The sequence below is a fragment of the Agriterribacter sp. genome (genome assembly GCF_035497235.1).
Taxonomy (GTDB): Bacteria; Bacteroidota; Bacteroidia; order Chitinophagales; family Chitinophagaceae; genus Agriterribacter.
The window spans coordinates 1-91523 of sequence record NZ_DATJEB010000030.1 but is presented as its reverse complement, the minus strand read 5'-3'; the positions used below and the strand labels follow the sequence as shown (position 1 = coordinate 91523).

Below are 91523 nucleotides of genomic sequence, written 5' to 3'. Positions count from 1 at the left end.
AAACCACACCGTTAGCCGCCCTTGATCCATATAAGGAAGTTGACGCAGCATCTTTTAATATAGAGATCGTCTCTATTTCATCCGGGTTAAGCGCGCCAATGCTGCCGGTAATCGGAAATCCATCCACTACATATAGCGGATCGCTTCCCGCAGAAACTGATAATTGACCGCGAATTCTAACCGACATCCCCTGTCCGGGTTTACCCGTTGTTTGATTGATTTGAACCCCGGCCAAACGTCCCTGTAATTTTTGGGTCACTTGTGAAACGGGGATGTCTTTAAACTCTTCGGCACGTATATTCTGTACGGCTCCTGTTACCGATCTCCTGATCTGGTTACCATAGCCTACTACAACTACTTCTTCCAGGCCTTTCGTACCAACAGCCAAACTTATGTTTATGGTGTTGCGGCCATCAATGCCTGTCTCTTTGGTTTCGTAACCTACAAATGAAAAAACAAGCGTTTTGCCTGTTCCCGCATTTATGGAAAATTTACCATCGGTATCTGTTTGTGTGCTGATATTGGTTCCTTTAACGGAAACCGTTACACCTGGCAAGCCAGCAGAAGAACCTTCATCCGTTACTGTTCCGGTAATGGCTCGCTGCTGGGAAAATGCATACAATGAAAATAATGTTACAACCAGCAAGATTGAAAAACATTTAATGCAAGCAATGGCTTTTTGTCTCATAGCAATTTTTTAAAGTGAAGTGAATTTGGAAATTGATTTGTTCCGATATATAGCTGATGAAGCAGGCAATAGCATCCCTGTTAGTAAAATTCCATGATACTGCGTCCTGTTTTACATTTGTAAAAAACAGGGAGATCAATCTTACTAAAACATCCTGAAACGGATAGGTGTAAACAGGTATCTATTTCATGTACGCACTAAGAAGTATTCGGACTCTTAACCGGAGGCTCTTGTTTTGGCATAGCAATTAATTTTGGGGTAATGTAAAAAAATAAGTGTTTTTAAAACATTTAACTAAATGTAGGATCATTTTTTTGCATTACCATCCTGCACCTCCATGTGGTATCTTGTAGTATGCTGTATGCAGATTATTATATTATAGTTCGGTATACCTATTCAATTTTTACAATCCGGCGTCTGCACACTTTCCTGCGCCTTCCATGCCAGTGTGGAACCTGTGAAAAAAACCGGCCAAACTGGTATAAGCCGGTATCAGTAATGGCGCCGCCAAAATATTTTTATCGGAGAACCATGAGTTTTTGTTTTACAACTATACTAAGCTAAGTGTAAATTGTTAAGTTACACTTAACTTAGCACCGCGTTTCCGTTATGTCATTAATCACATTATTGAAGTAAGCTTATATGCTTAGCAAAAAATATTTTCGGCTATTCCTTTCCGTTATAGTACTGCTTGCGGTTATATATCTTTTGGGGCCGCACCCGTCAACGCCTGTATACAGTTCGGTTATGCCTGCCGTTCCGCACCTGCCAGCCGATCTGGAAAATGATATTAGCCGGAACGAAGCCAGGCATACGCTTAAGCCCAATAATGAAGCCAGGATAGTGTGGTATAATGATAGCCTTAAACAAAAAACGGAGTATGCTATCGTATATCTCCACGGGTTTTCTGCTTCGCAGGAAGAAGGCGCCCCCATTCATACCAATATTGCAAAGGAGTTTGGCTGTAATCTTTACTTATCAAGGCTTGCCGAACATGGCATAGATACTACGGATCCTATGAAAAACCTCACACCTTCCGAATACTGGGAAAGCGCCAAACGTGCGCTGGCTATTGGAAAGCAACTGGGGAAGAAAGTAATTCTGATGGGTACATCAACGGGAGGAACAAATGCCCTGCAGTTAGCGGCTACTTATGCAGATGATGTGTACGCGTTGATATTAATGAGTCCTAATATCGCTATTCATAACGATAAGGCATGGTTGCTGAATAAGCCCTGGGGTTTACAGATAGCCGGATGGGTTAACGGGAACGATTATATTATTTCGGAAGATACCCGGCCTGTTTATAAACAATACTGGTATGCGCAATACCCGCTGGAAGCCGCCGTGCAATTAGAAGAATACTTAGAAACCACTATGACGCCCGAAACATTTGCAAAAGTAAAACAACCCCTGCTGCTGCTGTATTATTATAAAGACGAAGTACACCAGGATAGCGTGGTAAGTGTGCCTGCCATGCTGAAAATGTTTGATGAACTGGGTACGCCAAAAGATAATAAAGTAAAACAGGCCATACCTAATGCGGGTAATCATGTATTGGGAAGCTATATACGGTCGAAAGATTTGCTGGGCGTTCAGCAGGCTGTTGAAAAATTCATGGAAAGAAAACTGCATGTACACAAAGCGGAGAACAATGCCATTGTTATAAGCACTACTAATGTGCAGATCAAAATCAGTGATCAAACGCCATAATTTTGATTACCTTTCTGGCGGTGATAAGCTAAGCATTATACTCCGAAAAGGACTTAATCAATTGGCTGGATTTATCAAGCTTTTACAAAACTTCTACTTAATTTTCAGTAGAAAGCCACCGTTTTCTATTTTTATTATTTGAGATTCAGCACCAGAAGAATATACATTTGCTGAAAAATTGCCTTCAATTGTGCTGTCACTAATACTTGTTATATTTAGTGTAGAAGGGCCAGCTATTCCTCCCGAATTATATTGTCTATAATTAGCATTGAGGTAATCCACGCTTTGGAATTTAAAAAGACTTATGGAGGCGAAGTTTGTCATATTCTGTTGGGATACAGGTGGGCCATAAAAGCCAACGGTTGGTTTTATCCCTGAAAAATAAACTTGCAAAGAAATATAATCTGGCAAAGTTGCTTCAACAGAAGGGGAAAAGACATGTGTGGAATCATTATTCACACCAGAATAGCCTTCCAGGAACCAAACATCAGGTGAATAGGATGGGCGATTAACTTTAGCATGTGCAGCACACATAGTCGGAGTTCCATTAATATCCGCCTTTAGATAATAGGGTGGTAATTCAACTTGGGTTTCTTCATGATGGTCTTTTTCGCATGAACATGCGCAAGCAAGCAAAAGAATAAAAAGGGCTGTATATTTCAATTTGGTTATACACATAAATAATTTTTTTAACATTTTACTCTCTAATCCAAAGCTGCCTTACATCATAAACATCATTTATTGGTCCACTATGAAGATAAGTAAGCCTTAAGCTATCCTTGTTAATGATTTGAATCCTCGTAGTGGCATATTGCCCTCCAAACCGTGATCCTGCAATCAATGTATCTACACCTGGTTTTGTCAAATGCGGCATCAGTTTAAATTTGGCAGTATCTGTTATGCTGTTCGGCCCATGCCAGTTCCAGGGTACAGAGTTTGGGCGCGCAGACTGCACAAGACCAATAGCATTTAAGCTATCCCAGAGAATATCATTAAAGCTGTTCCACCATATACGTGTCCTAATTATATATCCTGTAAAATTACTATGAGCAACAAAATTGCCGGACCTTAGATAATAGACATCCTCAGCGACATGATATGTTCCAAGAAATGATTTAACCTTATCATTGTCTTCAGGTGACGAAGTTGCGGGTGTATCTGTATCTTTTTTGCAAGCTAAAGTGAGTATACAACAAATTACAGCTAATATCCTTTTCATTTTATCAACTTTAACGCATTTAAGTAATTAATTATCCAATACAAATATATTTTCTTTTCTGGATACCTTCCAGTAAACAGATGTATTCCAAATTGTCTCAAAGCTGCCAATCTTTAATAAGATTGTTTTCACTTGAGACTACCAATCCTCAATGTTGGTAACCTTGAGATAGGACTTTAGAGGAGCATATTCCGTAAAGTTGCGGCAAATCATGGGTTTAGTATTACGCGGAAAAGCCACTACCTGTGGCTAAGCATCCAATGCTGTCCTGTTGCTTACATTCATCCCTTCTTTTTTCCGCTTATGTAGTTTAATCGCCTTGCTGTAACGTTTCCATAAGGAATCCGGTCACCTATCGGGTTAACTATAACTTATTTATTTCTTAAACATCAAAAAATGAAAGGAAGCTACTTTTTTTTACTGGCCGCTTTTTTACTGGCATTCTTATCGTGCAAAAAGGATCCGGTTACCGGCAATGGCAGCATACAAACACAGGAAAGAGATGTAAGCGCATTTACTAAAGTGGCCACACAGGGTTCTACCATCATTCATATTGTGCAGGGAACGGATTTTGAGGTGAAAGTCAAAGGCTATGCCAACCTGTTACCTTATCTTAAAACAACAGTAAATAATGGTACCTTATCTGTTCGTTACGAAGACACACGGAATGTGCGGAATGATAACTCAGAGGTATATATTACTATGCCGGTATTAACGGGTTTATCATCGAGCGGAAGCGGCGATATGCATGTTGCAGGCGAATTTAATAACAATACGAATTTTGACGTGTATATATCCGGTTCGGCCAATATAACCGTTGAAAAAGGTGCTGCAGAAAATTTTGTGTTGCGTAGTTCCGGAAGCGGCAGCTTTGATAGCTTCGGTTTTATTGCTCAACATGCTGATATTGCTATCTCCGGCAGTGGTGAGGCAGGAATAACAGTTGTTCAGAAACTTAAAGTAAAAATAAATGGCAGCGGCAGCGTATATTATAAAGGCGATCCTGCTACGGTTGATAATGATATCAGCGGCAGTGGAAAAGTGATAAAGCAGTGAAAGGGTAACTGTTAATAAGCAGATGAATAGTGAGTGGTTCCCCGGTTGTTTCGTAAAATAGCCGGGGTTTTTATTTTGGCAAAATCAGTAGCTACATCAGGGAACAAGTCAAAAACCGTTTGCAGTTAATACACTTCATTTGTGGAATCTCTTTTTATCCGCATCTCATTGCTGTTACAGGGCCCTGTTGTGAAACTTTATAAAAGTATTGCAAAAAATGCCGAGGTGGAAGTCCGCGAAGAAAAATGGCAGCAATGTAGCCATGTATTTTGTGCAGCCGGTAAGCTTTGAGGTCATAGAAGAATAAAGGTTCATCAATTTTTAATACGTGTAGTTGCGGCATTTATCAAAGGATTTGCTAACTTGCCCACTCCCTTAAACTTTGCCTGATGTCGGTACAACAGAACTGGGAAGAACAGAAACGAAAAAGACATTCTTTTTTTCACTCCTTATACGATTATGCCATGGGCATATTATGGTTGGGATTGGGACTGTTTTTTTTATTTAATAAGAAGCTGAATATTGACTGGATGAAGAGTGACCCTTTGATAGATACCCTTTTTGGCGGTGTGGGAATAGCTTACGGATTATTCAGGTTGTACAGGGGGTATCAGCGCAAATATTTAAAAAAATGAGTAGCATTAATTATATCTATACTATGTTGCGTGCGGGAATATATGCTATTACACTGTGTGTGCTGGTAAGCTGCAGCGGGGGAACGCATACAAAAACGATTTCGGGTAATGACGATCTTAAATCGGGTACTATCCATATAAGTGTAGATGAATCTTTTAAGCCCATTATAGATTCCCAGATCAGGGTTTTTATGTCTCAGTTTCCAGAAGCCACAATTATTCCTCATTATAAAGCGGAAGCGGATTGTTTAAGGGATTTGCTCAATGACAGTATCCGGATGGTAATTGTTACCCGCGGATTAAGTGAACAGGAAGTTAAATCTTTAAAAGATACCCTGAGGTTTACCCCTCCGTGGGGGAAAATAGCGACTGATGCTATATCTGTGATTGTGAACAATAAATCGGAAGATTCACTTTTTACAATGGGGGAAATCAGGTCTTTGATGAATGGTACCAGCGGGTACAGGCTTAATCCTGTATTAGATGGTAATGCCGCAACCAGCACCGTTCGTTTTATGATTGATTCGGTGCTTAAAGGTCAGCCTTTGTCGCCGGGGGTAACCGCTGCCAAAACAAGCCAGGGTGTAATTGATTATGTAGCTGAAAATGAGCATGCCATAGGTTTTTTGGGGGTAAGCTGGATAGGAAATCCCGATGATAAGCAGCAACTGGCTTTTCTTGCTAAAGTAAGAGTGGCATCTATAGAGGCGAGGAGTGATCCCGGCAAGTTTATAAAACCTTACCAGGCCAATATAGCTACCAACCGATACCCTATGGTACGGGGTTTGTATTATATTGTAAAAGAGAACTATAGCGGGCTGGGCAGGGGATTTACTAATTTTTTAAAGAGTGAAAAAGGGCAACTTATATTTCAAAGAGCGTATCTTGTTCCGTCCAATATGCAATTCACCGTCAGGTCGGCCCAAATAAAAGAAGAATAATATTTTTAATATATTTATTTACCAAAACCAAAATTTCAAATCAAAAATGATGAAGCACACAATCAGATTTATGGTAGCTGCTGTTGTACTGTGCAATGTTGCTTTTGCGCAATCAGTTGATGAAGGAAGAAAATTCTTTTACTACGAAAAGTATAATAGCGCAAAAGAAACCCTTGAAAAGGCACTTGCAGCAAAACCCGATGATGTGGACGCCGCTTATTGGTTGGGGCAAACACTAATTGAGTTAAATGATATGGCAGGTGCTGCAAAAGTGTATCAAACGGCTTTACAGGCTAAGGGCAGCGATCCCTTATTGCTGGTAGGCATGGGGCATGTTGAGCTGCTTCAGCATAAGGCTAACGATGCGCGTCAGCGCTTTGAAACCGCCATCAGCCTTACGAAAGGTAAAGAGATAAATATTTTAAACGCGGTTGGACGGGCTAATGTGGATGCGTCCGATGGAGATGCCAGATATGCCCTGGAAAAATTAAAACAGGCAACGGAAGTAAGGCGGTTTAAAGAGCCTTTAGTATATATTAATATGGGCGATGCGTACCGCAAATTATTAGATGGCGGCGCAGCGGTAACTGCTTACCAAAACGCGCTTTCGCTTGATCCTAAACTGGCGGAGGCCGAGTATAAGATTGGTAAAATTTATGTTACCCAGGGACAGGAGCAGGCCGCCATATTTCTGAAACACTATGAAGCGGCCATTACCCTTGATCCTGCTTATGCCCCCGCTTATTATGATTTATACTCCTATTGGTACTCCCGCGATGTTAATAAAGCAAGAGATTTTTTCGCGAAGTATAAAGCGAATACCGATTTTACACCTTCAGTTGAAGCGGAAGAGATAAGCCTGGTATATGCTTCGGGCGATTTTAAAGGAGCCATTACACGGGCGGATGAAAAGTTGCAAAAAGAAGGAGATAAGGCCAGCGCTAAACTGTACCGCGTAAAAGCATATGCATACGATAAATTAGGCGACTCCCTTAATGCCCTGCAAAATATGGAGCTGTTTTTTTCCAAGGCTGACTCCTCCCTATTTTTGCCCGACAATTTTGTGAAGATGGCAGAGATATCAGCTAAATTCCCTGATAAATTAGAGCAGGCCGACAGCTATTTTAATAAGGCCATCCGGATGGATACAGTTACCAAAGAAAGGGTAGCTTTTGCAACCGCGGCGTCTAATATGTATAAAAAAATAGGTAACAGGGCTAAATCTGCTAATTGGCTTACCAAAATACTGGCAATAGATACGGGCTACGGTAAATTAGAACTCTTTTATGCAGGATGGGAGAATTTTTATGGCGAACAATACCAGACAGCAGACAGCGTATTTTCTTTATATAAACAAAAATACTCCGATGATATGCAGGGCTACTATGGAGGCTTCCGTACAAAATGGGCAGTAGATTCAACGATGGAACAGGGGCTGCCTGTTGAAGATGCTATGAAATTTACGGAAATAGCGGGAGTAGATTCCATAAAAAATAAATCTTCTTTAATGCTGGCTTACGGCTACCTGGCAGGTTATAATGCCAACCAGCTAAAGGAATACGAAAAGGCAATCTTCTATCTTAATAAAATGATAAGCCTGGATCCTAATAATGTTGATGCAAAGAATAACAGGGATATATTGCAAAAAGCGTTAGATCGTCCGCAACCCAAAGCGGGAACGGCTAATAAAAGCAGTAATACGGCGCCAAAGCCGCAAAAAAAGTAAATGATAAATACTTATATATATTACCCCAAAACCAGTACTGGTTTTGGGGTTTATTTTTTAAAATACTGGTTATTAGGTAATGCTGCCTTATTTTTGCGGTTGGATTAATGCTACACTATACAGAAAGCGGAAATTTGCAGTTCCGTCTGGCAAATAATATATACTGCGCTTCCGTTTACTGTCGAAAAAAGTAATCTTAAGACGAGAATGATACCTTATTTTTTACTTCAGACCCTTCCGGCTTCTTCGGCTACAGATGTAAATAATTCATTTAATTACTTTCCTATTGCCCTGCAACTCCTTTTTGCGCTTGGGTTTGTGGTGGTTATGATGGGTGTAACCCATTGGCTGGGGCCAAAAAGAGGTACGGCAGAAAAGTTAGAAAATTTTGAAAGCGGTATCGAAATCAGTGGTAATGCCCGCCAGCCGCTTGCGGTAAAGTATTTCCTGGTAGCCATATTATTTGTGTTGTTTGATGTGGAAGTGATCTTTTTTTATCCTTACGCGGTAAATTTCAGGGAACTGGGTTGGGAAGGTTTTGTGGCTGTGCTTGCTTTCGTTGGTTTTTTTCTCGCAGGATTTTACTATATTATAAAAAAGGGTGCCCTGAAATGGGAAGATTAGTGGCAGTTTGTACTTTAAATTTTTAATTATGGCACGTCCGGTTCGGTTCAATATAACGCCTAAAGAAAGAGATCACCAGGGGCATATTGGCATAGCCGATGCTCCTGAAGGATACACGGGGGAAGGTTTTTTTACTACCAAACTCAGCGAAGTAGTTGGGCTGGCGCGTAAAAACTCACTATGGCCCCTGCCATTTGCTACCTCCTGCTGTGGTATAGAATTTATGGCTACTATGGGAGCGCATTATGATTTTGGCAGGTTTGGCTCGGAAAGAATGGGATTTACGCCCCGCCAGTGCGATATGCTGATGGTAATGGGTACCATAGCAAAAAAAATGGGCCCGGTATTACGACAGGTGTATATACAAATGTCGGAGCCCCGCTGGGTAATAGCGGTAGGCGCCTGCGCGTCAAGCGGTGGTATTTTCGACAGCTATTCCGTATTGCAGGGTATAGACCAGATCATTCCCGTTGATGTATATGTACCCGGTTGCCCGCCCAGGCCGGAAGGTATATTAGACGGTGTGCTGGCCCTCCAGGAACTGGTAGGCAAAGAAAGCATCAGGCGCAGGAACGGGGAAAAGTATCAGCAGTTAATGCTGAGTTACGGGATACAATAATGAGAGGTAAGAAGTGGTAAGTAGTAAGTGGTAAATAGTAAGTAGTACCGCATTCGCGTATCATATTAAAAAACAGGAAGCATTATTATAAAGATTTTAGATGGAGTTAACCAACGATTATATTAAAAAACGTTTGATAGAAAAGTTTGGCGATGAAGCGGCCAACTTCACGGAACCATACGGTATGCTTACATTTGAGGTACCTAAAGCGCTTAATCTTAAGGTGCTTCAGTTTTTATATGATGATCCCGAATTAAGATTTCAGTTCCTTACCGATTTGCAGGCAGTACATTATCCTGATAATAAAGACAAAGAACTGGCAGTAGTATACCATCTCCATAATATCAGGGATAATGTGCGTATACGCTTTAAAATATTTACCGCTATCGGGGCGCCGGATGTATATACCGCCACGCAGTTATACGCCTGTGCTAACTGGATGGAAAGAGAGACCTATGATTTTTTTGGTGTTCATTTCGTAGGGCATCCCGATCTTAAACGCATACTGAATGTGGAAGAGATGGATTATTTTCCGATGAGGAAGGAATACCCGCTGGAAGATCAGACAAGGGTTGATAAAGACGATGAAATGTTTGGCAGATAAGACGCGATGAAGCAGCGATTAAATCAATACAAGAAAATGCCCGTAAGGGTAATGTATGACAGAAGATGTATTACAATATAGCAGTGAACAAAATATAAAGCTGCCCGATGGTTCCATTGAAAAGCAAACCACTACGCTTAACCTGGGGCCCACGCACCCTGCAACGCATGGCGTTTTTCAGAATATCCTGGAAGTAGACGGGGAGCGCATTGTATCGGCCGAGGCAACGGTAGGCTATATTCATCGCGCGTTTGAAAAAATTGCGGAACGGCGGCCCCTCTACCAGATCACTACGCTTACCGACAGGCTGAACTATTGTTCAAGCCCTATTAATAATATGGGCTGGCACATGACCTGTGAGAAATTGCTGGGTGTGCAAACGCCTAAACGTGTAGATTACCTGCGCGTTATTATTATGGAGCTGGCCAGGATAACTGATCATGTTATCTGTAATTCGGTAATAGGTGTAGATTCGGGTGCGCTTTCGGTATTCCTGTATGTAATGCAGTACCGTGAACTGGTATATGAGATATATGAAGAGATATGCGGATCGCGGCTTACCACCAATATTGGCAGGATAGGCGGCTTTGAAAGAAACTTCAACGCTACCGCCTGGCAAAAATTAGACAAGTTTTTAAATGAATTTCCCGCTGCTTTAAAGGAATTTGAAAACCTGCTGCAGCGCAACAGGATATTTATAGACCGTACGGTGGGCGCCGGGCCAATAACCGCCGAACGCGCATTGAACTATGGCTTTACCGGGCCTAACCTGCGTGCCTCGGGCGTAGATTATGATGTAAGGGTGCATACCCCTTATAGCAGCTACCAGGATTTTGAATTTAATATCCCCGTAGGTACTACGGGTGATGTGTACGACCGCTGGCTGGTGCGTAACCAGGAGATGTGGGAGTCTTTAAAAATTATACGGCAGGCATACGAAAAGATACAGCAGTTCAAAGGCGAAGCATCCGAAGTATACCATGCCAATGTGCCGGAATATTATCTTCCTCCCAAACAAGACGTATATACGAAAATGGAGGCTTTGATCTGGCATTTTAAAATTATTATGGGAGAAACCGAAATTCCGGTGGGTGAAGTATATCATAGCGTGGAAGGCGGCAACGGAGAACTGGGTTTCTATCTGATCAGTGATGGCGGAAGAGCGCCTTACCGGCTCCACTTCCGCAGGCCCTGCTTTATTTATTACCAGGCCTACCCGGAATTGATTAAGGGTTCCATGCTGGCCGATGCTGTAGTAATATTGAGCAGCCTGAATTTGATTGCAGGAGAAATGGATGCGTAGGAAATGTGGAAATGCCTGCCCGACTGAACAGGCGGGTGAAAATGGGCAACGTAAGCGCATTGGCGTCTCGTTAAGCAGATTGGCAGAACCGGTGTTAGATTATATTCGGTAGGTGAAGCAAGGGAAGAAAGCGGTCGGTACGCAACGAAGGAGCGTCAAGACCGTATGCAGGAATTTAAAAACCTGCCGGCCGGCAGGCTGGCTTGAAAACTTGAAAATGGAATTTTCGGAAGAAAGATTAAAGAAAGTAAGCGAGATCATTGCGCGCTATCCCGAAGGGAAACAGAAAAGCGCCTTATTGCCGGTGCTTCATATGGCGCAGGAACAGTTGGGCTGGCTGAGTACCGAAGCGATGGATTATGTGGCTTCTTTGCTCAACCTGGAACCTATTGAAGTATATGAAGTAGCCACTTTTTATTCGATGTATAACCTGAAACCGGTGGGCAAATACCTCTTTGAAGTATGCCAGACCGGCCCATGCATGATCAATGGCAGCGATGATATTATTGCTTATATTGGCGAACGCCTGGGCATTAAACCGGGCGAAACAACGGCAGATGGGTTATTTACATTGAAAACAGTGGAATGCCTCGGGGCATGCGGGTACGCGCCTATGATGCAGTTGGGCAAATTCTATAAAGAGCATCTTACCAAGGCTAAGGTAGACGCGATTATTGAAGAATGCAGGAATAATGCGGCGGTGAATAGTTAGGAGAGAGGAGGGAAGTGAGAAGTGAGTAGTGAGAAGTTTTACACAGCACTATGAAGACCAAGATCCGGTAGTAATGAGTTTTAATATGCGGTTATGAAAGATGCACGTTTAAACTTTAAGCTAATTGCAATTATGCTTTCAGTAGCAACTGTAATTTGTTTGGTATTATCAAAATTGGTGAAAGGAGAAGAAATAACTGGTGTTTTTAGAATAGCAGGATTGATATTTTTAAGTACAACAATTATACAGGTTGTTATTTTTGGCTTGTATCCTGCTCTTTATAAAAATAAAAGACAGGTGAAATAAAAAAAATTAAGCGATGTAAAATATAGTATCGCTGATTATAATATGGGTAGAAAATTATTATTAGAATATGCGGGAGTTGAAGGTATCCGCTACTACGATGCCTACCGTAAAAATGGTGGCTATACCAGCGTGGAAAAAGCGTTTAAGGAAATGACGCCTGAATCTATAGTGGAAGAAGTGAAAAAAAGCGGCTTACGTGGCCGTGGCGGTGCTGGTTTTCCTACCGGGTTAAAATGGAGTTTTATTGCCAAACCCGAGGGCGTTCCGCGCCATCTGGTATGTAATGCCGATGAAAGCGAACCGGGTACTTTTAAAGATCGCTACCTGATGGAATTTATTCCGCACCTGCTGATAGAAGGATTAATTGTTAGCTCCTTTGCCTTAGGCAGTAATGCCACATATATTTATATACGTGGTGAATATGCCTGGATACCCGATATACTGGAGCAGGCTATCGCGGAAGCCAAAGCCAATGGCTGGCTCGGTAAAAATATTTTGGGTACCGGTTTCGATTGTGAAATATATGTACACCGCGGCGCCGGCGCCTATATATGCGGAGAAGAAACGGCCCTCATCGAATCGCTCGAAGGCAAAAGAGGCAATCCGCGCATTAAGCCTCCATTTCCGGCAATAAAAGGTGCATGGGACAGACCCACTGTGGTTAACAATGTGGAAACCCTGGCGGCTATTGTGCCTGTTATTAATATGGGTGGCGAAGCCTATTCTAAAATTGGCGCAGGGCGTTCAACGGGTACCAAATTAATTTCGGCCTGTGGTAATATTAATAAACCCGGCGTGTACGAAATTGACATGACCATTAGTGTGGAAGAATTTATTTTTAGCGATGAATATTGTGGCGGTGTACCCAATGGTAAAAAACTAAAAGCCTGTATACCGGGTGGTTCTTCCGTTCCTGTTTTGCCGGCTAACCTGTTATTAAAAACCGCTAAAGGCGAAACCCGCTATATGAACTACGAAAGTTTGAGCGATGGTGGCTTTGCTACCGGCAGCATGATGGGAAGCGGTGGTTTTGTGGTACTGGATGAAGACCAGTGCATAGTAAAACATACCTATACCCTGGCGCGGTTTTACCGTCATGAAAGTTGCGGGCAATGCAGTCCATGCAGGGAAGGCACAGGCTGGATGGAAAAAATTTTAAAGAACATAGATACAGGTAAAGGGAAGATGAGCGATATAGATTTATTGTGGGATATACAGCGTAAAATTGAAGGCAATACCATTTGTCCGCTCGGTGATGCGGCGGCATGGCCCGTAGCAGCGGCTATCCGTCATTTCCGTGATGAGTTTGAATGGCATGTACGTCATCCCGAAGAATGCCTGAAAAGGAATTTCGGACTGGCGCATTACGCCGACCCGAGGGAAGCTGTAAATGTCTAACCCGGCTTTTCCTGGATGATTTTCTCGCAGCGCTCGCAAAGGAGCAGCGAATAAAGCTAACTTATGACAGAAAATGAAATTGCTACATTAGCATTGGATATTGCTTTTAAGATTCACCGGTAGTATGCTCCCGGGCTTTTTGAAAGTGTGTATGAAGAAGTTTTCTGTTATGAATGGAGTAAAACGGGCATACCCTATAAACGGCAGCAGGGAATTCCATTAGTTCATGACCAAATTAAACTCGAGGTGGGATTCAGGGCTGATGTTGTTATTGAAAATAAAATTATAATAGAAATTAAGAGCATTGAAACATTAGCAGATATACACTTTAAACAATTATTAACCTATTTAAAGCTTTCAGATATTCGATTAGGGTTGTTGATTAATTTCAATGTGGTGTTACTTAAAACGGGAATTCATCGCATAGCGAATAAATTATAAAACGCTGCGCCCGCTTTTCGTTGCGTTCGCCGCGTGAAACAAGTGAAACATAAACTATGGCTGAAGAAAAAAAATTATTTAAGGTTACCATAGACAACATTACCGTTGAGGTAGAACCGGGTACAACCATCCTCAATGCCGCAAGGCAAATTGGAGGCGAGGTAACGCCGCCCGCTATGTGCTATTACTCCAAATTAAAAGGGAGTGGCGGTAAATGCCGCACCTGCCTGGTGGAAGTGGCGGCCGGTTCAACGGCAGACCCCAGACCCATGCCCAAATTAGTGGCATCGTGCAGAACCACCGTAATGGATGGAATGATTGTTAAAAACATTACCAGCGAAAGAGTATTGGATGCGCGAAAGGGCGTAGTGGAATTTTTATTGATCAACCACCCGCTCGATTGTCCTATTTGCGATCAGGCCGGCGAATGCGATTTGCAGGATCTGAGCTATGCGCATGGCACAGAAGGCACCCGTTTTGAATTTCAGAAAAGAACCTTCATAAAACATAACCTGGGACCCTATATTCAACTGCACATGACAAGGTGCATCCTGTGTTACCGTTGCGTATACGTAGCCGACCAGCTAACCAATAAAAGAGTGCATGGCATATTAGACAGGGGCGATCAGGCGGAAATTGCTACCCATATTGAAAAAGCGCTGGACAACGATTTTATAGGCAACGTAATTGATGTTTGCCCTGTAGGCGCTTTAACAGACCGTACCTTCCGTTTTAAAAACCGGGTATGGTTTACCAAACCGGTGAAAGCACATCGCAATTGCAGCAAATGCTGCGGTAAAGTACATGCCTGGTTAAGAGGTGATGAGATTCTGAGGGTAACCGGCCGCAAAGATCAGTGGGGAGAAGTGGAAGACTGGATTTGTAATGAATGCCGGTTTGAAAAAAAGGATATCCGTGATTGGGAAATTGAAGGCCCTGCTGATATTAACCGCCATTCGGTAATATCCCAGGGACACTATGCCGGGAAAGTGGGAACAACAAAGCCCAATGAAACATTCAGCAAAATAATGAAAGGCAGGCAGCCTAACCTGTTAATGGATATACACAGTGTAAGTGAGGTAAATCCACCGGAACTTAACCTGGCAGCCATACCGGGTCCGGCGCATTCTACCGATTTTGAGCAAAAGAAAGAAATAAATGATAAGCCATCACCGGCAGCAAAAGAAAAGAAATAAAAATAGTGAAGCGACCGATCCGTGGTAATATGATTCAACCAATTGACAGACTATTAGAATACAAAAACTTATGACATTACTCGCTTTTGATTGGGCTTTTACGCTGGAAAAAGTGATATTAATCGCCATTATAATTACCGTATCATTAGTAGTGGCTATGTATGCTACTTACGCCGAACGGAAAGTAGCCGGCTTTATGCAGGACAGGCTTGGTCCTAACCGGGCGGGCCCTTTTGGACTGTTGCAGCCACTGGCAGACGGGTTAAAACTGTTTTTCAAAGAAGAGATCATTCCCAGTAATTCCAGTAAGTTTTTATTTATCCTCGGTCCTTGCTTGGCCATGCTTACCGCCATGATGACATCGGCGGTAATACCCTGGGGCGGTAAAATAGAACTGGGTGGCCGCATGGTAGATTTGCAGGTAGCAGACATTAACATTGGCATCCTGTATATTTTTGGTGTAGTAAGTTTAGGTGTGTATGGTATGATGATAGGAGGCTGGGCAAGCAATAATAAATATTCTTTAATGGCGGCATTACGGGGTGCCAGCCAGGCTATCAGTTACGAACTGGCCATGGGGCTTTCGCTTATAGCATTACTTATGCTCACAGGATCGCTCAGTTTAAGAACCATCACCGAACAGCAGATACAGGGTAACTGGTGGAACATCGTTTACCAGCCCTTAGGTTTTTTGCTGTTCTTTATTTGTTCGCTGGCAGAATGTAACCGCGCTCCATTTGATTTACCCGAAGCGGAAAGCGAACTCAATATGGGGTATCACCAGGAGTACTCCTCTATGAAGCTGGGCTTTTTCCTCTTTTCCGAGTATATTAACATGTTTATCAGTTGTACTATTATAACTACATTATTTTTGGGCGGGTATGATATGCCTTTTGTAGATGAGGCGAAACTTTCGGGTATTACAGCGCTGCTGGTTGGATTACTGGCATTATTCGGCAAAACCTTTATTCTTATTTTTATTTTCATGTGGATAAGATGGACCTTGCCAAGATTCCGTTACGACCAGTTAATGAACCTGGGCTGGAAGGGGCTTATTCCGCTGGCTTTATTGAATATGGTGATAACCGGGGCGGTAGTATTGTTATTTACAATGAAATAGCATTGAATTAGTTGGGTGGTATAGCTGATAAAAATACTTTTGTACAACTTTTAAAACTTCCTTTACGGAAGAATCAAAGGAGTAAATATGGATGCGTTAACACAAAGAGCCAAAATGGTTGACCGCAGGCCGATGAACTGGCTTGAAAAGATATACCTGTGGGAGATATTTAAGGGGATGGCTATTACACTGAAACATTTCTTTAAAAAGAAAGTTACCATACAATACCCTGAGCAAACCCGTCCCTTTAGCCCGGTATTCAGGGGGCTGCAGGTATTGAACCGCGATGAAGAAGGAAGAGAAAGGTGTACCGCCTGCGGACTTTGCGCTGTAGCTTGTCCGGCAGAAGCTATTACCATGGAGGCTGCTGAACGTTTACCAGGCGAAGAAAATTTATACAGGGAAGAAAAATATGCGGCCAAATATGAGATCAATATGTTGCGCTGTATTTTTTGCGGGCTGTGCGAAGAAGCCTGTCCTAAAGATGCCATTTATTTAAGTGAAACTTTTGCACCTGCTAATTATAACCGCAAGAGTTTTATTTATGGCAAATCCGACCTTCTTATTCCCGATCCGGTTACCCAACCGGAGGAATATGCCAGGGCAAAAGGGCTTATAGATAAAAAGAAAAATCTTACATCCTGAAATATACCAAAACGAACGAATTAAAATAATGGGAATAACACAGCTTCTTTTCTGGTTCCTTACTATATTAACACTTGGCAGTGCACTGATGGTTATTTTCAGTAAAAACCCCGTATACAGTATACTGTGGCTGATTGTAACTTTCTTTTCTATTTCGGGGCATTACGTGTTACTCAATGCACAGTTCCTGGCCATTGTAAATATTATTGTATACGCAGGCGCTATTATGGTGCTTTTTCTTTTTGTAGTAATGCTTATGAATCTTAATATGCCCGCTCCGCCATTAAAAAAGAAATGGCTGAAATTTGCGGGTGTACTATCCGGAGGCAGCCTGCTGCTGGTATTGATAGCTGCTTTAAAAGATACGGAAGCCATGCGCCGTGAAGTAGTCATGCAAACGGGCGATATAGGACTGATCAATAATTTGGGAATGGTGTTATTTAAAGATTATATATTGCCGTTTGAAATAAGCAGCGTGCTTTTTTTAAGTGCCATGGTAGGGGCAGTAGTAATAGGGAAGAAGAGTTAGGGGTAAGTGATAAGTAGTAAGTGTGGGGCAGTGTGCCTATACATTTTGTAATCTAAATCCTGAGCCCTGGAACTTGTAACCTGCAACCTGTAACTTGTAAAGAATATGACCATCAATCATTATATATTTTTATCCGTGGCGTTGTTTTGCATCGGCATCATAGGGGTATTAACCCGCCGCAACATGATTATTATTTTTATGTGCGTGGAGCTTATGCTTAATGCGGTTAATTTGCTGCTGGTGGCATTTTCAAAAATGCATTACCTGTCCGCTTCAGTTTTTGACGCGGCAACAAAAGCAGGAACAGACGCGCAGTTGTTCGTGTTTTTTGTGATGGTAGTGGCTGCTGCCGAAGTAAGCGTGGGGCTGGCAATTATTGTGATGATGTACCGGAACACCCATTCCATTGATGTGAATTTTTTAAACAGACTAAAACATTAAACGTGCAGGAAGTAAATCAGGGCTTTTCTTTATTTATTTTTTGTAACTGATCTGATATGAGTAAATTAGTTTACCTGGTTCCCCTCTTTCCGCTGATGGGCTTTCTGATCAACGGTCTGGCAAGGAAAAGTTTATCCAAATCACTCACCGGCATTATTGGCAGTGGGGTTATACTGGCTTCTTTCATTATCAGCGTTATCCTGTTTTTTGAAGTAAAAGCGGGACACACCGGTGTGGTACAGCTTTTTGATTTTATTTCCATTGGGTCATTGCAAATACCCTTTGCTTTCCAGGTAGACCAGTTGTCTGCTATATTTATGCTTATTATAACGGGTGTGGGTTTTTTGATTCATGTGTACTCAACCGCTTACATGCAGGAAGAAACCTCCGCTCATTATGCCCGGTATTTTTCCTTTCTCAATCTTTTTGTGTTTTCCATGTTGCTGCTGGTGCTTGGCGCCAACTATCTCATAATGTTCATTGGCTGGGAAGGCGTAGGGCTGTGTTCTTACCTGTTGATAGGATACTGGTTTAAGAACAAGGACTTTAGCACCGCGGGAAGAAAGGCATTTATTATGAACCGCATTGGCGACTTCGGATTCCTGCTGGCAGTATTCTGGATGATCCAGCATTTTGGCTCTTTAAATTTTGCAGATGTATTGGGTAAGGCCGCCGGCATGCCATTAAATGATACCGTGCTGGTGGGCATAACCCTGCTGCTTTTTCTTGGTGCCGTTGGCAAAAGCGCTCAAATACCTTTATATACCTGGCTGCCCGATGCTATGGCCGGACCTACACCCGTATCGGCACTCATACACGCCGCCACCATGGTTACCGCCGGTATTTACATGATAGCAAGAAGCAATATTTTATATACGCTGGCTCCCACTACGCAGGGGGTAGTGGCTATAGTTGGACTGGCTACTGCTATACTTGCAGCATCTATTGCGTTAAAACAAAATGATATTAAAAAAGTATTGGCTTATTCTACCGTAAGCCAGTTGGGCTATATGTTTTTGGGTTTAGGCGTTGGTGCGTATACCGGGGCTGTATTTCATGTAATGACGCATGCTTTCTTTAAGGCATTATTATTTCTTGGCGCAGGTGCTGTTATACACGCTATGCACCAGGAACAGGACATGAGAAAAATGGGCGGACTGAAAAAACATTTACCCACTACGCACTGGACCTTTTTAGTGGCCTGTATTGCCATTTCGGGTATTCCACCGCTTAGCGGTTTCTTTTCTAAAGACGAGATATTAGCCGCGGCATTTTCTGTAAATAAAATTTACTGGATCATTGGTGTGCTGGGCGCGGTACTTACGGCGTTTTATATGTTCCGGCTGTATGCCACAACTTTCCTTGGAAAATTCAGGGGAACACAGGAGCAGGAACAGCACCTGCATGAAGCGCCCAAAGCAATGACATGGCCCCTGATCATTCTTGCGGTGCTGTCTGCCGTTGCCGGACTTATTGGCATCCCGGCAGTATTGGGCGGAACACATGAACTCGACCATTTTCTTTCGCCTGTTTTTGCCGGTTCCGTTGCGCTGCAACATGCGCCTCACCTGGATCACGCAACAGAATACCTGCTGATGGGTGTTTCCGGAGGACTGTCGGCGCTTGCCATATTATACGCGGTAAGCCGGTTCAGCAAAAAGCCGGATATGGAGCCTGCAACGGGTTTTGGCAAAGTGCTGGAAAACAAATGGTATGTAGATGAGCTGTATAATACGGTTATTGTTCAGCCATTGCGCAGCTTATCTTTACTATTGAACAATGTAGTGGAAAAACTGGGGATAGACGGTATCGTAAATGGCGTGGGTAAACTGGTAAACTATGGCGGCCGTCAGTTACGGTTGCTGCAAAACGGGCAGGTGGGTGCGTATATTTTAATGATGGTGGTGGCAGTGTTGATTTTATTCATTATTCAATTGTTTGTACTATAAGCTATGAACCCTAATGACGTTTTAATTACATTTCCGGAATTGCTGATATGGTTTCCCCTGCTGAGCGGACTGATAGCCTTTTTTCTGGTGAAAGGCAACAGCGCGAAACAATGGGCGGTCATTTCTTCTTTCATTACGGTTGCTATAGTAGCTGCCAGTTTCTTTTTTACCGATAAAAATTATTTCCATTTTAATAATGTAAGCTATGTGTGGATGCCTTCCATCGGCAGCAGCTTCGCGCTCATGTATGATGGCATGGGACGTATGCTTTGTTTGCTGACCGCCCTTGCTTTCCCGCTTGCTTTTTTAACTACTTATAATACCAGCTATTCAAAGCCCAATAATTTTTATGGCTTGATGCTGCTGTCCCAAACGGGTTTAATGGGTGTGTTTTGCGCTATGGACGCGCTGGTATTTTACTTCTTCTGGGAGCTGGCTATTATTCCTATCTATTTCCTGGCCTCACAATGGGGGGGCGAAAAACGCATACAGGCAACATTCAAATTTTTTGTATACACTTTTGCAGCATCACTGTTATTAATGGTGGGTATCATTTACGTATACCTGCATACGCCCGACAGTAGTTTTTCGATTCACTCTTTTCTGAAAGCAAAGCTTCCTCCAGGCGGGGAGAAACTGGTTTTCTGGCTGTTCTTTGCCGCCTTTGCTGTAAAAATGCCCCTGTTTCCGTTTCATACCTGGCAGCCCGATGCCTATGAGCAGGCCACAGCACCGGTTACTATGATCCTGAGCGGGGTAATGGTAAAAATGGGTGTATTTGCCCTTATCCGCTGGCTGATACCCGTGTTCCCTTATGCTACCGGGCTGTTTACTAATATCGTTATCGGGCTTTCGGTGGCGGGTATGGTTTACGCTTCCTGCGTTGCATGGGTGCAGGATGATCTGAAGCGCCTGGTTGCCTATTCTTCTATTGTGCATGTAGGACTAATGTGCGCTGCTGTATTTGCAGGCAATCAAAGCGGAACCGAAGGCGTAATGCTGCAAATGTTCAATCATGGTATAAACATTATTGGGTTGTGGATAGTAGTGGAGCTGATAGAAAAACATTTTGGTACGAGAAAGATTTCGGAACTGGGTGGAATAGCATCCAGCGCACCGGTACTTACCGTTTTTTTAGTGATCATTGCCCTGGCTAATATTGCTTTACCGCTCACAAACGCTTTTGTGGGCGAATTTTTAATGTTTAACGGGCTGTTCGTGTATGGAAAATGGACCGCGGCTATAGCATTAACAACTATAATTCTATCGGCAGTTTATACGCTGAACATGGTGCAAAAAGTATTTTACGGCAATACCAATAGCCTTACCGCATTAGGTGCAGGCATGGTAAAAGGCAGCGCTGCCGCTGCGCTAACGGTTGTGGTGATCATCATTCTTTTACTGGGCGTGTATCCCAAACTGTTATTAGACCTCACAAAAGATACCGTAAATGTATTTATGAACCGGATAATGGGATTGTAGGGGTAAGATGGTAAGATGGGGAGGCGTTTAAAAAATAGAAACAACAACTTGAAAAGGGTTTATTTAATATTATGAGTTCAATTATTTTATCGGCGTTATGGGGCGTGGTAATGATGTTCAGTGGAATTTTTCTGAAAAAAAAGTCCCTGGCAAAGTATATTGCCCTGGTAGGAATAATTGGCCTGCTGACGGTTAATTTTCTTGAATATTACAATATTTGGTATATCTACGCAGATATTGGACAAATGCTGAAATTTACTCCTTTCGGCCAAATTTTCAACGCTACTGCTTTTGCCTGCACGTTGCTCTTTTTTATACTAAATGCAAGAGAGTTCGAGGCGATAGGTCCGGATGTATATGAATACTACGCTTTGATCTTTTTTGTGCTTTGCGGTGTATGTATAGCAGTTTCTTTCAATACGCTGCTGATGCTGTTTCTTGGAATTGAAATTATTACTATCCCATTATATATACTGGCGGGCAGCGACAAGCGGAATCTTAAAAGCAATGAAGCCTCGCTCAAATATTTTTTGATGGGCGTTTTTTCTACGGGTATCATGCTTATGGGCATCGCTTTTTTATACGGGGCTACCGGCACTTTTTATATTGAAGCTATGAACCTGGGTATTGCAGGGCTGCAGCCTATGATGGTTATCGGGATTGTGCTGCTGATGGTGGCCATGTCATTTAAAGTAAGTGCGGCACCTTTTCATTTTTGGGTACCCGATGTATATGATGGCGCTCCTACGGCGGTTACTTCTTTTATGGCTACAATCGTTAAGGTGGCGTCCTTTATGGCATTCCTTCATTTATTTGATAACGCCTTTGGTAAAATTCATGCTGAGTGGCAGTTATTGATTGCCTTACTTACCGCTGCTACCTTATTCATAGGAAATATTACCGCAGTTTTTCAGCAAAGTGTAAAACGAATGCTGGCCTACTCAAGCGTTGCGCATGCCGGTTTTATGCTGTTTGCCTTATTTGGATTAAATACTTTTGCCAGGGAAGGGCTGATATTATATACTGCGGCTTACAGTTTGGCTACCATAGGAAGCTTTGCCGTATTGGCCAAAATGAAAGACTTTTCCTTAGAGGGATTTAACGGACTGGGCAAAACACAGCCCTTGCTTGCCTTAACGAATACTGTTTTCCTCCTTTCCCTTACAGGTATTCCCTTAACTGCCGGCTTTTTTGCCAAGTATTATATGCTTATGGGCGCTGTAAAAAGCGGCAACCACTTATGGCTGGTTATTTTTGCCGTATTAATGGCTGCCATAAGCGCTTATTACTATTTCCGTGTTATTCAGTCTATGTATTTCAAAGATGGCAACGCGCAGATAACACCGGTTTCTCCTGCTTTTAAGATTACTTTGTGTATTACCGCTGCGCTGATTATTCTTTTAGGCATGTTCCCCCATTTGCTGTTAAAGGGACTGTATTATTAAAAATACCTGTTCCGTTCATCACAAGCCATTTTGCAGATGGAATATGTATCCGTAATTTTAAATTACATTATGCAGGCATGAATATAAAGGATACCATTGCGCTGGCTTATAAAACCGTTCGGGGCAACAAACTGCGTACCGGCATTACCGTTGCCATTATTGCATTTGGTATAATGGCGCTGGTAGGTATTATTACCGCCATACAGGCAATGAACTCCAGCTTAAAAGACAGTTTTGCTACTATGGGTGCCAACTCCTTTAGCATCCGGTTCAGGGAAAGGCAGATACGTTTTGGAGACGGGGGAGGAGATGTTACCAAAACCAGCAGCAGCACCAATAAAAAAATCAAAAAATCAAATAGCGGCAAGCCTATAACCTATGAGCAGGCTAAAGCTTTTAAAGCGCGGTATAATTATCCTGCAAAAGTAAGTATAGGGCTGGGTGGCGTAGGCTCCCAAACTATTTTCTTTGAGAATAAAAAAACCAACCCCAATGTACGCGTGTCGGGAGGAGATGAAAACTACTTTACTTTAAATGGTTACGAAGTGGAGTATGGGCGCGATTTTAACCGCTTAGATATTGAAAGCGCAAGAAATGTATGTGTACTGGGCTATGATGTAGCTAAAAAATTTTTTGGCGACAGGGTAGAACAGGCATTGGATAAAGTGATAAGAGTAGGTGCTAATAAATTCAGGGTGATTGGGGTTTTAAAAAGCCGGGGAAGCAGTTCCTTCATGCAGGCCGATAATGCGGTATTTACTACCTACAATACCCTGCGGCGTTTATTTTCTGTAGGGAATGCTTCCTATTATATTGGCGTTCAGGTAAGCAATGTAAACCAGTTGAATGATGCTATTGGGGAAGCGGAAGGCGTATTTCGCCCTATCCGGAATCTTACTACTACGGAACAAAGTAATTTTTATATTGATAAAAGCGATGCATTAGCCGAAACCTTTATTGGCCTGCTGGGAAGCATTTCATTAGCGGCGGGCGGCATCGGGTTCATTACCCTTGTAGGAGCGGCCATAGGGCTAATGAATATTATGCTGGTAGCGGTAACGGAAAGAACAAAAGAAGTAGGATTAATAAAATCTCTTGGCGGTAAAAAGAAGGATATCCGCCAGCAATTCCTCTTTGAGTCCATACTCATCAGCTTAATGGGGGCTGCTATTGGTATTATATTAGGTATTATTGTGGGCAACCTGGTGGGTATGCTGATGAAGGTGCCGTTTTTTGTGCCCTGGTTATTGATACTGATCGCTATCCTTATTTGTTCCGCAGTAGGTTTGGCGGCAGGTATATACCCGGCATGGAAAGCTTCTAAATTAGATCCTATTGTGGCGCTCCGCTACGAATAGCAAAAGCGCCGCCATTAAAATTGCACTAAATAATAACCGGGCTGTTACCGTTTAAAAATTTCTACCAGGTTTGAAAAAGCCTATTTTCCCGGATCCAGTATTTCGGTAATCCGGTCATTCACATCCTGCAAATGATACTTAGTCATCCTGTCGCCCGTAGCCGGTAATACTGCTTTTATTTCTGCCTGTAAAGCACGCAGGTTACCTTTCAGCACCGAAATAATATCGCTTTTCCGGGTATCCGTCATAGCCGCAGGAGCACCAATGCGGAATGAAATACCTCCTAACGGAGATATAGCCGCCGGGTTAATGATTTGACCAACCCTTTCTACATAAGATTTTTGCAGGTTACGCCGGTATATATCAATCGGTTTTCTTGCGCTAAGTTCGGTCCATACACCCTGCTTCAGCTCATTCAGCATATCGGCTGCTTTGTAAGCATCGGTATGAAGTTCGGCTTCCATGCTAAGCAGTTTGCTTATGGTGCTGGTGCTGATAATACGGCTTAAAACGGCATCCTGCCTGCTGCTCACCACCGATATGCCTGTATTGCCAATGCGGTTAAGGATGTCGGTACTGATAAGCCACTGCGGGGTAACGAATAATTGTTTGATCAAAAAAGCCATTGCTTCTTTTTGAACGGCTTTTGGCGTATAGGCGTATACGGGTCCATGTTGCTCCACGGTTTTAGGTGTTTCATATATGCCGCCTATATTTTTAGCGGCATGACCCATATACCGTCCGTACTGGGTGGTTAGCTGGGTATATAAATCCGAAAGGTTTTGATAATCCGTATTTGCTTCTTTTGTCCATTCCATTAGGTTGGGAACAATGCGCTGCAGGTTCTTAATACCATAGGCACCCGCTTTCATGGCGTTATCACCAAGGTCCTCATTTTGTGAGCGCGGATCATCGGCATTCGATTCTGTGCCAAACCAAAGTCGTTTATCCTGTAATTTTTCTATGGTCAGTTTATTTAAAACAGGTATTTCCGACTCCGGCGTGGCAGCCGCTGGAAACCACCTGTAGCCCCATTCTATAGCCCATTTGTCATAATCGCCAATACGGGGAAATAAACCCTTTTCGGAAATGCTGTCTTCGGGTTGGGCTACATAATTAAACCGGGCGTAATCCATAATAGAAGCGGTATGCCCGTTGGCTTCCACCCAGGCTTTATCTCTTAGTTTTTCCACCGGTGTGGCGGAGCTTGAGCCAAAATTATGACGGAGTCCAAGGGTATGTCCTACTTCGTGCGATGAAACAAAACGGATCAATTGACCCATGAGTGCATCATCAAATTCCATTTTACGGGCCCGTGGGTCTGTTGGTGAACATTGAATAAAATACCAGTCGCGGAGCAGGTTCATCACATTGTGATACCAGTTGATATGGCTTTCTAATATTTCTCCCGAGCGGGGATCATGTACATTAGGCCCGCTGGCATTGGCCACAACAGAAGGTTTATATACAATGGCCGAATACCGGGCATCTTCAAGGCTCCAGGTAGAGTCTTCCCAGGGCGCCGGCGCCGGTTTGGCAACGATGGCGTTTTTAAATCCCGCTTTCTCGAACGCGGCCTGCCAGTCGTTAACGCCCTGTATAAGATAAGGAACCCATTTTTTAGGTGTAGCCGGGTCAATATAGTATACGATCTGTTTTTTAGGTTCTACCGGTTCCCCCCTTTTATACTTTTCCACATCTTCATCCTTAGGCTCCAGCTTCCAGCGAACAATAATGGAAATATCTTTTACGCCCTGCGGGTTAGCGTCAAAATCGGTATAGTTCCTGGCGAAATAGCCTATCCTCGGGTCAAAAAAACGTTGCCTTGCCGGAACCGCCGGAAGTAATACCATTGAGCTGTTCAGCTCAAGGGTGTACAGTATGCTTTGCGTGGAACCGGCCGTTACAGGCGTTCGGGCGGTAAGGGGGCTGGCGCCGCCACCCTTGCTGTATGTTTTTACGGTTTTAATTTCGATGTTAAGCGGGTAGCTTTTTACAGCGGTAATATAAGATTTGTCTGGCTGGTAAGCGCCAACCTGGAAAGTACTTTTAGCATTTCCCGAAAAAAACAATACATCATTGTCGCCCGAAATATAATCTGTAAAGTCTATCACGGTTCCTGTAGAATCGGTAGGCAATACCTTAATGTCGAACGCAGCCACAATAGGCAATACGTTGGAATTGGTAACGGCCCTATACATTGCCTGTGTTGAATCTTTAGATATTTCATCGAAAGAAACTTTTTTGAGGAACAATTTATTATCAGGACCTTTTTCAAAGCGGATCACATTACTTCCGATCTGGTCGCCGGCATAGCCAAAGAAGAAATTGCGCATACCCGCCGCGGCTTTGGAAATACGGTTTACAATAAGGATATCCCTGGATAAAAGGGAATCTGCTATTTCAAAATAATATTTATCTTCTATTTTATGTACCCCAAACAACCCGCTGTCTGTTCTGGCTTTGTTCGTAATAACTTCTTTGTAGGGTTGGGGGCCTTTTTTAGGGCTGGCAGGAGGGCTGGGAGCCGGTGTGGGGGAGGTGGGCGCAGCAGGCTTTTTTTTATGCTGTGCCGTTACTGTTCCGGCCGCGGCAAGCAGCAAACAGGCTAAAATAAATTGTTTCATATGCATGTAAGTAATATTTGATACCTGAAGGATAAAAATTACGGGTCACAAAAAAATATACTTCTTTTTGCAGGAAGCTGTATTTTGCCGATGCAAATATATTGTTTGGCTAACACAAACTATGCTGGTGACCGTTTGAGGTAATAAAAACAAAATGCAAATCTGTTGTTTGGTATAAGAAATTTGCTATATTGTGCCTCCCAAATAAAATTTTTTCTACTGGCATTTAAACAATTTAATTTTTTTTTTCAGTAGAATTGTGAATCAAAACCACACACTTTTAAAATTGTAAAATCTTTAATTCAAAAAAACAAGAGTTATGGCTGAAACTAAACCAACCGCGTCTGCTGTGAAGGCATCAACATCAGTTCAACCAAAAGGAGGAGGCAGCAACATTATTTCATGGCTGGCCCCAATTGTATGCATTATTGCCGGATATATTATCTGGAGATATATTTTGGGTAGCGACTCCGGCTTTACCAAGCCTGATCCGGAAGGTGGATTTTGGCCCAATCATAAAGGCCCCATCGGCGCTTTGCATGGTATTTATGAAGGCGGTATTATTGTACCGATATTGATCGGCATGTTTTTAATGGTAATTGTATTTTCTATTGAACGGTTTCTTACCATCAATAAAGCATCCGGAAAAGGGTCTATTTCTGAATTTGTTAGAAAAGTGCAGTATCACCTGGCTAACAAAAATGTAGATGCCGCGTTGGCTGAGTGCGATAAACAGCAGGGCTCTGTAGGTAATGTTATGAAAGCGGGTCTCAGGCGTTATAAAGAACTGATCACCGATTCTGAACTTACTACAGAACAAAAAGTAGTGGCTATTCAAAAAGAAGTAGAAGAAGCTACCGCGTTAGAATTGCCGATGATGCAAAAAAATCTTGTTTTCTTGTCTACCATCACTTCCGTAGGTACACTGGTTGCGTTACTGGGAACAGTAATGGGCATGATCCGGTCGTTCGGAGCATTAGGTGAAGAAGGTGGCGCCGGCGCCGCTGCAGAACTGGCAGTTGGTATTGCTGAAGCATTGTATAATACCGCTCTGGGTATCGCTACTTCAGCTTTTGCCCTTATCATGTATAATATATTTACTACTAAGATTGACGGGATCACTTATGGTATTGACGAATCAGGATTTACGCTTACACAGAGCTTCGCTTCTCAATATAAATAAGTTGAGCCATTGCGTATGGAATGTGAGCGGTATTGCATCTTATAAGTCAATTAAAATTTTTAGAAATGGCTAAAGCTAAAATAGTAAGGAAAAGTACCTGGGTTGATATGACCGCCTTTGTGGATGTGTCGTTTTTGATCCTTACCTTTTTCATTCTTGCTACCAAGTTTAAACCCGTAGAGCCGGTGGAAGTAAAATTCCCCAGCTCCGTTTCGGCTGATAAAGTGCCGGAGATGGATGCTTTTATGGTAACAATAGATAAGGACGGAAGGGTATTTGTTCAAATGGATGACCCCAAAGCGCGTGAATCGATAGCCAATAACTTAAATGAAACCCGGCAAATGGGTCTTAGCCCTGCCAACATTAAGGCTTTTACCAATGCGCCCAGTTTGGGTGTGCCATTTGCAGGAATGAAAGAGTTGTTATCTATGGATCCCGAGCAGCAAAAGAATGTAAGGCAGCCGGGTATTCCTGTGCCTGATTCTACCGGGGGTGAACTGTATTTTTGGGTAAGAGATGCAAAGTCTACCTACGCCGGTAAAAAAATAACCTGGTTAATAAAAGCCGATAGCGAAACAAAGTTCCCGGTGGTGAGAAACGTACTGGAAGCTTTCAAGCGGAATGATATCAATAAGTTCCAGTTGGTAACCAAATTCCAGGATGCGCCCGTTGGTACGCCGCTTTGGAATTCAAGAGAGGAAATTATTAAAAAGGCTGGCGGTGGTTAAGCCGGATGAAACAAAACCGGCTAAGGACAGCATAACGTAACTTTATATCATTTATTTAAAAACAGTTTTATGGCAGATATAGATGTATCAGGTGGTGGCGGTAAAAAAGGACCGGGAGTCAAAAAAGCCAAGAAACTTTCTACCAGGGTGGATATGACCCCCATGGTGGATCTCGGGTTCCTGCTGATCACTTTCTTTATATTTTCCACAACCATGGCACAGCCTACGGCTATGCAATTGATTATGCCTAAGGATACAGAGAACCTGGAAGAACAAACCAAGGTAAAAGCTTCCGGCGCTTTAACGATCATGCTGGGCAAATCAGACGGGTTGTATTATTATGAAGGAGATGATCCTACCAAAATACAGAACACCAACTATAAAGATATAAGGGAGGTTGTTATCAATAAAAAGAAATCAACCAAGCCCGAAGATTTTGTAGTGGTAATTAAACCCAATGATGAGGCAAACTACAAGAATGTAGTGGCAATACTGGATGAAATGACCATCAATGAAGTAAAGAAATATGCATTGGTACCCATTTCACCCGTTGAAAATGAATTATTGGTGGCAACAGAAAAGGCCAACAATATTCAGTAAAAGTTTGTGGATTTATGCAAATCCCCGCATCTTATATTTAATTAAAAAAGGTCATCATGGATGTAAGCAAAATACCAGGCGCCAGTCTTCTCGATATTATATTTGAGGGAAGAAATAAAAGCTACGGCGCTTATGAACTGCGGTCAAAATATAACAAAAGGCTTACTACCGCATTGATCATCACCGCATCACTGGCTTTGTTTATTGTGCTGGCGTCTTTACTGGGAGAAAAACTGGAAGGACCTAAAAAAGCAGTAGTAATAGAGGCTAAAGATGTGGAACTGACCAATGTGCAGGAAGAAAAGCCGCTGGAACCACCGCCGCCGCCACCACCAAAGCCGCCGGATCCCCCAAAGGTTGAAATGGCTAAGTTTACCCCGCCTAAAGTGGTAAAAGATGAAGAGGTGAAGCCGGAAGAAGAAATGAAGGAAATTGAAGAGTTGAAGGAAGCTACCATCAGCACGATTAACCAGGAAGGTGTAAAAGATTTGGGAATAGTTGCCCCCCCTGTTGAAGACAAAGGCGGTGTAGTTGCAGCGCCAGTGGTAGATGATGAAGACAAAGTGTTTCAAAAGGTGGAAATTGAAGCCAAGTTTCCGGGTGGAGATGGCGCATGGTCGAAATATATTTCAAGAGAAATTAACCGCTATATTGATGAGCTGCAGGATGCCGGTAAAGCGGGTACATGTGTAGTTCAGTTTATTGTGGACAGGGAAGGAAATATAAGTGAAGTGGAAGCATTGACCATGAAAGGAACCAAGCTGGCAGAAATTTGTGTAAATGCCATTAAAAGAGGGCCTAAATGGACGCCGGCGGAACAAAACGGACGTAAGGTAAAAGCCTACCGTAAGCAACCGGTTACTTTCAAGATTTCTGAAGAGTAGTAGTTTTTTTAATAATCATGTTTATATAATCCCCGTTGTTGTAAAACAGCGGGGATTTTTTGTGCAGGTAGTACTACAAAGAAATCTTAAGGCAATTTGTGGAAAGACATGAAATTCCTGTCTCATAATATAAACAAATGCCATGGCCGATCTTAATCTTCCGGTACTGGGAAAAGCGAAATACCGTGCCACCGGAATCAAAGCATTGCGCATTGATATGACACCCATGGTGGACCTGGGCTTTTTGCTTATTACATTTTTTATTTTTAATACTGTGTTAAACAGGCACACTGCCATGCAACTGCTGCTACCTGCCGATGGTCCGTCTGCACCTTTTGCTGAAAGCCGTACGTTAACGGTATTGCTGGCTCAGGATGGCAATGCAATATGCTATGAAGGCTTTGCACAGGAACCATCCGGCATTCATGCCATTAACATGTTTCTTGCGCCGGCCGCCTTGCGTAGTATAATTACTCAGAAACAAAAGTCCCTGGGTAACCAGGCAGCATTGATGGTAATTATTAAGCCGGGAACACAAAGCAACTACCGGCAATTAGTAGCCGCATTAGATGAAATGACCATCAGTGGAGTAAAAAAATATGCTATTACCGATGTGGACCAGGCCGACAAAAAATTACTGCTGGCTACACCTTAGCCAAATTGTATTTTTGCCGTATGTCGCACACATTTTCAGCATGGGATGATACGATTGTAGCCCTGGCTACGCCGCCGGGTATTGGAGCAATAGGCATTATACGGCTAAGCGGCGAAAACAGCATTGCTATTGCAGATGCATTATTTACAGGTAAAAACCTGTCAGACCAGGCATCTCATACCCTGCATGTGGGGATGCTGAAAAATGATAAAGAAGAGCTGGATGAAGTGGTGGTATCGTTGTACAAAGCACCTAAATCTTATACAGGCGAAAATATAGCAGAGATCAGTTGCCATGGCTCACCCTTTATTCAGCAGCAGATCATTGCGGCCTGTATACAAAAAGGGGCCCGCCTGGCCAAGCCGGGTGAATTTACCCAAAGAGCATTTTTAAATGGGAAGATGGATCTTACCCAGGCGGAAGCCGTGGCGGATGTTATTGCGGCGCACTCCCTGGCTGCCAAACAAACAGCGCTTAAGCAGTTGCGTGGCGGCTTTTCTTTCGATTTAAAAGCGCTGCGCGGTCAGTTGATCGGCTTTGCGGCCCTTATTGAGCTGGAGCTCGACTTTTCGCAGGAAGATGTGGAATTTGCCGACCGCCTGCAACTGGAGCGGCTCATTGCGCAGTTAATGGTATCTGCTACACAATTGCTACACTCATTCAGGTTAGGTAACGTCATTAAAAATGGGGTTAACGTAGCCATTATTGGTAAGCCTAATGCCGGTAAATCAACCCTGCTGAATGCCCTGCTCAATGAAGAAAGGGCTATTGTAAGCGACATTGCAGGCACAACAAGGGATACTATTGAAGAAGTGCTGAATATTAACGGCGTTTTGTTTCGGCTGATAGATACCGCGGGCATCAGGGAGCATGCTACCGACCGTATTGAAAAGCTGGGTATTGAACGCAGCAGACATAATGCAGAGAAAGCGGATATTATTATTCACCTGGCAGACCTGACCGATAACGACCGGTCGGGAATTAGCTGGCTGAAGCCATACAGCGAAAAAGTTATTGAAGTATACAATAAGTATGACCAGGTTTCCTCCGCAAATCTTCCTGCAAATGCTCCAGGAGCAGATCCGGCATTGGGGATATATATATCTGCCAAAAACAAAGAAGGTATTGAAACGTTGAAATCAGTGATGTATGAAAGGGCTATAGGAGAAACCATCCAAACCGAGCATACCATTGTTACCAATGCCCGGCATTTTGCCGCTTTGCAAAAAGTGCTGGAATGTTTGAACGATATTAAAGCCGGTATGGATAATAATCTTACCGGGGATTTTTTGGCTTTAGATATCCGCCGCTGCCTGCACTACCTGGGTGAAATAACCGGGCAGGTAGAAATTGACCGCGATATACTGGGAACGATATTCGGGAAGTTTTGCATTGGGAAGTAGAAAGCTATAACCAGCCAAAAGTGTGTTTTATTATACCGTTTTGGCTGGTTATAAATTTTATAATCAGCCAAAACATATTAAAATGAACATGTTTTGGACGAATATAATCTTACTTTTGTTCCAAATAAAAAGGTATGAATGCACTGATCGGGCGAGTAGAAGAGAGAAAAATACTTGAAAATAAACTTTCTGCCGGAAGCCCGGAACTCATTGCGGTCTATGGTAGGCATCGGGTAGGCAAGACTTATCTCATCAGAACCTTCCTTAAAGATCATATCGTATTTGAGATGACAGGTATCCACGGGGCAAGTCTGAGGGAACAATAAAAGAACTTCAGTCTGGCACTCGGCAACGCAATTAAGAGTAAGGCTCTACTATCCACACCGAATAATTGGCAGCAGGCCTTTCACGACCTTGATACCTATCTGGTGGATAAGCTGGATACACAACAACCGGCAGTGTTTTTCTTTGATGAATTTCCATGGGTTCATTCACCACGATCTAATTTCCTTCGTGCATTTGATCACTGGTGGAATAGTTCAGGAACCAAACGTCCCAATCTGAAAGTAGTGGTTTGCGGATCAGCAGCTTCCTGGATGATTGATAAAATCATCAATGACCGGGGTGGATTACATAATCGTGTAACTCAGAAAATACGATTGCTTCCATTTACTGTTGCGGAAACGGAAGCCTTTCTCAAATCCAAAAATATCCTGATAGATCAGTATCAAACCTTACAGGTTTACATGGCGATGGGCGGTGTTCCTTATTATCTCCAGCCCATTAACAAAGGTGAAAGCTCGGCACAGGCTATTGACAGACTCTGTTTTACAACAAATGGTGTACTACGAACCGAATTTAATAATCTGTATCAGTCACTTTTCAAAAATGCCGGACAACATGAAATCGTGGTTCGAATACTGGCGAAGAAAAGTAAAGGACTTACCCGCGAGGAGTTATTAAAAGCAGGCAAGTTCACTTCCGGTGGCACTACCACTAAAATGCTAAAAGAATTAGAGGAATCCGGTTTTATAGATCAATACGTACCGTTTGGAAAAACATTGAAGGAAAGTATATACAAACTGGCAGACGAATATTCACTGTTCTATTTGAAATTCATTGAAAATTCAAAATCTACAGGTAAGGGTACCTGGCTCCGCCAGTTTAATGCACCTTCATACAAAAGCTGGAGCGGATTCTCTTTCGAATCGGTATGCCATAAACATATTGCTCAAATAAAAAAAGCCCTGGGCATTAAAGGTGTTTTAACGGACGAATCTGCCTGGAGGCATCAATCCACAAAGGAAGAGAAGCAACAGGGCGTTCAAATTGACCTGCTTATAGACCGTCAGGATCGTTGCATCAATATTTGCGAAATGAAATTTGCTTCAGAAGAATTTACGATTGATAAAAAGTACGCAGCAGAATTGGATAAAATCCTAAGTATTTTTCAGCAGACAACCGGCACAAAAAAGACATTGTTTCTTACGATGATTACCACTTATGGAATTAACCAGAATCTTTATTACACAGGCAGGGTTGTGTCAGAAATAAAGATGGAGGATTTGTTTTCTGAATAAGGTTGCCACCCTTCCGGTGTACTCGCTGGTTCAAGGTTGGCCACCTTTAGAAAAACTGGGTCTTACGAATACGAATTATAACAATTGTGACGAGATACAGAATATTTACACAAGTAAATTTTTAAACAATAAAAATAAGCTTAATGAAGTTAAGCCTTTAACTCAGATGCTTATGTATCGGGGCTAAAATTTGTTTCCTATATTTGACGCCTTGACCATCATTTTTATTCAAACTTCCCCCCAATGAAATTATTATATTCCGGTAAAACGAAAGATGTGTATGCAACAGCAAACGAAGATCAATACCTGCTTAAATTTAAAGATGATGTTACCGGCACCGATGGGGTTTTTGATCCCGGCGCCAATACGGTGGGCTTAACTATTGAAGGAGCGGGAAAGTCGGGACTGAAAATGACCACACACTTTTACACCGTATTAAACAAAAAGGGAATAAACACGCATTTTATACAGTCGGATATGGAAAACTCCACTATGACGGTAAAAAAAGCAACTGTTTTTGGCAACGGGCTTGAAGTCATTTGCCGCTTCAGGGCGGTAGGCAGTTTTTTAAGAAGATACGGCGTTTATTGCAAAGAAGAACAGGCTTTGGATAGCTTCGTAGAGTTTACCATAAAAGATGACGAACGCGGAGACCCGCCCATTTCACAGGATGCCCTGGACCTTCTGAATATCCTGACAGCCGGTGAATATGAGCAGATTAAAAAAAGCACTGTTACAATTTGCAACATCATCAAAAATGAACTGGCTGCCAAAAGTCTTGATCTGTATGATATCAAGCTGGAATTTGGAAGAGACCCGCAGGGAAATATTATGCTGATTGATGAAATTTCAGGCGGTAATATGCGGGTGTATAAAAATAAAAGCTACTTAGCGCCACTAACGCTTGAAAAAGAATTTTTAACTTAGGAATAGTCCGGCAACACGCAGGATTGAAAATATCAGAACATAATGGATGGATCGGGTCAGCACATTTCGTTTACGGTTATCAGTGAGGGTGAAGAGTATATTATACAAACCTGTGAAAATGAATACCGTAACCTGATGGTGCTGTTGAATGACAAAATATACATTGAGGATTTTGGACAATGCGGCGGACAGGGCAGGTGCGCCACCTGCATGGTGGAAGTAACAGCACCCAATGGCGCATTGTTAACCTTAGAGCGAAACGAGCAGAGTACTATAGCAAAAAAAGGCGGAGCGACCGGAAATTGCAGGCTGTCCTGCCAGATATTTATCAACAGTGCATTGAACGGAGCTGTCATCAATGTACTTTCTGATATATATTGATTTTCAAAACCGGCTGGCTTAAGATGATCGCTCCATTATTTGGATACCTGTAAATCCTGCAGTCATGGATACACGCATAACACTGGATAAAAAAGAAACATTTTTGCAAATACTGAAGGAACTGCATGCCGGTGAAACAAAAGCATCGTTATTATACGACAATAATGGCTTAACCCGGTATGAAGGTTTGGTTAGCGGTATAGCCGGTACATTGGAGCCTCGCCTGCTGCTGCAGGATGGATTGGAAATACCCCTCTCATCCGTTATTGCGGTAAATGGAATTTTTGCTCCTGATTATTCGGAATGCTAACCATTGAAAATATAAAGCCATTGTGTGGTTCCGGGATTAGGGTTTAACAACTGGCGTCTTCACCGGTTTTAACGTTTTCAGAAAATGATAGATAGCCGTTAGCTCATCATCCGTCATGCGCTTAAAGGAGTTCCAGGGCATCGGGCTTTTAGGAATGAGTTTGCCCATGCGAAAACGTTCTATGAACATATCCTTGCTCCAGTTAAATATTTTCCCGCTTGAATCGGGTGTAAGGTTGGGCGTAATAAATCCATCAATTTCATTTCCACCTGCAAACGATTCGCCGGTGAACTGGCCTGCCAGGTTTCTTTTGGTGTGACATCCGCTGCATTCCGCTACACTTAAGGCCAGGTATTTACCGTACACGGCAGTAGTATCGGGTGCCACAGATGCCGGCACTTCACCTGTGGGGCCAACAGGCTTTATCATAAAGGCATTCACTGCCTTGCCAATGGCGTTCAGCTCATGATTGGGTACTTTATTGTTTACCGGTTTTTGCGCACGGAGGTAAGAAATGATGGCGGTAAGATCTTCATCACTGGTATTATGAAAAGGCATGAAATCGAAAACGGCTGTTCCGTTGGGGTGTACGCCATACCGCAAAGCTCTTGCAATTTCTCCATCGCTATAGCTGCCAATGCCGGTTGCTTTATCCGGCGTAATATTTTTGGAATATATCTTTCCTACAGGAAGCTCAAAAACTACGCCCCCGCTCAGAGGTACTTCAAGCCCTGAATTGATCAGTGAATCCGGATGGTGCCTGCTATGGCAATCAATGCAATGAGCCGAACTGTATACCAAATGTTTTCCTCTTGCTATAACCATGCTGTCTGTAGATGCGGCGATATTGGGATAAGGCGCTTCATATTTTATATCCTGTCTTGCCATTACCGTTATGGCTAATCCGCCAACGAGTACAAGTAAAATGATGACTGTCCATTTAATTGTTTTTTTCAGTTTTTTCATAAAACCTTTTTTTAAAAGTTGACGCAAGGTAACAGGGGTTATGAAAGCCGCATAGCATCGGGTGAATGAATTGAACAAAATGTTGAATGAACCGGGAAACCGGGCGGTAGCCGGAAATAAACAGCGGCAGAATGTAAATAAATGATAAACAAAAGCCTTATTTTTATTAGCCTATAATCTTCAATTTCCGGGTAATGATGTTGAGTAAATGGTCTGTATCAGCACAGGGTAATTTTAACAGGGAGGGATCTTTGTTTGTTCACCGGTCCTTTCATATTGTGTACCTTGATGATCATAAGTTATTCAGTAATGGGCTTTTCGAGCTTTGCATAAAGCCGTTTTTCCCCCTGGCCAATGTAACGATACTGGCCAACGGCGATGACGCGTACGCGTACATTAAAAGCCAGATTGATGGTAACAACCGTATTGACCTGTTTATAACAGACATTAATCATCCGGGTTTGAAAGGAGACGTATTGATTAAAATGATACGGCAGTATGAAAAGGAAAAGGACTGTGATTTTCGCATACCCATTGTAGTTATAACGATGATGGTTTACGCGTTTGTGCCGGAACTTGTTGCCGCAGGCATGGATATGGTTGATTGCTACTTCAGCAAAATGGCTGAAGCATATGAAATCGTTGATGGCATTGAAGAGCTGTTATACTGAGTTTCCTGCCGGGTAGGAAGAACAGGCAACGCTGGCGTTCAGCAGGAATGGGTACAGTACTTATGATGATACGGTTTCAGGATAAATTTCAATAACTTCGGTACATGCTTTTTGTTTTCCTCATACAATGGTTACTGCAGGTTGCTGAACCTGCTCCGCCGCAATTTCGCGGGCAGGTTATAGATGATCATATATCCATAGGGTATGGTATAGCCTTAGGCGATGTGGATGGCGATGGGAAGCCCGATATTTTGCTTGCCGATAAAAAGCAGATCGTATGGTACCGTAATGGCGACTGGAAAAGACGGGTAATAGCGGAAAATCTTACGGAACACGATAATGTTTGTATTGCGGCGCAGGATATTAACGGAGATGGAAAAGTGGAAGTGGCTGTTGGCGCGCAATGGAATCCTTCCGAAACGAGTAACGCAGATCAATCCGGTGCAGTATTTTATTTGAAGCGACCTGCCAATCCGGAACAAATGTGGGAACCGGTAAGGCTGCCACATGAACCCACTACACACCGCATGAAATGGGTGAAAGCCGATGATGAAAAATATTACCTGGTAGTGCTGCCGCTGCATGGGCGTGGCAATAGTGGAGGCGAAGGGGCGGGGGTTAAGGTGCTGGCTTACCAGTACCCGGATGATGTAAATGGCGAATGGAAAATATTTATGCCGGATGCCAGTATGCACCTTACCCACAATTTTGATATGCACCTGTCTGAAAATAAAAAACAGAACGGTTTGTATATTGCCGGAAAAGAGGGCATAAGATGGATTAAAACTGATTTTTCAAAACAAGCTGCGGGCAAAGCCACTGCTATAGCGGGAATGGAGCAGGCGGCAGGGGAAGTGCGCGCAGGCAAACTGGCGCCGGACAAAAGTTTTATTGCTACCATTGAACCCATGCACGGCACAGCGGTAGTAGTATATGTAAGAGATGATAATGCGAAAAGAATAGTACTGGATGATGATGTAAAAGAAGGGCATGCGCTGGCCGTTGCAGATTTTTTGGGCGTGGGGAGCGACCAGGTAGTTGCGGGATGGAGAGCGCCCGGTAAAGAAGGAAAAGTAGGAGTGAAGCTTTACGTTAAAAAAGACGCCGGCGGAACGCAATGGCAACCGTACTGGATAGACGATAACGGGATGGCATGCGAAGATATACAGGTAATGGATCTGAACGGCGATGGCAAACCCGATATTGTTGCTTCGGGCAGGGCTACCCAAAACCTGAAGATATACTGGAATGTATCCCGCAAATAATTAGATGCTGCTCTGTGGCTATACCCCACGTGCTGCTCACGAATAATTTTTTCAGCCGTATCTTTGATCCTCTTATCATAAAGGAATAGTATATTATGGATAGAGCGTTGTGGGCCGAAAAGATCATTCGTCAGCCGCACCTGTTACCGGAGTTGCGTATAGCGGGCGAAAAAATCATAAACAAAGAAAGAATATCAGAAGAAGACGGGCTGATACTTTTTGAAAAAGCAAGTTTGCCATTTGTTGGCACTTTAGCTAACCTGGTGAGGGAAAGACTGCATGGCGATATTACTTATTTCAACCGCAATTTTCATATTGAGCCTACCAATATATGCGTGTTTAGTTGTAAATTTTGTTCTTACAGCCGTTTGTATGCCCATAAGGAAGAAGGGTGGGAACTGAGCGTGGATCAGATGATGGATATTGTGCGCGGTTATGATGGCAGACCGGTAACGGAAGTGCATATAGTAGGAGGGGTACATCCTAAAATGAACCTGCAATTTTTTGCAGACCTTATGCGGCAGATCAAAGCGCATCGCCCGGAACTGCACATCAAAGGCTTTACACCGGTTGAGTTGGACTATATGATCCGTAAGGCTAAGCTTTCTATTGAAGAAGGGATGAAGCTTCTCCATGAAGCGGGTTTGGATTCTTTGCCCGGTGGCGGCGCCGAAATTTTTAACCCGGAGATCAGACAGCAGATATGCGATGATAAGGTAGATGCGGAAGGCTGGTTGCGTATACACGAAGTGGCACATGCACTAGGAATGCATACTAATGCTACCATGCTGTACGGGCATATTGAAAAGTACTGGCACCGCATTGATCATATGAAAAGATTGCGCGACCTGCAGGATAAAACAGGCGGCTTCAATACCTTTATTCCTTTAAAATTCCGCAACAGCAATAACGAAATGAGCCATGTGCCGGAATCGTCTGTAGTTGAGGATATGAAGATGTATGCTGTGGCGCGTTTGTTCATGGATAATTTTTCGCACCTGAAAGCCTATTGGCCCATGCTGGGCAGGCAGAATGCGCAACTAACCCTGTCGTTTGGTGTAAACGATATGGATGGTACTATTGATGATACTACGAAAATTTATTCTATGGCAGGCAGCGAAGAACAAAATCCTGCAATGAATACTACCGAACTTGTGGCGCTTATACAACAGGTAAAACGTAAGCCCATAGAGCGCAATACTTTATACCAGGTAATCAGGGATTATAGCCTTGAAGCAGCAGCCCTGTAAAAGTGAGAAGTGAACAGTAAATGGTGAGTGGGAAGGAGTACCAGCCCCATCGTTAGTAGTGTTTAACTCATAACTGACTGCTGATAACCGATACCTGCAACTTGTAACCTGCCCCCTTAATCGGCCGCTTTTACCGAGCCGCTGCCGTGTATTTTTGACGTAACGGAACCGCCGCCTTTATAGGTAATATCGCCGCTGCCGTTAACCGTAGCGTTTAATTTTACGCTGGCAAACACGCTAATATTCCCGCTGCCGAAGGTTTTAACCACGGCATTTTCGGCTTTCAGTTCAGTGGCGTCAATTTTTCCACTGCCTGTAGTGCTGCACTTTATATCTTTGGTAATGCCACTAAGGTAAATATCTCCCGATCCGGTTATTTTTGCTTCTATAGCAGGAGCGTCTACTTCCAGTTTCATATTACCGGAGCCGGTTATACCCAGCTCTATTTTATCGTTGCCTGTAAACTTTGTTTCACCCGTAATATCTCCCGAACCTGTTATATCAACTTCCCGCAACTCGGGCAGGATTACCGTTACGGTTACATCCCGGCGGGTATTGATATTAATATTGTCTGTATACTTTACCTTTAATTTCCCATCGTTTACGTAGGTTTCTATATAAGGGATGATATTCTCTTCCCCATTTATTTCCACGGCATGGCCGGCGCCTTTTACGAGGTGTACATTCATGGAACCACTGAGCTGAATGTCTTTAAAGTTGCTTACTGTTCTGGATTCCGTGGTTATATTTCCATTTCCCTGAACAGTTTCGCGGTAGTTGCAGGAAATAAAAAAGACAATGACTGGGAGTGACAGGAATAATTTTTTCATGCAGCGTGTTTTTTGCAGAACAAACCTAATATAAATAAGTAACAAGTGGAAACAAATGCTAATGACATACAGCATAAAGTTCGAATCCTGAATGTCGAAATTCGAAGGGAAACAGGAAGAAGTGAGGGGGGGAAGTGAGTAGTGAGTAGAAGAAGGAGTATCCATCCTGTCATTAGTAATTACTATACCTGATAGCTGAGACCTGATACCTGACATCTTTTACACCAAATCGTTCAGCGCGGCTTCTATGGAAGGGAATAAAAACTGGAAGCCGGTGGCACGTATTTTATCAGCATTTAAGGTGCTTCCTTTTAGCAATTCAGCGCTCATTTCTCCAAGTATCCATTTTAAAATAAAGGACGGAACATACACCGCAATATAAAACGATCCTTTCATTTTCTTTGCCAGATCAATAACCAGGGTTTTATTATCAACAGGTTTTGGCGCAACGGCATTATAAACGCCATGAAGCTGTTCATTTTCTATAGCATGTATATAAATGCGGCAAATATCATCAATATGAATCCAGCTTTGCATTTGCCTGCCGCTGCCTAATATGGCGGCTATGCCAAACCGTACGGGCCGGATAAATGCTTTAAGGGCGCCACCTCCGGCGCTCAGTGCCAAACCTGTTCTTATTATTACCAGTCTTTTTCCTATGGATGTTACAGGTTCAATACTTTCTTCCCATGCTTTGCAGGTTTCACCCAAAAAGCCGGGAGCGGCCGGCATATTTTCTGTAAAAGCCTGCGTTTCTTTTTTCAGCAGGCTGTCATCGCCATACCAGCCCATAGCAGAGGCATTGATAACCGCTTTTACCTTGTTGGCATTTTCTTTCAGCGCCTTCACAATAAGCTGTCCGCTCTGTATCCTGCTTCCGGCAATTACTGTTTTTCTTTTAGCCGTCCACCGTTTGTCTGCAATGCCTGCGCCTGCAAGGTTAATGATATAGTCCGCTTCCTGCACAGCCGCTATATCTATAGCTGCTTTAGCCGGATTCCATAACGCGTAGTGAGGATTTGAAGTATCATTTTTATTCCGCTCTTTCTTATTGCGGGTAAGGATAATAACACGATATCCTTTTTCAATAAGCAGTCCGGTAAGCCTGTTGCCTATTAAGCCCGTGCCACCTGTTATGAGTACTGTTGCCATGATGTGCAGTAAAGGTAACCAATGATACCATTAAAAAAAGAGACGGCAGGTGTTGGCTCCCAACGTCTCTCTTATCAATATGGCATGTGATTATGTATTTTTTTCAACGGAGCTAAAACTGTATTTCAATATCCGCTCTTCCTCAACCCGCACCAGCCACCCACTATTCGCCACTCACTATTGATTACTCACCCTGTCAGTCTGGCTTTTTGCCATCTAAGAAAGTATTGATGGTGCTTATTTGTGTTTGATCATTTTCATCCGTTTTAACGGTATAATTGCTGTAAAATTTCTCAACCGAGGTCAGTGCATCCTTTAAATGAAAATTGCGGCGAACATAAGCCGGCACAGTTTCAAACTCATTGTTTGAATCGGCAGCATTTACGTTGTACGACAAGTTGCGCAACTTGTTTAAACGTTCTGCTGCACGACGCTTTTGATCTTCGGCCTCGTCCTGCATCGCAGGTTCCTCGGCCGAATAGCTTTCGCTTTGAGTTGATCGTGCCACGGGCCCGTTCGCCGCATTGGGATCTTTAATCACCATTTGCATTTCATTTACCTTCCCGTCGGTTGGCGCATTACTTAGCAAAGGCGATGGCTCTTCAACAGGATTATTCGTTTTGGATTGTAAATGATCAGGTTCCTCGGCATAGATGTTGGATGGCTTTGATAAATAACCACCTGACGTCGGGGTGGTGCTAGCTTCTTTATTAAATATGGTATAATGATCAACTTTTGAAATAACCGGTTCAGTGCCTGCAGGCGAATGCGTTGTGTGGGTTTCAATGGTTATGGAAGGTGATGAAGGTAATGAAGTTATTGATAAGTTCAATATTTCTTTCTCCTCATTCTTCACTTTTTCGATGGATGGAGAAGCCGCGGTTATATCCATGAAATTTCTTGTTTCAGCCACTTCTATGATCTGTGGTGCCATGGGATCTGCTATGGCTTCCACTACTACGGCGGGCGCCGGTTGTTTTGGCTCGTTTCCGCTAAGGGTAAGCAATATCTTTTCTTCTTTGCCCTGCTCCTTTTGTTCAACCGGGTCATTGATTGCGTCCTTATTTTCAAATCCTGTGGCAATCAATGTAATACCTATTTTATCGCCCAGTGAATTGTCATACCCTAATCCCATAATTACATTGGTATGTTCACCCGCCTGGCTCAACAGGTAATTTTGTATAGTATCTACTTCATCCATTGTAAACTCCGTGTCGCCTTCGGCAGAATTGATGTTGATCAGTATCCATTTGGCGCCACTAATATCATTATCGTTGAGCAAAGGCGAGTTAATAGCGTCCTGGATAGCTTTTTGCGCGCGGCTTTCACCATCTGCTGTAGCGCTGCCCAGTATGGCCACACCACCGTTACGCATAACCGTACAAACATCGGCAAAGTCAACGTTAATTTGCCCGGTTGTGTTAATTACATCCGTAATACATTTCGCAGCGGTAGCCAGCACATTGTCTGCTTTTGAAAAAGCGGCCCGCATGGTAAGATTGCCATACTGGTGGCGCATTTTATCGTTGCTGATAACCAGCAGGGTATCTACATAATCTTTTAGTTTTGTTATCCCTTCCTCTGCCTGTGCAAATCTTTTTTTACCTTCATAAGCAAAAGGCGTGGTAACTATTCCTACGGTAAGTATGCCTAAATCTTTACATATTTTAGCCAGTATAGGAGCGCCGCCGGTACCCGTTCCGCCACCCATGCCGGCAGTAATAAACGCCATCTTGGTATTTACTTCTAATATACGCCTTATTTCTTCTAAGCTTTCTTCGGTTGCCTGTCTTCCAATGTCTGGATTGGCACCTGCTCCAAGCCCCTGCGTGAGCATGGGGCCCAGTTGCACTTTATTAGGCACTTTGCTTAAGGCCAGCGCCTGTGCATCGGTATTACAGATAATAAAGTTTACGCCTTCAATGTCCTGGCCGAACATGTAGTTCACTGCGTTGCTTCCGCCGCCTCCAACGCCAATTACTTTAATGATGGAGGATTTCTCTTTAGGCAAATCAAAGTGTATCATAATAACGGTTAATTTAATCTTATCAGTGCTTTACTAAATAAGAGATGGTGAAGTAATGGGTAGTTCGTATTTTGAAATTGTTTTTTAATAATATTTTTTAAAGTGAAGGTCTGCTCCTTTGCAGGATCGCTCATCACCGGGTTGTTATTTCAACTGTTCATCGCCCTCCTCTTTAAATAATTCTATTAGTCCGCCTTTAATGGAATCCATAAATTCCTTCAGGCTTTTGGCCCGCTTTTTTGTTTTTTCGGCCCCAATGCCGCTTTCCTTTTTCTTTGTTTTACGGGTTTCCTGTTCCTCTTTTTTTTCTTCCTTTGGGATGAACGTTGTATATTTTTCTTTGTCTATAGTATTTTCATACACATTATATCCTTTCAATATTAACCCGATACAGGTGGCGTACATAGGCCGGCTTAGCTCTTCAATGTGTCCGGAAGCCAGGTGTTCATTCGGAAATCCAATGCGTGCATCAAGCCCGGTAACATATTCTGCAAGCTGAATCAGGTGTTTGAGTTGTGAGCCGCCGCCGGTAAGAATGATACCCCCATTAAGCATTTTATTTTCGAGTCCTACCTGCTTAAGATGATAGGTAACAAAATCTAATATTTCACTCATCCTGGCCTGTATAATACCTGCAAGGTTTTTTACGCTGATCTCTTTTGGCGTCATGCCGCGCAGTCCCGGAATAGTAATGTAAGCGTTGCTTTTGGCTTCGTCTGCGAGGGCGCTTCCGAACTGCACTTTCATTTGCTCGGCCTGTGTTTTTAAAACGCCCAAACCGGTTTTAATATCGTTGGTTATATTTTCGCCGCCAAAGGGAATAACGGCAGTGTGTTTTAAAATACCCTCATAAAACACGGCAAGATCTGTTGTGCCGCCCCCTATATCCACAATTACCACACCTGCTTCCAGGTCCTGCTCGCACATTACAGCAGCGGCTGATGCCAGGGGCTGTAACACCAGGTCTTTTACGGCAAGCGCAGATTTTTCAACGCTCCTGTTAATGTTGCGAATAGCGTTTCTGTCGCCTGTAATAATATGAAAATTGGCGCCCACTTTTACGCCGCTGTAGCCAATAGGATTAGTGATATTCTGAAAATTATCTACAGTAAATTCCTGCGGTATCACGTCAATAATCTGGTCGCCTGCAGGAATATAGGTTTTATACTGGTTGTAGATCAACTGGTCAATTTCGCCCTGTGCAATTTCTTCATCTGTATTTTGCCTTACAATATCACCTCTTGTTTGCAAACTTTTAATGTGATGACCGGCTATGCCTACATACACCTCGCTGATCTCCAGGTTGGGATTGGATGCATAGCAATTTTCCAGGGCAGATTGTATGGCTTTAATGGTTTGATCAATGTTCAGTACCATGCCGTGTTGCACGCCATTGCTGTTGGCCCTTCCAAAACCTAATATTTCTAATTTGCCGTACTCGTTTTTTCGCCCTGCTATGGCTGCAATCTTGGTAGTTCCGATATCCAGTCCTACAATAATGGGTTGTTCAGTGTTCATGGTGGTTGGTTTATTGCGTTGTGTAACTATTGTTATTGTTTAATGGATTAGGAATGATAATACTGCGCGTGGTGTCTTTTCGTGTAGCTACCACCTGCCCCCTGTACTGCACATTAATAGCGGAATAGGTATTCCATCCCACCTTTGCCAGCACTTCTTTATAAAATATGTATAGCTTCCTGAATTTCTTTTCCAGGTCGTATCCATCTCCTAATACGATAATATGATCTCCTATTTGCGGAGATAGTTCAAAGCTTTTTTGCTGCGTATAATCCACCTGTTCAATCTGCGCCAGCCAAAACGGATCGCCTGTAATAAATTCGCTTATTGCTTTAATCTGCAGCAGCAGTACGCTGTCTGTTTTGTTCCATTTTGTTTTGTCTAAAGGGCAATTGGTAAAAACCGGAACGCTTGCCGAAAATTTGCTGCTCAGTGGCAGGCGAACAAATTCCCTGTCTATATAATAGCTTTTGCCACCTGTGGTAAATATCCTGGCTAATGGTTCGCGTTCTTTTATTTTTACCTGTAATGTCTCGTTGTTATCAAAGAACAGTTCGGCGTCTTTTATCCATATATTTCCTTCCAGGGTTTGTTCCATTTGCCGGAGATTAAACTCAGCCAGTGGCCTGCCTTTAATACCGGGCATTATATGGGTGAGCATGCCTCTTATATCATTTTTATCTGCAAAAAGATTATTCTTCACTTCCCTAATCTCTATCTCTAATCCACTGCATATTTTATCATCTCTTTTGCGCATAGCGGCAATGAGCAGCGCAACCAGCGCCACACCGGCCCCGGCCCACAAGATGATGGCAATAAACCTTCCTACTTTTCTTTTGCTTAGCCGCATGTTGTTATATGCTTTCTGTTTTTCACTACTCACTACTCACCTCTCCAGTATTTCCTTTACCGGCCGCACCAGTTGGTCAATATCTCCGGCTCCTGCTGTTATTAGCAGGTTGGGTGTGTTTTGACCGTACCCGTTTTTTATCCAGTGCAGCGCTTCTTCTTTGGACATGATACGTTTATTTTTATTTTTCATTTTGTCGAATATCATTTTGCTGGTTACCCCTGCTATGGGTAATTCTCTTGCGGGATATACCGGTAGCAATATCACTTCATCTGCAAGGTCAAGGCTTGCTGCAAACGCTTCGGCAAAATCCCTGGTTCGGCTGAACAAGTGGGGTTGAAAAACCACGGTACATTTTTTATCAGCGAACAAGCGCTTCGCGCTTTTTATTAAAGCCTCCAGCTCTGCCGGATGATGCGCGTAATCATCAACATACACTGTTTGGCTATTGCCTGAAGGAGGGATGATGTATTCAAACCTCCGCTTCACTCCTTTAAAATCTGCTATGGCCGCTTTTATTTTTTCATCTTCGATATGCAGTTGCTTCGCTATTGCTATAGCTGCAACGGCATTTTCAATATTGTGCAAACCACCCATGTTCAGCGCTACGGCTTTTAACCACCCGCCTGTTGTATATACATCAAACGCGTAGCCGCCTTCCCTGTTCGTAATATTAGCCGCATAGGTGCTGGCATTACTATGCTGAAGGCTGTAGGTGAAATGATGATCTGCTTTTAAATCCGCCGATCTTTTTAATCCCCATTTGCTGAACAGTGTGCCTCCTTTTTTTACCTGGCCGGCAAAATCAACGAATGCCTGCTGCATTTCCTCTTCCGTTCCGTATATATCCAAGTGGTCGGCATCCATTGCACTAATAACAGCAATATCGGGACGCAGCTTTAAAAAGCTCCTGTCGTATTCATCTGCTTCTACCACGCATACATTTTTTTCACTGCTCCAGAAGTTACTGTTATAGTTGGCTGCAATACCACCCAGGAAAGCGTTACAGCCATAACCTGAATGGCGAAGCAAATGCGCCGTCATAGTAGTAATGGTGGTTTTGCCATGCGTTCCGGCTATGCATATGTTAAAAGAACTTTTGGTGATCGCACCCAGTACATCGCTTCGCTTTAAAAGCGTATAACCATTTTGCCGGTAATACAACAGCCCTTTATGTTCTTTGGGAATGGCCGGCGTATATACTACCAGGTCTGCTGCTTTAGCAATATGCTTTTCGTCATCTTCATAGTATACCGTTATTCCCTCTTTCACCAGTTGCCTGGTAAGATCTGTTTCTGTTTTGTCGTACCCGCTTACTTTTTTACCTTTTGCATTAAAATAACGGGCAAGCGCACTCATGCCTATCCCTCCAATACCAATAAAGTAAACCTCCTGTATGTCATGTAGTTCTTTCATTTTTAATACATCCTTCTTAAGTGTTATGCGCTGTGCTATTCAATATTTACATCCATTCAGATTGCTTTTAGCACTTCAGTTGCAATTGCTTCGGCTGCATTGGTTATAGCCAGTTGGCCGATATTATTTTTTAATTCCTGCCTTTCCGTATCATTTAAGGCCAGCGCTATCGCTCTTTCAGTTAATTTGTCTTTCACGTCCCTGTCTTTTATAACTAATGCTGCCCGTTTTTCCGCCAAACGGCTTGCGTTAACTGTTTGATGATCTTCAGCGGCAAACGGAAAGGGTACAAATATTACTGCCTGTTTCACTACGCACAATTCGGCTACCGACATGGCGCCCGACCTGGATATCACTACGTCTGCCGCTGCAAAAGCATTTTCCATACTGCCTATGAAATCATTCGTCCATATATTTTCCATTCCCTGCGTTAACTGCCTTGCCTGGTCAGCAAATAATTTTCCGGTTTGCCATATCAACTGCAGGTTGTTTTTTCCAAACTCTGCTATATGCGCCGCTATCGCTTCATTGATGGATTTTGCCCCAAGACTTCCGCCCGTTATAAGAATGGTTTTCTTTTGAGGGTTCAGTCCAAAAAGCCGGAGCGCTTCCTCCCTGCTGATCCTGCTGTTTACAATAACATCTCTTACAGGGTTGCCGCTAACCTGTATTTTTTCGGGGGGGAAAAATTTTTCCATCCCATCGCCACCCGTGAAAATCATTACCGCTCTTTTGCCCAGCAGTATATTTGTTTTGCCTGCAAATGAATTGGCTTCATGAATAAATGTGGGAATACCTTTTTGCTGTGCATACCGCAATACGGGAAAGCTGGAGTATCCCCCCACGCCAATTACCGCGTTGGGCTTAAACCTGTTAACGATTTTCCTTACCTGCAAAAAACTCTTCATGAGCTTAAATGGCAGGGCTATATTTTTGATCAAAGAACTCCGGTTAAACCCTGCTATATCCAAACCCTCAATGGCATAACCAGCCTGCGGCACTTTTTCCATTTCCATTTTTCCTTTCGCCCCTACAAACAACAGCGCTATGGTTTTATCCGCTTTTTTTAACGCGTTGGCAATGGCAATGGCAGGAAAAATATGACCTCCTGTTCCTCCGCCTGCTATGATTATTTTTTTTGCCAATACGTTTTGCTTTTAAATTTATTTTTTATTCTGCCGCTGCCAGTTGCGCTTTTCCTTCCATTTTTTCAGCATTTCGTGCAACGCTTAGTATAATTCCTATAGACATGCACGTAAATAAAAAGCTGCTGCCACCCATGCTTACTAACGGTAACGGAACCCCCGTAACTGGAAACAGGTTTACGTTTACCGCCATATTAACCAGTGCCTGTATAACCAGTGTAAAGCTTAATGCCAATGCCAGGAAGGCGCCAAAAGCAAAGGGGCATTTTTTAAAAATGCGTATGCTTCGGAATAAGAACAGGAGGTACAGAAATAATATTAGTACGCCGCCCAATAGCCCGTATTCCTCTATAATAATGGCATAAATAAAATCGCTGTAAGGATGGGGTAAAAAATTTCGTTGCTCGCTGTTGCCTGGTCCAAGCCCGAGCCATCCGCCTTTGGCAATGGCAATTTTTGCCTGCTGCACCTGGTAGGCGGTTTCTATTTTATCGGCGTAGGCAAAATCCTGTATACGTTTTATCCATGTGGGTATACGTCCCACACTTAAAATAGCCGGCAGATCTTTTGACTGGTGATCTTCCTTGTTATAATAGGAAAAAGCGATGCTTACCAGGAAAATTAATGGTATTAACGCAATACCTATAGTTGCCGCTATATGCTTTATGCTTACCCTGCCAATGAACATCAGCAGTAAACTGGTAGCGCCAATTAATAAAGCGGTTGATAAGTTGGCCGGCGCTATTAATACACAGATAATGCCAACCGGAATGATAAGCGGGAGAAAGCCCTGCTTGAAATCTTTGATATTATTTTGAGACCGGCTAAGCTGCCGAGACAGGTACATGAATAGCGCCAGCCGGGCAAGGTCTGAAGTTTGAAAGGTGAGGTTAATAATAGGCAGCTTGATCCAGCGGGTACCCTCATTAATTTCGGCTCCAAAGAAAAGCGTATATATTAATAACGGTATGGAAAGTACAAACAGGATCAGCGCGGCCCGGGAGTATAAAGTATAATTAATGCGGTGCGCAAAATAAATGATCATGAAGCCAATGGCGGTAAACGCAAACTGTTTAAACAGGTACGATTCCGCGCTTTTGGACAGCCTGTAGGCAAGGGTACCCGTACTGCTGTATATTACCAGCAGGCTCAGCAGGGTTAGCAGTATTACCGCTACCCAAATCACTTTGTCGCCTCTTGTTTTATTTAATAATGCCTGCATAAACTAATTTGAAATTTCAAATTTCAAATTTGAAATTGGTTTTTACCACTCACTACTCATAGCTCTCTTACTGCTTCCTTAAACTGCCTTCCCCTGTCTTCAAAGTTTTTAAACAAATCAAAGCTGGAGCATGCAGGGCTAAGCAATACCACATCGCCCTGGTTGGCCAAATGAAAAGCGGCATGAACGGCTTCTTTGGCACTCGATGTATTTACCATCACTTCAACATGCCTGCCAAATGCTTCATGAATCTTCCTGTTGTCGAGGCCCATACACACAATGGCTTTTACTTTTTCTTTAACCAGTTCCAGCATAGAGCTGTAATCGTTGCCTTTATCAATTCCGCCCAATATCAGTATCACGGGGTGTGTCATACTTTCCAGCGCGTACCAGGTACTGTTCACATTGGTGGCTTTACTGTCGTTGATAAATTCAACGCCCCGAATGGTCAGCACTTTCTCCATCCGGTGTTCAAGGCTTTCGAAATGCTCAACGGCTTCGCGGATTTTTTCTTTTCTTATACCGATCGTCATGCCTGCCAGTCCTGCGGCCATGGTGTTGTACTGGTTATGCTTTCCTTTTATGGCAAAGTCCAGTACACTCATTACAAATTCTTCGTTATCTAAGTGTATTGTCATATTATTTTCGCTCACATAAGCTCCTTTTGGTAGTTCGTACTGCATAGTAAATGGCAATGGGTTAGAAAGTAATGGATGTATTTCCAAATGTTTTGTTATCACAGGATCGTCTGCGCAATAGATGAAATAATCGTTGCGCGTTTGGTTTTTTATGATATTGAATTTTGAGCGGATATAATTTTCAAACCTGTATTCGTAGCGATCCAGGTGATCTTCCGTTATATTCAGCAACACCGCTATATCCGCGTTAAAATTTTCTATATCGTCTAACTGGAAGCTGCTGACTTCCACCACATACAGCGGCTTAGGATCCAGCGCTACCTGCCTGGCAAATGAATAGCCGATATTGCCCGCCACTGCGCAATCCATCCCGCCGGTTTTACATATATGCCCTGTTAAAGCGGTAGTGGTACTTTTTCCATTGCTGCCCGTAATGGCTATTATTTTGCTGCCGCCTTTATACCTGTACGCCAGCTCTATTTCACTGATGACTTTAATACCTTTCGCTTTTATTTTTTGTACCAGTTCATTTTTTTCGGGTATGCCCGGACTCTTTACAACTTCATCCGCGTTTAAAATTTTTTCCGCTGAATGTTTTTCTTCTTCAAATGCAATATCATATTGCTTCAATTCGTTTTTGTATCGTTCAGGTATCTTACCCCCGTCTGAAACAAAGACCTCCATCCCCTGCTTACGGCAAAGGATAGCTGCACCTGTGCCGCTTTCGCCGCCGCCCAATATGACCGTCTTTTTTACCATTGCCTTGTATTAAAAGGGTATTCAACAGATTGATTTCCCCGTAATCATTTTCATTTGCCTGTTAAAGCACAGGCTGGCTTTGTTATATTATAATTTCCCTCTGCCGCTTAGCGCATTTTAAAGGTGGCCAAAGCAAACAATACACACAAAACCGTTACAATCCAGAACCGAACCGCGATCTTACTTTCATGATATCCTAATTTCTGGTAGTGGTGATGGAGCGGACTCATTAAAAATATCCGCCGCCCTTCGCCGTACTTTCGTTTTGTATACTTGAAATAACTGACCTGCAGCATAACGCTCAGGTTTTCTACCAGGAACACGCCGCAAAAAATAGGGATCAGTAATTCTTTGCGCACAATAATGGCCAGCGATGCAATAATGCCGCCAAGGGCAAGGCTGCCGGTGTCGCCCATGAATACCTGTGCCGGGTAAGCGTTATACCATAAAAAGCCTATGCATCCCCCCACAAACGCGCCAACAAAAACCGATAGCTCCCCGAGGTTGGGGATATACATGATGTTCAGGTATTCCGCAAAGCGCGTGCTGCCGCTAACATATACAAATACGCCCAGCCCGGCGCCGATTAATGCGCTTACTCCCGCCGCAAGACCATCTAACCCATCGGTGATGTTGGCCCCATTCGATACCGCCGTTATAATAAAAGTTACCGCTATAATATAAATGAGCCAGGTATACTTGTCGGCCCCTTCGCCTATCCAGCTAATAAGCCTGCTGTAATTGAACTCATGACTTTTTACAAAAGGGATAGTGGTAATGGGTGTTTTTACAACGGCATACCGGTGTTCCTTTCCTTCCATAGTTACAATGGTGTCACCTACTTTTTTTTCTCCTTTCTTCAAAAAGCTTTCTGTAATGGCAGTAGCCTGGGGTTCGTAATACTCTCTCCACACTACTACCCGGTCATTAAAGTAGAGTGTTGCTCCAATAATAATGCCCAGTCCCACCTGCCCGAATATTTTTGTCATGCCAGCCAGACCATCGCTGTCTTTCTTTTTATATTTTTCGCCTTTTGCTATGGCCGTTTTTTTTGCTTTCAGCTTCAGGTAATCGTCCATAAAACCAATAAAGCCCAGCCAAACCGTACACAACAGCATCAGGTGAATGTATACTTTGCTTAAATCGGCGAAGAGTAAAGTAGGAATAAGTATGGCCAGCAAAATAATGATGCCGCCCATAGTAGGTGTTCCTTTTTTCTGTTGCTCTCCCTGCAGCCCCAGCTCCCGTACGCTTTCGCCAATTTGTTTTTTTTGCAGCAGGTTAATAACGCGTTTGCCGTACAGGGTGGAAATTAAAAGCGACAGCAATACCGCCAGCAATACCCTGAAAGTAATGAACTGCATTAACCCGCTTCCGGGAAATTTAATGCCTTCATCTCTTAGCCAGTCAAAAAAATAGTATAGCATAGCTGCGCTTTATTTTAAATTAACCCTTGTTTTATTTTTCCATCAGGTCAAACATATCTTTCAGTACCGTTTTGTCGTCAAAAGGATGTTTCACGCCTTTGATCTCCTGGTATTTTTCATGTCCTTTGCCTGCTATCAGCACAATGTCTTCTTTACCCGCCAGGGCAACGGCTGTTTTAATAGCTTCTTTTCTGTCGGTAATGGATATATACTTTCTCTTTGCCGATGGCTGCAGGCCTTTTTCCATATCCTGTATAATGGCATCCGCTTCCTCGCTTCTCGGATTGTCGGATGTAAATACCACGCTGTCGCTATGTGTGCAGGCCACATCGGCCATTAACGGCCTTTTCGTTCTGTCTCTGTCGCCGCCACAGCCTACTACGGTTATGATCTTCTCGTGTCCCTGCCTTAATTTTTTTACCGTAGTCAGTACGTTCAGCAGGGCATCGGGCGTATGCGCATAATCCACAATGCCAATGATCTTTTCTTTGGGTGAAATGATATATTCAAATCTTCCTTCGGCGCCGGTAAGATTGCTGAGTACCTGCAGCACCCTGTATTTGTCTTCTCCCATACACACGGCTGCCCCGTAAACGGCCAGCAGGTTGTAGGCATTAAATTCACCAATAAGCCTGAAATGCACTTCCTGCTCATTTACATTAAGCTGCAGGCCGGTTATACTATTATCAATAATTTTTCCTTTAAAGTCTGCCATGGTGCGCAGGCTGTAGAAGTATTTTTTGGCTGTGGTGTTCTGTAACATGACGGTCCCTCTTTTATCGTCCGCATTACTAATGGCAAATGCGTCCGGGGAGAGGTTATCAAAAAATGATTTTTTTATACGGATATATTCATCAAAGCTTTTATGATAATCTAAGTGGTCGTGCGTGATATTGCTAAACAGGGCGCCCGAAAAATGCAGGCCGGTTATCCGGTGCTGGTGAATAGCGTGGCTGCTGCATTCCATAAATACATGTGTGCATCCTTCTTCAAGCATCTGTTGCATTAAAGCATTGATGCTAATGGCATCTGGCGTGGTGTGGGAGGCAGGGATGATATTTGTACCAATCTGGTTCTGTATGGTAGAAAGCAAACCGCATTTATATCCCAAACCGCTGAAGAGTTTGAATAGCAGGGTAGCAATAGTGGTTTTTCCATTGGTTCCGGTTACGCCTGTTACTTTCATTTTGGATGACGGGGCGCCATAGAAATTATTGGCCATGTAACCGGCTGCGGCCGCGCTGTTTTCTACCTGCACATACGTAACGTTTTCTTTTTTTATTGCCGGCAATTGTTCGGCGATAATTGCAGTAGCTCCTTTTTGAATGGCCGCGTTAATATAAGCATGCCCGTCCTGCATATTTCCTTTTATAGCAATAAAGCAGCTTTTTTCCGACAGCTTCCTGGAGTCTATCTGTATATCCTTTACCTCCGTGCTCATATTACCCTGCACCGAGCGGATGTTTACCCTGTATAATATGTCCTGTAATACTGCCATTATTTTTTTGTCTGCTTTCTTTTGTGTTAATTCAGTTCCAGCGCTATAATTTGTCCCCTGTTAATAGCCAACCCGGCATCCAAAGACTGGCTGGTTACTTTGCCCTTACCCTTTACCGTTACTTTCATGTTCATGTTTTCCAGTAAATGGAGAGCATCTTTTAATCCCATTCCCTTTACATCGGGTATTGTTTGTTTGCTAACGCTTAAATCTTTTAGTACCGGTGTGTATGCGCTATTGATTACTACGCCCCATTTGCCGGATGCTATAGAATCTGCATACTGCACATTCATCGTTTCCAGCACATTCTTAAGCTCGCTGCCGTAACCGCTCCACCTGTATTTATTGCTGTCGGTGGCCAGTTTTGCAATAAACAACTGCTGCCTGTCTGCACTTTCGGCATATAGCTTATCGGCAATTTCCCTGAATACCGGCGCCGCTACTGCTCCGCCAAAATATTTAGCGGCACGGGGCTTGTTCTTAATCACTACTATGCAGGAATACTTTGGATTTTCAACCGGAAAATATCCTGCAAAGGAAGACTGGTATGCGCCATCCCCGTATTTGAATTTTCCATCGTTCACTTTGGTTGTACCTGTTTTTCCCGCGGCATGGTAAACCGCATCTTTAAAAATAGATTTTGCCGTTCCTTCTATACAAACGGCATTAAGGCAATCTTTTAACTGGCGCAGTGTTTCTTTCGAGCAAATATTGTTATTCAGTACCTGTGGTTCAAATTCGTGCAGCAGGTTCCCGTCTTTTTCTATCCTGTTTACCAGGTACGGCTTCATCAGTTTGCCTTCATTGGCAACGGCGTTGTATACCATCAGCAGTTGCAGGGGGCTTAGCATTACTTCGTAACCAAAACCCATTGAGGGGAGGGTTTGCAAATGCCAGTCTTTGCGGGACGGGTTTTTTACCAAGGGTCTGAATTCTTCTTTCAGATCAATGCCCGTGCGGCCTGTAAGATGCAGCGCCTGGTAATGCTTTATGAATTGTGCCGGATTTTTTGCATAATAAGTATAAGCAAGTTTGGCCATGGCTACGTTGCTGCTATGTTCAAACGATTCTTTTATGGTAAGCAGGCTCTTTGGCGATTTTTCCGCATCCCTGATATTTCTTCCGTTCAGTACCCATGAACCATTATTGATATCTATCATGTCTGAAGTGGTAACATATTTGTCTTCAAGAACAGATAAGAGGGTAATGAGCTTTATGGTAGATCCCGGTTCGGAGGTTTTTAACGCGTAATTATCCGATTCAAAATAAGAGCCGTCAGGCATGAGGCCCAGGTTGGCTATCGCTTTTATTTTTCCTGTAGCCACTTCCATTACTATGGCGCAACCTTCCAGCGCTTCATTGGAAACCATCATGCGCATCAGGGCGGTTTGCGTAATATCCTGTATGTTCACATCTAATGTGGTTACAATATCTTTACCGTTCTCCGGTTCAATTTCAGATCCTTCCACCGGCACAAAGGCGCCGCCCGATATACGGCGAACCAATCGTTTGCCCGATACGCCTTTTAATAAACTATCGTACGTTTTTTCGAGTCCAACGTTTTGGGTTACTACCTGCTTGTCATTATTTATATAAGCCCTGGACAGGCCGATGGTGCGGTTGGCCAGTAAGCCAAAAGGGGTAAGGCGTTTTTCCATATCTTCCGCAATGAACCCGCTTTTATTCCTGCCCAGTCTTACTAAGGGCAGTTCACGTAAGGCCTGGTATTGTTCAAAACTTACTTTTTTCTTTAGCAGAAAATAGCGCTCTTTTTTGCGGTATCCTGTTTCTAATAATTTTTTATATGCTGCGGCGTTCTTGTCGTTAAAAATATTGGACAATCCTGCGGAAAGGGAATCAATGTTTTCCTTAAATCTTTTTCCATCCTTTTCGCGGAGTCCGTCTGCCATAAAATCAATACGGATGTCAAAAAATGGAATGGAAGTACTTAACATACTGCCGTCCTCGCTGTAAATAGTTCCCCTGTCCGCATCTAAGGTGCGGTATTCAAGGTGCAGGCTGTCGCTCAGGCTTTTCCAGTAATTACCCTGGAATTGCTGAATGTAAAAAGCCTTGCCTATTACGCAAAGGCTTAATATCACTACCCCCAGGAAGCAGAGGTAAACCCGCCATAATATGTCTTTTTTTATTTCCAAAATTGTATCGGCAGCCGTCTTTCATTTTTAACTGCAGCCGTTTTTTTTATTTTTTATTTTCTGTAATCTTTACCGGTGGCGCTTTCAGTTCCTTTAAGCCCAGGGGCGCTACGGCTTTGGCCAGTTCACTTTGTTTACCCCGCATCATCAGTTCGCCTTTTACCGTTTTGTATTCATACTGTAATTCTTTTAGTGCTTTGGCGCTGCGGTTTATATCTTTAATCGTATTTTCTGCGTGGTGCCCGTTGTATATATACACTACTGCCAGTATGGCCAGGAAAAGAAAGAAGTAGATGTTTTTAACCACCCACCGGTAATTCAGCCACTTTTTTATTCCATCCACTAAGGAAGAAGGCTCATCGGGTTTTATTTTCTCTGTTTCCGGCATTATATATGGTATAATTATTTTTGGTTTATTTTTTTTCTGCTACCCGCAGCTTAGCGCTACGGCTTCTTGGATTTGCCGCTATTTCGGCCGCGGAAGGCACTATTGGTTTTTTAGTAATAATAAGAAAAGGACTTTCCGGCTTTGTGCCGTATAACGAATCGGCGGCTGTTTCCTCAAAACTGCCGTTCCGGAAAAAATGCTTTACCATTCTGTCTTCAACGCTGTGAAACGTTATGATGGCAATACGGCCACCTTTCTTAAGGAGAGAAGGGAGTTGTTGCAGCATTTCCCGTAAGGACCCCATTTCGTCATTCACTGTAATGCGCAAAGCCTGGAATACCTGGGCAAAGTATTTGTTAGGATTACCTTTTACCACCGGGGAAACCGCATTCTTAAATTCATTAACCGTTTTAACGGATACCAGTTGCCGTTGCTGTACGATTGTTTTGGCCAGGGTTTTGGCGTTTGTTACCTCACCGTACTGCTCAAACATTTTATGCAGTTGCTGTTCGGTATAGCTGTTCAGTATGCTTGCAGCGGTAAGCTCCTGGCGCTGATCCATGCGCATATCTAACAGCGACTCCTCAAAACGTGTGGAAAACCCCCGTTCGGCTTCGTCAAACTGGTGACTGGATACGCCAAGATCGGCGATTACACCATCTACCTCATCTATTTTATGAAGCCGCAGGAATTTTTTAAGATGACGAAAGTTATGCGGTACAAAAATGATCCGTGGATCATCGGGTATATTGAGCCTGGCATCCTCATCCTGGTCAAAGGCAATAAGCCTGCCTGACTGGTTCAATGCACGCAAAATGGCCCCGCTGTGTCCGCCACCGCCAAAAGTACAGTCTGCATATACGCCTGCAGGTTTAACCTGCAGGGCATTAACGAGTTCGCCGGCTAAAACAGGTATATGATATGGTTGATCCATAATGGTAAATTAAAGGTGAAAAGCCAGCGTGGAAATGGTTGTTTCCGCTTTGACCTTTCACCTCCTGACACTGTAATACTTATACCTGCCCGCTTTTATCCGTCATTACGTCCTGAGCCAACCGGCTGAATGCTTCGGGTGAAAAAGTGTCAAAGAACTGCTGATACTTATTTTTATCCCAGATTTCAATTTTATCAAAGGCCGAAACCAGCACAATGTCTTTTTCCAGTCCGGCGTATTCCATTAAATTTTTGGGTAACAACAATCTCCCTGCACCATCCAGTTCCACTGTTATCCCATTTAAAAAGTAGCGGCGGAATTCGCGTACTTTTGGATCAAAATCACTTTTTCTTCCTATGTCTTCAAAAATGGGTTCCCAGTTTTTCATCGGGTACAGGGTTAAGCAACGCTCAAATCCCCTGTTAATAAAGAAGCTACCGGTTTCCCCTTCCGGGATTTGCCTTTTAAATCCTGTTGGAAGGAGAAACCGACCTTTTGCGTCCAGCGTAGCTTCATATTCCCCTAAAAACCGTATCATTTATAAAGAGTTATACTTAATTCCCATTTATTCCCACAAAATAACACATTTTCCCACCTTTAACGCGGGATTTAATTTAATTATTTTATCCACAGCAAACTTTTTTTTTAAAACCCTTACCAGCAGTAATTCTAAGGGGATTTTAGGGCTGATTTGCTGCATAATACCTGCGGACAATGTGGATAGCTGTGGATAAATGTGGATAGCTATTAACTTACAAGAATACCGTTGCATATTTGCACTATGGATCCAAAACAGCTACAAATCAAAGATTTTACTTATGCTTTACCTGAAAATCGTATTGCCGCCTACCCTTTAGCCAGTCGCGATGCTTCGAAACTGCTGGTATATGAACAGGGAAATATTACGGAAGATGTTTACCACCACATTGCCGGTTATCTGCCGGAGGGGGCCTTACTGCTGTTGAATGATACCCGGGTAGTGGAAGCCCGGCTGCTTTTTCAGAAACCAACAGGAGGCAGTATCGAAATATTTTGCCTTTCGCCGCATGCGCGGTACGCCGATGTTACTACTGCTATGCTGCAAAAGAACAGGGTGTGGTGGAACTGTCTTATTGGGGGGGCATCCAAATGGAAGCGGGGTGCTGTGCTGGAAAAGAAGATAGTAACCGGCACAGGCGATATTATATTGAAAGCATTGCTTGCAGAAAGATTACCCGATAGCTTTACCGTTGAAATGCAATGGGAGCCGGGTGATTTATCTTTTGCGGATATATTACATCATGCCGGGGTTATGCCCCTTCCACCCTATATAAAAAGGGAGGCGGATGAAAATGACAGGGAAAGGTATCAAACCATCTATGCCCGGCAGGAAGGATCAGTGGCTGCTCCAACGGCGGGACTGCATTTTACAAATGACATTTTTCAGTCGCTCCGGGATAAACACATTGCACATGATTTTGTAACGCTTCATGTAGGTGCGGGTACTTTTAAACCAGTTAAAGCGGAACGCATGGAGGATCATGCTATGCATACCGAATTTATAGATGTGCGTTATGAAACCATTGAAAAGTTATTGCAAAACACCGGCAAAGTATTTTGTGTGGGCACTACTTCCCTAAGAACAGTAGAAAGCCTGTATTGGATGGGTGTTAAAGTGAAGCAGCACGAAGGCATTGACGTTGATAGCCTGGCGATAACACAATGGGAAGTATATGAAATCCTTTCCGCATATACCGTACCAGCCGATGAATCCCTGCTGGCGCTGCTGGGGTGGATGAAGCGCCGGCATATGAACAGGTTGCTTACACAAACACAGATTTTAATAGCGCCGGGTTATCCTTTCAAAATCATTTCAGGGCTGATCACTAATTTTCATCAGCCGCAATCCACCTTACTGTTACTGGTAGCCGCGCTTATTGGAGAACAGTGGAAAGCAGTGTATCGCTATGCATTGGAAAATAATTTCAGGTTTTTGAGTTATGGTGATGGTTGTTTATTGTTTACCGGAGCAAAGGAAACTCCATCGTAAATGCTGAACCCTTTCCGGGTGCACTCTCTGCTTTTATCTTTCCTTTTTGTGCTTCCACCATAGCTTTAACATAGCTTAACCCCAGCCCAAATCCCTTTACGTTATGTACATTACCTGTATGCGCCCTGTAAAATTTTTCAAATATCCTGTTCACTGTTTCTTTGGTCATGCCTATGCCGTTGTCTTCAATTTTAATGCGGATGGCATTGCCTGTATTTTGCGTGTATATCTTTATGTGCAGCCCGGTATCTTTTGAATATTTAATGGCATTGTCAATCAGGTTGCTGAGCAGGTTGGTAAAGTGTACTTCATCCGCTTCAATAACGTCTTTTGCGGCGCTGAGCTGCAGTTCGGCCTTCCCGTTCCTGTCTTCCATCTGCAGCCTGAAATTATCTGCCACACGGCTTATCACTTCGTGTACATGCTGCGGCTTCATGTTAAGCTGCACTTCCTGCTTGTCCAGCAAAGCGGCCTGCAGTATCGTTTCTACCTGCTTGTTCATCCGTTTGTTTTCGTCTTTTATGATGCCGCTGAAATAGTCCATTTTTTCCTTACTTCGCCATACTTTATCATTTTTTAATGCGTCTACCGCCAGTGATATGGTTGCCAGCGGGGTTTTGAACTCGTGCGTCATATTGTTGATGAAATCGCTTTTAATTTCACTTAGCTTTTTTTGACGGAGCATGGTGCGAACGGTAGTGAAAAATGCCGTACAGATCACCAGGGTAAACAATACCGATCCCGTGATCATCCAGCTCATCGACCCTATTAAAAAATTTTCTACATTTGGAAAAATCACCCATAGCTCCTCGTCTGCAACAAATCCTTCGGCACTGCTACCGGTAGGTACCGAAAGCGGGAACCAGAAGGTACGGCTCCGGGCGGTGTCTGCCAGTAATTTGCTGAAATTAATGGTTTGCATTTCATAGTTATTGGTGATGCTGTTGCGGTTTAGCACGGCAAATTCAAAATTTGTTTTTTTAAAACCATATTTATTTAAAGCCATCTTTAGTTTATCGTATACCTGGCTGGGTGTATAGCGCTGTGCGACGGTAGGTGTTTTGAGCAATTTTAAAAATTGATCCGAAGGCCATTCAGGAGATAATTTGGGGAAACCCGCGGAAGGAAACCTACCCGATTGTTCGGCTATTTCCTGCCCCACTTCATTTACCGCCATCTGGATATTCTGTTCTAATTGTTCATTTTTAATGATAAGGGCATTTTTAATGGACATGATCTGCACCACTATAATGCCAATAAGCGAAAGGGTGATAAGAATAATGATCAGTAAGTAAATTTTCTTCATTGGCCTGTAAAATTACTTTGATATTAACTGGGGTTTAGTTGCGGCATGGATGATTTAACTCAATTTTACATCAGGATAAGGATTCGTATAATGGTTTGCGAGCAACAAGTATACAAAAATTAGGCATTCCCTGTGCCATATCTGTAAAAACCTGCGTTGTTAAAGGTATTTTTTTGATTTTAATTGCCGGTCAGTATTTTCTATACTAACTTAGATCAAATGCTTACACCTTCGGTTGGTACATTATTAATTGCGGAGCCTTTTCTTAAGGACACTAATTTTATGCGCACGGTTGTTTTGTTATGCGATCACCAGGAAGACGGCAGTATTGGTTTTGTGTTGAACAAGCATATAGCGCATACTCTCGATGAAATTATACCTGAGCTGGAAGGCATCAAGATACCTGTTTTTTTTGGCGGCCCGGTACAAGCCGATACGCTTCATTTTTTGCATGTTTGTCCGGACCAGATACCCGGCAGCCAGGCAGTAACCGATGGTATTTACTGGGGAGGCGATTTTGGGATTGTTAAGGACCTGCTGCGGAAAAATAAGCTCAATCCCGGGAGCATCCGGTTTTATATCGGCTATTCAGGCTGGGGTAGCAACCAGTTGAATGAAGAACTGGAAGGGAAAAGCTGGATTACCGCTATGGCAAAGCAAGACCTTGTGTTTAAGTACAATGCAGAAGACATATGGAAGGAGTCGCTCAGGTTGCTTGGCGGTGATTATAGTTTGATGACCAATTTTCCTATTGATCCGCAGTTGAACTAGCATTAAGCCGATCAAATGATGGCTGTATATTATCGTGAGACAGCCCATCTCACGTTTGTCATAACAATAGCAAAAAAAGTCCCCCGGCATTTTACCTGGGGGACGCATCCGCACATGGCCAATTATTTTATTGCTATTATTTTAAAGGGAACCTGATACCTGCGTATAATCCCCAGTTATTTAAATTTTTATTATCTCCATAACTAAAGGGCATAAAATTATACCTGCCGCCTAATGTAAATGCCGATGCCCCGTGTTCCCTGAAGGGTATAGCGATACCCGCTTCGGGTGAAGCAACAAAATAAACACCTGATTTACTGCTTCCAAACTCTCCGAGGTACCGGGTATACGATACAAAATTACCGCCCACCCCTGCTCCAACATACGGCTGCACTATTCCTGAAGGTGCCAGGTTAAATCTTCCTTTAATCATTACCGGCACGGTTTGTATGGAATTGCTCAGAACGGCCGATACGGCACCGCCTTTAGTAGTATATACCTGCCGCGGATATTTCTGGTAATAATCGCTGAAGCCCGCTTCAAGTCCCAGCGAAAGCTGATCTGTAATGCCATATAACAGGTTAGCGTTCCACCCGCGAAAAGAAGTTTTGCTTACAAGATTTGATTTGAAATTTCCCGTGGGCATATGTACAGCATAATTAATATTCATGGTTAGTTTTTGCTGTTGTGCAAGCGCAGGCAACCCGAAACCCGCGCAGAGTAGCGTAAAAAAAAATATTTTAAACGGTTTCATGACGATGTGTTTTTAATGTATACAACTACCTGTTTTTTAATGATTGCTATTGCTGCTGAGGTATGGCGACTGGTCAAATAGCGCTTTTACCTGGGAAGCAGCGGTTGAAGCGTTAAAAACAGCCTCTCCTCTTATCAGTCCGTTCCATACGCCTTCAATTTTTTTATCCTTTCCTGCATCTTTCAGATCAACCATGTCAACCGATAACGCACCCTCGCGGATCTGGTATACTGCATAAGAAACATAAGGGAAGTAATAATCATAGCCGCCGTATCCCCAGTAATAAGGATCCCAGTAGCTGTTATAATAGCCCCAGTAAGACGGATAGCTGATTACGCCTGTTTGGTTGTTAAATACGCTGCTGATATTAATACCAAGGTCGGGATGTTCATCATTGGCTACCAGTTGATAACCGCGCATCTGCATATTATCTTTTACGGCCTGTATAAAAGCTGCATCCGTTGCTGTTAATGTACGTTTCCGGAGCGCGCCATTGCGTACTACTGCCACCGAATCGGAAATGCTGTAGGTATGAAATGAATTAAAAAGAACAGAACTATCGTAGTTGGTGATGTAAATACGGCTTTCATCATTGGTCATGTTTTTTAAAGGGTCTTTTGTACAACTACCCAGGAAACCAATGCACAGTAAACCTGCTGTTAGTGCCAGGTATATTTTATTTTTTTTCATAGCTTATGTTGCTTTCAGCTATAGACACTGATACGGCATACATGTTTAATTACAGGTTGTAATGTTAACAATACACTAACAGGCGGTCTTCTTGCTGTTTTGTGTAGTGGTTTATACTTAGCTGTTTGCTGTTTTAGTATCATTCTTCCGTATTTTTTTGATTTATTTATGTGTGTATGTGGAAGTTGTTTTGTTTTTATGTAATTTCCTCATGGTTAGCGCAATTAAAATAGTGTATATAAAACGGAATTATTTATTACTGCTTTTTAATGAAGTTGACTACGGGAAAAATATTGTTGCTCACGCTTTTTATCAGTACTGTTATAGTAGCCGTAACAGTATATATATCCATAAGGCAATCTTCAAAGGTGAACCATACTTTTACCGGTATATCTAACGCACAAAATATTTTGTATTACACTGAAAAATTACTTGCCGGAGCCACCATGAATGATATTATGGTACGGGAGTACATATTAGCAGGGGATGACAGGTACCTTTCTTCTTTGCAGCAAATTTATGATGACTTTAAGCATAACTATGATCAGTTGAAGCATTATGCCAAAGCGGATCCGCTTCAGCGGCAAAAGATAGATTCGCTTCCCCTGTACATCTTCGGCGGGAAGGCCTGGTCAGACAGTATCATTAATATACGGCGGTTGGAAGGGCAGGCAAAGGCAATGGAAATGACAACCACCGATACGATTAATAATTTTGTATCCGCAGCAAGGGGGCTGATCAGCCGCATTACGCTGGTGGAGCGGCTTCGGTTAAAAACACTGCAACAGGAGAATGCCAAAGCAGTAGCAGATCTTAGAACGGTATGGTACATTGAAATAGCGCTGCTGATTGTGCTTATGATTATGCTGGTACAAAAATTAAGAGTTGATGTGCTGTGGGGAAGAAAGGCAAACGCGGCCATGCAATATAACGCGCTGCTGATGGAGCACATACAGGACGCCGTTATTTCTACCGATAAAAACTTTACAATAGTGAGCTGGAACCGCAAAGCAGAAAGGCTTTCGGGTTGGAATGAAGATGAAATACGCGGGAGAAAAGTGGTAGAGATTGTGAAGCCGGTGTATAAGGAGGCGTTTCAATCTGTTATTGTAAAAACGTTACTGAAAAATGAATCATGGGAAGGCGAAACCACTTTTCAAAAAAAGAGTGGTGAACAGGCTACCGTGCTGGTTTCGGCAGCGGTTATAAAAGCAGCTAACGGCAAAATGAAAGGAGTGGTGGCTATTGTAAGAGATATCAGCGCTCAGCAACAGTTGGAGGAGCAACTGAAAAAATTTAATTCGGAATTAGGCAAACAGGTAGAAGACAGAACGCTGGAGGTGAAAAAGGTGGTAGACCAGTTACTGGCTTCCGAAAAAAAGTATAAGTTCTTATTTGAACACAACCCGTTACCCATGTGGATGATGACCATGCCGGGCATGCATATTACGGATGTAAATGACGCGGCCATTCATCATTATGGCTATGCACGGCACGCTTTTTTAAAACTGAATTTCCGGGATATCCATCCACAGGCCGATGCAGATGCTTTTATACGGTATATGCAGGAAAACGCTTCGGGTTACCATAACGCGGGTGTGTGGAGGCAGTATAAAAGAGACAGGAGTATTATTTTTGTTGAAATATATGCTTACAGTATGCGGCTGGATGGCAGGGATATCAGGTTGATCCTGTCTAATGATATTACGCAGAAAGTAGCAGTAGAAAAAAAGCTTAAGCAGTCGCTTGGCCAGGTGCGCATGCTGAGCGGACACCTGGAACAGGTGCGGGAAGACGAGCGGAAAAATATTGCAAGAGAAATTCATGATGAACTGGGGCAGCAGCTCACCATTTTAAAAATGGATGTGGCATGGACAATAAAAAAAATGCAGCACCCGGACGAAATGGTAGTAACCCGGTTAAGCGGGTTGCTGGAAACGATTGATGCTACCATGAAATGGGTTCGCAGGATATGTGCGGAATTGCGTCCCGCGCTGTTAGATGACCTGGGGCTGATTGCGGCAATGGAATGGCAGGCGGGGGAGTTTGAAAAAAATACGGGTGTGGTAATGGAGGTAATGCTGCCCGCCGGTATACCGGAGTTGCCGCCTGAAACTAAAACGGGTTTATTTCGTATTTTTCAGGAATCCCTTACTAATATTGCCCGTCATGCGGAAGCGCGGCATGTGAAGGTAAACTTGCGGGAAAAAGAGGGGGCGCTAATATTGAATATTGAGGATAATGGCAAAGGTTTCGATATGGCTATCCTTAATCAAAAGCGTACATTGGGGATACTGGGAATGGAAGAAAGAAGTTTGATGATGGGTGGAAAATATGTAATTGCGAGTGAACCGGGGGGAGGTACTACGGTAAAAGTAATAGTTCCGGTGGAAAAGAAAAATACGATTATCTAAATCCGAAAAACCAGGTATTATGATGCGGATTCTTATTGCAGACGATCATGCTATTGTACGAAAGGGCCTAAAACAACTTATTCTTGAAGAGTATCCTTCTGCGCAGTTAGCCGGGGCTAAAGATACGGAAGAACTCATGTCTAAGCTGATGGAAGCGCCATGGGATATTGTAATCTGCGACTTAAATATGCCCGGGCGCAGCGGGTTAGACGCGCTGCACCAGATCAGGCATGCCTATCCTTCTTTGCCTGTGCTGATTATGAGCATGTATCCCGAAGATCAGTATGCCCTCAGGGTTTTAAAGGCTGGCGCCGCAGGTTACCTGGGCAAGGATAATATTCATGAAGATATTATTAAGGCCATACATACTGTTTTGCTGGGTAAAAAATTTATTACACCGGCAGTAGCGGAAAAATTAGCAGATGCATTCGGTTCTAAAAACCAGGAACTCAACCTGCATGAAAAGCTTTCCGACAGGGAATTTGATGTGTTTAAACTGCTTGCCGGGGGAAAGCCGGTATCGGATATTGCGGAACAACTGTCTTTAAGCGTTACCACGGTAAGTACCTACCGGGCAAGGGTACTCGAAAAAATGGAAATGAAGTCCAATGCCGATCTTACAAGGTATGCGCTAGATCATAAGCTGATCTGAAGAGGTGTCGGGTGTTAGGTATCAGGTATCAGGTGTCAGCTATCGATCAGCTAAAGTATACTAATGATGGGCCTGGTACTTCTTTTCTCTCCCGTCTCACCCGCACTTCTCACCATTCACCATTCCCCACCCCCTGACGATAGCATGACAAAAGTCATTTTGCTTCTTGATATTGCTTATAACTTATCCTCCCCGCTCCAAATACTTTTACAAATAACTCCAGCATAATGAGTGTAATGATCATTCTTTTAATAGCCAGCATTTCTGTAGCCGGCCTGTTTCTTTTAGCCTTTTTATGGAGTGTAAAAAGCGGACAGTTTGAGGATGATTATTCTCCTTCCTCAAGAATATTGTTTGACAACGAAACGCCTTCTAATAAAACAATAAAACCCTGATAAATATTCCCGGATATGCAAGTAGAAAAGTTCTGTTATGACAATAAGATTGTAAAGGCTTTTGGGTATGCCACGGTAATTTTCGCTATTGTGGGCATGTTGGCCGGACTTTGGGCGGCCATCCAGCTTTATGCGCCAGCTACCAGCCTTAATCTTGCGCCTACTACGTTTGGCCGTATACGTCCGTTACACACCAACGCTATTATTTTCGCCTTTGTAGGCAACTGTATTTTTACAGGGGTGTATTACTCGCTGCAACGGTTGTGTAAAGCCCGCATGTTCAGCGATAAGTTAAGCTGGATCCATTTTTGGGGATGGCAGCTTATTATTGTTGCCGCGGCAGTAACCCTATTAATGGGATATACTTCGGGCAAGGAGTATGCGGAGTTAGAGTGGCCGGTAGATATTGCTATTACGTTGATATGGGTAGTGTTCGGGATTAACATGTTTGGCACTATTCTGCAAAGAAGAGAAAAGCATTTATATGTAGCTATCTGGTTTTACATTGCTACCTGGGTTACCGTAGCCATGCTGCATATTGTAAACTCTTTTGAGATACCTGTGTCCTTTATGAAAAGCTATAGCTGGTACGCAGGTGTGCAGGATGCGCTGGTGCAATGGTGGTACGGGCATAACGCGGTGGCATTTTTTCTTACCACACCCATATTGGGCCTCATGTATTATTTTCTTCCCAAGGCCGCCAATCGGCCGGTGTATTCTTACCGGCTCTCTATCATTCACTTTTGGGCGCTGATCTTTATTTATATATGGGCAGGCCCGCATCATTTATTATATACCGCGCTGCCCGACTGGGCGCAATCGCTGGGTACCGTTTTTTCTTTAATGCTCATCTTCCCTTCCTGGGGCGGCATGCTTAACGGGCTGTTTACCCTGCGTGGCGCCTGGGATAAGGTGCGGGAAGACCCTGTGCTGAAATTTATGGTAGTGGCTATTACCTGTTATGGAATGGCTACACTGGAAGGTCCGCTCCTGAGTTTAAAAAATATCAGCGCCATTGCGCATTACAGCGACTGGATCATAGCGCATGTGCATATAGGCGGACTGGGCTGGAACGGCTTTATGGCCTTTGCTATGCTGTATTACCTCGTTCCCAAAATGTGGGGTACGCAACTTCATTCCAAAAAACTGGCTACCAATCATTTCTGGCTGGGAACCATTGGTATTATACTGTACGCTGTACCGTTATACTGGGCAGGCTTTACACAAACATTAATGTGGAAAACGTTTACACCGGAAGGGCAACTGAAATTTCAGTTCCTGGAATCTGTAACCAATATCATACCCATGTATATTACCCGTAGTGTGGGCGGAGGCTTATACCTGGCGGGTGCATTGCTGATGTGCTATAACCTGGCTAAAACCATAGCTGCCGGAAAATTCATTGCAAATGAAGCTGCCGAGGCAGCGCCGCTACCTAAAAAAATAAACTACGGCAAAGAGCACTGGCACCGGTGGATTGAGCGCAGACCGCTTACCTTATTAGTGGTGAGCCTGATTGTAGTAGTAATTGGTGGTGTGGTGGAAATGATTCCCGCCTTCCTGGTAAAATCGAATATTCCTACCATAACAAGTGTAAAACCCTATACACCCCTCGAATTGCAGGGACGCGATATTTATGTAAGAGAAGGCTGCTACACCTGCCACTCGCAAATGATACGGCCCTTCCGTGATGAAGTGGCGCGGTATGGCGAATATTCCAAGGCAGGCGAGTTTGTATACGACCACCCGTTTCAATGGGGAAGCAAGCGCACGGGCCCCGACCTGGCGCGTATAGGAGACAAATACCCCGATAGCTGGCATTATAACCATATGGACGATCCCGCTTCCATGTCGCCCGGATCGGTGATGCCCGCTTATCCGTGGCTGTTAGATGACGCGCTGGATACCGCCAGTACGCCTGCTAAAATAAGAGTGATGCAAAAATTAGGAGTGCCTTATCCTGCAGGGTTTGATAAAACGGCTAACCAGGACCTTACCGCGCAGGCGGAAGCCATATCGGCAAGACTTAAAAAAGATAAGATTGAAACACCGGCGAATAAAGAGATCATAGCGCTCATTGCGTACCTGCAGCGTGTGGGTACCGATATTAAGCTGGAACAAAAGACAATGGCCGGTGAAACCACTATGCAATAAATAATAACTCAGGTAATATGAAATTTATTAATTACTTAGAAAAGATTGGCGGTGTGGATATCCTCGGACTAACATCGTTTGGTATATTCTTTATTTTTTTTATAGTGATGCTGACATGGGTGTTCAAAGCCGATAAAAGTAAGATCGAGGAAATCAGCCGTATTCCATTAGATAACCAGGAGCAATAAAATAAATGGTATGCTTTTTAAAAACAATCCACACCGCTTAGTCCGGATATTCAAACCGTTATCATTACTGGTATTGTTTACGTTCACAGGAAGTTTGGCCGCTGTTGCCGCTGGACCGCCGCTGCCTTCTGCGCTCAACAATACCCTGGCGTTAACCTTAATGACGTTAATGCTGATATTACTGGTTGTAATATTTATGCTGGGGCAGTTGCTGACAGGGATAGCCGACATTAAACTTCAAAAAGATAAGGAAGACGAGAAAAAAAATACAACGCCTGCGGCAGTTGTTACCGGGGTGTTTTTATTGTTAACCGGTTCTGCTGTAGCGCAGAATACTACTGAAGCCATACAGGCAGCCGTTGCTAACCCAAAAACATTTGGCGGTCTGTCCGCTTTTGTTTTTTATACCATGATCACTATCATTTTTGTGGAAATGCTGGTGATCCTGGTATTACTCTATAATATCAGGTTTTTGCTTAAAGCGGATAAAGTGAAGACCACGGAAGCGGCTTTGGTAACATCCAAATCGTTAGGCGCCTGGTGGAGCCGGGTTAATAAATTCAAACCCGTTGAACAGGAGGCCGATATAGCGCTTGATCATGAATATGATGGTATCCGCGAATTAGATAACCGGCTTCCTCCCTGGTGGCTATATGGTTTTTATGCTACCATTATTTTTGGGGTAATTTATTTATGGCGGTATCACGTGTCTTACAGTGCGCCCTTGAGCAGGGAAGAGTTTGAGATTTCGGTAAAGAAAGCGGATGAAGAAGTAAAAACCTACCTCGCCCAAAAAGGGGAGTCGGTTGATGAAAACAGTGTTACCGTATCTGTTGATGCCGCTGATCTTGCCGAAGGGAAAAAAATATATACTGCTGCCTGCGTAGCTTGTCATAAAAATGATGGCGGAGGCATGGTTGGCCCCAATCTTACCGATGATTACTGGCTGCACGGCGGCGATGTGAAAAGTGTGTTTAAAACCATTAAATACGGAATAAACGCGATGCCGCAATGGCAAACCAGCTATTCCAATAAGCAGATAGCGCAGGTGTCAAGCTATGTAATGTCGCTGCACGGTACTAACCCTGCCGGTGCAAAAGCGGCGGAGGGCCGGTTGTTTAAAGCAGCAGATGCAACGCCGGCACCTGTAGCCGGATCTGCGGCTAATAATGAAGTGAAAACCCCGTAAAAACAGGGAGTTAATAAAATGGCAAAGCAGCAACACATACAACATGCTTCAACGCAGAATGAAACGGACGCTTTTCGCGACAGGATAGCTACTGTTGACGAAAAGGGTAAGCGGAAATGGGTATATGCCCATAAAACCAGGGGGAAATTATTCAACATTCGTACATGGGTGAGCTGGGGATTCTTTATTTTGTTTTTTGCCCTTCCTTTCTTTCGGTATAAAGGTCGCCCGTTATTCCTGTTTAATATACCAGAAGCTAAATTTATTTTATTTGGCAGGGTATTTTGGCCGCAGGATTTTTTCATATTCGGTATCACCATGATCACCGGCATTGTATTCATCATACTTTTTACGGCTGCCTTCGGACGATTGTTTTGCGGATGGGTTTGTCCGCAAACCATTTTTATGGAAATGCTTTTTCGTAAAATTGAATTTGCTATAGAAGGTGATGCGCCGGCGCAGAAGCTGTTAGACAAAGGACCCTGGAACCGCGATAAGGTGGTAAAGAAAACAACCAAGCACTTCGTGTTCTTCCTGCTTTCTTTTATTGTTTCCAATTTTTTCCTTGCTTACATTATAGGAATGGATGAACTGCTGAAGATTATAAGGGAGCCGGCATCGCAACATATAGGCGGACTGTCTTCCATCGTTATTTTTTCCGGCGTGTTTTATGGTGTATTTTCTTATTTCCGCGAGCAGGCCTGCACGGTAATTTGCCCTTACGGTCGCCTGCAGGGCGTGTTGCTGGATCGTAACTCCATGATCGTTGCCTACGACTATAAAAGAGGCGAGCCAAGAGGGAAGTTCAGAAAGCAAAAGGCCGCCGAACTGGCGCCTGTACCGGGCGATTGTATAGATTGCTTCCAGTGTGTAAAAGTTTGCCCAACGGGTATAGATATTCGTAATGGCACGCAAATGGAATGTGTGGGATGTACTTCGTGTATTGATGCCTGTAATAAAATGATGGATGCCACGGGCAGGGAAAAAGGATTGATCCGCTATGCTTCGGAGAATGGTATCGCGGAAGGGAAGAAGCTGAAGTTTACGGGAAGGATGAAATTCTATACTGTTTTGCTGGTGGTTTTAACCAGTCTGTTAACTGCTTTACTGGTATCCCGTAAAGATGTGGATGGCACCATACTGAGAGCCGGAGGCATGCTGTACCAGGAACGGGGAGCCGACAGTGTATCGAACCTGTATAACATCAAGATCATTAATAAAACGGTACACGATGTATCGCTTTCCTTAAAGCTGGAAAACATGCCGGGCAGCATTATAGAAGCGGAAGGGAAAGATATTATAGTAAAAAGAGAGGGGCAGGGCAAAGGTTCATTCTTTATTGTATTGCCGCGCCATATTATTGAGACAAGAAAAACAAAGCTGAAAATCGGCGTATACGAAGGAGATCATAAAATTACCACGCTGGGTACTAATTTCATGGGGCCGGCAGCACGGTAGCGTTATGCTAATTATATTGTGAGAAGTGAGACGTGAAAGGTGAAAGGTGAAGGGTAAATGGTAAAAGGTGAGAGGTGAATGGTGAACATTTCACGTCTCTTGTCTGTCATCTTTCGATTAACATAGCGGTAGTTAAGGATTATAATATTAACGTAAAAGGAAATGATATGAACTGGGGTCATAAACTCACTATAGTAATTGTTGTTTTTATATGCCTGATGGGCTTTATGGTTTACCAGGCCATGCAAACCGATTTTCAGTTGGTAGAGAAAGGGTATTATAAAAGTGAATTAAAATACCAGCAGGTAATTGACGGGAACAACCGGGTAAACGCGTTAAGCGGCAAAGTGCGTATTGTAAAATCGGGGAACCGGGTTATTGTGCAGTTGCCGGAAGAAATGAAGAACAGCAACGTACAGGGCACCCTGTGGTTTTATTGCGCTTATGATGAGAGGATGGACAGGAGGTTTGAGTTGCGGCCGGATAAGGATGCCATCCAGGAATTGGATGCTGCCTTGTTTACCGCGGGAAACTATACGGTAAAAATGGAATGGATCAGTAATAATGAACACTATTACAGTGAAGAAAAATTAAGTATGTAATGATGTGGCAATGGATAGCAGGAGGCTTTGTGCTGGGAATATTCAGCAGTTTGCATTGTGTGGGTATGTGCGGCCCGCTGGCTATGGCCCTGCCTGTTCATCATCTCTCCCGTATTAAGCGGTTCGCGGCTTTATTGTTGTACCAGTTTGGGCGTATTGTTACCTATGCTTCGTTAGGATTATTATTTGGCTTTGCCGGAAGGCATATATATATCGCCGGCTTTCAGCAAGGATTTTCAATCGGTATAGGGATACTCGTTTTAGTATTGCTTATCCTGTATTACTGCTATAAAAAAAATGTTCAGCCTCCTTTTATGCTGGCATTTTACAAAAAAATACAGGGCGTTATTATTGCTTTATTACAATCGGAAAGAAATCTTTTTTCGTACCTGCTGCTGGGCATGGCCAACGGCTTGCTTCCCTGTGGCATGGTATATGTTGCTATTGCCGCCGCAGTTACCGGTTCAACTGTAGATCAGGGGGTATTGTTTATGGCCATGTTTGGGCTGGGCACCCTGCCTGCCATGATGGCGATAAGCTATTTTGGCACATCGCTAAGCCTTAGCGTAAGACAGGCTATGCGCAAAGCCGTACCTTATGGTATAGCGCTTATGGCGGTAGTATTAATTTTGAGGGGAATGAATTTGGGCATCCCTTTTATTAGTCCTGTATTGCAAAGCGCACCAGGTACAGCGGTAGAATGCCATAACTGATTAGAATTTGAGACGGGTACGGCCGGTACCCGGTGAAAGGAAGGGCAGACCGCATGTTAACTCATTATTCCATTTCCACGAGTTTATATTTCAGTATAAACAAAATCAGCTCCGCTTTGTTTTTCAGCTCAAACTTTTTAAATAAAGCATCCCGGTATTCTTCAACAGTGTGATGGCTAAGGTACATTTTAGCCGCGATCTCATTATAGGTCATTCCTGTGCATGCATATTTTAAAAAGGTAAGCTCTCTTTGTTTCAGGGAAGCGATCTTCCGGTAGAGGCTGTTTCCGGAAGCCAGATGCAATTGGTTATTGATCTCTTCTGGAAAATATACTCCGTTCTTCAAAACAGCATTCAGGGTCAGCAAAATTTCCCCGGCTTCAAGGGTCTTGAACATATAGCCCTTTACGCCTAATAAAGCCATCCTCGATATGGCGCTCTGGTTATTATACATGGTAAGCGCAATTACTTTTGGGTCCTTATACTTTTTTTTCAGCATCATCATGGTTTCAAAGCCATCCATTACCGGCATGCTGATGTCAAGAAGAATGATATCAGGCAAACCCTGGATGTCAATTTGATCTAATAGCTGTTTCCCATTCTCAGCCTGGATACTGATTTTGTAGTTATCGCGGGTGGTGAGGAGGTTTGCCAATGCGGTTCTCATCAGTGCATGATCGTCTGCAATGGCCACGGTGGTTGGTTTGTTGGGAGGTGTTATCATGACAATAAGCGTTAGGGTAAAACAAAAATACCCCCAAACAGGGGGTATAAAAAGTGAAATGGAATTTATATTTTCGAAACATCATTTTCCCATTCCTAAACTAACGGCTTATGAATCGCCGGGTACTATTGGTATGCCTTTTTGGATTGCTGGAAACCACTACCGTTCTTGCCCAGGATAGTGTTGATGCTGTAATTAGTTTACCCCGGAATTACCTCCGCAGCATTGATAAAAGAACTGCAGGCTTAGATAAACAACTCACCCGCCAGTCCGAAAAATATTTAAGCAACCTCTCCAGACAGGAAGCGAAGATCCTCAGGAAGCTTTCAAAATTAGATTCATCACAAGCTAAAGAAATGCTGGGCGATACCAAAGCGGCGTATGAACAACTCTCTCAAAAGCTCAATGCTGCTAATGGTAAATTAGATAAAGCCTTTAGTGGTCAGTACCTGCCGGGATTAGATTCTCTTCAGGGCGCACTCGGCTTTTTAAAAGATGCGAAGAATATTGTTTCCCAATCAAAAGGCATTCAGCAAAAATTAGGCAGTTCCCTGGAGCAGGTAAAGCAACTGCAAAACAAATTGCAGCAGGCAGATGAGATAAAACGTTACGTGCAGCAACGCCAGGAGCAGCTCAAAACCCTGTTGAGCAGCTATACCAACCTGCCCAGGGGCATTACTAAGCACCTCGGTAAATATCAACAGGATATATTTTATTACGGAAGGCAGGTACAGGAATATAAAGAAACATTGAATGACCCGGACAAGCTTTTTAAAAAAGTACTGGCTACGCTTCAAACCCTGCCGGCTTTTAGAAAATTTATGAGCAGGCACTCAATGCTGGCAGGCATATTTGCCCCGCTTCCCTCTGCGGGAACAACGGCGGCTTTAGACCCCACACTTCCTACCCGTAGCCAGGTAATGCAGATGGCACAACAGCGAATAGCAGCCGGCGGGCAAAACGGGCAACAGGCATTTCGCCAGCAATTACAGCAGGTGCAGGGTGAAATGGCAAAGCTCAAAGATAAATTCATTGAAATGGGTATAAGTCCCGCGGGAGACATGAATATGCCAAATTTTAAGCCGAACCAGCAAAAAACAAAAACCTTCCTGCAACGGTTGGAATACGGTAGCAGCCTTCAATCTCAGCGGGCTGGCAACTACTTCCCGGTCACAACAGATATTGCGGCAACTGTAGGTTATAAGATCAACGACAAAAGTGTGGTGGGCATAGGCATATCTGGTAAGGCTGGTTGGGGCAAGAACTGGAAACACATTAAAATAACAGGAGAAGGTGTGGGTATGCGCTTTTTTGTGGACTGGAAAGCAAGAGGCAATATTTGGTTAACGGCAGGTGCGGAGCTGAACTACCTGAAGCCGGTAGAAAGCCTGGCTGTTTTTAAGAACTACAGTAACTGGAACAGGAGTGCACTGGCAGGCATAAGCAGGAAATACAAGATTGGCAAGAAGCTGAAAGGCAATATGCAGCTACTTTATGATTTCATGCACAGAAAGCATACGCCAGCTACTGATGCCTTTATTTGGCGAGTGGGATACAATTTTTAACCTAATACCTTAATTCCGATGATACAGCAACTTCGAAACATTTTTGTAAAATGCCTATTGATCTCGTTGATCTTTTCGGGAAGGCTCATGTCGCAAGATTTAGATAAAAAGTTTTTTCCACAACCCACCCCGCCTTCGCCTAATGTAGCTTCTTTGGGGTTATATGGACAGATACCGGTATCGCTGTTTAGTGGTCTTCCACAAATCTCTATTCCTATAGGATCTGTTAGCTCCAATGGGACGTCCATTGATATTAATCTAGGCTATCACGGAGGTGGCATACGTCCTGATGCTCATTCAGGTTGGGTAGGACTAGGATGGGATCTTGCTGCCGGTGGAATGATCACCAGGAGGATGATTGGAGGAATGGATGAAATCATACGTCCCAACGGTACTTTACCACCACGAACGTACCGCGGATATTACTATATGTACGCTGAGGCTGATAGAAGCGATTGGGCATCTACGGCCCGTATCGCCTATTTTCTGGACGATCTGCAAAACCCGCCAATTTATCCTTCGCCGGATGAATTCATTTTCAATTTTGGCAAATACTCAGGTTCGTTTTTTTTAAATCACAAGGGTAAATGGCAGGTAAGATCAAAAGATCTGGTAAATATTACTATAAAGGAAGAATTAGTAGATAATTATGTGTTAACAAAACAAACAGGAGCGCAAGGCAACTTTACAATCCGTAGGTTGTTTCATCGGTTCACCCTTACTACTCCTGATGGCTGTAAATATATTTTTGGGGGTACCTCCAGTTCTATCGAATTTACGAGAACAGGGGATTCCGGTCCTTATGACACAGGAGGCGGATTTGAGAGTGATTTTGTAATTCCAACTGCATGGCATCTGACAAAAATAATTACACCTGTTAATGATGAAATTAATTTCAATTATGAACGGGACAATATCATTGCTACGGTTTCCATAAGCCTGTTGCGTTCTCACTATCAACAGACAGGTCAGTCTGCGGCTAACGCTATTGATCTTGCACATAGTACAACAAGCATTATTAATCCATGTTATTTAAAAGAAATTGTATCACCAGATCAAACGGTAAAGTTTTACAGAAGTAACAGCAATGAGCTGCCATATGAATATTACGGAACTCTTCAGGGGGCCATTGATTATGATGACTTGTCTGCAAACCAGACTGCCACTGGAATAAAGAACAATATAAAATGGAAGAAATTAGATTCAGTTGTCTTTGAGTCTAATAGAAGTGGTTTCTTAAGAAAATTTGTTTTCCAATACACCGAACAAGTGACCTCCCGCCTTATACTGAACAGCGTGCAGGAAATAGGAAGAGGAGGGCTTGCAAAACCACCTTATTTATTCACATATAATACAACTGCACTGCCTGGCTATGGAACTCAACAACTTGATCATTGGGGGTTTTATAACGGAGTTAACTATTTTACCGCAAACCCTAAATCTCCAATTACTTTATATACTGATGCTGATGTTCCGGCTTATACAACCAGCCGCAACTCGAACTTTACATTAATGAAAGCGGGAATATTGACCGCCATAAAGTATCCAACCGGAGGAAGTACCAGTTTTGAATATGAGCCTCATGAGTATTCTATGATCGCGAAGCGTTTCCCTTTTGAAATCCAGAATCTTGGAACTAATAACCAGTGTGGAGGATTGCGAATAAGGAAAATTGTGAGTGAAGATGCTTTGAACAATGTTACTTCAAAGGAATACCTATATGTAAAAAATCATAGTGGTGGAGGCACAACATCGAGCGGGGTACTTGCAGGTGAACCAAAATACATTGATCAGGGCTCCTATCCTATACCTAATGGTACCTTAACCTATTATTACTGGTATGATTTCCACATTGAACCGCTGAGCTTTACTGACGGAAACCATGTAACGTACAGTGAGGTCATCGAAAAATCTTTAGATGGAAGCTACAGCGTTTACAATTATTCCAATCATGACCAATCTTTATACATTGATACATTACCCCAGAATGGTGTATACACAGCCGCGAATCAATGGCGGATGGACCCCACTACAAGTAAAGCGGATGAGAGAGGAAAGCTGCTTGAGAAAAGAGATTTTACATCAGCCGGGAAAATGCTTAGGAAAGTAAAGTATGAATATGATGAAAGTGTAAAATATCTGGACCCGGTACGCACAATGCAGTTATCTGGAAGGTGGTTTGGAGAACAAATCCAAGATAGCAGAGTTACGGCGTACTTAATATTCGCTTCCACACAGCCCTTGCTTAAAGAGATCGATACGCTTTGGGATGAGAATGGCTCAAATCCGGTGGTAACGGTAAAAGAACATCTTTACAACAATACCTACCGTTCTCATATCCAGCAACAATTTACAAATAGCAAAGGAGCCACGATAAAATCCACCTTTAAGTATCCTTTTGATTTCCTGGGCACCGCTGTTTATAAGGAGATGACAGACAGTAACAGGATTGCACATATTATTGAACAAACGGATTTCAATAACAGTACGCAAATCAACTTTGCAAGAACTAATTTCTATAAACCTTTTACGAGGATCTACGTCCCTCAGACGGTGGAGATTCAGGATCAGGGTAGCACGATCGAAACCAGGGTAAGATTTGAGCAATATAGTAATAAGGGGGATATATTGACGATACGTAAGGAGAGTGATCATCGTATCAGCTATATCTGGGATTACTATTCTACCTCTCCCATTGCAGAAGTTATCAACGCTGTACAGACGGATATTGCATGCACGTCTTTTGAAGCAGACGGTATAGGAAATTGGACGCTCTCCGACCTGCTGCGTAACAACACCTATGCAGTAACAGGCAAGAGATCATATAACCTGGTAAGCGGTACCAACATCACGAAGTCAGGGCTTAGTTCCAGCAAAACTTATATCGTTTCCTACTGGTCACGAAACGGGGCAGCCACCGTCAATAGTACAGCCGGTGTTTCGGGTCCTGCCAAAAATGGCTGGACCTACTGGGAACATGTTTTGCCCAATACTACAACTTCCGTTACCGTTTCGGGGTCAGGTAAGACCATTGATGAGCTACGTCTATACCCCGAGACAGCAAGAATGACTACTTATACTTATGAGCCGCTTATTGGCATGAGCAGTAAATGTGATGCTAATAATAGAGTGACCTATTTTGAATATGATGGGTTGGGGAGACTAATAGTCATAAAAGACCAGGATAACAATATTGTCAAAACAGTAGATTATCACTACCGTGGTAATTGATCAACCCTTGTCTCTTTTTTGAAATAGTTGCTTCCAAATCTATTAATCTACCAAACGATGCAAACAATGCACTCACTAATAAAAATGTTGATCTGCTGCTTTCTGTTGCTAACAGGTATCACATCAGTTTCTGCGCAGCACATTCATGAAACTGTTAGCCATTTAACAACAGACCCTGAATCAACAATATCAAAACCTGTAACCAATAATGATGAATATGTAGGTAGCATGGAGTTTTTCTGCCAGATCAAAGGCCCTCTTTTTAATCCTACAACGGCTGCCTGGGGTACTACAGTTACCTACAACTTGGATTGCGATGATGGCGATGCCACTGCCTGGGAGGTAAGTTGTGGCAATGTAAGCTCCTGGACAGGGCAAAAAGTGGTGGTTGACTGGACAGTTCCCGGCTGTACAAGTTCAACTATAAAAGCTATAAGATACGGAGCAGTTCTTGCTACCATCACCATTACCATTACAGGCGGCGGAATACCGCTTACGGGAGGAACAATCAGCAATCCATCGCAAACTATCGCATATAATACAACTCCGGCACAAATTAACTCATCCGTTGCCGTTGGTGGAACTTTGTTTTATAGTTATCAATGGCAATCATCTCCTAATGGCACAACGTGGACAAATATATCCGGTGCAACCGGTCAAAATTATCAACCTGGAGCATTGACAGCTACAACCTATTACAGAAGGCAGGTTACAGATGGTAACAGCGACATAGCCTACACAAGTAATACTGCATTGATCACCGTAACGCCACAGCTTCAGGGGGGCACAGCAAGTCCTGCAACAAAAACGATCAATTATAATACCAGCCCGGGAGCATTGAACTGTACGGTAGCCACAGGAGGCAATTGCAGTGGAAGTTATGCGTACCAATGGCAATCTTCTCCTAACGGCAGTACGTGGACGGATATCATCGGCGCTACTACTCAAAATTATACTCCCGGTAATCTTACTGTTACTACACACTTCAGGCGGAAAGCAATATGTAGTACAGAAACAGCCTATAGCAGCGTTGTGATCGTTACTGTTAATCCACAGCTTATTGCAGGTACTGCATCAGCAACTGCTACAACAATTACCTATAATACCAGTCCCGGCTTATTAAGCGCCGGTGGGTCAACTGGGGGTGGCTGCGGGGGAAGCTATGCGTATCAATGGCAATCTTCTCCCAATGGTAGTACATGGACGGATATCAGCGGTGCTGCTGCTCAAAATTATACGCCTGGCAATCTTATCGCTACCACTTATTACAGGAGAAGAACAGTATGTGGCACCGAAACAGTGTATACCAATACACTTACAATAACTGTAAAACCGCAGCTTACCGGGGGCACGCTTACACCTGCTGCCATCACCATTTCATACAATAGCAGCCCGGGTTTATTGAGCGCCACAGCAGCAACAGGTGGTAATTGTGGAAGCTATACGTATCAATGGCAGTCCTCACCAAGCGGTAGTTCCTGGACAGATATTAGCGGGGCTACAGCCCAAAACTACACACCCGGTAATCTCATCACCAGTATTTATTATCGTAGAAAAACAGTGTGCGGAACTGAAACAGCTTATACTGGTAACAGCGTCATCACAGTTGCGCCGCAACTAACAGGTGGCAGCATAACAACTACCGGTAAAACCATCAATTATAATACATCTCCCGGGGCAATTGCCGCAACGGTAGCCACAGGAGGTAATTGTCCCGGAGGATACACATATCGTTGGCAGGTTTCTACAAATGGCACAACATGGACAGATATTTCAGGCGCCACAACTCAAAACTATACACCGGGAAATCTGATTGTTAAAATCTGGTTCAGAAGAAAGACAACTTGTGCTTCGGAAACAGCTTACACAGGTAGTTTAATTATTGATGTAAATCCGCAACTATTCGTGGGTACTATTTCGCCGGCAGCTTATACGGTAACCAGCGGAACAGGGCCTGGCATAATGAGCGCCAATGCCGCCAGTGGCGGCGGATGTGGAGGCAGCTACACGTATCGCTGGCAGAAAAGTACCAATAGCGGTAGTACATGGACGGATATAGCGGGCACTCCGGGATCTGGGCTAACCTACAACCCTGGCAATCTTACAGCCACTACATGGTACATAAGAAAAATAACTTGTGGTACTGAAACGGGTTACACTAATATTGCCATTGTAACAGTAGGGGCTGTACCTACCAACGATAGCCTCAATTACATTAAAGTAAGGGATATTACTAAAGCCGGCGTACTGGATACAGCCACATCCAATGCGATAACCAATCTTTACCAGGTAAGGCAAACAACACAATACTTTGATGGGCTGGGCAGATTGCTTCAAACAGTCAGCAAAGGACAAAGCTCTAATTCTTTGGATATTGTAGGCCCCGTCATATATGATAACATGGGGCGGCCTTCCAGTCAATACCTGCCCTATGAGTCCGCAGGTAACAATGGTAACTACAGAACTAATGCAATGGCAACGCAGGCAACTATTTTAAATGAGGATTTTCCTGGTGAACAGTTTTACTTCACGCGAACCAGCTATGAAGCTTCTACGCTGGAGAGAGTTAAAACAATTGCCGCTCCCGGAACGAGCTGGGTAGGCAGTAACAGGGTTATTGAACAGCAGTACTTGAGCAATACAGTAGCCGACAGCGTGCGTATTTGGAATATTACTGCCTCGGCGGGAAGTATACCATCCAGTTCGGCTTTTTATGGGATGGGATTGTTGTATAAAGATATAACTGTTGACGAACATGGTAAACAAATAATTGAATACAAGGATAAAGAAGGAAAGATTGTATTAAAAAAAGTGCAGGTGTCAGACACCCCGGGGACAGCGCATGCAGGCTGGCTATGTACTTACTACATATACGATGATGCAAACAATCTCAGGTTTGTAATACAGCCCAAAGCTGTCGAACTAATAAACAGCACATGGACGATCACGGGCACTATTGCTGCTGAACTTTGTTTCCGTTATGATTATGATAAACGTAAACGAATCATTTTTAAAAAAGTTCCAGGCACTGGAGAAGTGCAGATGGTATATGATGCAAGAGACAGGCTTGTAATGACACAGGATTCATTACAGAGGGCGCAGGGAAAGTGGTTGTACGTACTAAATGATAGCCTGAACCGCCCAGTTCAAACAGGCTTATGGAATAATACCAATAACCGGGCATATCACCAGGGGTTGGCAGATGCTAGCATTTTTTATCCCCAACCTTCCGGTACATGGGAGATACTTTCTGAAACCTACTATGATAGTTATGCCTGGGTAGCTGGCAGTGGCAGCGGCTTAAGCGCTTCACTGGTAACTACTAATATAAACGGTACGAACTTTATCACTACCTACAATGCCAGTCCCGATTTTGCCGGGGCAGTTGCCGCTACCCCCCTTATTAGGAACCTGGTTACGGGAACTAAGGTAAAAATGTTGGGTACTTCCAGTTATCTCTATACCGTTAACCACTACGACGATCGGGAGCGCCTGATACAAACGCAGGTAATGAATATCTCAGGGGGAAAAGACATTACTACAACCCAGTACAGCTTTGATGGTAAACCCTTGCGTGTACATATTCAACACCAGAAGGCCGGTACCCTTACCCAGAATTATACAGTTTTAACCAAGATGAGCTACGACCACATGGGCAGACTTTCAACATTAACTAAAAATTTCAATGGCGCAGGTGACAAACCCATGCTTGTCAATAAATATAACCGGCAGGGACTTTTGGCTAAAAAGGTTTTTGGGGTGACTGCCGGAATGAATGGTACACCGCTTGACAGCCTCGAGTATGATTATAATATCAGGGGTTGGGTTACAGGTATCAACAAAAATTATGTTTCAGGAGTTGATAAGCACTATTTCGGCATGGAACTGGGCTATGATAAAACAGCCTCTGCTGCTGCCACCACCTACACTCAGGCTCAATACAACGGTAATGTAGCAGGCACGGTATGGAAGAGCCGGGGCGATGCTACCAATCGTAAATACGATTTTAGCTACGACAATGTAAACCGACTTATCAATGCAGCGTTTTTACAGTACAGCGGCGGAAGCTGGAACAATACCAAGGTAAATTTTTCTCTAACCGGCTTAAGCTATGATGCCAACGGTAATTTAATTACTTTGAACCAGCGGGGATTGAAATTAAGCGCAAGTGAAACGTTGGATAGCCTGTTATATACTTATTATGACAACGGCAACCGGCTAAAGAATGTCCTTGACAGGAAAAACGACACAGCCACAAAACTTGGCGATTTTCGCTCCTCAAAATTGTATATGACGGCATTAAGCAACAATAAAACCACCAGCGCTACAGATTACACCTATGATGGCAACGGGAATATTCTTAAAGACCGCAATAAGGACATAGGCGATGGCAGCAATAATGGTATTGTGTACAACTATCTTAACCTACCGCAGACCGTTACCGTAAGAACAACCTCGGGCGCGGTAAAAGGCATTATTGCATATACATATGATGCGGCAGGTAATAAGCTTAAAAAAGTAACAACGGAAGGTGCAAAAGTAACCACCACCCTGTACCTGGGAGCGTTTACTTATGTGAACGATACCTTACAATCAGTGATAAACGAAGAAGGAAGGATGCGCCCGGATACCCTGAAGCCTAACCCTACAAAATTTTACTACGACTATTTTGTAAAAGATCACCTGGGCAATGTACGCATGGTGCTTACAGAAGAATCAAAAAAGCACCTGTTTCCCCCTGCTACGATGGAAGACGCAACAATAGCGAATGAACAGCTTTATTACGGAGGCTTGCCGGGCAGTGTAGTTGGTAAACCCGCAGGATTTGATAGTGATGGTGCAAACCAGAAAGTAGCAAGGCTCAACTATTCTGACCCGAACCGGAGAATTGGTCCCAATGCCCTGCTGAAAGTAATGGCTACAGATACGGTAGATATAAGCGTATATGCGTTTTACAAGAGCGTAGGACAAAATAATAACAATAATAGTATTCCGGCCGAAATGATAACCGCATTGATAACTGCCTTTGGCGGTAGTTCCACAGCGATGGATGTAGGGGGGCATTTTACTGTTGGAGAACGCAATACCAACACATTTACAGCGGGAGGCTACCCCGGCATCGGCAATTTAAAGGCAAGCGACCCTAACACCAATACCGGCCGGCCTAAGGCATATGTGAATTGGATACTGTTCGATGAGCAGTTCAATATGATAACCAGCAGCAGCGGTACGCGGCAAGTGAATATGAATGCCGATGTTGCAGCTACTTCGCCGATGGCGCAAACGGGAATTATCATAAACGCCAATGGATATTTGTATGTATATTTATCCAACGAAAGTCCTATGGAGGTATACTTTGATAAATTTCAGATCTCTCATAGAAAGGGAAGGATACTTGAGGAAAGTCACTATTACCCATTCGGGTTAACGATGGCGGGGATCAGCTCCAAGGCATTAGCGTTCGGGAACCCTGAAAATAAATACAAATACAACGGCAAGGAACTACAGAACAAAGAATTTAATGATGGCTCGGGGCTTGACTGGTATGACTATGGAGCAAGGATGTATGATCCGCAGATAGGAAGGTGGCATGTGGTGGATCCGTTGGCAGATCAGATGCGCAGGCACTCTCCTTATAACTACGCTTTTGACAATCCGATTAGGTTTATTGATCCGGATGGCATGGCACCAGATGATTGGATAAAATTTAAGGATAAGTATGGAGACAATCAGGTAGCATGGGTGTCGTCCGTTACCGATGAAGCATCGTACAATGAATTGAAAACTGCTAATGCGGGGAATGAAAATGTTAGAGACCTTGAATATATTGGAAAGACAGGTGTGGTTCAGCAAGGGCATATTAATGGAGAAGAAGGCAATAGTGGTGCTTTTCAATTAAATGCAGATGGAACCGCAACGCAATTAGAATACGGAACCGGAAACCTCTCAACCACCCAAGCAGATCCTGCTAATGCTGAACCTCAAAGTGGAGGAGGTGACAAATCTACTGCTGTTTTTTGGGACAAAGTAAATACAGGTATTGGGGCCTTTGACGTTGGTCAAGGAGCTAAAGGAGAATTAATCAACTATGCTGCAAAATCAAGTCCTGCAATAAATGATTTAAAATATGTCAAGGGGTTAAAAGTATTAGGCGGTGCTACATTTGTTGCTTCTACCGTAATTTCTGGAGGTCTTGCTACAAATTATTATGTTAATGGAGGAACGAATTCTTCTGTGGGAATTAAAGCGAGTATTGATATAATAATGGGCGGTGTTGGCTTTTTAGGACCTATCGGTTTTGGAATAAGTGCAACTTATTTTCTACTTGATGCAGGTGGTGCTTTTGGTCAATATGGTGACCCTCTATTAACCCCTAAAAGATAAACAGTATATATGAAGCCATTTCGCTATCTATTTTACAGATTATACCAACTAATGATCAGAGTTGGAAACGGATTTGTTGCAGAGTATTACGCTATCTTACTGATGACAACGACAATAATGCTTAATATTTATGCTGTAGTGTCTTTAGCTTATGTTTTTGGTCAAAATATAAATTTGGGGTTAAGCTCGACAAATACAATACTTTTAGTTGCATCAATATTGACAGTCATATTTTATTTTTCCTTTGTTCACAATAAGAAGTTTTTAGAAATAGCAAAGAGATATGAAAATGAAACCTCAAAAGAGAAAATAAGAGGAATGGTTTTTTCAATCAGCTATTTTGTTTTGTCAATAGGATTAATGATTTTTTGTTTTTACTTGATGATAAAGAAAAACAGGGGAGAATTATAATACACCCCGCCTGGCGCAGGTTTGTAGCGTTGGCGTTGTGCGTTAGCCGATCTGATGCCTTGGCATTACTTGATTTACAAAATAACAAAATAAAAGAAGCCTGGCGATTGCCGGGCTTTAGTGTTTTAATGAGCATAAGCTTTACCGGTTTTAGCATCCCTGATAACGGCATTGGCTAAGTAAATCAGTTTGTCTTTAATGGAGGGTTCTAAATCTTCAATATCATGTATGAGCTTCATAGTTTTTTTATCTACAGCAGCTTTCTTACTGTTACCTGCTAAGTAATCCAACGACACTTCCAGGGCGTCCGCAATTTTTTTTGCTACTTCAATAGAAGGCATTACTTCACCCCGTTCATATCTTCCTATCATCTCCCTGGAAACTCCTACGGTCTTAGCAAAGTCAGTTTGAGAAAGGTTCTTCTGCTTTCTGAGTTCGGTTATTTTGATACCAATATTCATATAAAAAGGCATTAAAGAGACTGATAATTAACATTGACGTACAAATTTAGTGGATAAAATGGCGGAAATGAAAATCATAGTGTGTTGTTATTTTGAGAGCGGTATGTTACATTTGCGACATAAAAGTCTCAAAAACAAAATTTATCCACATGGAGTTAAAAGAGATCAAACAGCAGTTGACCATTAACCAGGTGTTGAGCCATTACCGTTTAAAGCCTGATAAGAACCACCGGCTGCTATGTCCCTTCCACCCGGATAAAACGCCATCATTACAGATATATCCTGCCACCAATACGTACTGCTGCTTCTCATCCAACTGCCATGCCGGTACAGGAGATGCGATACAGTTTATACAACTCAAAGAAAACTGCAACAAACACGAAGCATTGGTAAAAGCAACTGCGTTGCTCAATGACAATACGATTACAACAGTACAACCTGCAACAGCGAAATTATTTATAGAATCAGCACCCTTAGAAAAAATCGCAGTAGTAACGAAGCTGTTTAAATATTTTGCCAAAGCATTGCCATTAACAAAGAAAGGGGTTGATTATTTAGAAGGCAGAGCGATTAATTACAAGCAACATGAAGCAGGCTATAACAGTGGCGACTGGCATCATAAACTAAATGAACTTCATTTTTTAAAAAGATGTGAGCAATACGGCTTATTAAAATCCAAACCGGCCGGCGGTTACAGCGTATGGGCAAAGGAGTGCATTATCTTTCCATTGAAGAACCAGGAAGAAAAAATAATATCACTGTATGGAAGAAGTACAACCAACGACAAAGAGCAAAGGCATTTTTATTTACAGAACCGGGAAGGACTCTATCCAGGCTATCCGGCACTAACAACAAAGCAGCTGATCCTTACCGAAAGCATTATTGATGCAGCTTCGCTGCTTCAACAACAAACAATCACAGAGCAGTACACAGTTTTATCATTGTACGGAACGAATGGGCTGACCGAAGAACATACAAAAGCAATAACAGCGTTGCCGCAGCTTGAGGAAATCATTTTCATGCTTGATGCAGACGAAGCCGGTGAAGCGGCAACGGCAAAGCATACTGTTACATTAAAGCAGATTTTACCGGAAGTAAAGATCAGCAAAGTAACATTGCCTTCCGGGGAAGATATAAACAGTGTGTTGCAAAACCATGATGACGCAACGGTATTGCAACATCTCATTGATAACAGAACCGATTTTTTATTTTCAATTGAAAATAAAAAAGAATCTGCTGAAGCTACCGCTACCGCAGCATTAGCGCCACTTGTAAAACTTGATGTAACGAACGCTGAACTGTTAGTTTACGATAACTGCCAGTTGCGTATAGAAATATGGGGCGGCATAAAGATCACCGGTCTTGACCGGATGAAAGTAACTTTAAAAGTTCAACATAAAACAAAGCAACTACTGCCGATAAGGGATACATTAGACCTGTACAGCCGCAACCAAACGGAGCAGTTGATACAAACCATCAGCGAGAGCTTTGATTGCAACATAAAGCAAACGGAAACCACGATAAGCGAACTAACCAATGAACTGGAAAACTACCGCATTAAAAAAATAGAGGCCCTGCAGCCCAAACAGGAAACAAAGAACGAGCTTACCGCAGCGCAAAGACAAGCAGCCATCAATGAACTGAAAAAAGAAAAGCTGTTGGAGCGCCATAACAAAATGATTGGACTAACGGGCATAGTAGGCGAAGAAAAAAACCGGGTGATTGCTTACCTGGTATATACCATGCGCAAACAACAAAACCCTTTGCACGTCATGTTTTTAGGGGCAAGCGGCAGCGGCAAAACATATTTACAGGAAAAAATCAGTGAACTGATACCCGATGAAGATAAAATGGAGATAACACAGATCACGGAGAATGCACTGTATTACTTTAAACAGGAAGAACTCAAAAACAAGCTGATCATTTTTGAAGATTTAGACGGAGCATTATCGGTATTTTATCCCATGAGAGAGCTGCAAACAAAAAAGAAGATCAGCAAGACGGTAACCCTCAAAGACAGCAAGGGCAATTTAAAAACAATAACGATAGTAGTAGAAGGGCCTGTTTGTATCAGTGGTTGCACCACCAAAGAAAAGCTGTATGAAGATAATGCCAACCGCTGCATCCTGCTGTACATTGATATGAGCAGAGACCAGGATAAAAAAATAATGGAATACCATGCAGCACTAGAAAGCGGCGACATTGACCAGGAGAGAGAACAACAATACAAAGAACTGTTTAAAAATATACAGAGAGTTTTAAGACCGATACAGGTTAATAATCCTTACTCAAAATTTATCACATTACCGGAAGCAGTGTTTAAGCCAAGAAGAACAATAACACTACTGAGAGGTTTTATAAAAGCCATTGCCTTTTACCACCAGTATCAACGGGAAGTAAAGAAAGACAGGCACGGCCAGCTTTACATTGATGTAACATATGAAGATATAGAGCAGGGATTTTATTACATGAAAGATGTGCTGTTCAGCAAAAGTGATGAGCTGACCAAAGCAACGAGGGAATTTTTAGAAGGGCTCAAACAACTGTCAAAGCAAACCGGCAGCGATACCTTTAATGCAAAGGCGATAAGAGAGCAGTTAAGAATGAACCCGGGCAATATGAAACGGTACCTGGCCGAGCTTGTACGGTACGGCTATATAAAGGCAAATGGCAACCGTTACCGGAAAGGCAGCTATGAGTACAGCATTGTAAAGATGGACGAATATGAGGCTTTAAAATCGCAAATAGAGCAACATTTACAAGGCATCCTGCAAGCCATCCGCCAGCAGTCGGACACAGTCAAAGACCACATTACAAAAATAATTAGTAGTTCAGTGGTTCAGTAGTGGTTCACTAAGCCGAATGAACCACTCAAACCCATATCCAGACTGCATTTTACTTCAGTAGTTCAGTAGTTCACTGAAAAAGACTATTAGCAAAAAAATTATTGTTATGAAAAAGAAACCCAGTGCACTGCAAAGTGCGGAGTATATTTTATTGCTCCAATCGTTCACGGAATGGTTACAGCTTTTGAATTACTCACCGTTAAGCATACCTGTATTAACCCGGAGTGTCTATGAATTTTTACAGTACCTGCAGGCGATAGGAAAAGAAAATTTATCGCAGTTAATGCCGGCAGATGCCAGCAGTTTTATAGCGTTGCTGCAGTCCAAAGAAAAGTACAGCTCGGGGCATATTAATAAGCAAATACAGGCATTAAAGCTTTTTAGCAGGTACATCCGGGAGACCGGCAGAAGCCCTGTAGCGTTTAACCTGCAAAGGCTGGAAGATGCCAGAGGCAAACCCACCTGGTTAACCAAAGCAGAAATACAAAAGCTATACGATGTAACAGCACAAACGATTTTAGGCATAAGAGATAAAGCCATGCTTGCCGTGTATTACGGTTGTGGGTTGCGGCTCAATGAAGGTGCATGTTTGGACGTGAGCGACATCAATCAAACCACCAGGGTGCTGCATGTAAGAAAAGGCAAAGGCTATAAAGAACGGTTTGTACCAATAGCGGAAAAGAATTTTGAAGCCATAAAGCTGTACTTAGATCATGCAAGGCCGCAGCTATTACAACAGGTGCGAACAACTGCGTTGTTTATTGATGCCAACAAAGGCAAGCCGATGCAAAAGCAGAGCCTGTATGTAAGAGTAAAACAGTTAGCGAAGAAAGCGAGGCTGAAAAAAAACATCGGCACGCATACCTTACGCCACAGCATAGCCACACATCTTTTACAAAGCGGCATGAAGCTGGAAATGATCCAACAGTTCTTAGGGCATGGCGATTTAGACAGCACACAGATATACACTCATCTGGTGAATGGTGAATAGTCAATGGTGAATACCTGCTAAATAACAATCATCTTAATCATTAGAATCATTTTAATCATTATGACATTTACAGCATACTTACAACAAAAGCAATACAGTAAAGCAACGGTAAGCCGCTACACGGAAGGGGTAGAAAATTTTTTAACCTGGTTGCACGGGGAAGATATAAAACCGGAAACATTTACTTATACCGAACTGTTAGACTTTATGCGTTATTGCCAAACGAAAGGCATCAGTAAAAGAAGCGTTCACAATATACTTTGCATGGTACGGCATTATTGCAATTACCTTACCGGCGAAGGCAAACGAACTGATAACCCGGCAGCCGGTGTTTTTATTAAAGGCTTAATCAGGAAGCTGCCAACAAATCTTTTAAGCATAGAAGAACTGGAAGAGCTGTATAAACAATACAGCGTACAGCTCAATGTAGATAGCAGTAAGAAAATTATGTTAGGGCTGATGATATACCAGGGCGTAACGGTTGGTGAAATTATGCGGCTGCAGCGCCATCACTTTAAACTGAAAGACGGAAAAGTTTTTATTAACGGAACTAAACGAACCAATGAAAGATTATTGAATTTACAAGCTGTGCAGATAACCGAACTACAAAGCTATCTGAATGCAAATAAGTTCAGGGAGGGTGCATTGTTCAGAGAACAAATCAAAAAGCCTGTCAGTGAAAGTAACATCAACAACCGGCTGCAGTATATGTTTAAACAGTTGAAGCAACTCAATCCGAAAGTGATCAACGCCAAACAGATCCGCGGCAGTGTAATAACAGCATGGCTAAGAAAAAATCATCTTCGCCAGGTACAGTATATGGCCGGTCATAAGTATGTAAGCTCCACCATGCGATACCAGGCAAATAACCTGGATGATCTGAAAAGTGAACTTGGGCAACATCACCCGATGAAATAAATACAGCCAACACACAGCACGGCTTGCAGTCCCGCAGGAAAGACAGTGCGGGACTGCCCTGTCGTTGTTGCCCTGCAAAATTTTTGTCATGCCTTTTGCCGCCGGGGTACAGAAGCAAAAGACGGGCTGCCCCAAAGCCGCACAGCAGCCCTTCACGCCAAAAATTTTGCAGGGAAGCTACTTAAACATAATGTGCTCCTATAGGTTCGCTTCGCATGGCGCTACCCTTGCTTATGCCCTTTGGGACATGCTAACACAGCGCCATCCTATAGGCACTTTATGTTAAATATCCAACACCGCAGCCTCAAAAAATAATGCTTACTCACAAAAGCCGGTGCAATTATTTTTTTAGGAAGCCGTGCAACCCATCGCACCCGGGCAGCAGTACAGCTATCATCAACAGAAAAGATTTTTTGAGCAGCAGTAACACGGAAAAGAAAAACAACAACGAGCTTCTTCCACCTACCAACAAAAATGCTTTAGCAAAGCTATTGCGGCATGCCCGGCTGCACCTAACGCCCGCCCGGCCCACAGGAGCGTGGCACAGGGCAACCGCACAATGGCCGCCAAAAGACTACGGCATAAAAACACAAATCCACCGCACAGCAGCCATCATTTTTATTCCGTTTCCTTTTGGCTTTGTCTCATGCCGCTAATGGCTGGTCGCTAAGCATTTTTTGCTGCGCATTTTATTTTTTAACCCTGTCCGTCCGATCAGGCGGGCAATCAATTTTTTTTATGAATGCAAAATCATTTAACCGTCCGGCCTGTAAAGTTTACATTGTTACCGAAAATCCCTGTGCGCTGGTAGGCGCCGAAGATCTGAAGATCATGCAGGTACGTCCTGACCAGGAAGCCGCCTTTATGAAGGAGTATGCCGGTCGTATCATAGCCACCGGCAGCAGTATCCAGGAGGTGCTGATCAAGTTCAGCCAGTTGGCAAATAACCAGTGAGTTGTATAATCCGGAGGTTAACACTCCCGGACTTGCCTACCGGCAGGCAGGTTTTTTCTTTTCAATTGAAAAGAAAAAAGTTCTATTTTGGGCATTGTAACAAAGTTCTTTGAGTGGCTGCCCTCGAGAGTGGGACATTTTTTGAAGCATAGCCAAAATAGTATGGTAGTTATTATCCGTTCGG

At 43.1% G+C, this 91523-nt stretch carries 81 protein-coding genes and 1 pseudogene; 57 read left to right on the top strand and 25 right to left on the bottom strand.

Annotation, left to right across the window (positions count from 1 at the left end; all coding sequences use genetic code 11):
• On the bottom strand, window positions 1-622 hold a 622-nt coding region (locus VL121_RS08370; RefSeq protein ID WP_325404126.1), incomplete at its 3' end, for a carboxypeptidase-like regulatory domain-containing protein.
• 708 nt (window positions 623-1330) lie between these two features.
• Between VL121_RS08370 and VL121_RS08365 the strand changes: the two genes are divergently transcribed.
• Complete coding sequence (locus VL121_RS08365) at window positions 1331-2401, top strand: alpha/beta hydrolase (protein WP_325404124.1); 1071 nt, start codon at window positions 1331-1333, stop codon at window positions 2399-2401.
• 93 nt (window positions 2402-2494) lie between these two features.
• On the opposite strand, the gene VL121_RS08360 is transcribed toward VL121_RS08365, so the two are convergent.
• Entirely contained in the window at window positions 2495-3079 is a 585-nt protein-coding gene (locus VL121_RS08360) for a hypothetical protein (protein ID WP_325404122.1), read from the bottom strand.
• 19 nt (window positions 3080-3098) lie between these two features.
• The gene (locus VL121_RS08355; RefSeq protein WP_325404120.1) at window positions 3099-3620 is read right to left on the bottom strand and encodes a hypothetical protein; all 522 of its coding nucleotides are present in this window, start codon (window positions 3618-3620) and stop codon (window positions 3099-3101) included.
• A gap of 396 nt (window positions 3621-4016) precedes the next feature.
• Between VL121_RS08355 and VL121_RS08350 the strand changes: the two genes are divergently transcribed.
• From VL121_RS08350 to VL121_RS08250, 21 genes and pseudogenes are all read left to right on the top strand, one after another.
• On the top strand, window positions 4017-4676 hold the full coding sequence (locus VL121_RS08350; protein WP_325404118.1) for a GIN domain-containing protein: 660 nt from the start codon (window positions 4017-4019) through the stop codon (window positions 4674-4676).
• A 389-nt stretch (window positions 4677-5065) separates the two neighbouring features.
• Window positions 5066-5311 (top strand): hypothetical protein, encoded by a 246-nt coding sequence (locus VL121_RS08345; protein ID WP_325404116.1) that lies wholly within the window; start codon window positions 5066-5068, stop codon window positions 5309-5311.
• Window positions 5308-6252, top strand: a complete 945-nt coding sequence (locus VL121_RS08340; protein WP_325404114.1) for a PstS family phosphate ABC transporter substrate-binding protein — start codon at window positions 5308-5310, stop codon at window positions 6250-6252. The genes VL121_RS08345 and VL121_RS08340 overlap by 4 nt, the downstream gene beginning before the upstream one ends.
• A 46-nt stretch (window positions 6253-6298) precedes the next feature.
• The gene (locus VL121_RS08335) at window positions 6299-7978 is read left to right on the top strand and encodes a tetratricopeptide repeat protein (protein ID WP_325404112.1); all 1680 of its coding nucleotides are present in this window, start codon (window positions 6299-6301) and stop codon (window positions 7976-7978) included.
• A gap of 207 nt (window positions 7979-8185) precedes the next feature.
• Entirely contained in the window at window positions 8186-8602 is a 417-nt protein-coding gene (locus VL121_RS08330; protein WP_325404110.1) for an NADH-quinone oxidoreductase subunit A, read from the top strand.
• 28 nt (window positions 8603-8630) lie between these two features.
• Entirely contained in the window at window positions 8631-9221 is a 591-nt protein-coding gene (locus VL121_RS08325) for an NADH-quinone oxidoreductase subunit B (protein ID WP_325404108.1), read from the top strand.
• Window positions 9222-9321: 100 nt separating this feature from the next.
• Window positions 9322-9825: an NADH-quinone oxidoreductase subunit C gene (locus tag VL121_RS08320; protein ID WP_325404106.1), complete on the top strand. Its 504-nt coding sequence runs from the start codon at window positions 9322-9324 to the stop codon at window positions 9823-9825.
• A 55-nt stretch (window positions 9826-9880) separates the two neighbouring features.
• A complete protein-coding gene (locus VL121_RS08315) occupies window positions 9881-11128 on the top strand; it encodes an NADH-quinone oxidoreductase subunit D (protein ID WP_325404104.1) in 1248 nt (415 codons plus the stop codon).
• 217 nt (window positions 11129-11345) lie between these two features.
• Window positions 11346-11840: an NADH-quinone oxidoreductase subunit NuoE family protein gene (locus VL121_RS08310; protein WP_325404102.1), complete on the top strand. Its 495-nt coding sequence runs from the start codon at window positions 11346-11348 to the stop codon at window positions 11838-11840.
• Window positions 11841-11933: 93 nt separating this feature from the next.
• Window positions 11934-12146, top strand: coding sequence for a hypothetical protein (locus VL121_RS08305; RefSeq protein WP_325404100.1), 213 nt, complete (start codon window positions 11934-11936; stop codon window positions 12144-12146).
• 42 nt (window positions 12147-12188) lie between these two features.
• Window positions 12189-13544, top strand: coding sequence for an NADH-quinone oxidoreductase subunit NuoF (gene nuoF, locus VL121_RS08300; RefSeq protein WP_325404098.1), 1356 nt, complete (start codon window positions 12189-12191; stop codon window positions 13542-13544).
• Window positions 13545-13685: 141 nt separating this feature from the next.
• Window positions 13686-13985: pseudogene (locus tag VL121_RS08295) on the top strand (GxxExxY protein); the annotation flags it as partial.
• Window positions 13986-14041: 56 nt separating this feature from the next.
• A complete protein-coding gene (locus VL121_RS08290; protein ID WP_325404096.1) occupies window positions 14042-15181 on the top strand; it encodes an NADH-quinone oxidoreductase subunit G in 1140 nt (379 codons plus the stop codon).
• 70 nt (window positions 15182-15251) lie between these two features.
• A complete protein-coding gene (gene nuoH, locus VL121_RS08285) occupies window positions 15252-16301 on the top strand; it encodes an NADH-quinone oxidoreductase subunit NuoH (protein ID WP_325404094.1) in 1050 nt (349 codons plus the stop codon).
• 87 nt (window positions 16302-16388) lie between these two features.
• Window positions 16389-16946, top strand: coding sequence for an NADH-quinone oxidoreductase subunit NuoI (gene nuoI / locus VL121_RS08280; RefSeq protein ID WP_325404092.1), 558 nt, complete (start codon window positions 16389-16391; stop codon window positions 16944-16946).
• Window positions 16947-16974: 28 nt separating this feature from the next.
• Window positions 16975-17475: an NADH-quinone oxidoreductase subunit J family protein gene (locus VL121_RS08275; protein WP_325404090.1), complete on the top strand. Its 501-nt coding sequence runs from the start codon at window positions 16975-16977 to the stop codon at window positions 17473-17475.
• A gap of 105 nt (window positions 17476-17580) precedes the next feature.
• The gene (gene nuoK, locus VL121_RS08270; protein WP_325404088.1) at window positions 17581-17916 is read left to right on the top strand and encodes an NADH-quinone oxidoreductase subunit NuoK; all 336 of its coding nucleotides are present in this window, start codon (window positions 17581-17583) and stop codon (window positions 17914-17916) included.
• A gap of 56 nt (window positions 17917-17972) precedes the next feature.
• The gene (gene nuoL / locus VL121_RS08265) at window positions 17973-19865 is read left to right on the top strand and encodes an NADH-quinone oxidoreductase subunit L (protein ID WP_325404086.1); all 1893 of its coding nucleotides are present in this window, start codon (window positions 17973-17975) and stop codon (window positions 19863-19865) included.
• A 3-nt stretch (window positions 19866-19868) separates the two neighbouring features.
• Window positions 19869-21347, top strand: a complete 1479-nt coding sequence (locus VL121_RS08260; RefSeq protein ID WP_325404084.1) for a complex I subunit 4 family protein — start codon at window positions 19869-19871, stop codon at window positions 21345-21347.
• A 71-nt stretch (window positions 21348-21418) separates the two neighbouring features.
• Entirely contained in the window at window positions 21419-22792 is a 1374-nt protein-coding gene (locus tag VL121_RS08255) for an NADH-quinone oxidoreductase subunit N (RefSeq protein ID WP_325404082.1), read from the top strand.
• A 77-nt stretch (window positions 22793-22869) separates the two neighbouring features.
• Window positions 22870-24150, top strand: coding sequence for an ABC transporter permease (locus tag VL121_RS08250; protein ID WP_325404080.1), 1281 nt, complete (start codon window positions 22870-22872; stop codon window positions 24148-24150).
• A gap of 80 nt (window positions 24151-24230) precedes the next feature.
• On the opposite strand, the gene VL121_RS08245 is transcribed toward VL121_RS08250, so the two are convergent.
• Window positions 24231-26777 carry a zinc-dependent metalloprotease gene (locus tag VL121_RS08245; RefSeq protein ID WP_325404078.1) on the bottom strand — a complete coding sequence of 849 codons (2547 nt, stop codon included), beginning with the start codon at window positions 26775-26777 and terminating at the stop codon, window positions 24231-24233.
• Between the two features lie 319 nt (window positions 26778-27096).
• On the opposite strand from VL121_RS08245, the gene VL121_RS08240 reads away from it, so the two are divergent.
• The 11 genes from VL121_RS08240 to VL121_RS08190 all read left to right on the top strand — a co-directional run bounded on the left by VL121_RS08240 (window position 27097) and on the right by VL121_RS08190 (window position 35428).
• Window positions 27097-27960, top strand: coding sequence for a MotA/TolQ/ExbB proton channel family protein (locus tag VL121_RS08240; RefSeq protein ID WP_325404076.1), 864 nt, complete (start codon window positions 27097-27099; stop codon window positions 27958-27960).
• Between the two features lie 65 nt (window positions 27961-28025).
• Window positions 28026-28688 (top strand): ExbD/TolR family protein, encoded by a 663-nt coding sequence (locus VL121_RS08235; protein ID WP_325404074.1) that lies wholly within the window; start codon window positions 28026-28028, stop codon window positions 28686-28688.
• Between the two features lie 69 nt (window positions 28689-28757).
• The gene (locus VL121_RS08230; RefSeq protein ID WP_325404072.1) at window positions 28758-29288 is read left to right on the top strand and encodes an ExbD/TolR family protein; all 531 of its coding nucleotides are present in this window, start codon (window positions 28758-28760) and stop codon (window positions 29286-29288) included.
• Window positions 29289-29344: 56 nt separating this feature from the next.
• Window positions 29345-30172, top strand: coding sequence for an energy transducer TonB (locus VL121_RS08225; protein WP_325404070.1), 828 nt, complete (start codon window positions 29345-29347; stop codon window positions 30170-30172).
• Window positions 30173-30314: 142 nt separating this feature from the next.
• The gene (locus tag VL121_RS08220; protein WP_325404068.1) at window positions 30315-30827 is read left to right on the top strand and encodes an ExbD/TolR family protein; all 513 of its coding nucleotides are present in this window, start codon (window positions 30315-30317) and stop codon (window positions 30825-30827) included.
• Between the two features lie 20 nt (window positions 30828-30847).
• Window positions 30848-32230, top strand: coding sequence for a tRNA uridine-5-carboxymethylaminomethyl(34) synthesis GTPase MnmE (gene mnmE / locus VL121_RS08215; protein ID WP_325404067.1), 1383 nt, complete (start codon window positions 30848-30850; stop codon window positions 32228-32230).
• Window positions 32231-32364: 134 nt separating this feature from the next.
• Window positions 32365-32556, top strand: a complete 192-nt coding sequence (locus VL121_RS08210) for a hypothetical protein (protein ID WP_325404065.1) — start codon at window positions 32365-32367, stop codon at window positions 32554-32556.
• A gap of 102 nt (window positions 32557-32658) precedes the next feature.
• Entirely contained in the window at window positions 32659-33810 is a 1152-nt protein-coding gene (locus VL121_RS08205; RefSeq protein WP_325404062.1) for an AAA family ATPase, read from the top strand.
• Window positions 33811-34053: 243 nt separating this feature from the next.
• Window positions 34054-34737: a phosphoribosylaminoimidazolesuccinocarboxamide synthase gene (locus VL121_RS08200; RefSeq protein WP_325404060.1), complete on the top strand. Its 684-nt coding sequence runs from the start codon at window positions 34054-34056 to the stop codon at window positions 34735-34737.
• Window positions 34738-34779: 42 nt separating this feature from the next.
• On the top strand, window positions 34780-35118 hold the full coding sequence (locus VL121_RS08195; RefSeq protein ID WP_325404058.1) for a 2Fe-2S iron-sulfur cluster-binding protein: 339 nt from the start codon (window positions 34780-34782) through the stop codon (window positions 35116-35118).
• 64 nt (window positions 35119-35182) lie between these two features.
• The gene (locus VL121_RS08190; RefSeq protein ID WP_325404056.1) at window positions 35183-35428 is read left to right on the top strand and encodes a hypothetical protein; all 246 of its coding nucleotides are present in this window, start codon (window positions 35183-35185) and stop codon (window positions 35426-35428) included.
• A 36-nt stretch (window positions 35429-35464) separates the two neighbouring features.
• On the opposite strand, the gene VL121_RS08185 is transcribed toward VL121_RS08190, so the two are convergent.
• Complete coding sequence (locus VL121_RS08185; protein ID WP_325404054.1) at window positions 35465-36394, bottom strand: c-type cytochrome; 930 nt, start codon at window positions 36392-36394, stop codon at window positions 35465-35467.
• A gap of 194 nt (window positions 36395-36588) precedes the next feature.
• Between VL121_RS08185 and VL121_RS08180 the strand changes: the two genes are divergently transcribed.
• From VL121_RS08180 to mqnE, 3 genes are all read left to right on the top strand, one after another.
• Window positions 36589-37065, top strand: coding sequence for a response regulator (locus tag VL121_RS08180; protein ID WP_325404052.1), 477 nt, complete (start codon window positions 36589-36591; stop codon window positions 37063-37065).
• Between the two features lie 104 nt (window positions 37066-37169).
• Window positions 37170-38330 (top strand): FG-GAP repeat domain-containing protein, encoded by a 1161-nt coding sequence (locus VL121_RS08175; RefSeq protein WP_325404050.1) that lies wholly within the window; start codon window positions 37170-37172, stop codon window positions 38328-38330.
• Between the two features lie 95 nt (window positions 38331-38425).
• Window positions 38426-39580 (top strand): aminofutalosine synthase MqnE, encoded by a 1155-nt coding sequence (mqnE, locus tag VL121_RS08170; protein ID WP_325404048.1) that lies wholly within the window; start codon window positions 38426-38428, stop codon window positions 39578-39580.
• A 116-nt stretch (window positions 39581-39696) separates the two neighbouring features.
• On the opposite strand, the gene VL121_RS08165 is transcribed toward mqnE, so the two are convergent.
• The 15 genes from VL121_RS08165 to mraZ all read right to left on the bottom strand — a co-directional run bounded on the left by VL121_RS08165 (window position 39697) and on the right by mraZ (window position 58077).
• Window positions 39697-40410, bottom strand: a complete 714-nt coding sequence (locus VL121_RS08165) for a head GIN domain-containing protein (RefSeq protein ID WP_325404046.1) — start codon at window positions 40408-40410, stop codon at window positions 39697-39699.
• 219 nt (window positions 40411-40629) lie between these two features.
• Window positions 40630-41562, bottom strand: coding sequence for a TIGR01777 family oxidoreductase (locus VL121_RS08160; protein WP_325404044.1), 933 nt, complete (start codon window positions 41560-41562; stop codon window positions 40630-40632).
• A gap of 196 nt (window positions 41563-41758) precedes the next feature.
• Complete coding sequence (gene ftsZ, locus VL121_RS08155) at window positions 41759-43588, bottom strand: cell division protein FtsZ (protein WP_325404042.1); 1830 nt, start codon at window positions 43586-43588, stop codon at window positions 41759-41761.
• A gap of 144 nt (window positions 43589-43732) precedes the next feature.
• The gene (gene ftsA, locus VL121_RS08150) at window positions 43733-45106 is read right to left on the bottom strand and encodes a cell division protein FtsA (protein WP_325404040.1); all 1374 of its coding nucleotides are present in this window, start codon (window positions 45104-45106) and stop codon (window positions 43733-43735) included.
• 10 nt (window positions 45107-45116) lie between these two features.
• On the bottom strand, window positions 45117-45989 hold the full coding sequence (locus VL121_RS08145) for a cell division protein FtsQ/DivIB (protein ID WP_325404038.1): 873 nt from the start codon (window positions 45987-45989) through the stop codon (window positions 45117-45119).
• Window positions 45990-45992: 3 nt separating this feature from the next.
• Complete coding sequence (gene murC / locus VL121_RS08140) at window positions 45993-47372, bottom strand: UDP-N-acetylmuramate--L-alanine ligase (protein WP_325404036.1); 1380 nt, start codon at window positions 47370-47372, stop codon at window positions 45993-45995.
• A 56-nt stretch (window positions 47373-47428) separates the two neighbouring features.
• Entirely contained in the window at window positions 47429-48517 is a 1089-nt protein-coding gene (murG, locus tag VL121_RS08135; RefSeq protein WP_325404034.1) for an undecaprenyldiphospho-muramoylpentapeptide beta-N-acetylglucosaminyltransferase, read from the bottom strand.
• Window positions 48518-48542: 25 nt separating this feature from the next.
• On the bottom strand, window positions 48543-49739 hold the full coding sequence (locus tag VL121_RS08130) for an FtsW/RodA/SpoVE family cell cycle protein (RefSeq protein WP_325404032.1): 1197 nt from the start codon (window positions 49737-49739) through the stop codon (window positions 48543-48545).
• A 56-nt stretch (window positions 49740-49795) separates the two neighbouring features.
• On the bottom strand, window positions 49796-51136 hold the full coding sequence (gene murD, locus VL121_RS08125; protein ID WP_325404030.1) for a UDP-N-acetylmuramoyl-L-alanine--D-glutamate ligase: 1341 nt from the start codon (window positions 51134-51136) through the stop codon (window positions 49796-49798).
• A gap of 107 nt (window positions 51137-51243) precedes the next feature.
• A complete protein-coding gene (gene mraY / locus VL121_RS08120) occupies window positions 51244-52563 on the bottom strand; it encodes a phospho-N-acetylmuramoyl-pentapeptide-transferase (RefSeq protein ID WP_325404028.1) in 1320 nt (439 codons plus the stop codon).
• 31 nt (window positions 52564-52594) lie between these two features.
• Complete coding sequence (locus VL121_RS08115) at window positions 52595-54061, bottom strand: UDP-N-acetylmuramoyl-L-alanyl-D-glutamate--2,6-diaminopimelate ligase (protein ID WP_325404026.1); 1467 nt, start codon at window positions 54059-54061, stop codon at window positions 52595-52597.
• Window positions 54062-54087: 26 nt separating this feature from the next.
• The gene (locus VL121_RS08110; RefSeq protein ID WP_325404024.1) at window positions 54088-56217 is read right to left on the bottom strand and encodes a penicillin-binding protein; all 2130 of its coding nucleotides are present in this window, start codon (window positions 56215-56217) and stop codon (window positions 54088-54090) included.
• Between the two features lie 46 nt (window positions 56218-56263).
• Window positions 56264-56605 (bottom strand): FtsL-like putative cell division protein, encoded by a 342-nt coding sequence (locus tag VL121_RS08105; RefSeq protein WP_325404022.1) that lies wholly within the window; start codon window positions 56603-56605, stop codon window positions 56264-56266.
• Between the two features lie 25 nt (window positions 56606-56630).
• Complete coding sequence (rsmH, locus tag VL121_RS08100) at window positions 56631-57539, bottom strand: 16S rRNA (cytosine(1402)-N(4))-methyltransferase RsmH (protein ID WP_325404020.1); 909 nt, start codon at window positions 57537-57539, stop codon at window positions 56631-56633.
• Window positions 57540-57618: 79 nt separating this feature from the next.
• Complete coding sequence (gene mraZ / locus VL121_RS08095; RefSeq protein ID WP_325404018.1) at window positions 57619-58077, bottom strand: division/cell wall cluster transcriptional repressor MraZ; 459 nt, start codon at window positions 58075-58077, stop codon at window positions 57619-57621.
• Window positions 58078-58320: 243 nt separating this feature from the next.
• On the opposite strand from mraZ, the gene VL121_RS08090 reads away from it, so the two are divergent.
• Window positions 58321-59568: an S-adenosylmethionine:tRNA ribosyltransferase-isomerase gene (locus VL121_RS08090; protein WP_325404016.1), complete on the top strand. Its 1248-nt coding sequence runs from the start codon at window positions 58321-58323 to the stop codon at window positions 59566-59568.
• Here the strand turns inward: VL121_RS08090 and VL121_RS08085 are convergent.
• Window positions 59540-60874 (bottom strand): sensor histidine kinase, encoded by a 1335-nt coding sequence (locus VL121_RS08085; protein ID WP_325404014.1) that lies wholly within the window; start codon window positions 60872-60874, stop codon window positions 59540-59542. The genes VL121_RS08090 and VL121_RS08085 overlap by 29 nt on opposite strands.
• Before the next feature lie 219 nt (window positions 60875-61093).
• Between VL121_RS08085 and VL121_RS08080 the strand changes: the two genes are divergently transcribed.
• Window positions 61094-61645, top strand: coding sequence for a YqgE/AlgH family protein (locus tag VL121_RS08080; protein ID WP_325404012.1), 552 nt, complete (start codon window positions 61094-61096; stop codon window positions 61643-61645).
• Window positions 61646-61781: 136 nt separating this feature from the next.
• Here VL121_RS08080 and VL121_RS08075 read toward each other — a convergent pair whose 3' ends face one another.
• A complete protein-coding gene (locus tag VL121_RS08075; protein ID WP_325404010.1) occupies window positions 61782-62399 on the bottom strand; it encodes an outer membrane beta-barrel protein in 618 nt (205 codons plus the stop codon).
• Between the two features lie 36 nt (window positions 62400-62435).
• Complete coding sequence (locus tag VL121_RS08070; RefSeq protein WP_325404008.1) at window positions 62436-63089, bottom strand: DUF4136 domain-containing protein; 654 nt, start codon at window positions 63087-63089, stop codon at window positions 62436-62438.
• 269 nt (window positions 63090-63358) lie between these two features.
• On the opposite strand from VL121_RS08070, the gene VL121_RS08065 reads away from it, so the two are divergent.
• The 9 genes from VL121_RS08065 to VL121_RS08025 all read left to right on the top strand — a co-directional run bounded on the left by VL121_RS08065 (window position 63359) and on the right by VL121_RS08025 (window position 72854).
• Complete coding sequence (locus VL121_RS08065) at window positions 63359-65503, top strand: PAS domain S-box protein (RefSeq protein WP_325404006.1); 2145 nt, start codon at window positions 63359-63361, stop codon at window positions 65501-65503.
• A gap of 19 nt (window positions 65504-65522) precedes the next feature.
• Window positions 65523-66155 (top strand): response regulator transcription factor, encoded by a 633-nt coding sequence (locus VL121_RS08060; RefSeq protein ID WP_325404004.1) that lies wholly within the window; start codon window positions 65523-65525, stop codon window positions 66153-66155.
• A gap of 227 nt (window positions 66156-66382) precedes the next feature.
• Entirely contained in the window at window positions 66383-66550 is a 168-nt protein-coding gene (gene ccoS, locus VL121_RS08055) for a cbb3-type cytochrome oxidase assembly protein CcoS (RefSeq protein ID WP_325404002.1), read from the top strand.
• Between the two features lie 15 nt (window positions 66551-66565).
• Entirely contained in the window at window positions 66566-68704 is a 2139-nt protein-coding gene (ccoN, locus tag VL121_RS08050) for a cytochrome-c oxidase, cbb3-type subunit I (RefSeq protein WP_325404000.1), read from the top strand.
• Window positions 68705-68721: 17 nt separating this feature from the next.
• Window positions 68722-68892 (top strand): CcoQ/FixQ family Cbb3-type cytochrome c oxidase assembly chaperone, encoded by a 171-nt coding sequence (locus tag VL121_RS08045; protein ID WP_325403998.1) that lies wholly within the window; start codon window positions 68722-68724, stop codon window positions 68890-68892.
• A gap of 10 nt (window positions 68893-68902) precedes the next feature.
• Complete coding sequence (locus VL121_RS08040; RefSeq protein ID WP_325403996.1) at window positions 68903-70081, top strand: cbb3-type cytochrome c oxidase N-terminal domain-containing protein; 1179 nt, start codon at window positions 68903-68905, stop codon at window positions 70079-70081.
• 18 nt (window positions 70082-70099) lie between these two features.
• Complete coding sequence (gene ccoG, locus VL121_RS08035; RefSeq protein WP_325403994.1) at window positions 70100-71539, top strand: cytochrome c oxidase accessory protein CcoG; 1440 nt, start codon at window positions 70100-70102, stop codon at window positions 71537-71539.
• Window positions 71540-71613: 74 nt separating this feature from the next.
• A complete protein-coding gene (locus VL121_RS08030; RefSeq protein WP_325403992.1) occupies window positions 71614-72141 on the top strand; it encodes a FixH family protein in 528 nt (175 codons plus the stop codon).
• The gene (locus VL121_RS08025; RefSeq protein WP_325403990.1) at window positions 72141-72854 is read left to right on the top strand and encodes a sulfite exporter TauE/SafE family protein; all 714 of its coding nucleotides are present in this window, start codon (window positions 72141-72143) and stop codon (window positions 72852-72854) included. Before VL121_RS08030 ends, VL121_RS08025 begins: the two co-directional genes overlap by 1 nt.
• Before the next feature lie 64 nt (window positions 72855-72918).
• On the opposite strand, the gene VL121_RS08020 is transcribed toward VL121_RS08025, so the two are convergent.
• Window positions 72919-73578 carry a response regulator transcription factor gene (locus VL121_RS08020; protein WP_325403988.1) on the bottom strand — a complete coding sequence of 220 codons (660 nt, stop codon included), beginning with the start codon at window positions 73576-73578 and terminating at the stop codon, window positions 72919-72921.
• 110 nt (window positions 73579-73688) lie between these two features.
• On the opposite strand from VL121_RS08020, the gene VL121_RS08015 reads away from it, so the two are divergent.
• From VL121_RS08015 to VL121_RS08000, 4 genes are all read left to right on the top strand, one after another.
• Window positions 73689-75143: a hypothetical protein gene (locus tag VL121_RS08015; protein ID WP_325403986.1), complete on the top strand. Its 1455-nt coding sequence runs from the start codon at window positions 73689-73691 to the stop codon at window positions 75141-75143.
• A gap of 87 nt (window positions 75144-75230) precedes the next feature.
• Window positions 75231-78374, top strand: a complete 3144-nt coding sequence (locus tag VL121_RS08010) for a carbohydrate binding domain-containing protein (RefSeq protein ID WP_325403984.1) — start codon at window positions 75231-75233, stop codon at window positions 78372-78374.
• Between the two features lie 66 nt (window positions 78375-78440).
• Window positions 78441-84758, top strand: a complete 6318-nt coding sequence (locus tag VL121_RS08005; RefSeq protein WP_325403982.1) for a DUF6443 domain-containing protein — start codon at window positions 78441-78443, stop codon at window positions 84756-84758.
• Between the two features lie 9 nt (window positions 84759-84767).
• Complete coding sequence (locus tag VL121_RS08000; RefSeq protein ID WP_325403980.1) at window positions 84768-85169, top strand: hypothetical protein; 402 nt, start codon at window positions 84768-84770, stop codon at window positions 85167-85169.
• A gap of 125 nt (window positions 85170-85294) precedes the next feature.
• On the opposite strand, the gene VL121_RS07995 is transcribed toward VL121_RS08000, so the two are convergent.
• Window positions 85295-85630: a helix-turn-helix domain-containing protein gene (locus tag VL121_RS07995; protein ID WP_325403978.1), complete on the bottom strand. Its 336-nt coding sequence runs from the start codon at window positions 85628-85630 to the stop codon at window positions 85295-85297.
• 149 nt (window positions 85631-85779) lie between these two features.
• On the opposite strand from VL121_RS07995, the gene VL121_RS07990 reads away from it, so the two are divergent.
• From VL121_RS07990 to VL121_RS07965, 6 genes are all read left to right on the top strand, one after another.
• Window positions 85780-88476 (top strand): CHC2 zinc finger domain-containing protein, encoded by a 2697-nt coding sequence (locus VL121_RS07990; protein ID WP_325403976.1) that lies wholly within the window; start codon window positions 85780-85782, stop codon window positions 88474-88476.
• Window positions 88477-88582: 106 nt separating this feature from the next.
• Window positions 88583-89467: a tyrosine-type recombinase/integrase gene (locus tag VL121_RS07985; RefSeq protein ID WP_325403974.1), complete on the top strand. Its 885-nt coding sequence runs from the start codon at window positions 88583-88585 to the stop codon at window positions 89465-89467.
• Between the two features lie 60 nt (window positions 89468-89527).
• Entirely contained in the window at window positions 89528-90385 is an 858-nt protein-coding gene (locus VL121_RS07980; protein ID WP_325403972.1) for a tyrosine-type recombinase/integrase, read from the top strand.
• An 88-nt stretch (window positions 90386-90473) separates the two neighbouring features.
• Window positions 90474-90671, top strand: a complete 198-nt coding sequence (locus VL121_RS07975; protein WP_325403970.1) for a hypothetical protein — start codon at window positions 90474-90476, stop codon at window positions 90669-90671.
• A 127-nt stretch (window positions 90672-90798) separates the two neighbouring features.
• On the top strand, window positions 90799-91041 hold the full coding sequence (locus VL121_RS07970) for a hypothetical protein (RefSeq protein ID WP_325403968.1): 243 nt from the start codon (window positions 90799-90801) through the stop codon (window positions 91039-91041).
• Between the two features lie 82 nt (window positions 91042-91123).
• The gene (locus tag VL121_RS07965) at window positions 91124-91339 is read left to right on the top strand and encodes a hypothetical protein (protein WP_325403966.1); all 216 of its coding nucleotides are present in this window, start codon (window positions 91124-91126) and stop codon (window positions 91337-91339) included.
• Window positions 91340-91523 lie beyond the last annotated feature (184 nt).

Bases quoted from the DNA above. Each gene is read 5' to 3' on its own strand.
- VL121_RS08185 (WP_325404054.1), bottom strand. From the start codon at position 36,394: ATGAAAAAACTGAAAAAAACAATTAAATGGACAGTCATCATTTTACTT.
- VL121_RS08355 (WP_325404120.1), bottom strand. From the start codon at position 3,620: ATGAAAAGGATATTAGCTGTAATTTGTTGTATACTCACTTTAGCTTGC.
- VL121_RS08000 (WP_325403980.1), top strand. From the start codon at position 84,768: ATGAAGCCATTTCGCTATCTATTTTACAGATTATACCAACTAATGATC.
- VL121_RS07995 (WP_325403978.1), bottom strand. From the start codon at position 85,630: ATGAATATTGGTATCAAAATAACCGAACTCAGAAAGCAGAAGAACCTT.
- VL121_RS08220 (WP_325404068.1), top strand. From the start codon at position 30,315: ATGGCCGATCTTAATCTTCCGGTACTGGGAAAAGCGAAATACCGTGCC.
- VL121_RS08200 (WP_325404060.1), top strand. From the start codon at position 34,054: ATGAAATTATTATATTCCGGTAAAACGAAAGATGTGTATGCAACAGCA.
- VL121_RS08180 (WP_325404052.1), top strand. From the start codon at position 36,589: ATGATGTTGAGTAAATGGTCTGTATCAGCACAGGGTAATTTTAACAGG.
- VL121_RS08160 (WP_325404044.1), bottom strand. From the start codon at position 41,562: ATGGCAACAGTACTCATAACAGGTGGCACGGGCTTAATAGGCAACAGG.
- VL121_RS08195 (WP_325404058.1), top strand. From the start codon at position 34,780: ATGGATGGATCGGGTCAGCACATTTCGTTTACGGTTATCAGTGAGGGT.
- VL121_RS08325 (WP_325404108.1), top strand. From the start codon at position 8,631: ATGGCACGTCCGGTTCGGTTCAATATAACGCCTAAAGAAAGAGATCAC.
- VL121_RS08260 (WP_325404084.1), top strand. From the start codon at position 19,869: ATGAACCCTAATGACGTTTTAATTACATTTCCGGAATTGCTGATATGG.
- nuoF (WP_325404098.1), top strand. From the start codon at position 12,189: ATGGGTAGAAAATTATTATTAGAATATGCGGGAGTTGAAGGTATCCGC.
- murC (WP_325404036.1), bottom strand. From the start codon at position 47,372: ATGAAAGAACTACATGACATACAGGAGGTTTACTTTATTGGTATTGGA.
- mraZ (WP_325404018.1), bottom strand. From the start codon at position 58,077: ATGATACGGTTTTTAGGGGAATATGAAGCTACGCTGGACGCAAAAGGT.
- VL121_RS08130 (WP_325404032.1), bottom strand. From the start codon at position 49,739: ATGCAGGCATTATTAAATAAAACAAGAGGCGACAAAGTGATTTGGGTA.
- VL121_RS08060 (WP_325404004.1), top strand. From the start codon at position 65,523: ATGATGCGGATTCTTATTGCAGACGATCATGCTATTGTACGAAAGGGC.
- VL121_RS08365 (WP_325404124.1), top strand. From the start codon at position 1,331: ATGCTTAGCAAAAAATATTTTCGGCTATTCCTTTCCGTTATAGTACTG.
- VL121_RS07975 (WP_325403970.1), top strand. From the start codon at position 90,474: ATGCCTTTTGCCGCCGGGGTACAGAAGCAAAAGACGGGCTGCCCCAAA.
- VL121_RS08010 (WP_325403984.1), top strand. From the start codon at position 75,231: ATGTCGCAAGATTTAGATAAAAAGTTTTTTCCACAACCCACCCCGCCT.
- ccoN (WP_325404000.1), top strand. From the start codon at position 66,566: ATGCAAGTAGAAAAGTTCTGTTATGACAATAAGATTGTAAAGGCTTTT.
- VL121_RS08345 (WP_325404116.1), top strand. From the start codon at position 5,066: ATGTCGGTACAACAGAACTGGGAAGAACAGAAACGAAAAAGACATTCT.
- VL121_RS08350 (WP_325404118.1), top strand. From the start codon at position 4,017: ATGAAAGGAAGCTACTTTTTTTTACTGGCCGCTTTTTTACTGGCATTC.
- VL121_RS08240 (WP_325404076.1), top strand. From the start codon at position 27,097: ATGGCTGAAACTAAACCAACCGCGTCTGCTGTGAAGGCATCAACATCA.
- VL121_RS08255 (WP_325404082.1), top strand. From the start codon at position 21,419: ATGAGTTCAATTATTTTATCGGCGTTATGGGGCGTGGTAATGATGTTC.
- VL121_RS08320 (WP_325404106.1), top strand. From the start codon at position 9,322: ATGGAGTTAACCAACGATTATATTAAAAAACGTTTGATAGAAAAGTTT.
- VL121_RS07980 (WP_325403972.1), top strand. From the start codon at position 89,528: ATGACATTTACAGCATACTTACAACAAAAGCAATACAGTAAAGCAACG.
- VL121_RS08015 (WP_325403986.1), top strand. From the start codon at position 73,689: ATGAATCGCCGGGTACTATTGGTATGCCTTTTTGGATTGCTGGAAACC.
- ccoG (WP_325403994.1), top strand. From the start codon at position 70,100: ATGGCAAAGCAGCAACACATACAACATGCTTCAACGCAGAATGAAACG.
- VL121_RS08230 (WP_325404072.1), top strand. From the start codon at position 28,758: ATGGCAGATATAGATGTATCAGGTGGTGGCGGTAAAAAAGGACCGGGA.
- VL121_RS08235 (WP_325404074.1), top strand. From the start codon at position 28,026: ATGGCTAAAGCTAAAATAGTAAGGAAAAGTACCTGGGTTGATATGACC.
- VL121_RS08245 (WP_325404078.1), bottom strand. From the start codon at position 26,777: ATGAAACAATTTATTTTAGCCTGTTTGCTGCTTGCCGCGGCCGGAACA.
- mnmE (WP_325404067.1), top strand. From the start codon at position 30,848: ATGTCGCACACATTTTCAGCATGGGATGATACGATTGTAGCCCTGGCT.
- VL121_RS08360 (WP_325404122.1), bottom strand. From the start codon at position 3,079: ATGTGTATAACCAAATTGAAATATACAGCCCTTTTTATTCTTTTGCTT.
- VL121_RS07985 (WP_325403974.1), top strand. From the start codon at position 88,583: ATGAAAAAGAAACCCAGTGCACTGCAAAGTGCGGAGTATATTTTATTG.
- rsmH (WP_325404020.1), bottom strand. From the start codon at position 57,539: ATGGATCAACCATATCATATACCTGTTTTAGCCGGCGAACTCGTTAAT.
- ftsA (WP_325404040.1), bottom strand. From the start codon at position 45,106: ATGAACACTGAACAACCCATTATTGTAGGACTGGATATCGGAACTACC.
- VL121_RS08115 (WP_325404026.1), bottom strand. From the start codon at position 54,061: ATGGCAGTATTACAGGACATATTATACAGGGTAAACATCCGCTCGGTG.
- VL121_RS08045 (WP_325403998.1), top strand. From the start codon at position 68,722: ATGAAATTTATTAATTACTTAGAAAAGATTGGCGGTGTGGATATCCTC.
- VL121_RS08210 (WP_325404065.1), top strand. From the start codon at position 32,365: ATGAATGCACTGATCGGGCGAGTAGAAGAGAGAAAAATACTTGAAAAT.
- VL121_RS08315 (WP_325404104.1), top strand. From the start codon at position 9,881: ATGACAGAAGATGTATTACAATATAGCAGTGAACAAAATATAAAGCTG.
- VL121_RS08090 (WP_325404016.1), top strand. From the start codon at position 58,321: ATGGATCCAAAACAGCTACAAATCAAAGATTTTACTTATGCTTTACCT.
- ccoS (WP_325404002.1), top strand. From the start codon at position 66,383: ATGAGTGTAATGATCATTCTTTTAATAGCCAGCATTTCTGTAGCCGGC.
- VL121_RS08290 (WP_325404096.1), top strand. From the start codon at position 14,042: ATGGCTGAAGAAAAAAAATTATTTAAGGTTACCATAGACAACATTACC.
- VL121_RS08330 (WP_325404110.1), top strand. From the start codon at position 8,186: ATGATACCTTATTTTTTACTTCAGACCCTTCCGGCTTCTTCGGCTACA.
- VL121_RS08070 (WP_325404008.1), bottom strand. From the start codon at position 63,089: ATGAAAAAAAATAAAATATACCTGGCACTAACAGCAGGTTTACTGTGC.
- VL121_RS08065 (WP_325404006.1), top strand. From the start codon at position 63,359: ATGAAGTTGACTACGGGAAAAATATTGTTGCTCACGCTTTTTATCAGT.
- VL121_RS08250 (WP_325404080.1), top strand. From the start codon at position 22,870: ATGAATATAAAGGATACCATTGCGCTGGCTTATAAAACCGTTCGGGGC.
- VL121_RS08085 (WP_325404014.1), bottom strand. From the start codon at position 60,874: ATGAAGAAAATTTACTTACTGATCATTATTCTTATCACCCTTTCGCTT.
- VL121_RS08305 (WP_325404100.1), top strand. From the start codon at position 11,934: ATGAAAGATGCACGTTTAAACTTTAAGCTAATTGCAATTATGCTTTCA.
- VL121_RS08335 (WP_325404112.1), top strand. From the start codon at position 6,299: ATGATGAAGCACACAATCAGATTTATGGTAGCTGCTGTTGTACTGTGC.
- VL121_RS08080 (WP_325404012.1), top strand. From the start codon at position 61,094: ATGCTTACACCTTCGGTTGGTACATTATTAATTGCGGAGCCTTTTCTT.
- nuoI (WP_325404092.1), top strand. From the start codon at position 16,389: ATGGATGCGTTAACACAAAGAGCCAAAATGGTTGACCGCAGGCCGATG.
- VL121_RS08020 (WP_325403988.1), bottom strand. From the start codon at position 73,578: ATGATAACACCTCCCAACAAACCAACCACCGTGGCCATTGCAGACGAT.
- nuoH (WP_325404094.1), top strand. From the start codon at position 15,252: ATGACATTACTCGCTTTTGATTGGGCTTTTACGCTGGAAAAAGTGATA.
- VL121_RS08340 (WP_325404114.1), top strand. From the start codon at position 5,308: ATGAGTAGCATTAATTATATCTATACTATGTTGCGTGCGGGAATATAT.
- VL121_RS08040 (WP_325403996.1), top strand. From the start codon at position 68,903: ATGCTTTTTAAAAACAATCCACACCGCTTAGTCCGGATATTCAAACCG.
- VL121_RS08165 (WP_325404046.1), bottom strand. From the start codon at position 40,410: ATGAAAAAATTATTCCTGTCACTCCCAGTCATTGTCTTTTTTATTTCC.
- ftsZ (WP_325404042.1), bottom strand. From the start codon at position 43,588: ATGATACACTTTGATTTGCCTAAAGAGAAATCCTCCATCATTAAAGTA.
- nuoK (WP_325404088.1), top strand. From the start codon at position 17,581: ATGACCATCAATCATTATATATTTTTATCCGTGGCGTTGTTTTGCATC.
- VL121_RS08025 (WP_325403990.1), top strand. From the start codon at position 72,141: ATGATGTGGCAATGGATAGCAGGAGGCTTTGTGCTGGGAATATTCAGC.
- VL121_RS08075 (WP_325404010.1), bottom strand. From the start codon at position 62,399: ATGAAACCGTTTAAAATATTTTTTTTTACGCTACTCTGCGCGGGTTTC.
- nuoL (WP_325404086.1), top strand. From the start codon at position 17,973: ATGAGTAAATTAGTTTACCTGGTTCCCCTCTTTCCGCTGATGGGCTTT.
- VL121_RS07965 (WP_325403966.1), top strand. From the start codon at position 91,124: ATGAATGCAAAATCATTTAACCGTCCGGCCTGTAAAGTTTACATTGTT.
- VL121_RS08190 (WP_325404056.1), top strand. From the start codon at position 35,183: ATGGATACACGCATAACACTGGATAAAAAAGAAACATTTTTGCAAATA.
- VL121_RS08105 (WP_325404022.1), bottom strand. From the start codon at position 56,605: ATGCCGGAAACAGAGAAAATAAAACCCGATGAGCCTTCTTCCTTAGTG.
- mqnE (WP_325404048.1), top strand. From the start codon at position 38,426: ATGGATAGAGCGTTGTGGGCCGAAAAGATCATTCGTCAGCCGCACCTG.
- VL121_RS08275 (WP_325404090.1), top strand. From the start codon at position 16,975: ATGGGAATAACACAGCTTCTTTTCTGGTTCCTTACTATATTAACACTT.
- murD (WP_325404030.1), bottom strand. From the start codon at position 51,136: ATGGTAAAAAAGACGGTCATATTGGGCGGCGGCGAAAGCGGCACAGGT.
- VL121_RS08225 (WP_325404070.1), top strand. From the start codon at position 29,345: ATGGATGTAAGCAAAATACCAGGCGCCAGTCTTCTCGATATTATATTT.
- VL121_RS08175 (WP_325404050.1), top strand. From the start codon at position 37,170: ATGCTTTTTGTTTTCCTCATACAATGGTTACTGCAGGTTGCTGAACCT.
- VL121_RS07990 (WP_325403976.1), top strand. From the start codon at position 85,780: ATGGAGTTAAAAGAGATCAAACAGCAGTTGACCATTAACCAGGTGTTG.
- VL121_RS08005 (WP_325403982.1), top strand. From the start codon at position 78,441: ATGCACTCACTAATAAAAATGTTGATCTGCTGCTTTCTGTTGCTAACA.
- mraY (WP_325404028.1), bottom strand. From the start codon at position 52,563: ATGCTATACTATTTTTTTGACTGGCTAAGAGATGAAGGCATTAAATTT.
- VL121_RS08310 (WP_325404102.1), top strand. From the start codon at position 11,346: ATGGAATTTTCGGAAGAAAGATTAAAGAAAGTAAGCGAGATCATTGCG.